Annotated in this window: 78 protein-coding genes, 1 tRNA gene, 4 pseudogenes and 1 riboswitch; of the genes and pseudogenes, 42 read left to right on the top strand and 41 right to left on the bottom strand. The window is 57.6% G+C overall.

The window, feature by feature from the left end; translation table 11 throughout:
- Positions 1 to 203 precede the first annotated feature (203 nt).
- Positions 204 to 410 (top strand): alpha/beta-type small acid-soluble spore protein, encoded by a 207-nt coding sequence (locus WHJ28_RS12820; RefSeq protein ID WP_087188670.1) that lies wholly within the window; start codon positions 204 to 206, stop codon positions 408 to 410.
- Between the two features lie 48 nt (positions 411 to 458).
- Here WHJ28_RS12820 and WHJ28_RS12815 read toward each other — a convergent pair whose 3' ends face one another.
- Positions 459 to 914 carry a hypothetical protein gene (locus WHJ28_RS12815; protein ID WP_340042466.1) on the bottom strand — a complete coding sequence of 152 codons (456 nt, stop codon included), beginning with the start codon at positions 912 to 914 and terminating at the stop codon, positions 459 to 461.
- A gap of 324 nt (positions 915 to 1,238) precedes the next feature.
- On the opposite strand from WHJ28_RS12815, the gene WHJ28_RS12810 reads away from it, so the two are divergent.
- The 13 genes from WHJ28_RS12810 (at position 1,239) to WHJ28_RS12750 (ending at position 13,105) form a co-directional block, all read left to right on the top strand.
- Positions 1,239 to 2,324 carry an iron-containing alcohol dehydrogenase gene (locus WHJ28_RS12810; protein ID WP_340042465.1) on the top strand — a complete coding sequence of 362 codons (1,086 nt, stop codon included), beginning with the start codon at positions 1,239 to 1,241 and terminating at the stop codon, positions 2,322 to 2,324.
- A gap of 198 nt (positions 2,325 to 2,522) precedes the next feature.
- A complete protein-coding gene (gene eutA, locus WHJ28_RS12805) occupies positions 2,523 to 3,941 on the top strand; it encodes an ethanolamine ammonia-lyase reactivating factor EutA (protein ID WP_340042464.1) in 1,419 nt (472 codons plus the stop codon).
- A 325-nt stretch (positions 3,942 to 4,266) separates the two neighbouring features.
- Positions 4,267 to 5,631 (top strand): ethanolamine ammonia-lyase subunit EutB, encoded by a 1,365-nt coding sequence (locus WHJ28_RS12800; RefSeq protein WP_340042463.1) that lies wholly within the window; start codon positions 4,267 to 4,269, stop codon positions 5,629 to 5,631.
- 87 nt (positions 5,632 to 5,718) lie between these two features.
- On the top strand, positions 5,719 to 6,591 hold the full coding sequence (eutC, locus tag WHJ28_RS12795) for an ethanolamine ammonia-lyase subunit EutC (protein ID WP_340042462.1): 873 nt from the start codon (positions 5,719 to 5,721) through the stop codon (positions 6,589 to 6,591).
- Positions 6,592 to 6,764: 173 nt separating this feature from the next.
- On the top strand, positions 6,765 to 7,418 hold the full coding sequence (gene eutL, locus WHJ28_RS12790) for an ethanolamine utilization microcompartment protein EutL (RefSeq protein WP_340042461.1): 654 nt from the start codon (positions 6,765 to 6,767) through the stop codon (positions 7,416 to 7,418).
- Positions 7,419 to 7,497: 79 nt separating this feature from the next.
- On the top strand, positions 7,498 to 8,955 hold the full coding sequence (locus WHJ28_RS12785) for an acetaldehyde dehydrogenase (acetylating) (RefSeq protein WP_340042460.1): 1,458 nt from the start codon (positions 7,498 to 7,500) through the stop codon (positions 8,953 to 8,955).
- A 313-nt stretch (positions 8,956 to 9,268) separates the two neighbouring features.
- Positions 9,269 to 9,565, top strand: coding sequence for a BMC domain-containing protein (locus tag WHJ28_RS12780; protein WP_087188677.1), 297 nt, complete (start codon positions 9,269 to 9,271; stop codon positions 9,563 to 9,565).
- A complete protein-coding gene (locus tag WHJ28_RS12775) occupies positions 9,566 to 10,288 on the top strand; it encodes an ATP-binding protein (RefSeq protein ID WP_340042459.1) in 723 nt (240 codons plus the stop codon).
- Positions 10,275 to 10,922 (top strand): phosphate propanoyltransferase, encoded by a 648-nt coding sequence (gene pduL / locus WHJ28_RS12770; protein WP_340042458.1) that lies wholly within the window; start codon positions 10,275 to 10,277, stop codon positions 10,920 to 10,922. The genes WHJ28_RS12775 and pduL overlap by 14 nt, the downstream gene beginning before the upstream one ends.
- A gap of 135 nt (positions 10,923 to 11,057) precedes the next feature.
- The gene (locus tag WHJ28_RS12765; protein ID WP_340042457.1) at positions 11,058 to 11,357 is read left to right on the top strand and encodes a hypothetical protein; all 300 of its coding nucleotides are present in this window, start codon (positions 11,058 to 11,060) and stop codon (positions 11,355 to 11,357) included.
- The gene (locus WHJ28_RS12760) at positions 11,332 to 11,562 is read left to right on the top strand and encodes a EutN/CcmL family microcompartment protein (RefSeq protein ID WP_087330688.1); all 231 of its coding nucleotides are present in this window, start codon (positions 11,332 to 11,334) and stop codon (positions 11,560 to 11,562) included. Before WHJ28_RS12765 ends, WHJ28_RS12760 begins: the two co-directional genes overlap by 26 nt.
- A gap of 48 nt (positions 11,563 to 11,610) precedes the next feature.
- On the top strand, positions 11,611 to 12,699 hold the full coding sequence (gene eutH / locus WHJ28_RS12755; protein ID WP_340042456.1) for an ethanolamine utilization protein EutH: 1,089 nt from the start codon (positions 11,611 to 11,613) through the stop codon (positions 12,697 to 12,699).
- Entirely contained in the window at positions 12,689 to 13,105 is a 417-nt protein-coding gene (locus WHJ28_RS12750) for a cupin domain-containing protein (protein ID WP_340042455.1), read from the top strand. The genes eutH and WHJ28_RS12750 overlap by 11 nt, the downstream gene beginning before the upstream one ends.
- A 42-nt stretch (positions 13,106 to 13,147) precedes the next feature.
- Here the strand turns inward: WHJ28_RS12750 and WHJ28_RS12745 are convergent, their stop codons facing one another.
- Entirely contained in the window at positions 13,148 to 13,420 is a 273-nt protein-coding gene (locus WHJ28_RS12745) for a hypothetical protein (protein ID WP_340042454.1), read from the bottom strand.
- Between the two features lie 134 nt (positions 13,421 to 13,554).
- Between WHJ28_RS12745 and WHJ28_RS12740 the strand changes: the two genes are divergently transcribed.
- Both WHJ28_RS12740 and WHJ28_RS12735 read left to right on the top strand, forming a co-directional pair.
- Positions 13,555 to 14,172: a single-stranded DNA-binding protein gene (locus WHJ28_RS12740; protein ID WP_340042453.1), complete on the top strand. Its 618-nt coding sequence runs from the start codon at positions 13,555 to 13,557 to the stop codon at positions 14,170 to 14,172.
- 77 nt (positions 14,173 to 14,249) lie between these two features.
- Positions 14,250 to 14,930: a TIGR00266 family protein gene (locus WHJ28_RS12735; RefSeq protein WP_340042452.1), complete on the top strand. Its 681-nt coding sequence runs from the start codon at positions 14,250 to 14,252 to the stop codon at positions 14,928 to 14,930.
- Between the two features lie 325 nt (positions 14,931 to 15,255).
- Here WHJ28_RS12735 and WHJ28_RS12730 read toward each other — a convergent pair whose 3' ends face one another.
- The 7 genes from WHJ28_RS12730 to WHJ28_RS12700 form a co-directional block, all read right to left on the bottom strand.
- The gene (locus tag WHJ28_RS12730) at positions 15,256 to 16,086 is read right to left on the bottom strand and encodes a class I SAM-dependent methyltransferase (RefSeq protein WP_340042451.1); all 831 of its coding nucleotides are present in this window, start codon (positions 16,084 to 16,086) and stop codon (positions 15,256 to 15,258) included.
- Complete coding sequence (locus WHJ28_RS12725) at positions 16,083 to 16,877, bottom strand: ATP-binding cassette domain-containing protein (RefSeq protein WP_340042450.1); 795 nt, start codon at positions 16,875 to 16,877, stop codon at positions 16,083 to 16,085. The genes WHJ28_RS12730 and WHJ28_RS12725 overlap by 4 nt, the downstream gene beginning before the upstream one ends.
- Complete coding sequence (locus WHJ28_RS12720; protein WP_340042449.1) at positions 16,870 to 17,811, bottom strand: ABC transporter ATP-binding protein; 942 nt, start codon at positions 17,809 to 17,811, stop codon at positions 16,870 to 16,872. The genes WHJ28_RS12725 and WHJ28_RS12720 overlap by 8 nt, the downstream gene beginning before the upstream one ends.
- Positions 17,812 to 17,813: 2 nt before the next feature.
- Complete coding sequence (locus tag WHJ28_RS12715) at positions 17,814 to 18,650, bottom strand: ABC transporter permease (protein ID WP_340042448.1); 837 nt, start codon at positions 18,648 to 18,650, stop codon at positions 17,814 to 17,816.
- Positions 18,647 to 19,600 (bottom strand): ABC transporter permease, encoded by a 954-nt coding sequence (locus WHJ28_RS12710; RefSeq protein WP_340042447.1) that lies wholly within the window; start codon positions 19,598 to 19,600, stop codon positions 18,647 to 18,649. The genes WHJ28_RS12715 and WHJ28_RS12710 overlap by 4 nt, the downstream gene beginning before the upstream one ends.
- Positions 19,601 to 19,682: 82 nt before the next feature.
- Positions 19,683 to 21,269, bottom strand: coding sequence for an ABC transporter substrate-binding protein (locus tag WHJ28_RS12705; protein WP_340042446.1), 1,587 nt, complete (start codon positions 21,267 to 21,269; stop codon positions 19,683 to 19,685).
- Between the two features lie 78 nt (positions 21,270 to 21,347).
- Entirely contained in the window at positions 21,348 to 22,325 is a 978-nt protein-coding gene (locus WHJ28_RS12700) for a homing endonuclease associated repeat-containing protein (RefSeq protein ID WP_340042445.1), read from the bottom strand.
- A 94-nt stretch (positions 22,326 to 22,419) separates the two neighbouring features.
- A riboswitch (cobalamin riboswitch) is annotated at positions 22,420 to 22,643 on the bottom strand.
- 1,345 nt (positions 22,644 to 23,988) lie between these two features.
- Between WHJ28_RS12700 and WHJ28_RS12695 the strand changes: the two genes are divergently transcribed.
- The 9 genes from WHJ28_RS12695 to WHJ28_RS12660 all read left to right on the top strand — a co-directional run bounded on the left by WHJ28_RS12695 (position 23,989) and on the right by WHJ28_RS12660 (position 34,836).
- Positions 23,989 to 25,980 (top strand): DUF4118 domain-containing protein, encoded by a 1,992-nt coding sequence (locus WHJ28_RS12695; protein WP_340042444.1) that lies wholly within the window; start codon positions 23,989 to 23,991, stop codon positions 25,978 to 25,980.
- 88 nt (positions 25,981 to 26,068) lie between these two features.
- Positions 26,069 to 26,200 (top strand): hypothetical protein, encoded by a 132-nt coding sequence (locus WHJ28_RS12690; RefSeq protein WP_340042443.1) that lies wholly within the window; start codon positions 26,069 to 26,071, stop codon positions 26,198 to 26,200.
- Entirely contained in the window at positions 26,187 to 26,297 is a 111-nt protein-coding gene (kdpF, locus tag WHJ28_RS16550; RefSeq protein ID WP_425461141.1) for a K(+)-transporting ATPase subunit F, read from the top strand. The genes WHJ28_RS12690 and kdpF overlap by 14 nt, the downstream gene beginning before the upstream one ends.
- 31 nt (positions 26,298 to 26,328) lie before the next feature.
- A complete protein-coding gene (locus WHJ28_RS12685; protein ID WP_340042442.1) occupies positions 26,329 to 28,089 on the top strand; it encodes a potassium-transporting ATPase subunit KdpA in 1,761 nt (586 codons plus the stop codon).
- 16 nt (positions 28,090 to 28,105) lie between these two features.
- Entirely contained in the window at positions 28,106 to 30,157 is a 2,052-nt protein-coding gene (gene kdpB, locus WHJ28_RS12680) for a potassium-transporting ATPase subunit KdpB (RefSeq protein WP_340042441.1), read from the top strand.
- 15 nt (positions 30,158 to 30,172) lie between these two features.
- Positions 30,173 to 30,847: a potassium-transporting ATPase subunit KdpC gene (gene kdpC / locus WHJ28_RS12675; RefSeq protein WP_340042440.1), complete on the top strand. Its 675-nt coding sequence runs from the start codon at positions 30,173 to 30,175 to the stop codon at positions 30,845 to 30,847.
- Positions 30,848 to 31,039: 192 nt separating this feature from the next.
- Positions 31,040 to 31,234, top strand: coding sequence for a hypothetical protein (locus WHJ28_RS12670; RefSeq protein WP_340042439.1), 195 nt, complete (start codon positions 31,040 to 31,042; stop codon positions 31,232 to 31,234).
- Between the two features lie 265 nt (positions 31,235 to 31,499).
- Positions 31,500 to 34,139, top strand: coding sequence for an ATP-binding protein (locus WHJ28_RS12665; RefSeq protein ID WP_340042438.1), 2,640 nt, complete (start codon positions 31,500 to 31,502; stop codon positions 34,137 to 34,139).
- Positions 34,132 to 34,836: a response regulator gene (locus tag WHJ28_RS12660; protein WP_340042437.1), complete on the top strand. Its 705-nt coding sequence runs from the start codon at positions 34,132 to 34,134 to the stop codon at positions 34,834 to 34,836. Before WHJ28_RS12665 ends, WHJ28_RS12660 begins: the two co-directional genes overlap by 8 nt.
- A gap of 275 nt (positions 34,837 to 35,111) precedes the next feature.
- On the opposite strand, the pseudogene WHJ28_RS12655 reads toward WHJ28_RS12660, so the two are convergent.
- From WHJ28_RS12655 to WHJ28_RS12615, 8 genes and pseudogenes are all read right to left on the bottom strand, one after another.
- A pseudogene (locus WHJ28_RS12655) lies at positions 35,112 to 36,496 on the bottom strand (site-specific integrase).
- A gap of 84 nt (positions 36,497 to 36,580) precedes the next feature.
- A complete protein-coding gene (locus WHJ28_RS12645) occupies positions 36,581 to 36,811 on the bottom strand; it encodes a hypothetical protein (protein WP_002576320.1) in 231 nt (76 codons plus the stop codon).
- A gap of 476 nt (positions 36,812 to 37,287) precedes the next feature.
- The gene (locus WHJ28_RS12640) at positions 37,288 to 37,758 is read right to left on the bottom strand and encodes an RNA polymerase subunit sigma-73 (RefSeq protein ID WP_002576321.1); all 471 of its coding nucleotides are present in this window, start codon (positions 37,756 to 37,758) and stop codon (positions 37,288 to 37,290) included.
- 167 nt (positions 37,759 to 37,925) lie between these two features.
- Positions 37,926 to 38,753: a bacitracin resistance undecaprenyl-diphosphatase BcrD gene (bcrD, locus tag WHJ28_RS12635; RefSeq protein ID WP_002576322.1), complete on the bottom strand. Its 828-nt coding sequence runs from the start codon at positions 38,751 to 38,753 to the stop codon at positions 37,926 to 37,928.
- A complete protein-coding gene (locus WHJ28_RS12630; protein WP_002576323.1) occupies positions 38,753 to 39,502 on the bottom strand; it encodes an ABC transporter permease in 750 nt (249 codons plus the stop codon). Before WHJ28_RS12630 ends, bcrD begins: the two co-directional genes overlap by 1 nt.
- A complete protein-coding gene (bcrA, locus tag WHJ28_RS12625; RefSeq protein ID WP_195638858.1) occupies positions 39,495 to 40,412 on the bottom strand; it encodes a bacitracin ABC transporter ATP-binding protein BcrA in 918 nt (305 codons plus the stop codon). The genes WHJ28_RS12630 and bcrA overlap by 8 nt, the downstream gene beginning before the upstream one ends.
- Positions 40,413 to 40,592: 180 nt before the next feature.
- Complete coding sequence (gene bcrR, locus WHJ28_RS12620) at positions 40,593 to 41,207, bottom strand: bacitracin resistance transcriptional activator BcrR (RefSeq protein ID WP_002576325.1); 615 nt, start codon at positions 41,205 to 41,207, stop codon at positions 40,593 to 40,595.
- Positions 41,197 to 41,394 (bottom strand): helix-turn-helix domain-containing protein, encoded by a 198-nt coding sequence (locus WHJ28_RS12615; protein ID WP_009246557.1) that lies wholly within the window; start codon positions 41,392 to 41,394, stop codon positions 41,197 to 41,199. Before WHJ28_RS12615 ends, bcrR begins: the two co-directional genes overlap by 11 nt.
- Before the next feature lie 159 nt (positions 41,395 to 41,553).
- Between WHJ28_RS12615 and WHJ28_RS12610 the strand changes: the two genes are divergently transcribed.
- Entirely contained in the window at positions 41,554 to 41,913 is a 360-nt protein-coding gene (locus WHJ28_RS12610; RefSeq protein ID WP_425330774.1) for a helix-turn-helix domain-containing protein, read from the top strand.
- Between the two features lie 80 nt (positions 41,914 to 41,993).
- Here the strand turns inward: WHJ28_RS12610 and WHJ28_RS12605 are convergent, their stop codons facing one another.
- Positions 41,994 to 42,290 (bottom strand): hypothetical protein, encoded by a 297-nt coding sequence (locus tag WHJ28_RS12605; protein WP_002576327.1) that lies wholly within the window; start codon positions 42,288 to 42,290, stop codon positions 41,994 to 41,996.
- Positions 42,291 to 42,574: 284 nt separating this feature from the next.
- A pseudogene (locus WHJ28_RS12600) lies at positions 42,575 to 42,910 on the bottom strand (relaxase/mobilization nuclease domain-containing protein); the annotation flags it as partial.
- Here WHJ28_RS12600 and WHJ28_RS12595 point away from each other — a divergent pair.
- Positions 42,908 to 43,744, top strand: a pseudogene (locus WHJ28_RS12595) (transposase); the annotation flags it as partial. The pseudogenes WHJ28_RS12600 and WHJ28_RS12595 overlap by 3 nt on opposite strands.
- Positions 43,745 to 43,928: 184 nt before the next feature.
- Here the strand turns inward: WHJ28_RS12595 and WHJ28_RS12590 are convergent.
- From WHJ28_RS12590 to rplM, 6 genes are all read right to left on the bottom strand, one after another.
- Positions 43,929 to 44,120 (bottom strand): hypothetical protein, encoded by a 192-nt coding sequence (locus WHJ28_RS12590; RefSeq protein ID WP_002576356.1) that lies wholly within the window; start codon positions 44,118 to 44,120, stop codon positions 43,929 to 43,931.
- Positions 44,121 to 44,147: 27 nt separating this feature from the next.
- Entirely contained in the window at positions 44,148 to 44,423 is a 276-nt protein-coding gene (locus WHJ28_RS12585; protein ID WP_002576357.1) for a DUF5720 family protein, read from the bottom strand.
- Between the two features lie 12 nt (positions 44,424 to 44,435).
- The gene (locus tag WHJ28_RS12580; RefSeq protein WP_002576358.1) at positions 44,436 to 45,362 is read right to left on the bottom strand and encodes a ParB/RepB/Spo0J family partition protein; all 927 of its coding nucleotides are present in this window, start codon (positions 45,360 to 45,362) and stop codon (positions 44,436 to 44,438) included.
- On the bottom strand, positions 45,319 to 46,140 hold the full coding sequence (locus tag WHJ28_RS12575; protein WP_002576359.1) for a ParA family protein: 822 nt from the start codon (positions 46,138 to 46,140) through the stop codon (positions 45,319 to 45,321). The genes WHJ28_RS12580 and WHJ28_RS12575 overlap by 44 nt, the downstream gene beginning before the upstream one ends.
- A 443-nt stretch (positions 46,141 to 46,583) precedes the next feature.
- Positions 46,584 to 46,988, bottom strand: a complete 405-nt coding sequence (rpsI, locus tag WHJ28_RS12570) for a 30S ribosomal protein S9 (RefSeq protein WP_087188633.1) — start codon at positions 46,986 to 46,988, stop codon at positions 46,584 to 46,586.
- A 17-nt stretch (positions 46,989 to 47,005) separates the two neighbouring features.
- Entirely contained in the window at positions 47,006 to 47,437 is a 432-nt protein-coding gene (gene rplM / locus WHJ28_RS12565; RefSeq protein ID WP_087188632.1) for a 50S ribosomal protein L13, read from the bottom strand.
- A gap of 224 nt (positions 47,438 to 47,661) precedes the next feature.
- Here rplM and WHJ28_RS12560 point away from each other — a divergent pair, with 224 nt between their 5' ends.
- Positions 47,662 to 48,417 (top strand): tRNA lysidine(34) synthetase, encoded by a 756-nt coding sequence (locus WHJ28_RS12560; RefSeq protein ID WP_204705903.1) that lies wholly within the window; start codon positions 47,662 to 47,664, stop codon positions 48,415 to 48,417.
- Between the two features lie 317 nt (positions 48,418 to 48,734).
- On the top strand, positions 48,735 to 49,067 hold the full coding sequence (locus WHJ28_RS12555; protein WP_340042436.1) for a hypothetical protein: 333 nt from the start codon (positions 48,735 to 48,737) through the stop codon (positions 49,065 to 49,067).
- Between the two features lie 196 nt (positions 49,068 to 49,263).
- On the opposite strand, the gene miaA is transcribed toward WHJ28_RS12555, so the two are convergent.
- From miaA to WHJ28_RS12530, 5 genes and pseudogenes are all read right to left on the bottom strand, one after another.
- Complete coding sequence (gene miaA / locus WHJ28_RS12550) at positions 49,264 to 50,184, bottom strand: tRNA (adenosine(37)-N6)-dimethylallyltransferase MiaA (RefSeq protein ID WP_490374920.1); 921 nt, start codon at positions 50,182 to 50,184, stop codon at positions 49,264 to 49,266.
- Positions 50,173 to 50,616, bottom strand: a pseudogene (locus WHJ28_RS12545) (low molecular weight protein-tyrosine-phosphatase); the annotation flags it as partial. The gene miaA and the pseudogene WHJ28_RS12545, both read right to left, overlap by 12 nt.
- Before the next feature lie 135 nt (positions 50,617 to 50,751).
- Entirely contained in the window at positions 50,752 to 52,716 is a 1,965-nt protein-coding gene (locus WHJ28_RS12540) for a M56 family metallopeptidase (RefSeq protein ID WP_340042435.1), read from the bottom strand.
- Between the two features lie 10 nt (positions 52,717 to 52,726).
- The gene (locus tag WHJ28_RS12535) at positions 52,727 to 53,086 is read right to left on the bottom strand and encodes a BlaI/MecI/CopY family transcriptional regulator (RefSeq protein WP_340042434.1); all 360 of its coding nucleotides are present in this window, start codon (positions 53,084 to 53,086) and stop codon (positions 52,727 to 52,729) included.
- Between the two features lie 216 nt (positions 53,087 to 53,302).
- A complete protein-coding gene (locus WHJ28_RS12530) occupies positions 53,303 to 53,572 on the bottom strand; it encodes a translation initiation factor 2 (RefSeq protein ID WP_340042433.1) in 270 nt (89 codons plus the stop codon).
- A gap of 133 nt (positions 53,573 to 53,705) precedes the next feature.
- Between WHJ28_RS12530 and sleB the strand changes: the two genes are divergently transcribed.
- Positions 53,706 to 54,365, top strand: a complete 660-nt coding sequence (gene sleB / locus WHJ28_RS12525) for a spore cortex-lytic enzyme (RefSeq protein WP_340042432.1) — start codon at positions 53,706 to 53,708, stop codon at positions 54,363 to 54,365.
- Positions 54,366 to 54,392: 27 nt separating this feature from the next.
- Here the strand turns inward: sleB and thpR are convergent, their stop codons facing one another.
- The 3 genes from thpR to WHJ28_RS12510 form a co-directional block, all read right to left on the bottom strand.
- Positions 54,393 to 54,920, bottom strand: coding sequence for an RNA 2',3'-cyclic phosphodiesterase (gene thpR / locus WHJ28_RS12520; protein WP_340042431.1), 528 nt, complete (start codon positions 54,918 to 54,920; stop codon positions 54,393 to 54,395).
- Between the two features lie 54 nt (positions 54,921 to 54,974).
- Positions 54,975 to 55,517, bottom strand: a complete 543-nt coding sequence (locus tag WHJ28_RS12515; RefSeq protein WP_340042430.1) for a stage V sporulation T C-terminal domain-containing protein — start codon at positions 55,515 to 55,517, stop codon at positions 54,975 to 54,977.
- A 150-nt stretch (positions 55,518 to 55,667) separates the two neighbouring features.
- Entirely contained in the window at positions 55,668 to 57,104 is a 1,437-nt protein-coding gene (locus WHJ28_RS12510; RefSeq protein ID WP_340042429.1) for a 4Fe-4S dicluster domain-containing protein, read from the bottom strand.
- A gap of 204 nt (positions 57,105 to 57,308) precedes the next feature.
- On the opposite strand from WHJ28_RS12510, the gene selA reads away from it, so the two are divergent.
- The 4 genes from selA (at position 57,309) to WHJ28_RS12490 (ending at position 60,601) form a co-directional block, all read left to right on the top strand.
- The gene (selA, locus tag WHJ28_RS12505; RefSeq protein WP_340042428.1) at positions 57,309 to 58,658 is read left to right on the top strand and encodes an L-seryl-tRNA(Sec) selenium transferase; all 1,350 of its coding nucleotides are present in this window, start codon (positions 57,309 to 57,311) and stop codon (positions 58,656 to 58,658) included.
- A complete protein-coding gene (gene selB / locus WHJ28_RS12500) occupies positions 58,655 to 60,190 on the top strand; it encodes a selenocysteine-specific translation elongation factor (protein ID WP_340042427.1) in 1,536 nt (511 codons plus the stop codon). Before selA ends, selB begins: the two co-directional genes overlap by 4 nt.
- Before the next feature lie 13 nt (positions 60,191 to 60,203).
- Positions 60,204 to 60,299 (top strand) — tRNA-Sec (locus WHJ28_RS12495).
- 26 nt (positions 60,300 to 60,325) lie between these two features.
- Positions 60,326 to 60,601, top strand: coding sequence for a GNAT family N-acetyltransferase (locus WHJ28_RS12490; RefSeq protein ID WP_087268876.1), 276 nt, complete (start codon positions 60,326 to 60,328; stop codon positions 60,599 to 60,601).
- Positions 60,602 to 60,685: 84 nt separating this feature from the next.
- On the opposite strand, the gene WHJ28_RS12485 is transcribed toward WHJ28_RS12490, so the two are convergent.
- From WHJ28_RS12485 to WHJ28_RS12450, 8 genes are all read right to left on the bottom strand, one after another.
- Positions 60,686 to 60,985, bottom strand: coding sequence for an AtuA-related protein (locus tag WHJ28_RS12485; protein ID WP_340042426.1), 300 nt, complete (start codon positions 60,983 to 60,985; stop codon positions 60,686 to 60,688).
- 26 nt (positions 60,986 to 61,011) lie between these two features.
- A complete protein-coding gene (locus WHJ28_RS12480; protein ID WP_340042425.1) occupies positions 61,012 to 62,358 on the bottom strand; it encodes an acyclic terpene utilization AtuA family protein in 1,347 nt (448 codons plus the stop codon).
- Positions 62,359 to 62,415: 57 nt separating this feature from the next.
- Positions 62,416 to 63,858, bottom strand: a complete 1,443-nt coding sequence (locus WHJ28_RS12475; RefSeq protein WP_340042424.1) for a M20/M25/M40 family metallo-hydrolase — start codon at positions 63,856 to 63,858, stop codon at positions 62,416 to 62,418.
- Between the two features lie 53 nt (positions 63,859 to 63,911).
- Positions 63,912 to 65,297, bottom strand: a complete 1,386-nt coding sequence (locus WHJ28_RS12470; protein ID WP_340042423.1) for a sodium:solute symporter family protein — start codon at positions 65,295 to 65,297, stop codon at positions 63,912 to 63,914.
- 356 nt (positions 65,298 to 65,653) lie between these two features.
- Positions 65,654 to 67,009 (bottom strand): sigma-54 interaction domain-containing protein, encoded by a 1,356-nt coding sequence (locus WHJ28_RS12465; protein WP_340042422.1) that lies wholly within the window; start codon positions 67,007 to 67,009, stop codon positions 65,654 to 65,656.
- Positions 67,010 to 67,120: 111 nt separating this feature from the next.
- Positions 67,121 to 71,032, bottom strand: a complete 3,912-nt coding sequence (locus WHJ28_RS12460) for an S-layer homology domain-containing protein (RefSeq protein WP_340042421.1) — start codon at positions 71,030 to 71,032, stop codon at positions 67,121 to 67,123.
- A 296-nt stretch (positions 71,033 to 71,328) separates the two neighbouring features.
- The gene (locus WHJ28_RS12455) at positions 71,329 to 72,612 is read right to left on the bottom strand and encodes an S-layer homology domain-containing protein (protein WP_340042420.1); all 1,284 of its coding nucleotides are present in this window, start codon (positions 72,610 to 72,612) and stop codon (positions 71,329 to 71,331) included.
- 17 nt (positions 72,613 to 72,629) lie between these two features.
- Positions 72,630 to 77,441 carry a M60 family metallopeptidase gene (locus WHJ28_RS12450; protein WP_340042419.1) on the bottom strand — a complete coding sequence of 1,604 codons (4,812 nt, stop codon included), beginning with the start codon at positions 77,439 to 77,441 and terminating at the stop codon, positions 72,630 to 72,632.
- 488 nt (positions 77,442 to 77,929) lie between these two features.
- Here WHJ28_RS12450 and WHJ28_RS12445 point away from each other — a divergent pair, with 488 nt between their 5' ends.
- The 8 genes from WHJ28_RS12445 to WHJ28_RS12410 all read left to right on the top strand — a co-directional run.
- Positions 77,930 to 78,715, top strand: coding sequence for an ABC transporter permease (locus WHJ28_RS12445; RefSeq protein ID WP_340042418.1), 786 nt, complete (start codon positions 77,930 to 77,932; stop codon positions 78,713 to 78,715).
- Positions 78,691 to 79,482, top strand: a complete 792-nt coding sequence (locus WHJ28_RS12440; RefSeq protein WP_340042417.1) for an ABC transporter ATP-binding protein — start codon at positions 78,691 to 78,693, stop codon at positions 79,480 to 79,482. Before WHJ28_RS12445 ends, WHJ28_RS12440 begins: the two co-directional genes overlap by 25 nt.
- 73 nt (positions 79,483 to 79,555) lie before the next feature.
- A complete protein-coding gene (locus WHJ28_RS12435; RefSeq protein ID WP_340042416.1) occupies positions 79,556 to 80,605 on the top strand; it encodes an ABC transporter substrate-binding protein in 1,050 nt (349 codons plus the stop codon).
- A 126-nt stretch (positions 80,606 to 80,731) separates the two neighbouring features.
- Complete coding sequence (locus WHJ28_RS12430) at positions 80,732 to 82,267, top strand: sensor histidine kinase (protein ID WP_340042415.1); 1,536 nt, start codon at positions 80,732 to 80,734, stop codon at positions 82,265 to 82,267.
- Positions 82,245 to 82,916: a response regulator gene (locus WHJ28_RS12425; protein WP_340042414.1), complete on the top strand. Its 672-nt coding sequence runs from the start codon at positions 82,245 to 82,247 to the stop codon at positions 82,914 to 82,916. Before WHJ28_RS12430 ends, WHJ28_RS12425 begins: the two co-directional genes overlap by 23 nt.
- Positions 82,917 to 82,943: 27 nt before the next feature.
- Complete coding sequence (locus WHJ28_RS12420; RefSeq protein WP_340042413.1) at positions 82,944 to 83,759, top strand: sugar phosphate isomerase family; 816 nt, start codon at positions 82,944 to 82,946, stop codon at positions 83,757 to 83,759.
- A gap of 8 nt (positions 83,760 to 83,767) precedes the next feature.
- Positions 83,768 to 84,910 carry an N-acetylglucosamine-6-phosphate deacetylase gene (gene nagA, locus WHJ28_RS12415; RefSeq protein WP_340042412.1) on the top strand — a complete coding sequence of 381 codons (1,143 nt, stop codon included), beginning with the start codon at positions 83,768 to 83,770 and terminating at the stop codon, positions 84,908 to 84,910.
- Positions 84,873 to 85,088 (top strand): class II fructose-bisphosphate aldolase (locus WHJ28_RS12410; protein WP_340042411.1); only part of this gene is annotated, 216 nt, incomplete at its 3' end. The genes nagA and WHJ28_RS12410, both read left to right, overlap by 38 nt.

Genomic DNA, 85,088 nt, shown 5'->3' with positions numbered 1-85,088 from the left:
AAGAAGTAACGATCCATGCCGACAGGGGCGCGCTGCATCAGCAGCGCGCCCCTGTTTTGTCAGGAGGAGAAAAAAGTGCAAAAATGGATCATTTTTGGCCTCCATGGATTGGAAAGAAAAAATCCGCATAGAAAATCGGACTGAGGCAAAGCTATGCTCGGATCACCGATCCAACAAAACGATTGCAAAGGAGATGCAACATCATGTCCAACAGCAACAGCAATCAGCCCGTGGTTTCCAGCGCTCGTGAGGCCCTGAACAAGTTCAAGATGGAGGCCGCCGCCGAGGTGGGCGTCAACCTGAAGCAGGGCTACAACGGCGATCTGACCAGCCGTGAGGCCGGTTCCGTGGGCGGCCAGATGGTCAAGAAGATGATCCAGGCCTACGAGAACGGTATGTCCGGTAAGTAAAACACCAGCAACAGAGATCCGCTCTGAACCATGTGGAAGAGCCGCCGGTCAACCGACCGGCGGCTCTTCTGCGTTTTCATCGGCCAGAGCCCGCCACTGGTCCGGGGCTTCCTCCGGACTCAACAGGCAGGCATTTGCCAGACAGCGGTACCGGCCCCCCCGGAAGGACACCACGTCCCCGACGGCGTAGCCGTCCCGGTCGCCTGCCGGACGGCTCCACAGGGGGATACCCGCCCCATCCAGCCCAATGGGGTCGTAGAACTCCGGGATGTGCTCCGGAAGAAGTTGGGCGCTGGCGCGGTGGTCCAGGGTCACCTGGTAGAGTTGGGGGTCCCCCACGGCATTGAAGCCCCGGCGGACATAGTCCCCTGTCTGATACACCGTACCGGGTGTAAATTCCGGATAGACCCAGGCCACCTCCATGGCCCGGACGGGTTCCAGCTGGGCGGCAAAGAGCTGGAGCAGATGGTAAAATTGCTGTGTCTGTCCATCCATATCCCACATACGGATTCCCTCCCTTTTGCCTATGGTGAAACAGGGGCTTTTGTTGCACGTTTGCGTACACCCAACACAAAAAAACAAGGAGACCCGCCGTTTGGCGGGTCTCCTTGTTTTGAACAGAGAGGTAAGAGAGAGAGGAGAATGGTTTGTCATTTGTACCTGACGCTGTTATCATATCCGTTTTTCGCCAAGGGATGGTGAACAGGCTGTGAACAGATTCTAAAGGAATGATGAAGCTTTTCTTTCCAATTCTTTGGGCGGCTTTTGGTATATTCCTGTCCGCCTCCGCCATACTAAAGCCATCAAGGAAGAAACAGGGGAGCGCTCATGGAAACATTCAAGCTGAAAACCGCCGTCTCCTTTGGAACGGATGCCCTGGCCGCCCTGGAGGAGCTGGCCGGCGGGCGGGTGATGGTGGTCACCGACGACTTTTTGGCCAAGTCCGGCCTGCTGGACAAAGTGAAAGCCCGTCTGCCCGGCTGCACCGTGGAGACCTTTACCGGCGTGATACCCGACCCGCCGCTGGAGGTAGTGGCCAGGGGAGCCAGAGCCCTGGCCGACTTCAGGCCCCAGGCGGTGGTGGCCTTTGGGGGCGGCTCCGCTCTGGACTGCGCCAAGGCCATGGTGGAGTACGGCAAAAAGCTTGGGGCCGCCGGGGAGATTGCCTTCTGGGCGGTGCCCACCACCGCCGGGACCGGCTCGGAGGTCACCTCCTTCGCCGTGCTCACCGACCGCCAGAAGGGAGTAAAGTACCCCCTGGTGGACGACGCTCTGCTGCCCCACCGGGCGGTGCTGGACCCGGTCTTTCTGGCGGGGGTGCCCGCCAAGGTGACGGCCGACACCGGCATGGACGTGCTCACCCACGCCGCCGAGGCCTATGTGGCCGCCGGGGCCAACGTGTACACCGACGCCCTGGCGGAGAAGGCCTTTGCCCTGGCCTGGAAAAACCTGCCCGCCGCCTTTCATGGGGATCAGGAGGCCAAAGGGCATATGCTGCTCTCTTCCAACCTGGCGGGCATGGCCTTCAACACCGCCGGGCTGGGTCTGAGTCACAGCCTGGCCCACGCTCTGGGGGGGCGGTTCCACATCCCCCACGGGCGGCTCAACGCCATGCTGCTGCCCCATGTGATCCGCTTCAACGCCGCCGACCGTCCTACGGCGGAGCGGTACGCCGCCCTGGCCAGGGCCTGCGGCCTCACCCCCACCGCCAGAGGGCTGGCCTTTGCCATGGAGCGGCTGCGGGGACGGCTGGAGCAGCCGGGCCGCCTGTCGGAGTGCGGGGTGGACCCCAAAGAGGTGAAGGCCAAGGGGGACGAGATCGCCGCCGCCGCCCTGGCCGACCTGTGCGCCCCCTCCAATCCCCGGAGCGTCACCCCCCAGGACATTAAGGCCATTCTGCGGGAGCTGGCGTAATGGGGGAGCAGCTGCTGTCGGTGGGTATCGACATCGGAACCTCGTTTCCCCAGACAGGCCAGCCTGTCCGGGGACCCCATATGGATTTTGCATCCTCGGCGGAAGTGAATTCCGCCTGCGGAAAATCTGCGCTGCGCTTCGATTTTACGGGCTTACGCCCGCCCCGCTTTGCGGGGCCCCGGTGGTGGAGGTGCCGATATGAGTGAAACACTGCTGTCAGTAGGGATTGATATCGGCACCTCCACCACCCAGCTGATCCTGTCCCGGCTGACCCTGGAGAACCGGGCCACCCCCTTTACGGTGCCCCGGGTGTCCATTGCCGGGCGGGAGGTGCTCTACCGCTCCGCCATCCACTTCACCCCTCTGCTGTCCGATACCGTCATCGATGCCGCCGGGGTGCGGACCATTGTGGAGGAGGAGTACCGCAAGTCGGGCTTTGACAAATCCCAGGTGGACACCGGGGCGGTCATCATCACCGGGGAGACCGCCCGGAAGGAGAACGCCCAGGAGGTGCTCTCCGCCCTGTCGGAGTTCGCCGGGGATTTCGTGGTGGCCACCGCCGGGCCGGATCTGGAATCCATCCTGGCCGCCCGGGGAGCGGGTGCGGACGAATACGCAAAGAAACATCACACAACCGTATTACACTTTGATATCGGCGGCGGCACCGCTAACCTGGCTCTCTATCAAAATGGGGAGCTGGTGCGTACCGGCTGCCTGGACGTAGGCGGGCGGCTCATCAAGCTGGACAGAGACGGACGGGTCACCTATGTGTCGCCGGTACTGGAACGCGGGGCGATGTGGGCATCGCCCCCTACGGCAGGAGAAAGGGTCACACCCCAGCGACTAGAGCCTGTAATCCAAATTATGGTGGAGGCCCTGGAGCAGGCGGCGGGCCTGCGGCCCGGCCGGGACAAGCTGGACGCCTTTCTCACGGAAGGCACCCGCTGGACGGTGGAGGAGGTACCGGTGGTGTCCTTCTCCGGCGGGGTGGCCGACTGCGTCTATGAGCCGCCAGCGGACTGGCTGGCCTTTGGAGATATAGGCGTGCTGCTGGGCAGGGCCATCGCAGCCTCCCCCGCCTTTCAGAAGGCGGGCCGCTTCCGGGGAGCGGAGACCATCCGGGCCACGGTGGTGGGGGCGGGAAGCCACGCCACCGATTTGTCCGGCTCCACCATCTTCTACCGGGATATTTCTTTCCCCCTGAAAAACATCCCCATCCTCAAATTGGCTGCTGGGGAGGAAGGGGGACCGCCGGAGGAACTGGCAAGGCGTATTCAGGAGAAGCTGAGCTGGTATCAGGACCAGGGAGGGCTGGTGCAGCTGGCCCTGGCTCTGCGGGGAGAGAAAAACCCCTCCTACAGCCACATTCAGGAACTGGCCCGGGGAGTGGCGGAGGGCCTGGCCCCCCTGGTGCAGGCGGGCTTTGTCCCCATTGTGGCGGTGGAGGCCGACCAGGCCAAGGTGCTGGGGCAGGCCATGGCCGCTCTGCTGTCCAGCCCCCTGCTCTGCCTGGACGGAGTGGAGATGGACAACGGGGACTATATCGACATCGGCGCCCCGGTGGCCGGGGGCGCGGTATTACCCATCGTTATCAAGACGCTTGTATTTCACAAATAGATATCGGGCGCACCATGTGCATCCCTGTGCAGAATGGAAAACGCTTCTTGTACGGGGATAAGCCCTCGGCGGAGTTTACCCGCAAGGGGTACGCCGCATCCGTAAGGCAGCAAAGCTGCCAACGGCTGCGCGGTCGCCGCCCGCAGGCGGCGAAATAAAGTCAAAATCCGTTTTTTCTGAGGACATGAGCCTCAGAAAAAACACTTCTCAGACCGCAAGTGTGGGATCTGGCCGCCTGAGGCGGACAGATCATGCGCGCGGCGGGCTGCATCTCCTCTCAAAAATGCTTGCATTTTTGAGAAGTGCGACGTAAAGGAGCGATCACATGATACTCAAGACCAAGCTGCTGGGGCATGTCTATGAATTCAAGTCAGTCAAGGACGCCCTGGCCAAAGCCAATGAAGAGAAGTCGGGAGACCGGCTGGCGGGCATTGCCGCCGAGAACGCCGAGGAGCGGGTGGCGGCCAAGGTGGTTGTGGCCAACCTGACTCTGGCCGATCTGCGCAACCACCCCGCCGTCCCCTATGAGGAGGACGAGGTCACCCGCATCATTCAGGACGACGTGAACGAGAAGATCTATGACCAGATCAAGAACTGGACGGTGGCCGAGCTGCGGGAATGGCTGCTGGCGGAGAACCACGACGGCGACGCCATCCGGTGGGTGAGCCGGGGCCTGACGGCGGAGATGATCGCCGCCGTGGCCAAGCTGATGAGCAATATGGACCTCATTTACGCCGCCAAGAAGATCAAGGTCACCGCCCACTGCAATACCACCATCGGCCTGCCGGGCACCCTGTCCTGCCGGCTCCAGCCCAACCACCCCACCGATGATCCCGACGGCATCCTGGCCTCCCTGTTGGAGGGCCTGACCTTCGGGGCGGGTGACGCGGTGCTGGGCCTGAACCCGGTGGACGATTCGGTGGAAAGTGTGCGCCGGGTGCTGGACCGATTCCATGAGGTGCGCAACCGCTGGAACATCCCCACCCAGATCTGCGTGCTGGCCCACGTCACCACCCAGATGGAGGCGGTGCGCAAGGGCGCTCCCTGTGACCTGATCTTCCAGTCCATCGCCGGGTCCCAGAAGGGCAACGAGGCTTTCGGCCTGGACGGCAAACTCATCGAGGAGGCCCGGCAGCTGGCTCTGAAGGAGGGTACCGCCGTGGGGCCCAACGTGATGTACTTTGAGACGGGCCAGGGCTCCGAGCTGTCCTCCGAGGCTCACCACGGGGCGGACCAGGTGGTGATGGAGGCCCGGTGCTACGGCTTTGCCAAGCGGTTCCAGCCCTACCTGGTGAACACGGTGGTGGGCTTTATTGGGCCGGAATATCTGTATAATTCCAAGCAGGTCATACGGGCTGGATTGGAAGATCACTTCATGGGCAAGCTGACCGGCGTGCCCATGGGGTGCGACGCCTGCTACACCAACCACATGAAGGCCGACCAGAACGACATCGAGGATCTGGCGGTGCTGCTCACCGCCGCCGGGTGCAACTACTTTATGGGCATCCCCCACGGGGACGACGTGATGCTCAACTACCAGACCACCGGCTTCCACGAGACCGCCGCCCTGCGGGAGCTGTTCGGCCTCACCGCCATTCCCCCCTTCCAGCGGTGGCTGGAGGACATGGGCTTTGTGGCCAACGGCAAGCTGACCCCGCTGGCGGGTGACGCGTCGGTGCTGCTGGGGTAAGGGGATGGGCGCACACTGTGCGCCCCTACACCCACACTTTGTAGGGGCGCGCATTGCGCGCCCGCCCGATATGATTGAGGTGACGATATGAACGAGCAAGAACTGCGCTCCATGGTGGAGCGGATGGTGCTGGAGCTGGCGGGGAAGCCTGCCGCTGTGACCGCGACCCGGCCCGCTGCCCGGCAGGAGGATGTGAGCCAGGGCTGCCTGGAGGATATCACCCAGATCGACCTGCGGCGGCAGTACCTGGTGGACAACCCCCGCAGCGGCCAGGCCTTTCAGGATCTGAAATTAAAGACCCCCGCCCGGCTGGGTCTGGGGCGAGCGGGGGCCCGGTATCGAACCATCTCCATGCTGCGGATGCGGGCCGACCACGCCGCCGCCCAGGACTCGGTGTTCTCCCATGTGCCCGACGAGTTCGCGGTGAACAATGGCTTTGTGCCTGTCCAGACCCTGTGCCAGACCAAGGACGAGTACCTGACCCGGCCCGACCGGGGCCGCCGGTTCGACGAGGAGAACCAGGCCATCATCAAAAAGACCTTCGGGCAGAACCCGAAGATCGCCCTGGTGGTGGGGGACGGCCTCAGCTCCGCCGCCATCGAGGCCAACGCCGTGGACTGCCTCCAGGCGGTGCGGGCGGGCCTGAAGGCCTACGGCATGGAGGGCGGCCCGGTGCTCTACGTGAAGTATTGCCGGGTGGGCGCTTCCGACCACATTGGCGACCTCACCGGGGCGGAGGTGGTGTGTATGCTGGTGGGAGAGCGGCCCGGACTGGTGACTGCTGAGTCCATGTCGGCCTACCTGACCTACAAGCCCCACATCGGCATCCCCGAGTCCAAGCGGACGGTGATCTCCAACATCCACAAGGGGGGCACCACCGCCGTGGAGGCGGGGGCCCACATTGCGGAACTCATCAAGACCATGCTGGAAAGGAAGGCGAGTGGGATTGACCTGCGTTAAGGATTCCGGCCTCTACGGGACCCCGCACGGCGGGGCGCGCGTCAGCGCGTACAAGCGTTTTGCCGACAGGCAAAACCTTGATGCCGGGCGAATTCACTCCGCCCGAGCAGATAAAAATGCCCTTGGGGCCCCTCAGACAGGCCCCAAGAGGCCTGTCTGAGGGGAGTGAGGATATGACAGGCGATCTGATCCCGGCCAAGGTGCTCTCCACCCGCACCATTGCCAACGTCAGCGAGACCCTGGCCAAGAAGCTGGGCCTGCCCAGACAGTACCGTTCCATCGGCCTCATCACCGCTGACAGCGACGATATGACCTACTGCGCCCTGGACGAGGCAACCAAGGCGGCGGCGGTGGAGGTGGTGTACGGCAAGTCCCTGTACGCCGGGGCGGCTAATGCCTCCACCGCTCTGGCCGGCGAGGTCATCGGCATTCTGGCCGGGCCCAACCCGGCGGAGGTCCAGTCCGGCCTGCGGGCCTGCGTGGACTTCATGAACAGCGGGGCGGGGTTCCGCTCCGCCAATCAGGATGACTCGGTCATCTACTTTGCCCACACCGTCTCCCGCACCGGGACCTACCTGTCCAAGGTGGCGGGGGTACGGGAGGGGGAGGCCCTGGCCTACCTCATCGCCCCGCCTCTGGAGGCCATGGTGGGACTGGATGAGGCCATGAAGGCCTCCGACGTGGAGCTGGTGGCCCTCTTTGAGCCCCCCAGCGAGACCAACTTCGGCGGCGGCCTGCTTACCGGCACCCAGAGTGCCTGCGACGCGGCGGCGGCCGCCTTTGCCGAGGCGGTGAAGGCGGTGGCCGCCCGGCCTATGGAAATTTGACTGGGAGGGGCGGGCGCACACTGTGCGCCCCTACGTCCCCATCTGTAGGGGCGCGCAGTGCGCGCCCGTAAGCAAAGGAGTGACTTATTTGGACAAGGATCTGCGCTCCATCCAGGAGGTCCGGGACCTTCTGGCCCAGGCCCGAAAGGCCCAGAGGGCCCTGGCCGTCATGACTCAGGAGCAGCTGGACGCCATCACGGCGGCCATCTCCCGGGCCGGCGCCCAGCACGCCCGGCGGCTGGCCGACATGGCGGTGGAGGAGACCGGCTTTGGCCGAAAAGAGGACAAGGAGATCAAAAACCGCTTTGCGGCGGAGACCTTGTACGAGGCCATCCGGGACCAAAAGACCCACGGCATCCTGGCCGAGGACCGGGAGCATCGGACGGTGGATATCGGCGTGCCGGTGGGTGTGGTGGCCGGACTGGTGCCCTCCACCAATCCCACCTCCACGGTGATTTACAAAGCTATGATCTGCATGAAGGCGGGCAACCCCATCGTGTTCTCCCCCCATCCCGGTGCGGCCAACTGCATCCAGGAGACGGTGAATGTGATCCGCCGGGCGGCGGAGGAGGCGGGGGCACCGGCGGGCGCCATCTCCTGCATCACCACCCCCACCATCGAGGCCACCAACGCCCTCATGGGCCACGACACCACTCGGCTCATCCTTGCCACCGGCGGCGCGGCCATGGTGAAGGCGGCCTACTCCTCCGGCACCCCCGCCATCGGCGTGGGCGCGGGCAACGGCCCGGCCTATATCCACCACACCGCCAACGTGGAACAGGCGGTAAAACGGATTTTGGACTCCAAGACCTTTGACAACGGCACCATCTGTGCCAGTGAGCAGAGCGTCATCATGACCCGGCGGATGGAACCGGCGGTGAAAGCTGCTCTCCGTGCCCAGGGGGCCTACCTGCTGGACGAGGAGGAGACCAAGCTGCTCTCCCGCTTCATCCTCCGGCCCAACGGCACCATGAACCCGGCCATCGTGGGCAAGAGCGTGTCCACCGTGGCCCAGCTGGCGGGTTTAAGCCGGGTGCCCCCCTCCGCACGGGTGCTGGTGGCCAAAGAAACCGGGGTGGGTAAGGGCCACCCCTACTCCAGCGAGAAGCTGGGCCTCATCCTGGGCTGCTTTGTGGAGGAGGACGAAGAGGCGGTACTGAACCGCTGCATCGAGATCCTGGAGTGGGAGGGAGCAGGTCACACCTTCTCCATCCACACCGAGGACGAGAATGTGGCCAAGCGCTTTGCCGCCGCCGTCCCCGCCAGCCGGGTGCTGGTGAACACCCCCTCCGCTCTGGGTGGCATCGGGGCCACCACCTGCCTGTTCCCCGCCCTCACCCTGGGCTGCGGCGCGGTGGGCGGGTCGTCCAGCTCCAACAACATCGGCCCTCTGGATCTCATCAACATCAAGCGGGTGGCCTGGGGCGTGAAGGAGCTGGAGGAGCTGCGGGGCGGCAGCCCGGCCCTTTCCTCCTGCTCCGTGGACGAGACCCTGCTCAACCGCCTGGTGGAACAGATCATGGGGAGGCTGAGATAAGATGAGCGAAGTCAACGCCGACGGCGTGCTGCTGGACCCCCATGAGGCCATTTTGCAGGAGGCCCAGAATCTGACCAACGCCCTGCTGGCCGAGAAGCCCGAGGGGCTGGAGGAGGACATGGAACATGATGTCCGCTCCGCCAACGGGGAGGAGGCCGGCGAGGCGGGGGGAGTCCCCCATCTGCCGGTGGCCGAGATGCCCCGGCAGGCCCCCAAAAAGAAGGCCCAGTCAGGCCGGGGCAGAAAAAGCAAACCGGCGTCCGCCCAACCGGCGGAGCCTATGAAACAGACAACTGACAGGAGGAAACAGAACATGGCAAATACAAACGCGCTGGGTATGGTGGAGACCAAGGGACTGGTGGGAGCCATTGAGGCCGCCGACGCCATGGTGAAGGCCGCCAACGTGCAGCTGGTGGGCAAGGAGCAGGTGGGCGGCGGTCTGGTGACCGTCATGGTCCGTGGCGACGTGGGAGCCGTCAACGCCGCTACCGACGCCGGGGCCGCCGCCGCCGAGAAGGTGGGCGAGCTGATCTCTGTCCACGTCATTCCCCGCCCCCACGCCGAGGTGGACCACATCCTGCCTCACGGCGGCGAGGGCATGAGCGAATAAATGGAGCTGCTCACCCGTGAGGACGTGCGGCGTATGTCGGACAACGGTACCCGGGGGCCGGTGGTGGTCAACAAGGACCAGAAGCTGACCCCCGGGGCCCGGGACTGGCTGGCCGCCCACAAGATCCAGGCGGTCTTTCCCCAGGGGCGGGACGACACGGCTGCGCCCCATTCTGCCAAGTACCGTACCCTCTTCGGGGCCACCTTGAACGAAAAGCCGGAGCACATGACCCATCTCAAGGGCAATATCCTGGTGCGTAAGGACCACCCCCGCATCGCCTTCCGGGGCATGATCGACGCCCTGGAGGGGGAGATCATGCTGGCCCAGCAGGCATCCCAGGCCCATCCGGCCCTGGTGAAGGAGCTGGAGGAGGCCCTGGCCCTGGTGCGGCGGCTCATCCGGTGCGACGTGCTGGACGAGCCGGTGGGGGAGCTGCGCCTGTGCGGCTACGACGCCGGGCAGCTGCGGGAGTACTCCCACTACCCGGACAAGTATCTGGGTCAGCCCCACTTCCTGCCCGCCTACACTGACGGGCCGGCCCTGCTGGCGGTGAACAAGGTGCGTACTCTGGTGCGGCAGACCGAGCTTTCGGCCTACGCCGCCTTCAAGGACGTGGAGGGCAATGTGACCCGGGGGGACATCATTCTGGCTCTGAACCGGCTGTCCTCCCTCATGTGGATCATGATGATCAAGCTAAAGGCGGGACAATATGAACACGCTTAATACCATCAATATCGAGGCTCTGGCGGAGCAGATCGTCCGCCGTCTGACGGTGGAGCTGGAGGCCAGCGGCCGCCATGTCCACCTGTCCCGGGCCGACCTGGACACCCTTTTCGGCCCCGGCTTTCAACTCACCCGGGTGAAGGACCTGTCCCAGCCGGGGCAGTTCGTGTGCGCCCAGCGGGTCACCCTGGAGGGACCGAAGGGGTCCATCCCCAACGTGGTGGTGCTGGGCCCCGAGCGGAAGGAGAGCCAGGTGGAGATCTCCCTCACCGATGGCGTCGTGCTGGGCATTACGCCGCCGGTGCGGCTGTCGGGGGACATTGAGGGTACACCCGGCATCACCCTGCGCAACGGGGACCGGGTGCTGCGGCTGGACCGGGGGCTCATTGCCGCCAAGCGGCACATCCACATGACTCCGGAGGACGCCGCCCGCTTCGGGGTGGAGAATGGCCGGGAGGTGCGGCTCAAGTGCCTCACCGGACGGCCTCTGACCCTGGAGGGGGTGGAGGTGCGGGTGTCCCCCCAGTTTGCCACCTTCGCCCATATTGACTACGACGAGGCCAACGCCTGCGGCTTTAAAAAAGGGGACCGGGCGCTGATTCTTCCAGAAAAAGGAGGATGCGGCCGTGCTTGATGTTGACACGACAGTTACCGCGCCTTTTGGCGCGTCACGAGCGTTTTGCCAATGGCAAAACCTCGGCGCAGGGCGAATTCACTTCGCCCGAGCAAGTAAAATCCCTGGGGGTCCCCACAAAAGGCTGTGCCTTTTGTGGGGGGACCGGGCCCTGATTTTGCCGTGAGGCTGGAGTGGCGGGGGCGCACCCTGGTCATCACCTGGCTGCCGGTGGGGGCCATGGGGCGGCTGGCCGCCCTGGCCCCGGCCAGTCCGGGGGAGACCGAGGTGCTGGCCGCCCTGCTGGCGGGGGCACGGGTGTGCCTGGAGCGGAAGGCGCTGGAGTACCGGCTCTACCGCCGCACCGCCCCGCCGTCAATCTATCGCCGCTGCCTGGCGCTGGAGCGGCAGCTGAGGGAGATGGGGATCTGTGTTGCTGGGACAGGTGGCCGGTAAGGTATGGGCCACAAAAAAAGCCCCCAACCTGACCGGACAGACCTTTCTGACGGTGGAGGTGGGGGAGACCATACTGGTGTGCGCCGACTGTGTGGGAGCCGGTGAGGGCGAGCGGGTTCTCATCGCCACCGGCGGGGCGGCCCGCATCGCTGCCGGGGCAAATGTGCCGGTGGACGCCGCCATCATCGGGATCATTGATCCATAAGGGGGCGGCCCACCTGCCGCCCCGTTTCACAAAAGGGAGGGACAGTTTATGTCCATCAACGAGATCATCGTCTATCTGATGGTGCTCTTTATGGCCCTGGGGGCCATCGACCGCATATTGGGCAACCGCTTCGGGCTGGGCGAAAAGTTTGAGGAGGGCATTATGGCCATGGGCTCTCTGGCCCTGGCCATGATCGGTATCATCTGCCTGGCCCCTGTGCTGGCAAACCTGCTGCGGCCGGTGGTGGTGCCCTTCTATCAGTTCCTGGGGGCCGACCCGGCCATGTTCGCCGGTACCATCCTGGCCAACGACATGGGGGGCGCGCCTCTGGCCCAGGAGCTGGCCCTCACCGAGGAGGCGGGCCAGTTCGGCGGCCTCATCGTAGGGGCCATGCTGGGCCCCACCATCGTCTTTACCATTCCGGTGGGCCTGGGCATCATCAAAGCGGAAGACCGGCCCGCCCTGGCCACCGGCGTGCTGGCCGGCGTCATCACCATCCCCATCGGCAGCTTTGTGGGCGGCCTGGTGGCGGGTTTCCCCCTGATGATGGTGCTGCGCAACCTGCTGCCCATCGTGCTCTTCGCGGTGCTCATCGCCCTGGGACTGGCCTTTGTGCCGAACGGCATGGTGAAGGGCTTCCAGGTCTTTGGCCGCATCATTGTGATCATCATCACCATCGGTCTGGCCGCCGCCATCATCGAGGCTCTCACGCCTTTGACCATTATCCCCGGCCTCAACTCCATTGACGAGGGCATCGGCATCGTGGGTGACATCGCAATCGTGCTGGCGGGCGCCTTCCCCCTGGTGTACGTCATCACCAAGGTGTTTAAAAAGCCCCTGATGAAGCTGGGCGGTCTGCTGGGCATGAACGACGTGGCGGCGGCGGGCCTGGTGGCCACCCTGGCCAACAACATCCCCATGTTCCAGATGATGGGCGACATGGACCGCCGGGGCAAGATCATCAACGTGGCCTTCGCCGTGTCGGCGGCCTTCGTGTTCGGCGACCATCTGGGCTTTACCGCCGGCTTTGACTCCACCATGATCTTCCCCATGATCGTGGGCAAGCTGGTGGGCGGCGTTACCGCCGTGGCGGTGGCCATGTTCCTTACCCGAAAGGAGATGCAGCATGGAGCGTAATCAGCTGGAGACCATCATCCGCCAGGTGCTGCTGGAGCACCTGGGGGGCGGGGTGCAGGCAGTGAAGGTGCCCGCCCTTACTGTCACCGAGGCTCACCGTATGAACACCGGCAACCCCGGTGACAGGGTGTATACCCGGGACCTGTTTACCCTGGAGCAGTCCCCCAGGCTGGGGGTGGGCATCATGGAGATGACCGATACCACCTTCCCCTGGACCCTGAACTACGATGAAATGGACTATGTGGTGGAGGGGCGGCTGGACATCCTTTGCAACGGGCAGAAGGTGTCCGCCGGGCCGGGGGAGCTGATCCACATTCCCAAAGGCAGCGAAATTCAGTTTTCCGTCACCGGCCACGCCCGGTTTCTCTATTTCGTCTACCCCGCCGACTGGCAGAATCAGCAGTAGAAACAAGAGGTCCAGCCTCCAAGGCTGGACCTCTTGTTTTGATCAGAATTGGATTTTCGTGATGAAGGAAATGACGATGATGACCACCGCCATGATGCGGGTGACATGGACGGCACGCTCTTTGCCGTAGCGGCGTTGGAAGGAGTTGGGCGGAATGGGGCAAATCAGCAGGAACACACCCAGAACCGCGCCGGTGATGCTGACCAGCAGGCCGTTTTTCAGCGTCTGCATATTGATCATAAGCAGTAAAAAGAAGAGAGCAAACCAGATAAAAAATACTTGAGAAAAGGTTACATCTTTTAAGTGCTTGTTCATGTTTGTTACACCCCTTTTTCCTATCATACTCCATGGAGCGCACAATCGTCAACCGCTGTCCACGTTCTGTCGGCATAGTGGGGGACAAACCCGCATATAGATGCCACAGCTACCAAAAACAGGCGGGAGTGTGGATGGATATGCAGACAGGATGGAATGAAAACAGGGCGCTGCTCCGGGGGACCGTTGCGGCGGACCCGGTGTGGTCCCATGAGACCCACGGCGTGGTATATGAAACCTTTCCGCTCACGGTACTCCGGCTGTCCGGATCGGAGGACACCATCAACGTCATTGCGCCCAAAGAGCTGCTGGAGGAGCATCCGGTGAGGACGGGGACGCCGGTGGAGGTGGAGGGGGAGGTACGCTCCTTCAACAACAAAAGCGGCACCGGCAGCAAGCTGGTCATCACCCTGCACGCCAAGAGCATCAAGCCGGGGGAGGGGCCCAATGAGAACCGGCTCACTCTGGCCGGGGTGCTGTGCAAGCCGCCGGTATTCCGGCGCACCCCTCTGGGCCGGGAGATCTGCGATCTCATGCTGGCAGTAAACCGGAAGTATGGCCGGGCGGACTATCTGCCCTGCATCTCCTGGGGGGCGCTGGCCCGCTGCTGCGGCGAGCTGGAGGTAGGGGACGGGGTGCGGCTGGAGGGCCGCCTCCAGAGCCGGGCCTATACCAAGCTGGAGAACGGCCAGAGCCGTCAGCGCACCGCCTTCGAGGTATCGGTGATGCGGCTGGAGGGGGTGGAGACATAAGAAGAAAAGCGGCTTGCATACCGCTGCAGCCTATCGTATACTTGCCTTGGAGACCCATTAAATAAGGAGGCGATGGTATGCAGTATGAGATCAAGGGAGAGCCCATGCCGGTGGTGATCTGTCAGGTGGCTGCCGGTGAGTCCATGATCACCGAGCGGGGTTCCATGGTGTGGATGTCCCCCAATATGGAGATGTCTACCGGCGCAGGCGGCCTGGGCAAGGCCTTTGGACGGATGTTTTCCGGCGACTCCATCTTCCAGAATACATACACGGCGGTGGGCGGTCCGGGCATGATTGCCTTTGGTGCCAGCCTGCCCGGCACCATTCGGGCCATTCCCATTGACCCGGACCACCCGGTCATCGTACAAAAGCGGGGCTTTCTGGCCTCTGAGCAGGGGGTGGAGCTGTCCATTCACTTCCAGAAGAAGATGAAAACCGGCCTTTTTGGCGGTGAGGGCTTTATCATGCAGAAGCTGTCCGGTCATGGTATGGCTTTTGTGGAGCTGGATGGCTCGGTGGTGGAATACGAGCTGAGACCGGGACAGAGCATCGTTGTGGATACCGGCAACCTGGCCATGATGGACGCCACCTGCTCTATCGACGTACAGATGATCAAGGGTGTGAAAAATATGCTCTTCGGCGGTGAGGGCCTGTTCAATACGGTGGTCACCGGCCCCGGTAAGGTGACCCTCCAAACCATGCCGGTCACCGGCCTGGCCGCCGCTCTGATCCCCTTCCTGCCCAGCGGCAGCAACTGAGTCCGGCACAGATCAGACAAAGGGCTGCATGGGGGTGGGAGTCAATTCCTGGCGAAATCGTCCTCCCATTCCCTATGAGAAGTGCTGTTTCCAAGGCTCATGTCCTCGGGACTGACGGGCTTTAAACTTATTCCATCGTCTGTGGACGACGGAACGCTGAGAGGCTCTTGCGGCATAAATTACAAAATGCAATTTATTGACAGACTAAAATGCCGCCCGAATGGGCGGCATTTTTAACAAAAGGCTGCATGGCGGCAGATACAAAGGCAGATTTGGACCGTGACACACCCGGATGCACACAGGAAAAGGAGCGGCCGCACATAGTTTAATGATTTGGCGTCCACCACACCACACCGCTGTGATATTTTGCCGTGGCCTGCCAACTGCCATTGGGCATCTGCGTGAAGTGACGGCACAGGATGGCTCTGGCGGTATCAGGATCCACTGTTCCGGGAGTACAGCGGACACACTCTCCCTGCACCAAAGCATCCGTATCAGGATAGGAGAGCAGCTTTTCAAAGGGAAGCACCGCGACGTTGGGGTCGATGCCCATCTGGTAGAGCACGCCCACAAAGTAGATATAATCTTTCCACTCCCAGTGGATCTGTCCGCCTGCGGCATTCAATTCATGGATCCAGGCAGGGGCAAGACCGGTATTCATGCCCACCACGCACAGCCTGTTTGCAGCCTGGTCCATTCTGCGGAAGCAGTCCACCAGGTCAGCCTGGCGGTAGAAGCAGTTGTATCCAAAGACCAGGTCAAATCGCTTTTCAGGCGTAAAGGTTTCCCATTTGGCGTGGAAGGCGGAGATATTGTTTTGACCATGCGCAGCACCTGCCTGGAGGACAAAATCCAGTACGTCCCGGGAGATATCCACACAGGCCACCTCCCGGCAGAGTTTTGCCAGGGTCAGGGTATAGCTGGCCCAGCCGGGCCCCAGTTCCAGCGCAGTCTCCACCCTGTGGGTGCGCAGCAGAGGACGCAGGTAATCCAGGACCTGAAGGGCGGAGGGCTCAGGAGCATAGATTTTTTTTTGGATAAACTCCCGCCAAAAGGTTTGCTCTGCCTCGTCATCTGTCATTCGCGGCGATGTGCTTGCCGCCACCTGTTCCGCCCACTGCCGGGCAAAGTCAGGCAGTGGTACGCGTTCTCTCATGACTGTGCGCCTCCCTCCCAATGGGTATAGGAATAGAGCAGTTCTTTGGTATAGGGGTGAACAGGGGCTTCCAACACCTGCTCCCGGCTTCCCACTTCCACCAGCCGCCCCTTCTGCATGACGCCGATGGTATGGCTGATCCATCCCAGCAATTCAATATCATGGGTAATATAGAGGTAGGTCAGTCCCAGCTCCTGCTGGAGGTCCCGCAGCAGGTTCATGATGCTGGCCTGCACCGATACATCCAGCATGGAGGTAGGCTCATCCAGCAAAAGTACCTCCGGCTCCAGCAGCAGGGCCCGGCAGATCACCAGCCGCTGACCTTCGCCACCGCTGATTTGGTGGGGATAGCGGGAGAGAAGATAGTCGGGCAGGCCCACCTGCCTGAGCGTTTTCTGGATTTTAGCCATGCGTTCCTCTTTGCTGCTGCCCAGGTGGTGGATGGCCATGGCCTCCAGCAGACTGTTACGGATATGGATGGAGGGGTCCAGAGAGGCCTCTGGATTCTGAAAGATGATCTGTACCCGCCGGTGGTAGCTTTTGCATTGCTTTCGGTCAAAGCCGGCAATATCCTTGCCTTCAAACCGGATGGACCCGCTGGTGGGGCGCAGGACACGGGTGATCATACGGGACAAAGTGGTCTTGCCGCATCCACTGTTGCCCACCAGCCCAAAGGTTTTCCCCCGCTCCAGGACAAAACTGACCTCATCCACCGCCCGGGTGGTGTGGGTTTGGAAGATGCCGCTGGTAAAAATACGACTGACCCCATCCAGTTCCAGTATGTTATTCATAGAGGAAGCACCTCACTTTCCCGCCTGCCGGAAGCGGATAATCGTCCGGCTTTTCCCTGCCGCACCGGGCTGTGGCTCTGGAGCAGCGGGGATAAAAGGGACAGCCGCTGTGGGTCAGCCGTTCAGGGGCCGGTGGAGGGATGGGAACCATCCCCTGGCTGGGCAGTGAGCGGATCAGACCGGCGGTGTAGGGGTGGCGGGGCCGCTCCATAACCTCCTCCGCCGTACCCTGCTCGATAATCTGCCCCATATAAAGTACCCGGATATCATCGCACAGCTGCTGCGCCAGGGCCAGATCATGGGTAATGACGATCATGCTGCAGTGGCGCTCCGTGTAAATCTGGCGGAGTACCGAATATACCTGGTTTCGAATTACTGCGTCCAGCCCTTTGGTGGGTTCATCCGCAATGACCCAGCCCGGGCGGCAGGCCAGCCCCAGAGCGGATACCAGACGCTGGTTCATGCCGCCGCTCATTTGAAAGGCGTACTGGTTCAGGGTACGCTCCGGCTCCTCAAACCCAAACTGGCGGAGCAGTTGGGCGGCCTGGATCTCCGCCTGCTTCCGACTCCATTTGCCGTGGGTGGTGATGGCTTCCGTCAGCTGGCGGCGGAGCTTCATCACAGGATCCAGAGAAGCGCCGGGATTCTGCGGGATGAGGCCGATGGCACCGCCCCGCAGCTTGCGCAGCTGCCGCAGCGGCATGGAATAGAGTTCATGCTCACCAAAAAAGCACTTTCCTGTTACCCGGGCGGTGTTGGGAAGCAGGCGCAGCAGGGACATGCCCATTATGCTCTTGCCGCTGCCGCTCTCCCCAATGACCCCCGAGATTCGCCCGGCCCGAAAGGTGGTGGACAGGTCGTTGACGGCGCACACCGGGCCTTGCGCGGTGTCAAAGCACACCGAAAGGTGCTGAATTTCAATGTCTGGTACCATGCTCACAGCTCCTTCACCGAATCCTGCTTCACGTCCAGCCGGTCCCGCAAAATATCCCCCAGCAGGTTGATGGACAGGGTGAGCAGGATAATGCACAGCCCCGGGGCCCACAGCAAATGGGGGGCGCTGCGGAAGTACCGGCGGGCGGTACCGCTGACCATCTCGCCCCAGTCCGGGGTGGGGGGCTGGATGCCAAGCCCCAGATAGCTCAGGCCGGCCACAGACAGCACCACCCGACCCAGCCGGGTGGTAAACTGGAGAATGACATTGGTGCGGATGTTGGGCAGTACATGCCGCAGGACGATACGGAGGTGACCCGCGCCCAGACAGCGCATACCCTCGATATACATCTCGCCTTTGACCTTCATGACCTCTCCCCGCACCAGACGGGAAAACCCCACCCAGGAGGTAATGACCAGGGCGAGAATTATGCTTTTGCTGTTCCGCTCCAGAATGCCGACCAGGGCGATCATCAGCACCATGCCGGGCAAGCCCTGGAAGATATTGGAGATTGCGGTGATCACGCTGTCTATAATCCCTCCGCAGTAGCCGGAAATGACGCCAATGACCAGGCCCACAAGCATAGAGCAGGCGGTGGCAGCCACAGCCAGCAGCAAAGAGGCCCGGCCGCCGTAAATGACACGGCTGAGTACGTCCCGGCCCAGGGCATCGGTTCCAAGAGGGTGGGCCCGGCAGGGAGACAGCAGACGGAGGTCCATGTTGACCTCCAGGGGATCATAGGGGGACAGCCAGGGGGCAAATATCGTCATCAGAACGATAGCCAGGAGAATGGAGCAGACAATGGTCAGCTGGAAATTCTGTTTTTTGCGTCTGGTCATACTTCTCCCCCCTGCAGACGGATTTTGGGGTTCACCGCAAGATAGAGCAAATCAATGGCAAGTGTGATGAGTACAAAGGTGGTGCCGGTTATGAGTACATATCCCTGAATGACGGGATAGTCCCGGTTCTGAATGGCGGAGAGCACATAGCTGCCCAGACCGGGAATGGCAAATATATTCTCAATGATCGTACTTCCGCCTAAAATCCCGCCGAAATAGTTGCCGATTAGGGTGATAATGGGAACCAGGGAGTTCCGGAAGGCGTGGGCCACCATTACCGTCCGCTGCGAGAGGCCTTTGGCATTGGCCACCACGATATATTGCTCCCCCAGCTGAGCCAGGATATTGCCTCGGGTGAAGCGGGACGTAGAGCCTACGTTCCCCGCAGCCAGGGCTGCGGCAGGGAGTACCAAAGAGGCCAGGCCCCGGTCCAGTCCGCTGGTGGGCAGCAGATGGAGCCACTCGGCAAATACAGTGATGAGAAACAGAGCCAGCCAGAAGCCCGGTATGGACAGCAGGAGGGTGGAAAAAACCTTCAGTATGGTATCAAGCCATGTGCCGTGGCAGGCAGCCATGAGCACACCTCCTCCCACACCAAAAACCACAGCCACCAGCAGGGCGGCAAGGGAGACTTTCAGGGTGACGGGCAGCCGGGTCATTAGTTCATGGGCAATGTCTTTGCTGCCGATGTAGGAGCGGCCCAGATCACCATGAAGCGCCTTTCCCAGCCAGGTCATATACTGTACCGGCAGAGGCTTGTCCAGTCCCAGCTCGGTACGCATGGCGGCGCGGTCCTCCTCCGTCGGGAACTCGATACCGATGCGGAACAGGGCGTCATCCACCGGATCGCCGGGCGCGATACGGCCCAGCAGAAAGGCTGCCAAGGAAATGCCCAGCAGCACCGGGATGAGCACCAGCAGCCTGCGGCCAATGTAAGTCAGAATTGCCATGTTCCACCGCCTTTTGAAAATGAGGTTGGTACGGGAAACAAGCCCCCGCCGCAGGACGGGGGCTTGCTTTTGGATATGGGGATCATTTTGCCCAACATACCTGAGTAAAGCCGGTCAGGCCATATACGGTGGCCTGATAGCCGGTGATATCGCTGGAGGAGGCCACCACCTCCTGGGAATAGAGCACAGGGATATTGGGGAAGTCCGCGGCGGAGATCTCCTGGAGTTCCTTGTAGATTTCCGCCAGACGATCGGCGTCCAGACAGGCGGCAGCCTCTTCAATCAGCCCATCCGCATGATCATTGTGGTAACCAAGACCGTAATTGATGTTGGTGCTGCCTTCCGTATGCAAGAAGCCCTTAAACAGGGAGAAGGGGTTGGCGGAGGGGAGACCCTGGATCTTCAGACACATATTATAGTTGCCCGCCTTCATCTCATCCTTGCAGGGACCCCAATCCATCTGCTGGATGCTGACCTTGATGTTGGTGCCCTCGATGTTCTCCAGAAGAGCCTGAATATACTCGGCCTCTTCCTGGTAGGGGTAGCGGTTGGCGTCCACGCCGGGCAGCAGGAAGCGCAGCTCCACCGCCTGGTCCCCAACCACCTCGCGGATCAGCTGGGCGCCCTTCTCAGGGTCGTGGCGGACGGGCTGTTCCGCAAAAAAGGCAGAGGTGTAGCTCAGAAAACCGCCGGCGGCGAGGCCGTAACCGTTATAAAAGCTGTCAATGATGGTCTGGCGGTCCAGCAGCAGAGACAGCCCCTCCCGCATCCGCACATCATTGAAGGGGAAGGCGCCGCCGTTGACATTGAGGAAGTGGGTGATGCCGGAGTCGCCCACAGACACATTGTAGGCCGGGTCGTCGGCAATTTCCGCAGCCTGGGCGGGGGAGATGGCGCCCAGGTCGCACAGGCCCTGGACCTCGCCGGCCCGCAGAGCGGTATAGCGGGTCTCCGCATCAGGGATGACTTTAAAGCGGAAGGTCTGAGCAATGCCGGGGGTGCCCCAGTAATTGTCGCTGCGCTCAATGATACAATACTGGCCCAGCACGTTTTCCGTCACCACATAGGGACCGGTGCCGATGGGAAAGCCGTTAAAGGTGCCGTCCTGGGCAAAGCAGGCAGGTTCAAAGATGGCCGAGCCGTAGTTGACCATGGTATAGTCCAGCAGGGGCTGACCTTCGGAAAGGGTGAGTACCACGGTATAGTCGTCGGTCTTCTCATAAGACAGCAGGCCAGGGTAGATGGTGTCGATGTTCATGCCGTAGAAGGAGGATTCAAAGGGGCCCTTCTTCATGCGGTCGAAATTGGCCAGCACGATGTCGGCGTTGAAGGGGGTACCATTGGAGAAGGTCACGCCCTGCCGCAGGTGGAAGGTCCATACGGTGGAGTCCTCATTGTGCTCCCATTCGGTGGCCAGAGCAGGTGCGGGCTTGCCGTGCTCGTCCTTGGTGATCAGGGGTTCCCACACCCCCAGGGACATGGAGGCGTAGTAGGCGTCCTGCTCGCCGGGACACTGATCCCTGGAGGCGGCAAAAACGATTTCTCGAGTCTGATCCACCCCGGTGGCAGGCGCCTCTGAGCCAACAGGCGCAGGAGTTCCGCCGCAGGCGGCCAGGGACAGCGCCAGCACAGCGCCCAACAGTGCGGATAAGAGTCGCTTGTTCTTCATCATGGTTCTCCCTTTCTTCTGCTGTCAGATTGATGGAAACGCACAGCATACCTGCGCGATATTCCCAATGTAAAGGCTTCACGCCTGAAGTCCCAACTGGAATAGGGCGTTGGACCAGGAACCGCAGGACTCCTGTAATCGCCTGCGGACCTCCGGTGGTACTTCCCGGCGACGGGGAGGACGCCCCAGCTTTTCTGCCATGGCCCGGATAAAAGCCAGGTCCGCAGCCGTCTTTTGATCCAGATGCAGGATCCGGTAGTGGCAATCATAGAGATCCCCGCGGTGGGTGGCCCTGGAGCGGCTCTCTCCCCTGTGGAGCGGGGTGTTGACAAAGGGGGTGATCCGCCGTACTGGTTCCAGGTCGATCTGGTAGAGGGTATTTCGCCAGGAACCAAAGCGCTGTATAAGCGCTGTTCGCAGTTCGTCTTGTACTTCGCTGCGCAGAGGCGCCCGGTTGAGTTGTTGAGCCAGGACCAGAAGCTGGGCCAGCCGCTGTTTGTCCGCTTCTTCCAGACTGTCAAATTTCCGCAGACCGGCGGCGGCAGCTTCTTCCGCTCCGGCGGCGGTCAGCACCTGACCCCAGGTCTGATATTGCTTTTTTAACTGCTGACCGATCTCGGGCAAGTCTGATGGATGGGGGATTCGTCCCAGCGCCTTTGCGGCTTCTCGTACTTGAGCCAGCAGTGCCTGGATTTCGGACTCCTTTTGCTCCACCCGGGCAAAAGATAGACCGCCCCGTCCAGCTGCGCGGTTCAGGCCCGCTGCCCGCAGCGCGCCCGGCCAGTTATGAAAACGGCTGCGCAGATATTCCCGCAAGAGCCAGTGGACCTCACCTTGGGCGGGTGAGTGCCCCAGATCCTTTGCAGTTTCCCGCAGCAGCTCCAACAGCGCATCATCAGAGAAGGCGGCGCAGAGCGCTTTTCCCTGGGGGGTATTTATAGAATAACAGGCGTACTGCGCTTCAGATTCTTCCTGAGAGGAGCATCCGGCCCGAATCAGGTCGATTACCATGGATTTCTGGTCTGCCAGCTGGTCGCGGGAACGGTTCATCTCCATATATCTTCCCTCTTTTCCGCAAAAGCGGCTGTGGATCGTTAGAATCCACAGCCGCTTTTCTGTGTGTGCAGCCACCGGGTGCGGCGTCCCGCACGCGGCGTATCCTCTTTTTGTAGGTCTTCTGACTTGCGCTTGGGACAGGATCTTCCTGCCTTCGCCGGTCTGCTCTGCCTTCTCAGGGTACGTCCCCAATGGCGAACTTTCGTTGACGAGCAGCGGACATCACGCATACAGCGGCGGTTACCGTCCGGGATTCTCACCCGATTCCCTTGTTCAGCCTCCATCTTCTGAAAGGCCACAAAAAGCTTGATTGAAAATAAAAAGTGCGGTCTTTCCATTTTGGAAAGACCGCACTTTTACAAAACAGCCTACGATTCCCCAAAAGGTGCCACTTGATGTACGATCACTGCCGGCTGACGTCTCATGACGAATACGGCCTCCGCGCCGGATTCCCACCGGCTTATGACAAAGAGCACCTGTTTCCAACAAGTTTCTCATCGTATCTGCAATATTTTAATTGTTAGAATTTATTATACTGCATTGCACGGTACATTGCAAGCATGATTCTATGTGAACTGCCAAAAGCTTGCAGAAAACTCCGTGCACCCTCTGCCGTTGGAAGTCCGGCAGGCTGCCTGTCCCGCTGATGTTGGTTTATAACACCTTTCGTATCTTAAAGTTCCTGGAGCTGAAGAAAGAATGTGTGCGTCTGGACAGACTGCATTTTGGTGTGGTTGTCAGCAAAACGGGGAACGGCCTGAGGAAAGGTCTCATTTCCGGCAAGGCGCTGCCGTTCTACAAAGCGTGATGGGAAGGCGTTCCGTGTGGATATCTGCTCCACACGCCACACAGCACAAAAAAGCAGGAGATACGCTCCTTGCGGAACGATCTCCTGCTTCATTAGGCTTTTGTCTTCGCTTACGATTTTGTTCCTTGTGTGCTCCTTACAGAAGAAAACGGAACACATTTCTGGAACACTCATAGCGCCAAAACCATCCAATTTTCTGTAAAACAGCGTCCAAAGACGTACTGAAAAGCAGGAAAAGGGAAGTGAAATCAGTCGCTTGCTGAACTTCTGCGTCCTGGTGCTGAGCCAGCCCAATATCCGGCCATTTCTTTGCTTTTTTGGCTGATTTTTCGCTTAATACTGCGGTTTTCTGCACATCAGATTCTAATTTTCATCCTCGTGTATGACGCACGAAAACAGGTTTTGCTCCTGATCTGTGCCTTGCGTATCGCTGCCCAGGGCGACGCAGGGCACAGATAAAGAGGCTGCATAAGTTGTGTTGGAAAAATGGACCATTGCTTAATGCCACCCTAAAACTAGAGAAATAAGGCTCATGCACTTTTTATTTCGCGGGCATTGTGATTACCCCATCAAGCCTGTTGATCAGGCTGTTTTGGGAGTATGCCTTTCAATGAAAAGGAGGATGAATGAGAATTCCAGTCCAAAGACAGTGTCGTTGACTTTGCTCCGCCTGTAGGCGTGTGGATGGCCCGTTGAACCGGACGCCAGGTAATGCTGGTGTCCGGCTTTTTATGCCTGAAATATGATCTTTATTCCATCTTAATCTGGCAGACACTTTGTTTATAGTTTCATAGTACCACGCATGATACGATAAAAACAAGATTATCCCAAGAAAATGGTAAAAGGAGAATGTATATGGATCAGACAGAAAGGGACCTGGAATATGCTCCATATAACACAGAGCGCAGAGATTCTCCAGGGCGATTAAAGATATTTTTTGGATATGCAGCAGGTGTGGGAAAGACATACGCCATGCTGGAGGCGGCTCACCAGGCGAAAAAAGAGGGTATCGATGTTGTAGTGGGCTATGTGGAGCGACACGCAAGGCCCGAAACATTAGCGCTGTTGGAGGGGCTGGAGGTTTTGCCCTGTCAGGAGATTGATTATCGAGGGATCAAACTGAAGGAGTTTGACCTGGATCAGGCCTTGCAGCGGAAACCACAGCTCATCCTTGTGGATGAATTGGCACATAACAATGCCCAGGGATGCCGGCACACAAAACGCTATCAAGATGTGGAGGAATTGCTCCAGGCCGGGATCAATGTCTATACCACGGTCAATGTACAGCATCTGGAATCATTGAACGACTTGATATCTTCTATTACGGGGATTGCGGTAAATGAGCGGATTCCAGATCATGTGTTTGACCGGGCCAATCAGGTTGAGCTGGTGGATATTGCGCCCGATGAGCTGGTAAAGCGGCTTCAGACGGGAAAAGTATACCGGGAACGTCAGGCCAGGCAGGCTCTCCAGAACTTTTTTACCACTGAGAATTTAGCTGCACTGCGTGAGATTGCCATGCGGCGGACGGCGGATCAACTAAACCGCACAGCACTACAAGAAGGCAAGGGGAAAAGCGCAAAAGCAGGGGAGCATATTCTGATTTGCTTGTCTTCTGCGCCATCCAACGCCAAGGTGATCCGCACGGCCGCCAGAATGGCAGAAGCCTTTCACAGCGGCTTTACCGCATTGTTTGTGCAGACGCCGGAGACGAAAGAATTATCGGGCGAGAATATCAAGCGGCTGCGCGGCAACCTGCGTCTGGCAGAGCAGCTGGGGGCACAGATTTCTACCGTATATGGTACGGACCCTGCCGTGCAGATCGCGGAATATGCCCGGGTCAGTGGTGTGACAAAGATTATTATGGGGCGTGTCAACCACAAACAAAACGTGATTACAGGGAAAAAAAGCCTGGCAGACCGCTTGATTGAGCTGACGAATCTGGATATCTATATTATCCCGGACCATCAGCCCCTGTACAAAAGGCCGCTGGGGAAACTGCATCTGCCGAAAGCGCGATTTTCCTGGAGAGACACCGGGATCATGCTGGCGGCATGGCTTCTTTCCACAGCGGTTGGATTTGCATTTTATTATGCCGGATTCAGTGAGTCCAATATCATAACCGTTTATATTTTAGGGGTGCTTCTGACTGCGGTTTGGACAGGCAGCCACATTTACGGCGCCATCAATTCGCTTTTCAGCGTTGGTGCGTTTAATTTCTTTTTCACCGTACCGAGATATTCTTTTCAGGCCTATGATCCCAGTTATCCTGTTACTTTTTTGATTATGTTGTTCTCCAGCATGATTGCCAGCTCCTTGGCCAGTCGGGTCAAAGCACAGGCGCGATTGACTTCGGAAAAAAGCTACTACACGGAGCTTCTTCTGGAAAGCAGCCAAAAGCTGCAAAAAGGCAGGACGGAATGGGACTGCCTGCGTCTAACGGCGGAACAGCTCAGCCGTCTGTTTGACCGCCCGGTCGTGTATGCGGTGAATGGCACGGAACAGGAATTGGCGTTTCGGATCGAACCGAGCGATGAAGCAACGGTTTTGGCAGGCCTGAGTTCGGAAGAGATCGGAGTAGCCAAGTGGGTACAGAAGAACAATAAGCACGCCGGAGCGACTACCAATACACTGCCGGATTCAAAGTGGCTGTTTTTGTCTGTTAGAGGCACACATGGTGTTATGGGTATCGTGGGAATCCCGATGGTTGGATACTCCATTCCGGATGCGTTTGAAAAGAACCTGATGATTGCCATACTGAGCGAATGCGGCCTGAGCCAGGAACGTATCCGGTTGGAGGACGAGCGAAACAGGGCGGCCATCCAGACCCAAAGGGATCAATATTAATCTTCTGTTAATGCCTTTCGACGTTCCTTAATTCCTGCTTATTACATCCTGCGGTATGCTAGGTAAGCAAAACAGGTGGCCTTCTGTTTTGCTGATCAAGAACAGGAAAGGAGCCTTCGATATGATAGATCTGCTTATGGTGGCGACCCTGCTGGCAACGTTTGGGCTGGTTTGGCTTTTGGTGAAGTGGTGCCAAAAGCAGATTGATGCACAAGAGTAACCATTTAGGAGGAACTGCTATGATTCTGCTTGGAATGATTGTCCTGCTGCTGGGCGGCTATCTGGTGTACGCACTGGCACATCCGGATCGATTCTGAAGACGAGGTCACAGTTTAGGAGGAATTTCATATGTTACAACTGGCTTTGACAATTCTCATCTTTTTGATAATTGTCATTCCGGTAGGGCGGTATATGTATCATATCGCCGCAGGAAAGCATACCTTTGCCGATCCGGTGTTTGACCGGGTGGATGGAGTGATTTATAAGATCGGCGGAGTAAATCCCTCAAAGGGAATGAACTGGAAGCAGTATGTTCTGGCTTTGATCGGAACCAATGCGGTGATGATTGGCATCGGGTACCTGATCTTACGGCTCCAGAGTCTGCCGTTCTTTAACCCCAACGGCGTGGAAGGAATGGAGCCTACCCTTTCCTTCAATACCATCATCAGCTTTATGACCAACACCAACCTGCAGCACTACTCCGGTGAGAGCGGCCTGAGCTATCTGTCCCAGATGCTGGTCATTATCTTTATGATGTTTGTCTCTGCAGCCACCGGCTACGCCGCCTGTGTGGCCTTTATCCGCGGGCTGACGGGCAGAACCAAGGACAACGTGGGCAACTTCTTTGTGGATCTGGTGCGCATCACCACCCGCATTCTCATCCCCTTCTCCGTCGTGGGCGGCCTGCTGCTGGTGTGGCAGGGGGTGCCCCAGAACTTTGACGGCAATATCGTGGTCAAGACACTGGAGGGTACTTATCAGGTCATCGCCATGGGCCCCATCGCCGCCCTTGAGATCATCAAGCACCTGGGCACCAACGGCGGCGGCTTCCTGGGCGCCAACTCCAGTACGCCTCTGGAAAACCCCACCATGCTCTCCAACTTGATTGAACTGTACGCCATGATGCTGCTGCCCGGCGCCTGCGTCATTACCTTCGGTAAGATGGTCGGCGACAGCCGCAAGGAGCATTTAAAGTGCCTTGCCCCCGACAATGCGCTTCCTGAGCGCCGGGAGGGTATCACCGCCAGAATCTTTGGCCGTGAGGGCCGGAGCATTTTCCTGGCCATGGGCATCCTGTTCCTGGTGGGCTTGAGCCTGTGCTACTGGTCTGAGAGCCAGGGCAATCCGCTGCTTGCTCAGATTGGACTGGATCAGTCCGCAGGCAGCATGGAGGGCAAGGAGGTCCGTTTCGGTGTTGCCCAGTCGGCCTTGTTCACCACCGTTACCACCTCCTTTACCACCGGTACCGTCAACAATATGCACGATACCCTGACACCTCTGGGCGGCATGGTACCCCTGCTGCACATGATGCTCAACGTGGTCTTTGGCGGCAAGGGCGTGGGCCTCATGAATATGATCCTGTACGCCATTCTGGCCGTGTTTATCTGCGGCCTGATGGTGGGCCGTACCCCTGAGTATCTGGGTAAGAAGATCGAGGGACGTGAGATGAAGCTCACCGCCCTGTGCATCATCATTCACCCCTTCCTGATCCTGACGTTCTCTGCTCTGGCGGTTGCCACCCAGGCTGGCCTGGCGGGTATCACGAACCCCGGCTTCCATGGCTTGAGTCAGGTGCTGTACGAGTACGCCTCCTCCGCAGCCAATAACGGTTCCGGTTTTGAAGGCCTGGCGGACAACACTTATTTCTGGAATATTACTACCGGCCTGGCCATGTTCTTTGGGCGCTATCTGTCTATTGTGATTCAGTTGGCCATTGCAGGTTCTCTTATGAAGAAGAACTATATCAACGAGTCTGCCGGCACCCTGCAGACCAACACCGTCTCCTTCGCGGTGATTCTGGTCTTTGTCGTGTATATCTTTGCCGCGCTGACCTTCTTCCCGGCGCTGGCTCTGGGCCCCATTGCCGAGCATCTGACCATTTGGGGATAAGGAGGATTTTTCAGATATGAGTAAGAAGCAAAACAAGAAGCTGCTGACCCCCGAGATTTTAAAGCAGGCGCTCATCGGTTCCGTCAAGAAGCTGGACCCCCGTTACATGATCAAAAATCCGGTCATGTTTGTCGTGGAAATTGGATTTTTGGTCACGCTGCTGCTGACGTTTGTTCCTACCCTGTTCGGCGGCACGGACACCAGCCTGCGTACTTATAATCTGATCGTATCCATCATCCTGCTGGTGACGGTACTCTTTGCAAACTTTGCAGAGTCTGTGGCGGAAGGACGGGGCAAGGCACAGGCCGCCAGCCTGAAGAAGACCCAGAAGGATACAGAGGCCCATCTGCTGGATGCGGAAGGCAACAAGACCATCGTTTCTTCCAGCCAGCTGAAAAAGGGCGACGTCGTTATGGTGATGGCCGGCGAGGTCATCCCAGGCGACGGCGAAGTCATTGAGGGCATCGCCTCCGTGGATGAGTCCGCCATCACCGGCGAGTCCGCCCCTGTGGTTCGTGAGAGCGGCGGTGACTTTTGCTCTGTCACCGGCGGCACCACCGTGGTGTCCGACTGGCTGAAGATCCGCATTACCTCTGAGCCGGGCAACAGCTTCCTGGACCGCATGATCGCCCTGGTTGAGGGCGCCTCCCGCAAGAAAACCCCCAACGAGATCGCACTGAATACTCTGCTGGTCTCTTTGACCATCATCTTCCTCATTGTCATTGTGACGCTGTACCCCATCGGCGTTTACAGCGGCGTGGAACTGCCGGTCTCTACGCTGATTGCGTTGATGGTCTGTCTGATTCCCACCACCATCGGCGGTCTGCTTTCCGCCATCGGTATTGCCGGTATGGACCGTGTGACCCGCTTTAATGTGATCGCCATGTCCGGTAAGGCGGTTGAAGCCTGCGGCGATGTGGATACCATGATTCTGGATAAGACCGGCACCATCACCTTCGGCAACCGTCTGGCCGCCGACTTCTTCCCTGTGGAGGGAGCCAACCGCGGTGATCTGATCCGCTGCGCCGCGCTGACCAGCCTGCACGATGAAACCCCTGAGGGCAAGTCCACGCTGGAACTGGCCCGCCGCCTGGGCGACACCAGTGAGGAGCAGCCCGGCTCCTCCTTTCTGGAGTTTACCGCACAGACCCGTATGAGCGGTGTGGATCTGCCGGACGGTACCCATGTCCGCAAGGGCGCCTCCGACGCCATTGAGCAGTATGTGAAGGAGCAGGGGGGAAAGATCCCTGCCGATCTGCACACCCGTGTGGAGGAAGTCTCTTCTCTGGGCGGTACGCCCCTGGTGGTTTGCGAGAACAACAAGATCCTGGGCGTCATTTACCTGAAGGACACCGTAAAGCCCGGCATGGCGGAGCGGTTTGAGCGCCTGCGCGCCATTGGCATCAAGACCATCATGTGTACCGGCGATAACCCCCTGACCGCCGCCACCATCGCCAAGGAGGCCGGCGTGGACGGCTTCATCGCCGAGTGTAAGCCCGAGGATAAAATCGGCGTCATTAAAAAGGAGCAGGCTGAGGGCAAGATCGTGGCCATGACCGGCGACGGTACCAATGACGCGCCCGCCCTGGCCCAGGCCAATGTGGGTCTGGCCATGAACTCCGGCACTACCGCCGCCAAGGAAGCGGCCAACATGGTGGATCTGGATTCCGATCCCACCAAGATCCTGGAGGTGGTGGAGATCGGTAAGCAGCTGCTGATTACCCGCGGCTCTCTGACCACCTTCTCCATTGCCAACGACATCGCCAAGTACTTTGCCATTATCCCCGCTATGTTTATGGCCTCCATTCCTCAGCTGGGTGTGCTGAACATCATGAACCTGACCACGGAGTACAGCGCGATCCTGTCTGCGTTGATCTTTAACGCAATGATCATTCCCTGCCTGATCCCTCTGGCCATGAAGGGCGTCAAGTACCGCCCCATGTCCTCTGGCAGGATGCTGGCCCGGAATATGATGATTTATGGCCTGGGCGGCGTGATCACTCCCTTTGTTGGAATCAAGATCATTGATATGATCATTGCGCCTATCCTGCAGACTATGGGCTTCTAAGGAGGTTCCCTTATCATGAATGAAACAACAAGCAGTAAAAAGGCTCTGCACAATGTGCGTCAGGCTGTGGCGGTGACCCTGGTGCTCCTGCTGCTGTGCGGCTTTGTTTTCCCAATCGTGCTCAGCGGCCTGTCTGCCGTGTTTTTCCCCCATCAGGCCAAGGGCAGCCTGGTGACCGCCGACGGTACCGCTGTGGGCGCCGCCAATGTAGGCCAGGATTTTACCGAGCCCTACTTTATGAAGTGCCGTCCCTCTGCCTACCACTACAACACCTATTATGAGGATGAGGAAGGCAACCGATTCTATAATGACGGCAGCGAATTTGCCGGTCTGTCCTCCGGCAGCAATAACTATGCGCCTTCCAACCCCGCCCTTACGGAGCGAGTGGAGGCTGACATCGAGGAGTTCCTGGCTGCCAATCCTGAAATCAGCCGGGAGGAGCTGCCTGCCGACCTGATGACCGCTTCCGGTTCCGGCCTGGATCCCCATGTTTCCCCTGAGGGCGCTCAGGTACAGATCCCCGCTCTTGCGGAGGCCTCAGGCTTGAGTGAGGAGGAGCTGGAGCAGATTGTGGGGGATAACACCACGGGTAAACTGCTTGGCGTCTTTGGCGAAGAGACGGTCAATGTGCTGGGTGTGAACCTGGACATTGCCAAAGCCATGGGCCTGGTGGGCCAGGTGTCCAAGTAAACTCATAGCGCGGAAGACACGGCTGACGATTTGCTTGAAGGACAAAATCAGGCTGTTGTTTGATGTCCGGAGATCTCTCTGAAGGATCAGATGGGTCTCCGGACATTTATTGATTCTTAACCTCACACATATAATCTTTTTCCCAGGTTTAGCTGTTCCGCGCTATGATAACCATGTAAGGGGGAGACAGTTATGTTTGTATGGAAAAAACGTATGTCTCATATGGAAACGCACGTGGATGCCGTTCTGGAAAGGTTTCTCTTTCGACATAAAGTTCTGGGTGTATTGATGATGTTTATTGGGATGCCGCTATTTACATTGGCGGCCGTGTGTGTCTCCACCGCGGCGATCGTGCTGCCCATGGCAATGGCGCTTGGCTGGATATAAACTCAGCCCAGCGCTATTGTTATCTTAATGCCGTCTTAATATACAAGCCGATACATTAATACCTCTTTTAGACTGGATATGGATAATGAGGATATAAAGAACAGATAAAGGCGTATTAAGAGGCGGAGGCTTGTGTGGCAGTTTCTACTCCGGCAGCAGAAGCGGTTTGATGCAGCGCAGCACCGAGCGGAATTTATTCGGAAGTTCTGCGGACAGGAACGATAGGCGTGTGCTATAATACATCTGTTTGAAAGGGGGGGGATCAATGGGTACGAAAATGCTGCCTGACCAGGCTAGAAAACATGGAAAGCTGTCCATTTTTGTGAGCTATTTTTCGGGAACGGGGAAAAGCTATGCCATGCTGGAAGCTGCTGACAGAGCTAGGCAGGCAGGGGTGGACGTAGTCATTGGGTTATTCTCCGCCCATCAGTGGCCTGAAACCAGAGCGTTGGCCGAAACATTTGAGACATTGCCGCACAAATCTGTTGTGTGTGCCGGGCAGACCAGCGATGAGATCGATTTGGATGCCTGCTTAAAGCGCTTGCCGCAGTTGATTTTAATTGATGACTTGTCCCACCTGAACGTGGATGAGTCCCGCCACATGAAGCGCTATCAGGATATTGAGGAACTGCTGAAAGCCGGAGTGGATGTCTATACCACCCTGGATATTCAGCATATTGAAAGCATTCAGGATTCCATCTCCTCTATATTGGAGGCTCCCATACGGGAACGAATTCCGGATCGAATCTTTGACCAAGCGGAACAGGTGGAATTTATCGATATTGAGCCGGAAAAGCTGCAACATCGCCTGTTCCAGCAAAAGAGGGGAGAGCTGATTTCAAACTGCACACTGGAGCGGTTAAGCGCGCTTCGAGAGATCGGCTTGCGCCGCTGTGCCGACCGAGTCGCACTGCACACATCAGCGTCCCAGGGCAAGATGGAGTACCGCACGCGGGAGCATATTTTGGTCTGCCTTTCTTCTGCCCCATCCAATGAAAAGATAATACGTACTGCGGCACGGATGGCAAGCGCCTTTCGGTGCGGCTTTACGGCGTTGTTTGTGGAAACAAAAGAGTTCCAGTGGATATCCCCGCCCAATAAAAAGCGCCTTCAGACCAACATTCATCTGGCACAGCAGCTGGGAGCATCGATTGAGACCGTTTACGGTGATGATGTGGCCTATCAGATTGCTGAGTTTGCGCGGCTGTCAGGAGTTACAAAAATTGTATTGGGCCGCAGCGGTGTGCCCCATGGGCTGCTGTTCCGGAAGGCCTCTTTAACAGAACGTCTGATTGAACTTACTCCGGAACTGGACATCCATATTATTCCAGACAATGGGATGAATGGTCAGCTTGCGGCAAAGCATCGAGAAGCTATGCACATACCCACCATCTCGATGCTGGATTTGCTAAAGAGCGTCCTGATCCTCATTTTAACGACTTTAATAGGGTTTTTATTTGATAATTGGGGATTTACGGAAGCAAACATTATTACCTTGTATATTTTAGGGGTCATGTTGATATCCGTATTCATAAAGAGCTCGGTTTGTAGTTTTATTGCCTCTATCGTCAGTGTGCTGACCTTCAACTTCTTTTTTACCGACCCCCGGTTTTCTTTGCACGCCTATGACAGCGGATATCCGGTCACCTTCCTGGTCATGTTCCTCGCTTCTTTGCTGACCGGATCTCTGGCATCCAGATTAAAGTCTCACGCCAAACGATCTGCTCAAGTCGCATGGCGTACAAAGCTTCTTTTTGAAACAAGCCAGAGCCTTCAAAAGGCTGGAACGCAAGAGGAGATTATCTCTATAACAGCGAAGCAGCTGTTGAAAATATTTCAGCGGGATATGATTACCTATCTGCTTGGGCAGGATCAACTGATAGATCCGGAAGTTTTTCTTGTGAATGATATGGAGTCCTCGGAATGCTATACCTCTGCAAAAGAGCAGGAGGTAGCGCGATGGGTCGTAACCAATAATAAGCGGGCAGGTGCAGGCACGGATAATTTTCCTGATGCCTGCTGTACGTACTTATCCATTCGCACAGGAGAACAGGTATATGGAGTGGTAGGGATCGCCGCATCAGAGAAACCCCTTGATTCGTTTGAGACGAGCATCCTTCTTTCCATTTTAGGGGAGTGTGCCCTTGCCCTTGAAAACCAAAAAAATATTGAGGAAAAAGAAGCTGCTGCGGTTCTTGCCAAAAATGAGCAGCTGCGTGCAAACTTGCTTCGCTCCATTTCCCATGATTTGCGTACCCCGCTGACGTCTATTTCAGGAAATGCCAGCAATCTGCTCTCCAATGGCAATCTGTTCGATACACAGACGAAGGAACAGATGTATACTGACATTTATGATGATGCCATGTGGCTGATTAACCTGGTAGAAAATCTGCTGTCTGTCAGTCGCCTGGAAGAGGGCCGCATGAATCTGCATATGTCTACCGAATTGATTGACGAGGTAGTGGCAGAGGCGCTGCGCCACATCAACCGGAAGAGCGTAGAGTATCACCTAAATGTACAAAGCAGCGAGGAATACATTTTGGCGCAAATTGATGCAAAACTGATTGTTCAGGTTTTGATCAATATTGTTGATAACGCCATCAAGTATACGCCGCCTGGCTCTGAAATTCATATTAGCTGGAAGCAACGGGATGGTTATGTTTATGTTTCCGTTGCAGATAATGGTCCCGGGATTCCGGACAAGGCCAAGCCCCATGTATTTGATATGTTTTACAGCGCGTCCAATCGAATTGCGGACAGCCGTCGCAGTATGGGTTTAGGCCTTGCCTTGTGCAAGTCCATTATCAATGCCCATGGCGGAGAACTTACAGTGACGGACAATGTGCCCCATGGATCTATTTTTACATTTTCCGTACTGGCTGGGGAGGTAGAACTGCATGAATAAACCGTTGATTTTGGTGGTTGAGGATGATACGCCTGTCCGAAACCTGATCACGACAACATTAAAGGCCCACGATTACAGATTCCTGACGGCGGCAAACGGAGAGTCTGCCGTTTTGGAGGCGTCTTCCCATAATCCTGAAATTATCCTTTTGGATTTGGGGCTGCCCGATATGGATGGGGTGGAAGTGATCCATAAAGTTCGTTCTTGGTCTAATATGCCGATCATTGTGATCAGTGCCCGCAGCGAGGATACGGATAAAATCGAAGCGCTGGATGCTGGCGCGGATGACTATTTGACAAAGCCCTTTTCCGTGGAAGAACTGCTTGCCCGGCTGCGGGTCACACAGCGGCGGCTGGCCGCACTGCAGATTGGTACCATAAATACAGACGCCATTTTTACAAATGGTAAGTTAAAGGTGGACTATGCAGCAGGCTGTGCTTTTCTGGATGGACAAGAGCTTCACCTCACCCCCAGCGAGTATAAGCTGCTGTGCCTGCTTTGCAAGAATGTGGGAAAAGTGCTGACCCACACATTCATTACCCAACAGATTTGGGGAAGAAGTTGGGAAAACGATGTAGCTTCACTTCGTGTCTTTATGGCAACGCTTCGTAAGAAACTGGAGAAGGAACCGGGCTCACCGCAGTATATTCAGACTCACATTGGGGTTGGATATCGCATGATGAGAGTGGAACAGTAAACAGGAGGCACCCATTCTTAACTGAATGGGTGCCTCCTGTTTGTGTTTAAAGCATAAAAAAGCAGGAGATACGTTCCTTACGGAACGATCTCCTGCTTTTGCGTTCGGATATTCTGAGACGCAGAAAAATCAGCGCTTGCTGAACTGGGGAGCGCGACGAGCAGCCTTCAGACCGTACTTCAATCGTCTGAGCGATGATTTTCCTTGATATTCCGGGCTTTTTTGAGCCTCGGCCCCTCGGTTGTCCTATTCCTTAACCAAAAAACAGGCCACTTTTACGAGGGGACAGCTTGATGAAATGCAGAATTTACTACATCGAATAGCTGTTCTGGTTTATTATACTTTACTCTTGCATAGATGTCCATAGTTGTCTTGCTGTTCTCATGTCCGGCAAGGTACTGGACCGTCTTGGGGTCAACACCTGCATACAGAAGATTGGTGATGTAGGTATGCCGCAGCAGGTGCGGTGTCACATCGAAGTCCAGGCTATACACAATGTTGGGATTGTTTTTCTGATGTCCTCCCAGACTCGGCTGAACAGTGTACTTGATGCTCTGTCCGTTCACATACTTATAATAGGTACGCTCCTTGGTAGACCGAACAACGATGTACTGCCAGACACGTTTGAACTGCGAATATGACAAGGGCTGTCCCTCACTATCGGCAATCACATATTCCGATTTGGAGGCAGCCTTGGCTTCCCGCAGACAATTCACAAGGCATTTGGGAATGGGAATATCCCTTCTTGCTGCTTTCGTCTTAAGCGTTGTAGAGATAACCGGTCTGTTATGCTCTGATCGCCATGCGCGCCGCACAGAGATATATGGAGTGGGTGCATCGAGGAACACACAATCCCATTGCAAGGCGAGAGCTTCTTCTCGGCGCAGACCGGCATATAAGCCGATCATGGTAAACAGATACGGCGGAAGTCCTTTGACGGTTTCCAGCAGCACTTCCACCTGCTGGTCTGTCAGCGAATCTTTCTTTTGGGTCGGTTTCCCTCCTTTTGCCGAAATCCCCTCACACGGATTGTATTCCAGCAACTGGCTCCGCTCTGCCGAGTAAAAAATGCACTTGAGGAGCATATTCACCGTATTGTGCAGGCTCTCGGACTTATTGGACAATGGGATCAGCGCCAGACGAATATCATCCGCTGTTACTTCCTCCATATACATATCTCCCAAAGGCTTGATATGGTCGGGTCCTCGTCAATCACATGGCTCTCCTTGGCCGCCCGGAAAATGGACTTGCAGAGAATCACCACAGACTTATAAACCGAAGCCGACTTCTTGGAAACAGGTACGAGGGCAAGTTGGATGTCATCCAGGGATACATCAGCCATTCTCTTGTCTCCCAGCCCTCCAATAATGTGCCGCCGCACCTTAGAGGTATAATCTGTCAAGGTGGTGGCCCGAACATGGACGGACTGCATCAGCAGCCACTTCTCACAGTACTCAGCAACCGTAGGCGATCTTCGACGAAACGTAGTACTGTCAATCTGCTCTAACGCCTCCAGTTCCTTGTCATAAAGCTTTTCGGGCGTCTTTGCATAAAGCGCCACTCTGTTTCCATCCGAATCTTCGACTCTGGTTCTATAATATTCAATGCCGTTAAGAACGACCGTACCATATTGAGGAATTGCCCTTTTTCTTTTTGCCAATTCCGTCACCTCCTAAGAATAATGTCCAGCGCTGTACCTTTGTTTTATCAGACATATTAGGTTCCAGCAAGGATACGGAACAGCTCAAGCTCGGACACTTCGCAGCTTGCGGTATGTAGCGCTTTTTTCCACTGGCTTTGCACGATGGGTGCATTTTGCGATATACTCCTGAAGGCCAGCATCTGTAAAGTACACGCAACCATTTTGCACATACTGAACATAGGAAATTAGCCCACTGTTTCGAGCTGCATCCAAAGTGGCAATGCTAATCCCCAGTAATTTGGCAGCCTCTTTCCGCGAAATCAATTTTTCCATAGGTGGTCCCCCTTTCTGTCAAAGATGTGGTTGTTGCTTTCAAAATCACATGAATGCGCTGGCAACCGAAGCTGCCAGCGCATGGTATCTGACTTTGAAAAATTTACTCGCCACATTTGCCACGCACCCCTGGCGATGGGGACATTCCGGTCTCCGCTGGCGCGGCTGTCATAACTCCACAGCGTCGTTTTACTCGTGCGCCGCAGAGTTCCCCCCAAGTCTTTAGGAGGCCGTGAGGAAGTATCTTTAACCCCTATGCAGTCATCGCGCCCTGAAATGCCACTTTCGGGTATCAGGCTGACGTGGATCGCTCGGAACAGTCCTATTCATCACCTCCTGGGGCTGTCCATCTTCGCGGCGTGCCTGATTCGCTCGTACATAGGTTATGTACCGGAAATGCCGTCTATGAAATTGTCAAGCTCCACATTGGGAGAATGTTCTTCCCTCAATGGGTAGGCACTGATACGCTTCATTTGTTAAGTGTTATTCAAAAATTTTTTTATTTTTTTAAATCTTTGTGCAACAGCACTTCTGGAACAATGCCAAAGACGTGCTACATCAATTTGACGATAACCATCCACAAAAAGTAATGTCAATAGCTCCAAATCTTTCTTCGACAGCTTCTTCAATCTCAACAGTAGTTGTTCGTTTTCCACCGAAGCCAACCATCCATATCGCGTTTGATCAATCTTATCAACATCCCATTGATAAGATAACGATGCAAACTTTCGGAACAGCTGTGATTGACCACATACTTCATCATATTGTTCACAAGGTATTGGTTGCGTATGGTTTTGAAAAACCCTTTGACTGCAAAACCATGCCCAGTCATATTCTTTCATGGCAGCAATCTGTTCTTCGCTCATCCCTGCATCACAATACTCAACTTCTAAACGCTTCCATCTACTATCAAACTTCTTTTTCTCATATCCATAATTAAATCCCATTATTAACCTCCTGTAGATTCAATTTGCAAAATTCACCATGCAAACTAAAATCAGGAGGAGATCGACAACGAGAATCTCTGGGTTGTTTTCCATCCCCAGAAACAAAAATGCCAGCTGATCTTAAGGACCAACTGGCATTTTTATTCGCGCACAAAGAAAACGCATTATTAAGATTTTATAAGTACAACAAGTATACCAAGCACAATTCGATACCAACCAAACACCTTAAAATCATGTTTTTTGATAAAGTTCATTAGGAATTTAATTACTAAGACAGATACCGCAAATGCCACAGCCATACCGAGAACAAGAGCGAGCAGTTCTGCACTTGTAAATTCAAACCCGAATTTTAACAGCTTAAAAGCACTTGCTCCAAGCATAGTAGGTACTGCGAGGAAAAAAGTAAACTCTGCTGCTGCCACTCGTGAAACTCCTATGAGTAAAGCACCTATAATCGTTGCTCCCGACCGTGATGTGCCGGGTATAAGTGATAACACTTGAAATGCCCCTATCAAGATTGCTGTTTTATAGCTGATGTCAGAAAGTGCCATAGTAGTAGGAGTACGCTTTTTATTCCAATTTTCTATGAGAATGAATAACAAACCATAAAAGATTAACATGATTGAAATCACAATGGGGGTTTGGAGGTAAGCATCCAAATAATCATCAAATAGAATCCCCATAATAGCTGACGGTACACAAGCTACCGCAACCTTGAACCACAACGAGAAAGTATCCTTTTTAACAATTGACTGTGCTTTGTTCTTAAATTGAAAGGGAAACATCTTGTTCCAAAACATTACAACCACTGCGAGTATAGCTCCAAGTTGAATAACAACAAAAAACATTTCTTTAAATGCTTCGCTCATATTAAGTGTGATAAATTCGTCCACAAGAATCATATGTCCTGTGCTGCTGATAGGTAGCCACTCAGTAATACCCTCAACAATTCCAAGAAAAATAACTTTTAAAATTTCTATAAAATCAAGTACCATTATTTCAAATCCTCCTTTTTAAAATGATGAAAGGTCATAAGAAAACCAACTGCTGATACAAGAATAATAATAGATACAGACAGCAGTGTAGGATAGCCGGTACTCTGAAGTTTACCCTGCACCAAGAAATAGGTGGCTGTCCACGGATACAACGCTCCCCATTCTTGATTTGAAAGTGCGGCACTTCCCATGACAATCACGGCAGAGCCAATCATCGGGGCGACAAATCCTTTTGTTTTCATAGCAACAAACACAAAAGGAGAAACTGTTAAAAACATCAGGATACTGCCAAACAAAAACTTGGGGAGCCATACTATTGCCACTAGTAAGCTATATCCCTCCAATGTAAAGACAGCGTCATATAGTCCACAAACGATAAATATACCTGCCCATGTTACAAGGGTTAGCATAACAATCCAAAGAAGCAGGGTGCAAAATTTTCCAATTAATAGTTTTGTCCTTGAAATGGGTATGGGCAATATGGTTTTGAGGGTGCTTTCTGTGTACTCTCTGCTAAACAAGTAAGCTGCAATTGCCACATATATCATAATGTTTACCAGCAGCATGATATACAGTACACTGTCGCTGTATATGTCAGACAAGGTAAAGATAATCTCCGGCTTATCAAAATGTGTTTGCAAGGCTTCTATTAACATCAAAAGTGGGGTAGATAATACCCCTGCCACACTAATTAGCACCATTTTTGAACGCTTTAGTTTTAATAATTCACAAGAAATAAGATTAAGCAATACCGCCACCTCCAATCAGTTTAGAAAAGTAGTCCTCTAAGTTTTCCTCACTATCATTTATCCTTGTCACGAGCAGTCCATTTCGTGCAAATTCTCGATTGATTTCTCCAACACTTTGGCTAAAGTCATAAATTCTCACCGTACCGTCCTGCACTGTAAAATCCGTCATGTGGTAGTGGTTTTCTAAAATCTTTCCGGCTATCTCACTGTCAGATAAATCAAATTGAATGTATTTTCGATTCCTTTTGTGAAGCTCGGATATATTCACTTCCTCTACTAAATGCCCCTCGTGCATAACGCCGATAATATCTGCTATCTGTTCAATCTCGCTTAAAACATGGCTTGAGATAAAAATGGTAATGCCATGATTGTGACTAAGTTCAGATAAAAATGAGCGTATTTCAACTATTCCAATGGGGTCAAGTCCGTTAATCGGTTCGTCAAGTATTAAAAGCTCCGGCTCGTGCATAATGGCGGCGGCAATACCAAGCCGTTGCTTCATTCCGAGGGAATAATCGGAAAAGACTTTTCTTTTCTCCTTATGCAGCCCCACAACTTCAAGAGCTTTTTCTACTCCACTTTTAGATACTCCCCCTCGCAGTTTAGCGAGAATTTGCAAATTCTCATACCCTGTTAAATTACTGTAAAATCCCGGTGTTTCGATAATAGAGCCTACTTTGCTATAAAGGGTATGGATATTTTCCTTATAGTTTGTGCCAAACAAGCGTACCGTTCCCTCCGTTGGGAAAGCAAGCTGCAACATCATTTTCATTGCTGTGGTTTTGCCTGCTCCGTTTCTGCCGAGAAAACCATAAATTTTGCCCTTTGGCACATGAAGATTTACCTTATCGACAACGGTGGCTGTTCCGTATCGCTTCGTAAGATTTTCTGTTTCAATGATATAATCCATATTTGATTCTCCTTTCCGTGGGTTGCTGTTCTTGTTTTCGCTGACCACAATCTTATTATCCACGAGTATTGCATAGAAGCCAAGAAATCTACCGTCACAATGCCGACACAATAGATGTCAGCACGAAAAAAGCTCCGACACTTATCGTGTCAGAGCCTATTTTAAAGGGTTTATGGCATTTTACTTTGTTTGGGTTTGCTTTATCCAGACAAATATTTTAGCAACAAATAGCAGAAACATAAGGGCGGTTACATAGGGTTGTCTTGCCGCAGCGAAGAAGCAGATAAAAAGCGTACTCAGCACGAGAGAGCATTTTGTGATTATGTTGCTCCATGATTCCTTTTCAAAACAAACACACATCAGTTTCGCTATCCCAAGTGCAATCAAAACAATAAAAACAATCCAATAGATTGCAAGATATATTGGGGTAGTGTCTGTAAATGAAAGTAGATTGACAGAATAAATATATCCGTCAACAAGGTTACCATACAACGGCAAAAGTATAAAAGTAACCGCCATCATATCTAATATTCCATAAATGAAACTGTAAATTTTTTTCAAGTTGGAACGATTTTCAGTTTCGGCAAGTGTAATCAGTTCTTCGCCCGATAGCAGTTCATCTATGGTCACAGAAAAGAATTTAGAAATACACTTGAGCGACTCAATGTTAGGGTAACCCTTGCCGCTTTCCCATTTTGAAATGGCTGTTCTTGATACATATAATTGCTCCGCAAGTTGTTCCTGCGTTAAGTTCTTTCCAGTCCTAAGCTGTTGTAGCTTTTCATTAAATTCCATGATTCTCCTCCTGTTTGTTCCTTGTTTTCATACGTCCATCAACGGGTTTTTCTGCATCTTTTGGTATCATCCATGCACGACCAAATTTTTCAGTTCCGTCAATGCGATTTTCCTCACATAATTTTTGTATCCGTCTTTCCGATATGCCCCATTTTTCAGAAGCGGCTTTCACAGAAATGTAATTCATAATATCAACTTCCTTTCGCAAAGAGTATATAATTATTATATACGGAATGACGAATAATAGCAAGTTTCTCTCCACTAATACGAAATTATACACTACTAAACATAAAATCATACTTCGTTCAAATATCATCACCCGAAATGTACAATGATATAGGATGATATTAAAATGTACCAAGATGAAAGAAAACTTGATTTTAAGCCGTTAGGTATAGCGATAAAAAAAGCTCGGGAAGCAAAAGGGTGGACACAGGAATATCTTGCCCAACTGGTAGACCTTACGCCACGCTCTATTATGTATATAGAGAACAGGGGGCAGCACCCAAGGCTTAACAAATTTTATCTCATTACTACCTTGCTTGACATCTCTGTAGACCAGTTCTTTTTTCCATGCAATGAAGATGGCGACAACAATCGCCGCAAACAAGTTGATGTACTGTTGAATGATATGGAAGAAAAGGAGCTTATCGTGATGGAAGCTACGGCTCAAGGCTTGAAAAAGGCAAGAGAAACTGCGGAATAATTAACGCTGTTTTCGTAAGCCAAGCCAACTGAAAAAAGTGCGACACCTACACAGGCTATCGCACTTTTTAGGTTATTTTTTTATTCTCCACACAAATCATAAAGCTGTTCACATCGGTTTTGAATATCTAAGATTTCTGTTTCGGTTAAACTCCTGCGGTTATGAGTAAGTTGTTGCTCTAAAAAATCACGATAGCCATCAAGTAAGGCATCCCGTAAAAGCTCGGGGGCTTTGCAATGTTCCACACCAAACCATTGCTCATCTTTTTCATCCCAAATCATAACGGTGTATCCTCGCTTAGTGTTCACCACCTCCAAAACACTATCTTTATTTAGGTAATCGTTGAATACTTCTAAAACCTTTTCAAAGGTCATCATTTTATCAGCCCTTTCATATTTTAGGTGCTTATATGTAAGTAGTTTATATACTTATTACGACTATGATAATAAAAGTAAATCATCGTGTAAAGGATACGGATATTGTTTGCGAACAAAAGTGGCAAGCAATGCCGGTGTTAATACACTCGGCCCACAGAGGGAAAAATCCTGACGTGATTTCCCCCTCTGCTTTGCTTGTTGAGGGCAGCGCCCCCAAGCCCCTTTGAACGCAGAATTTCATTCTGCGGCTACGCGTCCGATGGACGCTTATGACCATGACCGGCTTACCGCTGGCCGTGGTCTTTTTCTTGTTCTTTTTTCTGTTCCTCATCCATTTTCAGCAGCCGATCCACATTGGCCTTTGCCGTCAAAAGTTCCCGCATTTCCTCACGGGAACGCCGGTACTCGGCGTAGGTTTTCTTCTTTTTCTCCAGCAGTTTGGCATACTCAGATTGCAGGTCTTTGACCTTGGGCAGCTTCTTCACTCCCATCTCATCAAAGGCATTTTTTGCCGCCTGATGGAGCAGAATTTCTTGCTCATGTTCCTCCCGAAATTTTCGGGAATAACCGGCCTTGCGATAGGCAACATAGGTCTCGCGGGTCTTGGCATAATTAACGATACCCGGCTCATGCTGAAGTCTTGCTACCGGCAGTACCAGCAGTATTCCAAAGTGCGGACCATGCTGAAGAACAACCTGATTTCCCTCCTGGATACCGCTTTCCCGGACGCAAACCGCCTGTTTACCAGTCCGCCCCGCGCCGATGGCAGCGAGAAATGGGTGGACTTTGTAGCTGCTTTTTGGCACTGCGAGTGCGTCTGCGGCCTGTCTGAGAAGGCCTTTACCGCCAAGTACCAGAAATGGTGCAAAAAGCACGGCTACAATTTCAGCGAAGATAAGGCGCTGGACATTTACGCTTCCGCCTGTGGACACTTCGGTGTCATGCCCAAAACGGATACCGCAAAACTTTTGGTAGAACAGGCCATTTCCCAACTCCGGGCAACTTCCGCCGCGTTAGCTGCTCTTAAGCAGGAGATGCAGTCTCTGGTGGCCTCTCTGCCGGAGTATCCTGTGGTGATGGAGATGTTTGGTGTTGGCCCCGCGCTCGGCCCCCAACTCATGGCTGAAATTGGCGATGTGCGCCGTTTTCATTCCAAGAAATCGCTGGTGGCCTTTGCAGGCATTGACGCCCCTCCTTACCAATCCGGCCAAATGGATATTCGTAGCCGCAGCATTTCCAAGCGGGGATCTGCCTCGCTGCGCAGAACGCTTTTTCTGGTGATGGGCGTTCTCCTGCAATGCGCTCCAATGGATGAGCCGATCTACCAGTTCATGAACAAGAAACGTTCTGAGGGCAAGCCCTACCGTGTCTACATGATGGCCTCCGCCAACAAGTTCCTGCGCATTTACTATGCTTCTGTGAAAGCCTACTTGGATTCTCTGGAACACAACTGATTTCCCAGCGTTATACCATCTGGCTGGCCGCCGTTTTAATTTTGAAACGCTCAGCGGCTTGATTTTGTGTTGCCTTTTTTGCTTCACTAAAAATCTGAAATTTCTACTTGACTTTTATTAGCAGGTCTTTCTAATTTTAGGGCATGAAAAAAGCCACAATCCTTCGTGAAAAAGACTGTGGCTTTCAGCTGTTTTTGTTGTTCTGCCAGGGCCGGTAAGGACGCTTGTACTTCGGCGGATGACTGAACATCGGCTCATGCTCCGAAAACGGGAGGGTCTGCAAAACCCGGTCAATGTCGGTGGATTCCATATCATACTGGGACTGGCAACTTTCCCGGATGGCATCTTTGATGCTCTGGACAGTACACATATTCATTCCTTTCCTTTCGTAGTGATAATGAGTTTACGGGTGGCGGCGGCGCTTGTCCGGTTTGAAGTCGAGCACATGGCCCTCGATCACACGGGCATACCGCTTGATTTTGATTTCCCGACGCTTCTGGCTTACGAGGGCGGCCTGATACCCGTCCTCCGTAAGAAACAGCCGCATATCATCGCCGGGGCAGCCGTAGGAACAAGGGCGCTGAACGGAAAACTCGATCATCCAGCGGGTGCTGTCCTGAAAACGCTCTACGGCCAAGATATTGTGTCCTTTCAGCTCACGGGCTGAAATATCCCTCATAGGCGGCTCCTTTCATCGTTCCTGGTCTCTCTGGCGCTTCTTCTGCCACGCCTCCAGCAGTTTGATAATGGTTTCCTGCATCCGCTGGGGCGTATAGCTTTTGGGGAAATACTTCCGCAGGGTGTCGGAGGTGAAAGTCACTTTGTCGAGATCACTTTTCTTTTCCTCACCCATGATGACGCGCATCATATCGAGGGTCAGATGTCCCTCCTGGCTGTATTTCTTGAGTCGCTGAGCCTGGGAGAGAGAGGGGGTAGCCTGTTCGCTGTCCATCGCGTCCAGCAAATCCCGCTGTTCTTCTTTTTTGAGAAAGGACAGCTCATAAGCCGGATTGAGGGCGATTTTCTTTTCATCGACCATATCCAGCAGTTCGGGAATCAGCTCCGTCAGGCGGATATAGCGCTGCACCTGGTTCCTACTCGAACCAGCCTGCTGCGCCAACAATTCATCTGCACGCAACTTCGTCCCAAGTTGGGACGAAGTTAAGTCCCCCCGTGCGCCTTGGTGTTTCATAGCCTCCAGCTTCATCTTGTAAGCAAAGGCCCTTTCGCTGGGGAGCAGGCTTTCACGTTGTAAGTTGCTGTCCACCATGATGATAGTGGCAGCATCATCGTCCAGGTCTCGGACAATGACAGGCATGGTTTCTTTCTCGGCCAGCTCACTGGCCCGGTGCCGCCTGTGACCGGCAACCAGCTCATAGCCGCCCTCCGGGTCCGGGCGGGCGATCGCCGGAACCAGAACACCATACTGCCGAACGCTGTCGGCGGTCTCCATCATGGCCTCGTCATCCTTGACTTTGAAGGGATGCCCCTTAAATGGGTGCAGCTCAGACAGCGGAATTTCCTGTATCTTCTCCAGCTTGGCATCCTGGCGGCTTTCCTCGGTGGAAAACAAATCATCGTATGGAGCCAGCTCTACTTTTTTCGCGCTGCTTTTCAAGTTTTATCACCTCCTTGGTCAGATTCTTATAGCCCTCGGCCACCTTGCCATTAGGGTCATGGGCAAAAATGCTTTTGCCCTCGGCGCTGATCTCCTTTGCCCGGACAGAATGGGGAATCTCGGTGCCGAACACCTTGATTTTGCTGCCATAGGTCTCCCGCAGCAGGGCGGCAATCTCCTTGGCGAAGTTGGTGCGGTTGTCCACCATCGTCAGCAATATGCCGTCGATCTGGAGCTTGGGGTTGATCTGCCGCTTCACCTTGTTTACGGTCTGGAGCAGCTGTTCCAGGCCCTTGGCGGGCAGGTACTCCGCCTGAACGGGGATTATGACCCTGTTGGCGGCGGCCAGGGCGTTGACCGTGAGCATACCCAGGGATGGCTGGCAGTCAATCAGGATATGGGAATACTGTCCCTTGAGCGTGTCCAGATACTGCCGCAGGATGGTCTCTCGGCTCATGGCGTTCACCAGGGAGACCTCCATGCCGGAGAGCTGGATGTCTGCGGGCATCAGGTCAACGCCCTCCGGGTGGTGCAGGATACCCTCGCCGGGGCGCAGCGGCTCGTCCATCAGGATACGGCCCATCGCGTCGGACAGGGTAAAGGGCAGCTTGTCCGGCTGGGGGTGGCCCAGGCTGATGGTCAGGCTGCCTTGCGGGTCCCCGTCGATCAGCAGCACTTTCTTTCCGGCCTGCGCCAGCCCAATCCCCAGGTTCGCGCAGGTGGTTGTCTTGCCAACGCCGCCTTTCTGGTTGGCGATGGCGATGATTTGCGTGTTCAATGACTTCACCTCATTTCTGAATTGTTCTATGGCTTCTGGAAATAGAAAAAGCCGCCACTTCAAAAATTGAAAGTGACGGCCTTTTCTTATCCCGGAATGAAATTCCCCGGAAACGCAAAAAGCGCCCAGTAGAAAATACTGAGCGCTTGGCGATTAGATTTATTCTCTTTTGTTCAAATTAGGTCAAATTCAGACAAACCGTTTTCACGAAAAAGGTCTCTTGGAGATGTATAAATAAACATCCCCTTGGCATCCCAAAATCGCGTCTCGGTTGTCCTATTTTTTAACCCATAAGCCCTCTTTTTGGGGTGGTTGTCCACCATTTAACCCATAGAAAACGGGTTAAAAGAGGCTTCGTTCTGTCAAATTGCGTCAAACCATTTGAAAAGGAAAAACCCCGGAAACCGCGTAGTTCCGGGGTTTTTGACCACTTTTGATAAAGTTTAGCGCTTGCTGAACTGCGGAGCGCGACGGGCAGCCTTGAGGCCGTACTTCTTACGCTCCTTCATACGAGGATCGCGGGTCAGGAAGCCGGCAGCCTTCAGGGCAGCGCGGTACTCGGGGTTGACCTGCAGCAGGGCACGGGCGATGCCGTGGCGGATGGCGCCGGCCTGGCCGGTCACGCCGCCGCCGGTAACGGTGGTCTCGATGTCCACCTTGCCCAGGGTGTCGGTGGTGGCCAGAGGCTGACGCACGATCAGCTTCAGGGTCTCCAGGCCGAAGTAGTCGTCGATATCACGGCCGTTGATGGTGATAGCACCAGTGCCGTTGGGGAACAGATGCACGCGGGCCACGGAGGACTTCCGGCGGCCGGTGCCATACAGATAAGGCTTCTTGCTCTTATACATTCCTTTGTACCTCCTGCTCAGTTGGCCGCCCAGGCTTCGGGCTTCTGGGCGTTGTGGGGATGCTCAGCGCCGCGGTAGATGTGCAGGCGGGACAGAGAATCCTTGGTGATGATGTTGCGGGGCATCATGCCGCGGATGGCCACACGCATGGCCAGCTCGGGCTTCTGCTGCATCAGCAGGCGGTAGGGGGTCTCCTTCAGGCCGCCCACCCAACCGGAGTGGGTGCGGTAATACTTCTGCTCCAGCTTCTTGCCGGTCAGAACGGCCTTCTCGGCGTTGACGACCACGACGAAGTCACCGCAGTCAGCGTGAGGAGTATACTCGGGCTTGTGCTTGCCGCGCAGCAGGTTGGCCGCGGTGGCGGCAGTCTTGCCCAGGGGCTTACCAGCCGCATCGAGGATATACCACTTGCGGACGATGTTCCCCTTGTTGGCCATAAAAGTGGACATGGTGAAACCTCCAATTTTGATGATATCTTAAAAAATATGTCTAAACAGAATACAGGCCCCAATCTTTACGATTGGAGCGTTTTGTATTATAATACCTTGACTGCAGAGTGTCAACACGTTTTCCGATTTTTTTAAATAGAAAAAGTGTATGCTCTTGAAATCGCGTGATATCTCTTGCTTTCTCTTGAATGCTCCATTTCAATTTTCGATTTTTTGAGGTGCCTATGAACAAGATTTTGAGCTATGTCCGCCGCTGTGTGGAGGATTACGACATGATCCAGGCCGGAGACCGCATCGCCGTGGGGGTGTCCGGCGGCAAGGATTCTCTGGTGCTGCTCACCGCTTTGGCCCGGCTGCGGGAGTTCTATCCCAAACCCTTCACCGTGGAGGCCTATACCCTGGACATGGGCCATGTGGACGGGGGCGAGGGGATGGACTTCGCTCCGGTGGCTGCCTACTGTGAGCAGATTAACGTGCCCTTTACCCTCCTGCCCTCCGAGATCCACCACATCATCTTCGACCTGCGGAAGGAGAAGAATCCCTGCTCCATGTGCGCAAAAATGCGCCGGGGCGCCCTCCACAACGCCATCAAGGAGCGGGGCATCAGCAAGATCGCGCTGGGCCACCACTTTGACGACGCGGTGGAGACCTTCTTCCTGTCCCTGTTCTACGAGGGACGGCTGTCCTGCTTCCAGCCGGTGACCTGGCTGGACCGGATGGGCATCAGCCAGATCCGGCCCATGCTCTACTGCGGGGAGGGCCTTATCCGCAACGCCGCCGAGCGCAACCACCTGCCGGTGGTGTTCAATCCCTGCCCCGCCGACGGCTACACCAAGCGGCAGGAGGTCAAGGAGCTGATCCATACCCTGGACCAGCAGTACCCCGGTTTGAAGAGCCGGGTGTTCGGCGCTATGCAGGGCCTGCCCCTGCCCGCCTGGGGACCGGTGGAACACCGCCGGGTGCCCCTGCCCGAGGGATAAGATCCAAATGTAAACAGCCGCTGCGGAAGCTTCCGCAGCGGCTGTTGCTTTATGGAAGTCCGAAGTTTCGGAAGGAATTCTGCTGGGGCAGCCGTGGGGTTTACCTCAACACCAGAGAGCATTGATTGCAGCGGCAGGGGGAGAAAAGCAGCCTGAGAAAAATGGAGACATCAAGAGCGGAAGACAGTAAAACGGCTATCACTTTTTCATAATAAACATCTTCTACAGCTATGAGTAAAATATGGTATAATATTTGTACATAACAATATATCAGTGAGATAAGGTCCAGGTCCCAGTTTAATAAAGGAGAAATTGCAGTGAAAAGCCATAAAAAGATTCTTTTGGTAGCCGCACTATTGGTTGTAGTTGTGGCCGTGGTCGGTGGAAGCTATGCTGCATATCGGGTTTACTATGTGCAAAAAAGTTACTATCCAATGGCAGGAGAAGTCACAATTATAGATAAGTCTGAGTCCAGGGATGACCATTATATTGTGATTCAAGAAGCAACCGGCGAACAATTTACTTTATCGTGCAGTGAAAGTGACTATGAGCAGGTAAATATAGGAGACACGGTAAACTGTGAGCGCAATCAGAGTATTGTAACACATAAAGGGGAAGTGCATAAAATAGAGGCGATTGGAAAAACGTAGCGCGAACCTCAGCTGCCCCCAGAATCCGCATAAGAGCGTACAAAAGCACTTTCGCACTGACATTCCATGTGGTGTCAGTGCAAAAGTGCTTTTACATATTTTTCAAAGAAAAGAACGAAATGGGGGCGTTAGCGGCCCTATATGTCTATTTAGATAGAAATACTGTGCGCTGTATTTGCGTTATGACAGGTTCTTTTTACTGGCCCTTCAAAAACTGTTCCACAGCCTGGGTGGCCTGGGTGAGGAAATCCCCCTCCATGTCCAGCCACAGCACGTCCTTATCCCGGTTAAACCACTGGACCTGCCGTTTGGCAAAGCGCTTGATGGCCCGGCCCAGCTCGTCCTTCAGAGCGTCCAGAGAGGGGATCTCCCCCTTCAGGTAGCGAAGGATATAGCGGTACTCCAGCCCCAGACCCTCCAGGAACGCGTCGGTGGCCCCGGCTTTCCGCAGACCGGCCACTTCCTCGATCATACCCGCGTCAATGCGGGCCTGGAGCCGGTCGTCGATGCGCTGACATACTGTTTCCCGGGGGAAGTTGACCCCCAGCAGCAGGCAGCGGTAGCGGGGATGGGCCTGAGGGGCCTCCCAGCCGTCGGCCAGGGCCTTCTCCACCGAGCGTACCAGCCGCTGGTGGTTGTTCTCCTCCCCGTTGGCCAGGGTAACTCCCGTCTTTTCCTGCAGGATGGCGTACAGTTCCGCGGCGGTCTTGCTTTCCAGCTCGGCCCGCAGGGCGGGGTCGGGGGTGGCGTCGGTGAAGGCAAAGCCCTCGGTCACCGCCCGGACGTACAGCCCGGAGCCTCCCACCAGGAAGGGCACCTTCCCCCGGGCGATGATATCGTCGATGGCGGCATAGGCCCCCGCCTGGAAGTCGGCCACCGAGTAGGGCTGGTTGGGGGCCACCACGTCCAGCATATGGTGAGGCACGCCGTCCATCTCCTCCTCGGTCACCTTGCCGGTGCCCAGGTCCAGGCCGGTGTACACCTGCCGGGAGTCGGCGGACACGATCTCGCCGCCAAAGCGCTTGGCCAGCTCCACCCCCAGGCCGCTCTTGCCGCAGGCGGTGGTGCCCAGCACTACCACCAGACGGGGCAGCTGCTCCTGAGTCAGGGCGGCCAGCAGGGCGGAGCAGCCGGCGTACACATCCTGCCAGGTGGCCTCAAAGTCGCCGGAGTACCAGGGGTCGGAGATGTCCCGGTCCTCCCCCACATAGGACAGCAGGGCCTTGACCTTGCCATCCGGGTCGCCGCCAAAGAGCCGGCGCATATTCCGCAGGTTGGCGCTGTCCATGCCCAGGAACAGGTCCCACTGGCCGTAGTCCGCCGCATTTAGCTGGTGGGCGGCGTGGCCGGAGCAGCCGATGCCATGTTCGGCCAGCTTGCGCCGGGCGGGGGGATAGACCGGATTTCCGATCTCCTCGGCGCTGGTGGCGGCGGAGGCGATGGTGAACTGATCCTCCAGCCCTGCCTTCCTGACCAGATCCTTCATCACAAACTCAGCCATGGGGCTGCGGCAGATATTGCCGTGGCACACAAACAGTATTTTGGTCATCGCTCCTGTATCCCTTCCTAAAACTTCAGTCATGATGTAACAGGTTGATTGTACCATAGATAGGCGGCCTTTTACACCATAAATGTGGAAAGACAGTGTTTTGCTACTTCCTTCAAACGGGATACCGGATATCATTTATTTGATTTTGACGCCTGTTAAGGTCCCGTTTTTATCATATATCGTATAGACCACAATTTCTCCGCCGTCTTCGGAAGATAAGGTGAACACATCGCCCTGTTTGTTTTCATCTACAAATGTTTTCACCAGTTGATTGTTATAATAGATATTTCCTGTTCCATCGCCGCTCTCATACCGAATTCCAAATTCTGCGTATTTTTTCATCAGTTCTGCGAAACTTGTTCCATCATTGGGGTTGGAAAAGCCTGAAGCCGTGGTGGTGGATGGCCCGTCGAACAGATAGTCGTCCACATCCCGCCGATCAAACACCTCCTGGCTATCCTTTACAATTTTGATAAGTTTACCAAAAGGATCGACGCTGCCGTCACCATTATCGATTACAGAACGGACGGTGTGGACATCTACCGTGCCCTTTTCGTTGTAATATTGGCAGAGGACAGATGATGCACCGTCGCCAACGTCTACACCATCCCAAAACAATCTGACCAAATCGCCTTGAAACAACATATTTCCGCTTTTATCAAATGAGATGCCATAATTTCCATATAAATCCAACATTTTTTTCTGTGTTAACTCATCCGATTCCGTCGAATTAATATCCATTGAGACCTCAGCGGTTGTGTCAATTGGGCCTGGATTCATAGCGATCAGAACGTCCTCTTGGCCATCCACTGTTTTGGAATGCTTCACACCATCCTTGATTTCCTGTAATATTTTCTCATTCATGGCGATGGTTTCATCAATCTTTTCCTGCGTCCAGGTAAATTTCTCACCATTTACGCGTCCGGTTTCTCCGAGCATACTTTGGAGTTCTTTTTTCTCGTTTTCAAGCCACTCTTTGTATTCCTCATATGTCCACCATTCTACTTCCGGCACAGGATACTTTTTCAGATATTCGGATTCTTCCATCATGCTGCCATCTCCAAGAACATGGTAGGTCTTTCCGTCTTTGGTATATGTTTTTTCAATTCCGGCCATAAGCGTTGTGAAATTTGCTTTGCGATCCTCGGCCTTTGGGGAAGTGGCAAAGGCAGTTGTAGTTCCGGCAACAATCAGTACTGCCAGGGAAATGGACAAGACGGTACTTTTTTTGATTTTCATAATGGCTGTCATCCTTTCTTCCAGCGCATTTTTGCTGAAATGATTACAAAGAGGGACCATTCCGCCTTTTGTTTCTTCCATGGCGATGAGCGTACGCGCATAAGAGGACTTCGTATCTTCCCCAAAGAGGCGCACCACAGCTTCGTCACAGGATAGTTCCATGTCCCGGTTGGACAGGATATACATGACCCACACAAACGGGTTAAACCAATGGACACAAAGGGCTGCGGTCAGAATCAGTTTTGTTATGGCATCAAATCTTCGGATGTGTACAAATTCATGGGCCAACACATATTGCAGCGTCCTTTTGTCGCTCCAGTCTGTCCCCTTGGGCATCAGGATCACCGGTCGGAGGACACCAAAGGTGAGGGGCGCCAGCACCAACTGGGACTGACGAATTTGAATGGGACGCTTGCATGGATGACAGCTTAACCAATTTCGGGTAAAATCGTTGTCCACCGGCAGAGAGGTTTGAAACTCCCGGCAGCATTTCCGGTAAGTCATAAAGAAAATGACCGCGCAGATCAGCGCTCCGATTGCCCAGATGACGGCCCATACAGAAACGGTGATATCAGGGTTTGACATATGATGGGGAGCGGCGGCCACCTGGCCTTCCTGAAGGGCCGTGCCTAACGTAAGGACCGCTCCGTTCCCTGGGCTGCTTACAACCGGCTTTTTTTCAAAAAATGTATATACACTGAACGTGGAAGGGATGGAAAATGGAAGGAGCAGCCGTGCCAGTGTAATTCCCCAAAGTACCATGAAGGTCTTTTTCGGCACACGATAAAGGAGGAATGCGCGAATGACCGTGATGACTACGATCATGAGCGCACCGGCGAAACTCATGTGCAGCAGGCTCATACTCATCACCTCATTCCAAATCGCCTACGATCTGTTTCAATTTGTCGATCTGCTCGGCAGATAGCTTTTTCCGGCTCAACAGAGCGGCAAACAGCTTATCAGCCGAACCATCATAGATCTTGTTGATCAGCTCGTTTGTTTCTGCCTCCTGTACATCTTTCTTTGGGATCAATGCGCGGCACATAAAATTGGGCTCTGTTCGTTCAATGGCGCCTTTTTTGATGCAGCGCTTGATCAATGTGTAAGTGGTATTGACATTCCAGCCCAGTTCATCTGTCAATGTTTTCGCAACATACTTGGCGGGCTGATCTCCTTCCCGCCAGAGAACGTCCATGACTTTTAGCTCGGAATCAAACAGCTTGACTTCCATAAAATCATCCTCCTTCTGCATAAGTGATAAGACTGGAGTATTATTGACGAACCTATAATACTCCAGTCTTATAGAAAAAGCAAGAGGATTTCGTGCTTGCTTTGTGAACTTTTTGTAAAGCGGGCGGCAGCATCCCAAAGGGGCGCTGCCGCAGTAAGCCAAACCGTTTTTCTGTTTTAAAGCAAACAGGCAGGCGCGTTTTTGCGCCTGCCGTGTTTACAGCAGAAGGGCCAGCAGCCAGCATACCGTGGCTCCCAGGGCGCCGCCGGCGGCATACACCGGGGCGGGGATCTTCCGGCACGCCCGCCGCCAGCCGGAGGAACGTTTGAGGTAGCCGTCGGCCGCAAGGCGGGCCTCGTGGAGCACCGCCTCGGCGGAGGCCCCCTTGCCGAAGGCGTCCTCCTTCACAATAAAAATGGCCTGTTCAAAAAATCGGGGGTCGGGGGATTTTACCACAATGACCTGCCGGGATACGCCTTGTACCACCTGCCCACATCCTTTCCTGTTTTGTACCAGTATTGCCAAAAACAACTGGCGCTATGCAGGCAGGAAGGGATTGGCACACATAACCGGCCCGCCGCCGCCGTACACTACCTCCAGTGAGATTGGAGGGGTAGGTATGAACAGACGCAGGCGCATCGCGGCGCTGGCTCTGGTGTTCGCGGTCAACATTTCCCTCATTGCCTTTGCCCAGCAGGCCCAGGCGGCCACCTACCGGCAGGGCTCCAGCGGGGAGCAGGTGCGGGTGATCCAGACCAAACTGAAGAACTGGGGTTACTATGACGGTGCGGTGGACGGGGTCTTCGGCAGCCAGACCACCCAGGCGGTGAAGTATTTTCAGCGGAAAAATGGCCTGACCGCCGACGGCATCGTGGGCCCCGCCACCCTGAAGGCCCTGGGAATGTCGGGCGGGGGCGCACCCACCCAGGACGCCAGTGTGGATCTGCTGGCCCGGGTGATCTCGGCGGAGGCCCGGGGCGAGCCCTACAGCGGTCAAGTGGCGGTGGGAGCGGTGATCCTCAACCGGGTGGAGCACCCCTCTTTCCCCAACACCATCGCCGGGGTGGTGTACCAGCCGGGGGCCTTCACCTGCATGGTGGACGGCCAGTTTAACGAGCCGGTGGCCCAGTCGGCGGTACGGGCGGCCCAGGACGCCCTCAACGGTGTGGACCCCAGCGGCGGGGCCATCTATTATTTCAACCCCGCCACCGCCACCAGCAGCTGGATCTGGAGCCGGCCTCTCATCCTCCAGATCGGCAACCACCGGTTTTGTGCCTGAGCGCGGGCGGTTTCCGCCCGCTACATATCAAAGTGCCGTCCGGTACAGAGGCAGATAGCGCAGCACGCCGTCCACCCGCTCCGAGGAGAAGAGGGTGAGCCGGTTTACCTTCGTTTCCAGAGGGGGGAACCGTCCCGGGACGGTGAGAGGCTCCAGCCCGGCGGGGGAGCGCACCTTCCGGGCCAGGGTGATGTGAGGGCGGTAGGGGCGTGCCTCCGGGTTAAACCCGGCCTGGCGCAGGGCGTTCTCCAGCTGCCGCTGGGCGGCCATCAGGCCGGGGAGAGGCTCCACCCCCAGCCACCAGATGTCCCCGCCCTTTTTGGAAAAACAGCCCGGAGAGGCGGAGCGGAGGGAAAAGGGGAGAGCGTCCACCTGGTCCAGGGCGGCGGCAGCCGCCTCCGCCCGGTCGGTATTCCCCAGAAAGACCAGCGTGAGATGATAGTTGTCCCGCCGGGTAAAATTGGCCTGCACTCCGGCCTGCTTCAGCGCGGCGGCTCCCCGGTCCAGCGCCTCGTGCCAGACGGTTGGCAGTTCCACGCCCCAAAACAGACGCATAAAGACCGCCTCCTTTGCCCACAGTATAGCAAAGGAGGCGGTCTGTTACAAGGATCAGGGCTCCATGTGGCGGCCCAGGAAGCCGGCAATGGTCTGGACCAGCTTGTACTGAGTCTCGCTGTTCTGCAAGGTCCCATCCGTACCGGCGAAGAGCACGCAGCCCAGCACATCCCCTTCCGAGAGGATGGGGGCGGCGCAGGACACCAGATAGGTGTCGCTGCCCTCGCACACGGGGACGGGAGAGCCGCCATCCTTGTGCTGGTAGATCTGGCGGCCCTCCATGATCTGCTCCAGGGCGGGGGAGATCTGCTTGTCCGCCAGATCCCGCCGTCCGCTGCCGGCCACGGCGATGCAGCTGTCCCGGTCGGTAATGACGGCGATCTCGCCGGTGGTCTTGTTCAGAGTCTCGCACAGATGGCCGGCAAAATCCCCCAATCCGTTCATAAGAGAATATTTTTTGAAGATGACGCCGCCGTCCTTGTCGGTGTAGATCTCCAGGGGGTCGCCCTCCCGGATCCGCATGGTGCGGCGGATCTCCTTGGGGATCACGATGCGCCCCAGATCGTCGATCCGGCGCACGATACCAGTCGCTTTCATGTCGCTTCTCCTCCTGCGGTTTTGGTTACGCCTTTTAGTATCCGCAGGTTTCTTTTGCCTATGCAGTCGAGGCCATGGTTTCATTTGGAAACAGCAAAAAACTCCGGCGGACCGACCCGCAGGTCCGGTCCGCCGGAGCGTGTTTGAATATTACTCGTCAGCAGAGTCGTTCTTCTCCGCGTCGGAGATGGCACCCTCAATGGTGCGGCCCTCGGCCTGCTTGGCGTGGCGGTCCACGTCGCCCTGGTTTCTGGGGGAGCGGATGAGCTGAGCAGGGCCCTGGACACAGCCGCCTTCGCAGGCCATGCCCTCAATGAAGTTAAAGTCGCCGATGCCCTTGGCGACCTTCAGGAAGGCCAGCTTGCAGGCCTCAAAGCCGCTGCAGGGCATGGCTTTGGCTTGGAAGGAGCTGCCCCGCTCCTTCAGAGCCTGGACCACGGCGGCGGACACGCCGCCGCTGTGGGCGAAGGAACGGCCAAAACCACTGGCCTGGTCCAGCTCGGTGTCGTCCAGCTTGGATACGTCGATGTTCCGGGACTCAAACATGGCGTACAGTTCCTCGAAGGTGAGGGCGCTGTCCACCGCCCGCATGGTCTTGCCCAGCTTGACCTCCATCTTCTTGGCCACACAGGGCCCGATGAAGATGACCTTGGCGGAGGGGTCCTTCCGCTTGATGTGCCGGGCGGCCATAATCATGGGAGAGGGAGTCTCGGAGATCAGGTGAGCCTGGTCGGGGAAGTTCTTTTCCACATAGTCCACAAAGGCGGGGCAGCAGGAGGAGGCCAGCATTCCCTTCTCCTCCAGCTCACCGGCCTCGGTCTTGGCGGTCATGTCGGCGCCCAGGGCAACCTCGATCACGTCGTGGAAACCCAGCATCTTCAGACCGGTGACCACCTGGCCCAGATCGGCGGGGGCAAACTGACCGGCGATAGAGGGAGCCACGGCGGCATAGACGTTGAAGCCCCACTTTTCTGCACCCTGGAGCATCTGGATGGCGTCCACGATGAAAGACTTGTCCATAATGGCGCCGAAGGGGCACTGGTAGATGCAGGCGCCGCAGGAGGTACACTTGGCGGGATCGATAAAGGCCTTCTTGTCCTCGCCCATGGAGATGGCGCCAGCCTTACAGCCCCGCTCACAGGGACGGGTCTTCTTTTCAATGGCGCCGTAGGGGCAGGCGGTAATACACTTGCCGCAGGTGATGCACTTCTTGTGGTCGATCTGGGCCTTGTGATCCACAATGGTGATGGCGTCCTTGGGACAGGTGTGGATACAGCGGGTGGCGATACAGCCCCGGCAGGAGGGACCCACGGAGATCTCGGTGACGGGGCACTCGTCGCAGGCGATGTCCAGTACCTCCACCAGGTTGGGGTTGGTCTTGTCGCCGCCCATGGCCACCTTCACACGCTGGGAAATGATGGCCCGTTCCTTATAAATACAACAGCGCATCTTGGCCTCAGGGCCGGGAATCAGTTCCTCGGGGATGTCCAGAATGCCGGTCTGAAGATCGTCATTCCAGGCCAGCCGGGCCACGGAACGCAGCACCTCGTGCTTAAGCTCCTGTACGCTGGTTTCAAATACGCGCATTGGATAACACTCCTTCCAATCATCTTTCCTCTTCCAATTTCACTAACAGCATGATAACCGCAGGGTAAGTAACCTGTCAATTAGAATGTTCCCTTGTCTTATACATATTTTTGCCCCTGTTTCTGAAAACCAAAAAGTTTATGTGCCTGAACGAGGAAAACTGTGGTATACTGCAAGCAACTGTCGTGATAAGGAGGTGACGTTGTGGGCCAATCAGACCTGTCAGTACTGCCCCGGATGGACGCATTGCTGGCCAGCCCGGCCCTGGCGGGCAGCGGCCTGCCCCGCTCCGCCCAGAAGGCGGGGGCAAACCGGGTGCTGGACCAGCTGCGCCATACCCTACGGGCGGGAGGGACTCAGGTGCCCGAGCTGCACATCCTGGCCCAGCAGGCCCGTCAGGCGGCCGAGGAACTGGCCCGGCCCGGCCTGCGCCGGGTGGTCAACGCCACCGGCGTTGCCCTCCACACCAATCTGGGCCGTGCGCCCCTCAGCCGCCGGGCGGCGGAGGCGGTGGCCCAGGCGGCGGAGGGTTACTCCAACCTGGAGTACGACCTGGACGCAGGCAAGCGGGGCAGCCGCACCGGCCGGGTGGAGGAGCTGCTAAAGGAGCTCACCGGGGCGGAGGGGGCCTTTGCGGTGAACAATAACGCGGCGGCGGTGCTGCTCATGCTGTCCGCCCTCACCCCCGGCATGGGAGTGGCCATCTCCCGGGGAGAGCTGGTGGAGATCGGCGGTTCCTTCCGGGTACCCGACGTGATGGCCCGCAGCGGCGCCCGGCTGGTGGAGGTGGGGGCTACCAACAAGACCCGGCTGTCCGACTATGAAGCCGTTTTGAAGAGCGGGGAGGCCCAGGCCCTGCTGAAGGTCCACCCAAGCAACTTCAGAGTGGTGGGCTTCACCCAGAGCGTGGAGGTGGAGGAACTGGCCGCCCTGGCCACCCGATATCAGGTCCCCCTGCTGTGCGACCTGGGCAGCGGGGCGTTGGGCCCCGGCCCCTGGCCTCAGGACTACCCCACTGTGGCGAAGTGGACAGCGGTTGTCGACGTGGTATGCTTCTCCGGGGACAAGCTGCTGGGCGGGCCCCAGGCCGGTATCCTGGTGGGCAGGGGAGAGACCATCCGGCGGCTGAAAACCGATCCCCTGGCCCGTGCCCTGCGGCTGGACAAGCTGTCCCTGGCGGCCCTGGAGGCAACCCTGCTGGACTGGCGGGACGGGGTGCCTGTCCCTGCCCGGGCCATGCTGGAGGCCAAGCCCCAGGACCTGCGGCGAAGGGCGGAGGGACTGGCCGCCCTGATCTTCCCCTTCTGCCCCTGTGAGGCGGTGGAGACCGCCGGAGAGGCGGGGGGCGGCACCATGCCCGGGGAGGAGCTGCCCTCCTGGGCGGTGGCGCTGGAGCCGGCGGAGGAGCTGGAGGCTTTCCTCCGGGGGTGGTCTACCCCCATTTTGGGCCGTATCCATAAAGGGAAACTGCTGCTGGACGTGCGTACCCTGCTGTCGGAGGAGGAAAACATCATCCGGGATGCCTTGGGGGCGTGGAAAGGAGAACGGCCATGATCCTGGGTACCGCGGGCCATGTGGACCACGGCAAGACCGCCCTGGTGAAGGCCCTCACTGGAGTGGACACCGACCGGCTGGCGGAGGAGCGCCGCCGGGGCCTCACCATCGAGCTGGGCTTCGCCCCCCTGACCCTGCCGGGGGGGCAGATGGTGAGCATCGTGGATGTGCCCGGCCATGAAAAGTTTGTGCCCACCATGCTCTCCGGCTGCGCCGGTATGGATCTGGTGGTGCTGGCCATCGCCGCCGACCAGGGACCCATGCCCCAGACCCGGGAGCATCTGGCCATCCTGTCCCTGCTGGGCCTACAGGGGGGAGTCATCGCCCTCACCCGGGCTGATCTGGGCATCAAACCGGGGGTGGAGGAGCAGGTACGCGCCCTGGTGAAAGGCACCTTCCTGGAGAGCGCATCCATCATCCCTACCTCGGCGGTGACGGGGGAGGGGCTTGAGAAATTGAAGAAAGCTTTGGCAAAGTTGGTGGAAGAGACGCCCCCTCTGGAGTGCGGAGGAGACTATCGCCTCCATGTAGACCGGGTCTTTTCGGTGGCGGGCAGCGGCACCGTGGTCACCGGCACTCTCACCGGCGGCTTCCTCCGTCGGGGGGACAGGGTGCGCCTCTGGCCGGGGGATAAAATTGCCCGGGTGCGGGGTCTCCAGAGCCACGGTACCGACCAGGAGGAGCTGACCCCCGGCAGCCGGGCGGCGGTCAATCTGGCGGGAGTGGACCGGGGGGAGGTATCCCGTGGGGACACCCTGGCACCGGCGGACAGGCTTACCCTCACCCAGCGGCTGGATGTGGCCCTGAAGGTACTGCCTCAGGCCCCCTACTCCATTAAAAATAATTCCACCCTTCATCTCCACCACGGCGGACGAGCCATCCTGTGCCGGTGCATCCTGCTGGGCCGGGACAGACTGGAGCCGGGGGAGGAGGGCTTTGCCCAGCTGCGGCTGGACCAGCCTCTGGCCGCTCTGCGGGGGGACCGGTTCGTGGTGCGCTTCTTCTCCCCGGTGGTCACCGTGGGGGGCGGGGTGGTTCTGGACCTGGAGCCGCCCGCCAAGGGGCGGCTGGACCATGCCCGGCTGACCCGGCTGGCCGCCCTGGCGGCGGGGAAGGAATTGCCCCGCCCGGCGGAACCGGTCAGAGAAGCGCCGCCGCCCCCAGCACCAGAAAGCGACCCGGCGCTGGAGAAAAAACTATGCCAGATTTACCGGGCGGCTGGACTGGAGCCCCCCGCCAACGAGGAGGTGGAGCGGTCCTTCCCCGGCCGGGAGGCGGCCTGCCGCCGGGTGGGCCGGACCCTGGCCGACCGGGGTGTGCTCACCCCGCTGTCCCCCAAGGTGCGGGCCTGGGGGGAGAAATGCCTGGAGGCGCAAAACAGGATGAAAGCCCGGTTCGGCACAGGAATGTTCACCCTGGCTCAGGCCAGGGATGAACTGGGGATCTCCCGGAAGTATGCTTTGCTGCTGCTGGAATACTGGGACCGGGTGAGAATCACCCGAAAAATCGGGGAGGGTCGGAGATTTGTGTAACTCCCCGCCATATGGGGGCGGAAGGGTATCTGGTGAGCCCCGCGGTCTTCAAAACCGTTGAGGACGGCGTTCCCGTCCTGGTGTGTTCGATTCGCACCCGCCCTCGCCACTATCAAAATAAAAGGAGGAAGCCCCATGGAATTTCAGAGCAAGCCCGGCCGGCTGTGGGCCGAAAATGAGGAGGGCAAGCTGATCGCCGAGATCACCTTCCCGGAGGACCGGCCCGGCGTGGCCAACATTGACCACACCTTTGTGGATGGCTCCCTTCGGGGCCAGGGGGTGGCGGGCCAGCTGGTGCAGGGGGCCGTGGACCAGATCCGCGGCCGGGACATGAAGGCGGTGGCCACCTGCTCCTATGCGGTCAAGTGGTTTGAGAGCCACCCGGACCAGCGGGATCTGCTGGCGGAGTAACCGAAACAAACATGAGCTGGGCGCGGCAATTTTGCCGCGCCCAGCTCATGTTTTGTGATGGGGAGGGGGGAAAACGGGGAGGGGTCAGATCTCCATATCCAGCAGATAGGAGGACAGGCCCTTGCCGTGCATATCAATGGACAGAGAGCGGGTGACGCCGCCGCCCAGGGCGGCGTACAGCACGAAGTTGAGGGCGTGGATGTTGGGCAGCTCATAGCGGACCACCTCGCCCTGGACCATGCCCTTGAAGTGCTCCTTCACCTTCTCGGCGGTGACTTTCTCCTTGAGCAGGTCGTAGTCCTTGGGGTCGTAGGCGATGAGGGAGATATTGGAGATGTTGCCCTTGTCGCCGGTACGGGAATGTGCGATATCCCAGAGTTTCATGGCGCAGTGCTTCCTTTCTGTTGGACTCAGACCTCGAACAGCTGGGCCTGGGGCTTGACGTCGTGGCGGCTCACCAGAATGGAAGCCACAGACACGATGTCCCGGGTGTGCTTCACGGCGCCGCAGCCGCCGGCGGGACCGTTGGTGTACAAAGCCTCCACCTCGTTGCCGATGAGGTCGGCTTCCGCCTTTGTCTTGGCACGGCCGGCCACCCGGACCCGCACCTCGCTGGGCTCCTGGTTGTACTGGTGATCGGGATTCCAGTACAGGCTGTTGCAGCCGATGAGGTCGAATTTCAGCTCCTCAAACACGTTGGGAGCCACCAGCTCCAGCCGCTCCTTCAGGATCTCCAGAGCCAGCTTGCCCCGGGCCGCGCAGCCGGGGCCGCCGTAGCTGATCTCACCGTCGCCGATGAAGCAGTCCTTGTAGCCGATGGAGCACTTGAAGGTGTCGGTGCGGGGCTTGCCGGTGACGCCCTCCACCCGCACCATGTCCTTGCCGATCTCGGTGAACGTGATGAGCTTGCAGTCTGCCACCACGTCGGGGGTCAGGTAGTTCTCCGGGTCGTGGATCTCGTAGCAGATCTGCTCGGAGCAGGTCTCCACGGTGACCATGCCGCCGGCCTCAGGCACCTTGGTAACGAAGAAGGAGCCGTCCTCACAGGCCTCGATGATGGGGAAGCCCAGGTGGCCCAGGCCGGGCACGTCCTTCTTGCCGGGCTCGGCAAAGTAGCCGCCGGTGACCTGGCCGCCGCACTCCAGCAGGTGGCCCATGATGGTGCCCTTGCCCAGCCTGTCCCAGTCGTCCAGGGACCAGCCGAACTCGTGGATCATGGGGGCCATGAAGATGGCGGGGTCGGCCACACGGCCGGTGATCACCACATCGGCCCCCATGTCCAGGGCCTTCAGGATGCCCTCCACCCCCATGTAGGCGTTGGCGGAGACGATCTCGCCGGGCAGCTCCTTCAGGGGCTTGTGATTCTCCCACACCTCGGCGTCCATGTACTTGTCGATCACGGGCAGCAGGTCGTCGCCGGTGACGCAGGCGATCTTCATGCCGGTGAGACCGTGCTTGCGGGCGATCTCCACGCACTTCTGAGCGGCGGCCTGGGGGTTGGCCGCGCCCATGTTGGTGATGAGCTTGACCTTGTGCTTCCAGCACAGGGGAAGGGCCTTCTCCATGCGGTGCTCCAACAGGCTGTTGTAGCCCTTGGAGGGGTCCTTCAGCTTGGCCTGCTGGCCGATGGCGATGGTGCGCTCGGCCAGGCATTCATAGCTGATGTAGTCCAGATTGCCCTTCTCGATCAGCTCCAGAGAGGGCTCCAGCCGGTCGCCGGCATAGCCGGCGCCGCTGCCAATGCGGATGCTTTTCATAGTAATTGCTCCTTACCTGCTGCAAAATCGCGTCAAAATGGGGGACAGACGGTGGGATCAGACCCGCCGCAGAATCTCCACCAGGCAGCGATAGCAGCGGTCAAACGAGGCCAGATCCAGCTTCTCGTCGGGGGTATGGGCCTGATAATGGGTGGCCACCAGCAGGATCATATCCAGCCAGGGCATATTGCGCAGGAAGAAGCCGATCTCGTTGCCGTAGTGGGCGCCGATGGGGCGGATGTGTTCGCCGTTCTGCTCAAACCACACCTCATCGAACACGTTGTAGAAGGGGGTGTTGGCCTCCACATTGTGGCCGTAGAAGTAGTTTTCCACCTCATATTCCACATCGAAGAGCTGGGCCAGCAGCCGGCTCTGCTCGTCCATATCCAGCATCTTGGAGGTGATGGCGCTGGTGGGCCGGTAGAACCAGGTGATGGAGTCGTCGCTGGTTTCGATGGTCTCCAGGCTGAAGGAGGAGATGGGCAGGCCGGGGAACACCAGGCTGGTGTCCACCAGACCGGCGGGGAGCAGATGGAGCAGGGTGATTACCTTGTCCGTGACCTCCTCCGGCATGGCGGGGGCGCTGTGGGCCTGCTGGCTCAGGGTGAGGGTCATGTTGGGGTCGCTTTCCTTGTGCTCGAACCTGACCTCATCCAGCACCCGGCGGGCGATCTCTTCCGCCTTGGCCATATGCTCGGGAGCCAGGGCAATGCGGGCGGTGCAGTCCACCGGAATGGTGGTCACGCTGCCGCCGTCCAGGCTCACCAGGCGGCAGGGCACCTCTTTGCGGATGTAGTAGACAATGCGGACCGCCGTCTTGATGGCGTTGGCCAGCTGCCGCTCCTGGAACTGAACGTGAGCGCCGGTCAGGCCGTGGACCCGGATGGACAGCTCCGTGGCTCCCTCCAGCGCCTCCCGCTGGAAGCGCTTGGTGAAGCGGGCGTTGGCGGCGCCGGCGGCGATGAGCAGGCTGGTGCCCTCCAGGTTGCCGTCCATGCTGACATACTTACGGGCCTTCAGCTGGGAGCAGTCGAACTTCTGCACACCGTACAGGCCGGGCTCCTCCGCGGTGGTAAAGACGCATTCCAGCTCCGGGTGCTCCAGGGTCTTGTCCTGGAGAATGGCCAGCATATAGGCCACGGCCACGCCGTCGTCGGAGCCGCAGGTGGTCTCCTCCGCCATCAGGAAGCCGTCGTCGGTGACCTTCAGCTTGAGACCTTCGTTTTCAAAGTCAAAGGTGCTGCCCGGGCGCTTGTTCCAGATCATGTCCATGTGGCCCTGGAGCATGACCACCTCGTGGTCCTCGTATCCGGGGGTGGCGGGCTTGCGCACCACCACATTGTTGGCGCTGTCCCGGGTATACTCCAGGCCCAGGTCCTTGGCGAAGTTACACACAAAGTCGGCGATCTTCTCTTCCTTGAAGCTGCCCCGGGGAATGGCGGAAATATCTTCAAACAGCTTGGCGTAGGGCTTGCCGGTATGATCGAGTACATATTTCATAGGTGACAATCCTTTCTTTACAACTCAGCGGTTTCGTGATAGAGCGGGACGGATCAGTTCTTCTCGATGGAAGGGCCGGCGGTCAGCTTGCATACCACAAAGCCCACCAGAGAGGAGACGGGCAGAATGATATAGACCGGGTGCCAGGAGGCGCTCATACCGGTGATGACCCAGATGATGCCCACCAGGATACCGGAGACGATGCTCCAGCCGGCGGCCTTGGCGTTCATGCGCTTCCAGAACATACCGGCGACCAGAGCGAAGAACATGGGGCCGGTGACGCAGGCGATGAGCACGGTGACCAGCTCGTTGAGGAAGGACTGCTGAATCATAAAGGTGGGGATGATGGTGATAAAGCCGTAGACAAAGGCGATGAGGCGGGTGTAGGTCAGCTGAGTGCGCTCGGAGACCTGCTTCTTCTCATACACAGGCAGCAGCAGCTGACGGATGATGGTGCAGATGGCCAGCAGCTGACCGGCCAGGGTGCAGATGACGATGAGGGCGATGGACGCGAAGATGAGGGCGGTGAGCCAGCCGGGGCAGTAGGTGTTAATGACGGTGGCAAAGGCCAGGGAGCTGCTGCCGCCCACGTCCAGGTTCATGGCGATGCACACCATGCCCAGCAGAGCGCAGATGAAGCCGCAGGGCAGGTTGAGGATGGCACCGAAGAAAATGCCCTTCTTGGCGGCGGCGTCGTCCTTGGCGATGAGGGAGGGCTGGATAGCGGCCTGCATGGTGAGGAAGGCCACAAAGCAGGTCAAAAACCAGCTGAACCAGGTCTTGGCGGGCATGGTGAACAGATCAAAATAGCTGGCGTCCAGGGTGTTGGTCAGGGTGGCGAAGCCGCCGGTCTGATTCATCACCAGCACCAGGCCGATGGCCATGGCGGCGTACATCAGGATGCAGCCCACCTTGCTGACGTAGTTGGCGCCGCTGACGCCGGATACCACGGTGTAGGAAATGGCCAGCGCCAGGCCGATGACGCAGGCCCAGGTCAGGTCCAGAGAGGGGATGATGGTACGGAACACGGTGGTCACGGTAAAGAGCTGAATGGGGATGTAGATGAAGCCCATGATCAGATAGGCATAGGAGTACAGGTTGCTGATGCCGGAGGAATAGCGGTTTTTCATGAAGTTGGAGATGGTGTCCTCTGTGATATACTTGCGCAGGTGCGTGATGAAGAACATGGACAGGATCATGGCCACGGTACCGGCGATGCTGTACCAGGCGCCGCCAACGCCCAGGGTATAGCCGTTCTGGGCCGCGCCGATGGTGGAGGTGCCGCCGATCTGGAATGTGACCAGCAGGATGCCGACGGTGACCCAGTTCAGGTTCTTGCCGCCGTTTGCCCACTGGGCGGCGCTCTTTACCTTTCTGCCTGCCAGAATGCCGATGAGACAGATGACGCCGATCAGGATAAACATTAACGCTGCTCTCATAGTCTACCTCCCGAAAATCGTATGTTGTGGGTTTGGTCCGCTGCCTGACCACGGGCGTGTATCCCTCATGTCACACAACCAACTTGAAAACGCCGGTGGGCAGCAGATGTCTGTGTACACACCCAGAATAAGAGCAAGCGAGATGCCAAAATGACGCCGGAGGGGATTAAAGCCGGAAAAGCCGCTGGCCGTAAGATTTTTCTCCCCCCGGCACGGGGCTGCGCTTTTGTAAGGATTCTAAAAAAGTAGAATTTACGAAAGGAATTGGGGCAAGAGGGGAGAAAAAACCAGATGGCGCAAGGCATTCTAAAATACTGGAATAAAATTCTTGAATTTTAGAATCATGGCCGGCGGAGTCAGTCGTCCGGGGAGGAGAGTTTGTTGTACAGGGTGGCCAGGGAGATGCCCAGTTCCCGGGCGGTCTTTTTCTTGCCCTCCAGGGAGGGACCGTTGTGCTCCAGCAGGTCCAGGATGACCTGCTTTTCAAAGGCTCTGGTGCGCTGTGCCAGGGTGAGGGTGGACTGGGTGGCGGCTCCCCGGCGCAGGTCCATGGGGAAGGATTCGCTGGTGATCACCCCGGAGGGGGTGAGGTAGGCGGAGAACTCCAGCACGTTGCGCAGCTCCCGCACGTTGCCCGGCCAGCTGTGGGCCTGGAGGCAGGCCACCGCGTCCTCGGTGAGCCGGAAGGGGCGGCGCAGCTTGTGGGAGAAATCCTCCAGAATGGCCTGGGCCAGGGTGGGGATGTCACCCGGACGCTCCCGCAGAGGCGGGATGTGGAGAGGAAAGGTGCTCAGCCGGTAGTACAGATCCTTGCGGAACTTGCCGGTGGCCACATAGGCGGGCAGATCGGCGTTGCAGGCGGCTACCACCCGCACATCCACCTGTACCTCTTTGATGCCGCCCACCGGGCGGATGGTGTGCTCCTGAAGGGCCCGCAGCAGCTTGGCCTGGAGGCCTATGTCCATCTCAGAGATCTCGTCCAGAAAGAGGGTGCCGCCGGAGGCCGCCTCGAAGAGGCCCATCTTGCCGCCCCGCTTGGCGCCGGTAAAGGCCCCCTCGGCGTAGCCGAAGAGCTCGGATTCCAGCATATTGGCGTTAAAGTTGGAGCAGTTGATGGCCACAAAGACCCCGTCCCGGCGGGGGCTGGCGTTGTGGATGGCCTGGGCGTACAGCTCCTTGCCGGTGCCGCTCTCGCTCTCCAGAAGTACGGTGGCATCGGTGACGGCGATGCGCTGGGCCAGGTCCTTGACCTGGGCCACCGCCGGAGTGACCGCCACGATATCGTCAAAGGTGTACCGGGCGCCGTTGGCTTTGCTGATGCTGTGCAGTACCTGCCGGCTCCGGGCCTCCACCGCCTCCAGTTCGTCTCTGGTCTGGTACGCGTCCTCCAGGAAGGTAACTATACTGAGTCCGCCCACCAGAGTGTCCCCCTCGTAGATGGGGTAGAGGTTGACGAAGTAGAAGTCCTTGATCTCCTGACGGGTGATATGGAGGATGGGCTTGCCCGCCTGGAGTACGTCGGGCAGCCGGGCGCCGGGGCGCAGATCCCGCAGGTATCTGCCCTCCACCGACTCCAGAGGTTCCCCCGATTCCTTGCGAAGAAACTCCAGATAGGCCTGATTGCAGAAAACCAGCCGCCCTTCGGTGTCGATGATGGTGATGCCCTCCCGCATGGCGTCAAAGGTGGCTCGGGCGGCTGCATTGAGTTCCATGATGGTCCCTCCCAGGTTTTGTTACTGTAGATTATACCCGGTTTGTCAATCGGGGGGAAGAAAAAGAGGGGGCGCTCCAGGATGGAGCGCCCCCTCAGGGAAAGAAAAGAATCAGGTGAGATCGGCGGCGGAGAAATTCATCAGGATCTGCGCCACCTCGGCCCGGGTGGCGGAACCCTGCGGATTGAGGGTATTGCCGCCCACGCCGTTGATGATGCCCTTCATGGTGCACCAGCACATGGCCTCATAGGCCCAGGCGGACACCTGATCGGCATCGGCATAGTCCAGGGGGAAGGCCCAGGCGCCCTGGAACCCGCCGCCGGTGTACTGTACATAGCGGTACAGGACCGTGGCCAGCTGCTCACGGGTCATGGTGTCGTCGGGAGCAAAGACGCTGTCGCTGTAGCCGGTGACAATGCCCTTCTCACTGGCCCAGGCCACGGCGTCGGTATACCAGCTGCCGGCGGCCACATCGGAGAAGGCCGGAGCGGCCTCAGGCTCCGGGGAGCCGGCCAGCCGCCACAGGATGGTGACCACCATGGCCCGGTTGGTGGTCATGAGGGGAGCGAAGGTGGTGGTGGTGGTGCCGTCCATCAGCTTGTTATCGTAGACGTACTTGGCAGCCTCAAAGAACCAGTCGCCGGTCTTTACGTCGGTGAAGGGCAGGCCGGTGTCCACGGGAGCGTCGTCCTTGACGAAGGAGGCCTTTACGGTGACAGCGGAGGCGGGCATGGTGAAGGTATACTTGCCGTTGCCCTTGTCGGTCAGCTTTACCTCTTTGCCGTTTTTGTCGATGACGGTAAGGGTATCCAGCTTATAGCCCTCATCGGCCTTCGCGGTCAGGGTGATGGTGAGGCCCTTGGAGGCGCGGGTGCGGCTGGCGGTCACAGAGCCGTTGTCGGCGCTCTTTACCGTGATGGCGTAGGTGGTGGTGGGCACGCTGCCGCTGTCTGCCGCTTCCAGCGCCAGCTTGGCAGCATACAGGTCCCTGGCGGCCTGATCAATGACCGCCTGGGCGGTCTGAGCGGCCAGCTCGGTATCAAAGCTCTGGCTGCCGGTGCTGGCTACCTTCCGGGCGGCGGTCAGGGCGTTCTGGAGGGCAGTCCAGCTGGTGCTGGTATAGTCTGCTTCCTTCAGCCCGGACAGGTCGGCAATGAGGGTCTCCAGACCGGTGACGGAAGTGGTGTAGGTGTACCCCTCCTCAGTGATGACCTGGCGGTAGAACTGGAAGGGAACGGCGGAAGTGCTCACATAGTGCTGGGAGCTGCCATTCTCGTGAGCCAGATAGAGAGTCTGGTCATCCACCACACGGCTAACGGTATAGGAGCCGGCGGAGCCGTCCACCGGGGCAACGGTCAGCGCCTGGGTCGTATCAGTGACAGGTACCTTGCTGCCCACGTTGGTGGCAGCGTTCAGGTTGAGGTAGCGGCCATCGGTCTCACAGCTCTGGATGGCATAGCCATTTTCAGCGTCGCCGGTAACGGTCCAGGTTTGACGGGTGACGGCATAACCGCTGTCCAGCTTCAGCAGGCCGCCGGAGGCGGAACCGGTCACATGATCGCTGGTGGTGCTGCCGCTGGCGTGGTACAGGATTCGGCTGCTGCCGGTGTGGAAGATGGCGTAAATGCTGCCGGAGTCGATGCCGTCGGTATCCAGTTCATAAGTGGTGGAGGCCTCATGATAGGTCTTCTCCACCGCGTCGGTGTACCGGTCGGGCAGGATGATGCCGTCCTCGCCCTGGACCGCCACGTCGGCGGAGGCGGTGCGGGTGATGCCGCTGGAGGAGACCGAGGCGGTGATGGTGGCGGAGCCGGGGGCTTTGGCGGTGACTACGCCGCCGTCCACGGTGACCGCGTCGGGGTTGCTGGAGGTCCAGCGCACCTCCCCATCAGCGGGGGTGTAGGTGGGGGTGAGGGTGGCGGTCTCGCCCACCTTCAGATCCACCACGGTCTGATCCAGAGAGATGGAGGGCAGATCGGATACGCCGCTGAGCAGGAACCAGCTCTCGCCCAACAGGTCGTTTACGTCCAGCGCCACATAGCCGATGGTGTTGGTATCAGGGGCATACTCATAAAGCAGGCCGAAGGTATCCAGCTGGGACAGCTGGGTCAGGCAGGAGTAGGAATAGCCGCCGCTGAAGCGGGTGGTGTCGTCGTTGAGCCACTGCACGGTGTTGTTTTCGTCCACATAGCCGATGCGGACCACGCCGTCGGTGCGGTTACCAGAGGAACCCTTGGGATAGGAAGCCAAGATCAGGTTTTTATAGACTGTGTTATCCGGACCTACCAGGATGCCGTCCAGATTAATAAAGGATACCATACAGTTGGAGGTGTAGGCCAGAGCGGTGTCCTTTTGGCAGGTGCCCCAGGTAACGCCGCCATCGGTGGAGTCGGCGTAGCTGATGGAGCCGATGGTGTTGCGGGAGTACATCCGCAGGGTGCCGTCAGGCAGCAGGACCACCTGGGACTCGCTGGTCTTGCCCACGCCGTTCAGGCTGCCGTTGTGCTGGCCCCGGATCCAGGTCTTGCCGCCGTCGTCGGAGTAGATGACGCTGGCCAGCTCCTTGCCGGTAGCGTTGTCATACAGGGGGAACACCAGCCGCTCCTTGCCCTCATACCGGAAGGACAGGCCCCGGCCGGGGCACACGCCGGTAAAGGCCTCGTTCTCAGCCAGTTTGATGTCCAGGAACTGGGGGTCGCTCCATACCAGGCCGCTCTCGGTGACAGTGGCGGAGCGGTGCATGATATAGAACACAGGGTAGGCCTTCCACTCGGAGTTGCGGTAGAACAGGTTGCTTTGTACCGCGTCGGAGCTGCTCAGCTGGAGGCACAGATCGGGGGTGATGACGCCGTCCTCTTCCGTATATATGTTCAGCCAGGCATCTACCCAGACGCCGGTCCGGCTGTCGTCCTCAGCCTTGCAGATGGGATAGAGGGTGATGGTCTCGCCGTCGACCGACTGCTCCACACCGGCCCCGGCGTTGTTGACGTCCGCATAGTAAGTGTAGTCGGACACGGTGCGGGAGGTATCGCGTCCGGCAGTACCGTGAGTCACCAGCAGGCGGCCCTGCTCGTCAAAGCCGGAACTCTCCCAGCCCATTTTGTTGCCGTACATAAGACCCACATAGGACGGGCAGGCGTCCACCACCATGTGGACGGTGCCATCCTCGGCCTGGAGGATGGAGGGGTCAATGAAGGAGGCGCTGGTCTGGCCGGTAGCATTGTCGGCCATATCGTCATAGTAGTTTACCACTTCCCAGTCCCAGGTCTGGCCGCCGTCCTTGGAGAGGCTGACGATGGTGTCCAGGTTCTGGGGAGAGTCGCCGACGGTGCGCCAGCGGATGTCGGAGCCCGCCACGATCCAGCCGTTGTCCAGGGTAATGAGGGCGGGGATGCGGAAGTACTGGCTGTCGGTGTCCTCCTTCACAAAGGGCTGGCCGTTGCTGGTACCGGAGTCGGCGCCGGGAGCCATGTCGGGCGCCACCTCGGCCTGCTTGTAGAGGCGGAAGCCATAGGCGGTCTCGCTGGAGAAGAAGTTGCCGCTTCCGTTGTAGGAAAGAGACTGTCCGCTGCTTTGGGTGAAGGAGTACAGCCCGGTCTCCTCAGTAAAGTTGATGGTCAGGACCACCGGATCGGCAGAGGTATTGACGTTGGTGGCGCTGGCGTTGGTCAGATCCAGGTACCGGCCGCTGTCCACGCTGCGGACGGTGTAGCCGTTGTCCAGAGCAGTGATGGTCCACAGCTGGCGGGAGGCATCAAACTTGCCGTTCAGGGTCAACTGATCGTTGCTGACCGAAGCCTGGACCTTGTCAGTCATGCCGTTGCCGGTGTGGTAAAGAATGCGGTCATTGCTGTAAGAACCTTCATTGGTGTAAATGGCGTATACCGCGCCCGAGTCCACCCCATTGGTGTCCTGAAGATACTGATAGGCGGTGGGCAGGGCGGCCAGAGCCGCCGGCATGAGCCCGGCCAACAGGGAGAGGCTCATGAACAGCGACAACAGGCGTTTCCAGGTGTGTTTCACATTGATCCTTCCTTTCGTTTCATCAGATGGTGCGGAGCGGTACTTGACGCCGGGTGGGGCGGACGTCAAAGAGATGGAAATATTATACCATCGAGGAAAATATTTTTCATTGCACGGAAGTGCAAAAAATTATTTCTTAATATTGGGTAAAACGTACAGGGAACTTTTGGGTATGATGGGAAAATGCAGACATTTCGATGAAAAAGGGCATTATAACAGAAAGGAGCCGTGGGTCAAAAAACGCGTCCCCGGCTCTGTATTTACAGAGCCGGGGACGCGTTTTGAAACAGGACGGATCACTGGGCCAGGGTCTGGCAGAAGCGGGCCAGAATCACAGCGGCCTGGGCCCGGGTGGCAGAACCGGCGGGAGAGAGGGTGGTCCCGCTGGTGCCGGTGATAAGGCCGGAGCCCACCGCCCACTCCATGGCGTCGGCGGCATAGGCGGACACCTGAGCGGCGTCGGAGTAGCCGTCCAGATCAGCCTGGGCGGACAGGTCGCAGCCTTTGTAGCGGGCGTACCGGTAGAGGATGGCGGCCATCTGCTCCCGGGTGATGGTATCATCGGGGCCGAAGCTGCCGTTGGAGTAGCCGGTGACAATGCCGTTGGCACTGGCCCAGGCCACACCGTCGGAGTACCACTGGCCAGAGGCCACATCTGCAAAGGACGCGCCGCCGGTGACGGCGGGGCTGCCCTCCAGGCGGTAGAGGATAGTGACGATCATGGCGCGGCTGGTGGTCAGGTCGGGAGAGAACCGGCCCTGGCTGGTGCCGCCCATCAGGCCCTGCTCATAGACATAGGCCACGCTGTCATAGTACCAGCTGCCGGAGACCACGTCGGTGAAGGGCAGGCCGGGGTCCACAGGGGCGTCGACCTTCACAAAGGAGGCGGACACCGTGACGGCGGAGGCGGGCATGGTAAAGGTGTGCTTACCGCTGCCCTTGTCGGTGAGCTTCACCGCATTGCCGTTCTTGTCGGTCACGGTAAGGGTGTCCAGCTTGTAGCCCTCGCCCGCCTTGGCGGTGAGGGTGATGGTCAGGCCCTTGTTGGCCCGGGTACGGCTGGCGGTGATGGAGCCGCCGGAGCTCTCCTTGACGGTAATGGCATAGGAAACGGCGCCTGGGGCGGCGCCCTCTTCGTCGGCGGAGGGATAGGTGGTCTCCGTGTTGTCGGAGGTGATCAGCTTCAGGTCAATGGCCTTTTCCACGGTAAAGGTGGCGGCGCCGTCGGCGGAGGAGATGGTGCCCAGGGTGAGGGAGCCGTCGTCGGACAGCGTGCCGGACTTGGCGGTGGCATACACCGTCACGCTGGCGCCGTTCTGCTTGGCGGTGACGTAGACGCCGGTACGGCCGGCCAGGGTCTGGTCAGGAGCAAAACCGTAGGAGGCGTCCTGGTCGGAGAGGGTAAAGGTGGCCTGAAGGCTCTGGCAGTCAGAGGGCAGGCCGGAAAAGCCCACGGTCTGGGTGGCGGCGGGCTCCTGAGAGGAGACCACCAGCCGGAGCCCGCCGGCGGCAGCCGCCCCGGGAATGAGGGTGGCTGCCATCAGGCAGAGCGTCAGGAAAAACAGGGAGAGTTTACGCAACGGTTTCATCCTTTCATTCAGCTCAAGTCGCTTTTCAGCTCGATGACGGGCAGGGACACCTGGTCCTCGTCATCGCCGCCGTCGGGGAAGCTGAGCCACAGAGTCTGGCTGGTCAGGCGCTTGCTGTCAGCGCTATTGGGATCGTCGGTGCGGTAGAAGTTGGCCCGGATCTCCAGGGGATAGGGGTCGGTGACGTGGCTCTGGGCGTTGAGTGCGGCCTCCGCCTCCATGTCGGGCACGAAGAGGAAGAAGCCGTCGCTGGTGTCGCTCACCGCACCGTCGGCGGGGATCTCAGCCAGCAGGTAGAGTTCCCCGTTCATGGCCCGCTCAATGGTGGTCACCTCACCGGCCTCGGGGGTAGTGCTGTACCGGGCCTCGATCTCCACATAGTTGTACACGGGATCGCCCCGGTAGGTGCCCAGGATCACCAGGGTACCGGCGGGAATGTCCTCGTAGGCATCCTTGAGGATGCCCACAGCGGCGCCCTCGTAGAAGTCCACCCGGTCGCCGGGGTAGTCCAGCAGGGCCAGGTCGGCGTCGGCGGGGATGCCGGTGATCTCCACCACGGCGGCGTCATAGGTCCAGATGCGGGTATCCTCGGGGCCCACGCCGGGCTTATTGAAGTAGGCCACCACAGTGTCCTCGGACAGCGTGCCGGTCTTGGCGGTGGTCCATGCCTCCCCGTTGGCGTCAGCCTTCACCTTCACGGTGTAGCTGCCGGACAGGTCGGTGCCGGTCACCTTGATGCCGGTGACGGGGACGGACGTGCCGCCCTTCATGGTGATGGTAATGGCGCCGTCCTCGCTCCGGGCCAGGTCGTACAGATCGGTGCTGATGGTCTTGTCGTAGGCTACCCGGACCTCGCTGCTCTGGGCGGAGGTTCCCAGGTTGCCCAGCTTGTCCACGGGCACCACGGTGTAGGTGTAGGTCAGGTTGTTGGCAGCCCCCAGGTCATCCACATAGGTGGTCTCGGTGGTAAAGGCGATGGGGGTGCCGTTGCGGCGGATCTCATAGCCCAGGATCTTGCCGCTGTCAGTGTGGCTGATGGTCAGGGTCACCTCAGACTCGTTGACGGAGGCGGTGACAGAGGCGGTGCCCTCGGCGGCGCTGCCGCTCTGGAGCCGGTAGGTGCGGGAGGCGTCGTTCAGGTACCAGATGGCCCGCTCCTCGGCGGGGTAGTCGTTCAGGATGTCCTTCACGCCGTCGCTGAGGGTCATGCCCCAGCGGGTGAAGAACTGGGTCAGATCCCGGTCGGCCACCTGGGAGGCGATGAGAGCCACCCGCTCGTCGTAGGAATAGCCGCTGTAGGCGCCGGACTTCCAGGCCTTGAAGAAGGCATTGTAGAAGGCCAGGGGCTGATCGGCCTCATCGTAGGCCAGGTGGAGCTGCCAGTACATACCAAGCTGCACGAACACGTTGTTGGCGGAGCCGGGGCGGCCCTGGGCCGCCTTGTCAAAGATCTGCTCCCAGCGCCCGTCCTCAGTGAGGCGGGTGCTCACGGTCATGGCGGAGCCGTCCCAGGCCTGGAGGGCCAGGGAGTAGATGTTGTTGGTGCACTCGGCCCGGCCCAGCTTGTCCATGTTGTGGCCGATCTCGTGGGCGATGCCCCAGCCAAACAGGCCGTTGGCCTGACCGGCCCCGGTAGCGGAGGTGGGCTTGCCCTGGACCAGGGCGGAGGTGGAGCCGTACTCCACGCCGATATGGTTGCCGGCGGCATACATGAAGGCTCCGGCGAACATACGCATATAGCGGATGTTCTGGCGGGTGGTCATGGGATAGGTGTAGCCAGACAGGGCAGCGTCAGAGGGGATGATGCCCTGGACCTTATTGGCGATAAAGAGCTCTTCCTCCCAGGCCAGGATGTTCTGATACATAGTCTCCACCATGGCGTCCTCATTGTTGCCCACGCCCTTCAGGCCGGAGAGGACCTGGTCGGCGGGGAGGGAGAGGAGCACGCTGGGGGTGGAGATCTCGGTGGCGTTGCGGACGTCGGTGGTCAGTCTGGTACCGGACAGACCGGATACATAGGACTCCAGCGTCTGGATATAGGCCCGGATGGCGTCCTTGCGGGCGGAGTCGCCCATGGTGTACCAGCCGGACAGCTCCAGCACGGGCATGGAGTACACATTGCTGTCCCCGCGGATCTGGAGCTTGATCTGCTCGGGATGGCTGCCGCTGTAGGTCAGATAGAGCATGCCGCCCCGGGTGTCGGTAAGGGAGCCGATCTTCTCCACGGTGATGTAGTTGCGGCCGTTCTTCAGGGCCACGGGAGTGCCCTTCCACACGCCGGACTCACCGTAGAACTGGGTGGGCACCACATAGACGGTGGCGTCGTCGGGCAGCTCGGCGTAGATGGCCACGACGGAGCCCGCCCGGGCGGTGACGCCCAGAGGCTGCAGGTCGCTGGCAGTCTGGCCCGCGGCCTGATCGGGGGCAGCGGACGTGCTGCGGCTCTGGAAGTCATTCTTCACCAGGCCCAGCGCGTCGCTGCTCTGCTCCAGCAGAGCCTGAGCCAGGTCCAGCTCATCCTGAAGCCGGGCGCGGTCCAGATAGAAGCTGCCCAGCGCGTTGAGGCGGTCCTGCAGATGGGTGATGGTCTGCTGCTGTACCGTGCCCTTCAGCGCGGTGAAGGTACCGTCGGTAAAGAGGTCGGCGATGCCGCTGACCAGGTTTTCGCTCTCATAGAAGGCGATCTCCGAAACGCTGACACGGGGGCCGCCGGTCTTTTCGCCCAGAGCCAGGGTAACGCTCTTGACGTTTTTGGTCTCGGGGAAGGAGAGAATGTAGTAGTTGCTGCCGGTGATATTGACGCCGTCCCGGTAATAGGTGGCCAGCACCTGGCCGTCCTCCCCCTTCAGGGTGATGGTGTAATTGGCAATGCGGTTTTTGTAGGTGGCATCCAGATAGGGGACCACCAGCAGATAGTTCATATCGTGGGTGGTTTCAAAGGTGTAGGTGATGTCGCTGTTCTGGGTGTAGGTAGCGGCGATCCAGTAGGTATTGGGATCGTTGTCGGTGAGGTCGGTGGTCACATCAAAGTTGGGGCACAGCTGCCGGTTCACGTTGGAGGGGTCCTGCATGACGATGGAGGTGATCTCCCCGTTGCCGATGCGCCCGTCGGTAGGCAGCTGGGGCAGGTCGAAGCCCTCCTTCTTGGGGGCGCCGGCGGCAGTGGCGGAGAAGGGACCGGCGCCGTGGAGGTTGCCCGCCTTGACGGCCACCTCGTAGACGGCGCCGTTGGTCAGCCCGGTGATGACCGCGCTGGTGGCGGTGGTGCTGCCGCCCCAGGCCACGAACTCCGACGCGCCCTGCTCCCGGTAGAACACCTGGTAATAGGTGGCGTCCTTGGTGCTGCCCCAGTTCAGACGCAGCGCGCTGTCAGCCGGCGTCACCATCAGGTTGGAGGGGGCGCCGGGGACGCTGGCGGGCAGGGGGGTGGCGGCCAGGATGGCGGAAGGGGTGCCGCTCCAGCTGCCGCTGACGGCGGTGACCTGGAAATAATAGGTGGTGTTGTTCTTCAGGTCGGAGATGGTGATGCGGTTGGCACCGGCTCCGGCGCTGCTGCTCAGGGCATTCTTGCTGGTGCCGTAGTTGACGGTGTAGCCGGAAACGTTGGGCAGGCTGTCCCACACCAGAGTGACCTCCCCGTCGCCCACCGTGGCGGCCAGACCTTTCACCTGGGCATCCGACTTGGATTCCTCGGATACGATATCCTTGAGGAACTCGATCTGGGTAACAGTAGCAAACTCCGGCTTGTCACCGGTCTGGCCCTCCACCTTCGTGACGGTGATGGTGACCTTTTTGACCGGGACCTTCTTGCCCAGATCAATGGTCACCAGGTTCTGACCGGCCACCCGGCTCGTAGCGTGAATCCCTTCGGGCGCCGAGGCGTCAAAGGGGACCTCCAGAGTCTGACCGTCCTCGGTTTCCACGATGGCGGTGCCCGCCTGAATGGCGCCGTCCACACTGGGAGAGGAGATGGAGATCTCGCTCATGGTGACGGCGCTGTCAAAGGCGATGGGAATGGAAAGCGCGCCGGCGTCGTCAGCGGGCTTGAGGGTAACGGAGGTATCTCCGGCAAACAGATCCGCCGCAGAGCCCTCGGTAAAAGTCACGGTATCCTCATCCACTGTGGGAGCCACAATGGCGGCGGTGGACAGGATGCGGGGATCGGCCTCCAGATCCATCATCTTATTGATATAAGAAAGATCGGAGACATCCACCACACCGTCGCCGTTGAGGTCGTAGGTGGCCAGATCGCCGGTCAGGCCCAGCTGGGCGTCCAGCGCGGTCCGGTCGTCAACGGTTACCGCGCCGTCTCCGGTCACATCGCCCAGGGAGAAGGTGCCGTCGGCGGTGCTCATCAACACGTGCTGGGAGTAGTCCTGAAGGGTCACCTGAGTGGCGCAGGTGGCATAGCCCGTGCCGGTGACGGTCATGGTGTAGTCTCCCAGGGGCAGACCGGAGATGACGGCCTGATAGGCACCCAGCTGCTGCTCGGTGGAGAGAGGGGCGCCCTGGGTGTTTTGTGCCTCCCAGGAGACAGAAAGACCGTCAGCGCCTGTGGCGGAGCCGTCCTCCATGGAAATAATGATATTCTTGCCGTTGCCTGTCAGATGGAGCCGGATGTCCCGGCGCTTCACTTCGTCCACCCGCTGGGGCAGATCAAAGCGCAGGGTAAGGGCGATGGAACCTGTGACTGTTTGCCGGGCCTGAAAAGCGGGGGGCTCCTGCGGGCCAGCGGCGGCGGCCGGAAGCCAGGCAGTGCAGGAACCTGCCGCAATGGCCACGCTCAGTAAACCGGAGATGATGCGACGTGAATGTATCAAAATGAGAACCTTCCTTTCCGTGGGGCCTGTGGTCTGTGGGCTGCGAAAGAAGTGCGCTCTGGCACTGATATGCCGTAAAAGTTAGTGCATGAAGGCAAAAAGAAACAAAATGGCCGGAGGGGGTCCGGGCCATTTTGTCAAAAGGCGCCGCCCTATTAACATAACGCGGAAATTATAACCGAATCAGGCTCCGGCTTCAAGGGGAAAAGAGGAATTTCCAGATCTTTGTCACAGCCGGTAAAAAAGTCATATAAACCTACTTGTTTTATATGATATTGCACAAAAGGAAACGAGGCGGCGGGAGGCGAACGTCAAAGGCGCGGTTTAAAGAGTGGGGGGCGAATCATGTATAAAAGGAGAGGCAGGGATGATGAAAATTCATACTTTTCTTTTTTTGAGAAAGCTTCTATACTACACTTATCCAAAATGCGGGGCTGCTTATCCCAACCTTGCGTATATCGGATCAATCGTAAGAAGGAGCGAAGAGAATGGAACAGAAAAAACAGTCCCTTGCCAGCCGGATTCCATCAAAGGTCTGGCTGCTCATCTCTTTTGCGGTGGCCATGCTGGTTTGGTACATCATGTCCATCATTCCCCAGACGTCCCGGGCTTTCCCCAATGTCGTGGTGACCATTCAGGGTCTCATGACCATGGTGGAGCGCGGCGTGTTCTGGCAGGACCTGAGCAGCAGCTTGATCTCCGTGGCAATGGGTTACGCCATCGGTTTTGTCATCGCCCTGCCTGTGGCCATCCTGATGGCCTGGTATGTGCCGGTGCGCAACATCCTGGAGCCCTGGATTCAGTTCATCCGTAACATCCCCCCTCTGGCCTATGTGCCTCTGATCGTGATCTGCGCCGGCGTGGGCCGGCTGCCCCAGGTGATCGTGATCACCATCGCTTGTTTCCTCATCATGTGCGTGACCATCTATCAGGGCGTGATCAACGTGGATGAGACCCTCATCAAGGCCGCCCGGGTTCTGGGCGCCACCGACCGGGACATCTTCGTCCGGGTCATTACCCCCGCCACCCTGCCCTTCATCCTCACCGCTGTGCGGCTGGGCGCTTCCGTTGCTCTGACCACTCTGATCGCAGCTGAGTCCACCGGCGCCATGGCCGGCCTGGGTATGCGTATCCGGTCTCTGAACAACAGCTTTGACGCGGCCCCCATGCTGGCCTACGTCATCATCATCGGCATCATCGGTATCACTCTTGAAAAAATCATCAAATTCTTGGAAAGGAAGCTGACGGGATGGCAGGAGAAGAGAGAAATCTGATCGTCAAGATCGATAACGTCCGTAAGGTATATAACACCCGCAACGGCGAGATGGTTGCCCTCAACGGGGTGGACCTGGACATCTATGAAAATGAATTTATCTGCGTGGTAGGCCCCTCCGGCTGCGGTAAGTCTACCCTGCTCAACATCATCGCCGGCCTCCACGATGCCACTTCCGGCGCTGTCTACTGCAAGGGCAAGAAGGTCACCGGCACCGGCACCGAGCGCGGCGTGGTCTTCCAGCAGTACGCCCTGTTCCCCTGGCTCACCGTGAAGAAGAACGTGATGTTTGCCCTGGAAATGAAGGGTATCAAGGGGAAAGAGGCCGAGGATCTGGCCATGAAGTACCTGGAGAAGGTGGACCTGACCAAGTTTGCCGACCACTATCCCAAGGAGCTGTCCGGCGGCATGAAGCAGCGCGTGGCCATTGCCCGCGCCTATGCCGCCGACCCCGAGGTGCTGCTGATGGACGAGCCCTTCGGCGCCCTGGACGCTCAGACCCGTACCCAGCTGCAGACCGAGCTGCTGGAGACTTGGGAGAAGGACCGCAAGACCTGCTTCTTCATTACCCACGATGTGGAGGAGGCCATCATCCTGGCTCAGAAGGTCATCATCATGTCCGCCCGGCCCGGCCGCATCAAGTCCATTGTCAACATCGACATCCCCTATCCCCGTACCCAGGAGACCAAGATGAGCCCCCGTTTCCTGGAACTGAAGAACGAGATCTGGAGCCAGGTCTACCAGGAGTACCTGGAGGTCCGTAAGTAATTTGATTGGAACGGCATTGCCGTTGCAATAGAGGAAAAGAATCCCCAAAAAAACAAAATAGGAGGAAATGAACGTGAAGAAGTTTCTTGCCATGCTCCTGACCGTGGCCATGCTGGGCGGCGCCCTGGCTGCCTGCGGCGGTGGCGACACCACCAGCACCCCCTCCGGCAACACCGGTACCCCCTCCGGCAACTCCGAGACCCCCTCTGTTGAGACTGTCAACATCAACGTGGGCTATATGCCCAACTACGGCGGCCTGTGGAGCGTGATGACCGCCAAGGAGAAGGGCTTCTTTGAGGAAGAGGGCCTGAATGTCACCCTGACTCAGTTCGAGGACGGCCCCACTATCATTGCCGCCATGGAGAACGGCTCCGTGAACTTCGGCTACATTGGCCAGGGCGCTCATAAGCTGTGCGTCCAGGGCAACGCCACCATCATCGCTCTGTCCCACATCTCCAACGGCGACGCCCTCATCGGCGGCCCTGGCATCTCCACCGTTGAGGACCTGAAGGGCAAGACTGTTGCCTATTCTTCCGGCACCTCCAGCGAGGACATCCTGCGCAACGCTCTGGCTGCCCACAACATGACCATGGACGACATCCAGGCCATGGATATGGACGCTCCCTCCATCGTGACCGCCATGATGTCCGGCGGCGTGGACGCTTGCGCCACCTGGTCCCCCAACAGCCTGACCATCCTGGAGGGCATGGAGGGCACCACCAAGCTGGCTGACAACATGACCTTCTCCGATACCACCGTGTCTCTGGCCAGCTGGATCGCCACCCCCAAGTACCTGGAAGAGAACCGCGACGTGGCCGTTCGCTTCGTCCGCGCTCTGATGAAGGCTATGGATTACGCCGCTGATGAGCATCATGACGAGGTCGCTCAGTGGTGCGCCGCCCAGGCTGCTCTGGACTACGATACCATGTACAATCAGCGCGGCGACGCCGACTGGCTCACCGGCAAGGAAGTGGTGGACGGCGTGGCTGACGGCACCGTCAAGGGCTACTATGAGCTGCAGCAGAAGAACCTGCTGGCCGGCGGCTCCATCACCGAAGAGGATGTGTGCCCCGTAGAGGATTATGTGGACTTCGATCTGATGACCGAGGCCGGCAATTACTAATCTGACCCCAGGAGGGGCGGCGGCGGAATACCGCCGCCGCCCCTTTCCCGTGCAAGCAACTTCTTTACAAAGCCGGAATGAGCGGATACAATAGCACCGGAGACCGCAACTGAGGGAGGATACGATATGCTTCTGTTGTTGGCAGTGGGACTGCTGATCGGCTCTGTTCTGGTGCTGTGTGTCAAAAAGAACTGGGAATCCCTGCTGCTGGTGGGGCTTTGCCTGAGCCTGACGGTCTATTTTGTCGGGCTGATGGTTTTTATCGCCAAGAAGGGCGGCTTGTCCCAGGAGGTCATGAATTTCCTGTTTTTCAGCCATAAGATCCGGATCTGGGTACAGTACCGCTTTATTACCCTGGGACAGTTGGGCTATATCGTGGCCGTGGGCCGCTATTTGTTCCCGCTCTTCCTGCTGGAACTGGCGTTTCAGTACTCTATGCTGGCTATGGGGAAAATACCCCTGGCCCGCAAGCTGGTGCTGGTGCTGCCTGTGGCCTCGCTGGTGCTCTACTACCCCAATGTGTACCGGAGCCTGGTGGTGAAGTTCCCGGCAATAAAGGATGTACTGGTCCAGTTCTCCTACATCTGGGTCATGTGCTATGTGGTGCTGGCGGTGGGGCTGCTGATTGTGGAATATTGCTCCACCACCATGCATTTTTCCCGGCGAAAGTTTCTTCCTATCGTTATTTCACTGGTAGCGCTGGCCATTCTGTATGTGCTGTACTGCGGCCAGGACCCCGGCCAAATCTATCGGTTTTACAGCTACGACTATACCTGGATCAAGGGCGTGGGCTACCTCCAGTTTGCCCTGAGTGTGGGGGGCTATGTGGTTCTGGTGGTGGTCAACCTGGTATGCGGGATCCTGGGTCTGGGCAGCCTGCTGCGCTATACCCAGACCAGCTTTGTCAGCGACCGGGACGAGGTGGTGCTGGAGCGCAAGTTCGACGTGGCCCGAACCGGCGCGTCAGTCTTTGTTCACAGCATCAAAAATCAGCTGCTGGCCAACCGGGTGCTCTATAAACGTATCCGGGTGGAGCTGCAAAAAGAGGAGCCCGACCTGGAGAGGGTAGGAAACTACTTCCATAGTCTGTGTGAAAACAACGAGCTGCTTATCAGCCGCTCCGAGGAGCTCTATCGGACGGTCAAGGCCAAGTCGGTGCGTCTGGTTCCGGTCACCTTGGGTCGCCTGGAGGAGATCACTATGGACCGGTTCCATAAGAAGTACCCCGACGGACGGGTCAGATTGCAGATGGATCGGGAGATCCAGGTGCTGGCCGACGAGAACTATCTCAGCGAGGCTTTGTACAACCTGCTGACCAACGCCTGGGAGGCCACCATCGGCTACGAGGAGGCCAGGCCGGTGGAGTTGGTGAGTCATCAGGAGCGGTTATATACCGTCCTGGAGGTCAAGGACCACGGGCCGGGCATCAAGGCGGAGGAGTTCAAACATATTTTTGAACCCTTCTATTCCAGCAAGAACAGCAATTTCAACTGGGGCATGGGATTGTACCATGTCCGTACCATCGTGCGCAGCCATCTGGGTTCCCTTCGGGTGGAAAACCGGCCGGAGGGAGGAGCCTCCTTCTTCATTTTGCTGCCCCGTTATGGTACCGCCTGCAGAGGGCAGAAGGGGAGAGAGCATGATTCGCATCTTGGTTGCTGAGGACTTCGATTTGATCCGGGAGGATCTGTGCGATGTTCTCAACCAGCAGGAGGATATGACCGTGGTGGGCAGCGCCGCCAGCGGAAAGGAGATCGAGGCTCTGGCCCTGGAGACCGACTTCGATCTCATTCTTATGGACATTGAGATGGAGACCACCACCGCCGGCATCCAGGCTACCGAATATATCCTGGAAAAAAAGCCGGAGGCCAAGATCATCTTTCTCACCGCCCATGAGACCGATAATATGATCCTCACCTCCATGGGCGCAGGCGCGGTGGATTATATCGTGAAAGGCTGCGAGGATGCCGAGCTGCTCCAGCACATCCGCAGCGCCTATGCGGGGCAGCCTATGCTGGACGGCAAGATCCAGAACCTGCTGCTCAAGGAGTATTCCCGCCTGCGCACCTCAGAACGGTCCCTGCTCTTCTTTATCAGTACGGTCTCCCAGCTCACCGCCGCGGAGCGGGACCTGGTGCGTCTGCTGCTGGAGGATAAAAAGATCAAGGAGATCGCTGCGGAGCGGTGCGTGGAGGTAGTCACCGTCAAGACCCAGATCAAGAGCCTGCTGCGGAAGTTCGGCTGCAGCCGGACCAAGGAGATCGTGGACACCATCCGGGATTTGAACGTGATCCACTTGTTTAAGCATTGATATACCGTTATAGAAAGGAAGATCCACATGGACTATTATCACATTTCCGCCCAGGACCTGGGCAAAGACGCCAAGATTCCCGTTGTGAAGCTGGGGGACTCCGGCGAGGTGTTCTATGAGATCGCCATGGAGATGATCAACACCATCAAGGCCCATAATGAGAAGAACGAGAAGACCGTCTTTATCTGCCCCGTGGGCCCTGTTGGCCAGTACCCCATCTTTGTCCGCCTGGTGAACCGGGACCGGATCAGCCTGAAGAACTGCTGGTTCATCAACATGGACGAGTATCTCAATGACGACGATACCTACATCGAGAAGGAGAGCCCCCTGTCCTTCCGGGGGTTCATGGAGCGCACCGTGTACAGCCAGATCGACGAGGAGCTGCTCATGCCCGCCGAGCAGCGGGTGTTCCCCAACCCCGCCGACCCCGGCTATGTGGATCGCCTGATCGAGGAGCTGGGCGGCGTGGACATCGCCTTCGGCGGCATCGGCATCAACGGTCATCTGGCCTTCAATGAGTCCCGTGAGGACATGACCGCCGAGGAGTTTGCCGCTCAGGGCACCCGGGCCCTGTCCCTGAATCCCGAGACCCGCACCGCCAACGCCATCGGCGACCGCTGCGGCGCCATCGACGCCATGCCCCACCGTGCCGTCACCATCGGCATCAAGCAGATCCTGGGCGCCCGCAAGGTCCGTCTGGGCGTGTTCCGTGAGTGGCACCGCTCCGTGGTCCGTCAGGCCGCTTACGGCGAGGTGACCGCTCACTTCCCCGCCAGCCTGCTGCAGAACCATCCCGATGCCATCATCTTCACCAACTCCCTGGCCGCCGGCCAGCCCTTCTGAGGTACCCTATGAAACGAACCCTCTTTACCAACGGCCGCGTCTATGTGGACGGCCAGTTCCAGGACACCGACCTGCTGGTGCAGGACGGCCGGGTGGCCGGATTCTCCGGCAAGGCCGATGAGGTGGTGGATCTGGGCGGCAAGCTGCTGGTTCCCGGTTTCCTGGACCTGCACACCCACGGCGGCGACGGTGTGGACGTGAATGCGGCCACCGCCGAAGACCTGGCCAAGATCGGTAAGTTCTTTGCCAAAAACGGTACTACCGGCTGGCTGTGCTCCATCCTCACCGACACCGAGGAGCAGACCCTGTGGTGCATCGACCAGGCCAAGGCCGCCATGGCCGCCCCCATCACCGGGGCCCAGCTCATGGGTATCCATTTGGAAGGTCCCTTCCTGTCGGTGGAGTACAAGGGCGCTATGCCCGAGCATCTGCTGCAGAAGGGCAATGCGGACCTTTTCCGCAAGTACCAGCAGGCCGCTGACGGCGCGGTGCGCTACATCACCGTCTCCCCTGAGGTGGAGGGCGTGGTGGACATGATCGCTGAGATCGCCGGTCACACCACCGTGGCCATCGGCCACTCGGGTGCCGACTACGAGACCAGCTGCGCCGCCATTGACGCCGGTGCACAGGCCTGCACCCACACCTTCAACGCTATGGGTCTGTTCCACCAGCACCGTCCCGGCATTATGGGCGCGGTTCTGGAGCGCCCCGTGTGCTGCGAGGCCATCTGCGACGGCCGTCATCTGCATCCCGGCTCTGTCCGGATGCTCCTGGCCTGCAAGGGCTGGGACAAGGTGGTGGCGGTAACCGACTCCATCCAGGCCGCCGGTCTGCCCGACGGACATTATAAGCTGGGCGTCAACGACGTGGTGGTGGAGGACGGCGACGCCAAGCTGGCCTCCAATGGTGTCCGGGCCGGTTCTACTCTGACCACTGGTCAGGCCATGAAGAACCTGGTGAAGTTCACCGGGGAGAGCGTGGAAAAGGTGCTCCCCCTGCTGACTGTCAATCCCGCCCGCCTCATCGGTATGGACCACCGGAAGGGCTCCATCGCCCCCGGCAAGGACGCCGATCTGGTGGTTCTGGACCAAGATCTGAATGTAACTGCAACCTATGTGGCCGGCGTCAACGTATACGCCGGAGAGAATTAAGGAGGAACTTATTATGCCTTTGGTACCCCTGAGACCTTTGATGGAAGCCGCTGAGAAGTACAACTACGCTCAGGGCGCTTTTAACGTGAACGCCGTGGCCCAGGCCAAGGCCGTGATCGAGATGCACGAGACCTTCCGCTCCCCCGCCATCCTGCAGGGCGCCGACCTGGCCAACGCC

Source organism: Flavonifractor porci, assembly GCF_037572415.1.
Taxonomy (GTDB): domain Bacteria; phylum Bacillota; class Clostridia; order Oscillospirales; family Oscillospiraceae; genus Flavonifractor; species Flavonifractor porci.
Note: the sequence above shows the minus strand (reverse complement) of the source record. Positions and strands in the feature narration are given on the sequence as shown.

Excerpts from the sequence above, each read along its gene's own strand:
- WHJ28_RS12820 (WP_087188670.1), top strand. The coding sequence starts at position 204 with ATGTCCAACAGCAACAGCAATCAGCCCGTGGTTTCCAGCGCTCGTGAG.
- WHJ28_RS12815 (WP_340042466.1), bottom strand. The coding sequence starts at position 914 with ATGTGGGATATGGATGGACAGACACAGCAATTTTACCATCTGCTCCAG.
- WHJ28_RS12810 (WP_340042465.1), top strand. The coding sequence starts at position 1,239 with ATGGAAACATTCAAGCTGAAAACCGCCGTCTCCTTTGGAACGGATGCC.
- eutA (WP_340042464.1), top strand. The coding sequence starts at position 2,523 with ATGAGTGAAACACTGCTGTCAGTAGGGATTGATATCGGCACCTCCACC.
- WHJ28_RS12800 (WP_340042463.1), top strand. The coding sequence starts at position 4,267 with ATGATACTCAAGACCAAGCTGCTGGGGCATGTCTATGAATTCAAGTCA.
- eutC (WP_340042462.1), top strand. The coding sequence starts at position 5,719 with ATGAACGAGCAAGAACTGCGCTCCATGGTGGAGCGGATGGTGCTGGAG.
- eutL (WP_340042461.1), top strand. The coding sequence starts at position 6,765 with ATGACAGGCGATCTGATCCCGGCCAAGGTGCTCTCCACCCGCACCATT.
- WHJ28_RS12780 (WP_087188677.1), top strand. The coding sequence starts at position 9,269 with ATGGCAAATACAAACGCGCTGGGTATGGTGGAGACCAAGGGACTGGTG.
- WHJ28_RS12775 (WP_340042459.1), top strand. The coding sequence starts at position 9,566 with ATGGAGCTGCTCACCCGTGAGGACGTGCGGCGTATGTCGGACAACGGT.
- pduL (WP_340042458.1), top strand. The coding sequence starts at position 10,275 with ATGAACACGCTTAATACCATCAATATCGAGGCTCTGGCGGAGCAGATC.
- eutH (WP_340042456.1), top strand. The coding sequence starts at position 11,611 with ATGTCCATCAACGAGATCATCGTCTATCTGATGGTGCTCTTTATGGCC.
- WHJ28_RS12750 (WP_340042455.1), top strand. The coding sequence starts at position 12,689 with ATGGAGCGTAATCAGCTGGAGACCATCATCCGCCAGGTGCTGCTGGAG.
- WHJ28_RS12745 (WP_340042454.1), bottom strand. The coding sequence starts at position 13,420 with ATGAACAAGCACTTAAAAGATGTAACCTTTTCTCAAGTATTTTTTATC.
- WHJ28_RS12740 (WP_340042453.1), top strand. The coding sequence starts at position 13,555 with ATGGATATGCAGACAGGATGGAATGAAAACAGGGCGCTGCTCCGGGGG.
- WHJ28_RS12735 (WP_340042452.1), top strand. The coding sequence starts at position 14,250 with ATGCAGTATGAGATCAAGGGAGAGCCCATGCCGGTGGTGATCTGTCAG.
- WHJ28_RS12730 (WP_340042451.1), bottom strand. The coding sequence starts at position 16,086 with ATGAGAGAACGCGTACCACTGCCTGACTTTGCCCGGCAGTGGGCGGAA.
- WHJ28_RS12725 (WP_340042450.1), bottom strand. The coding sequence starts at position 16,877 with ATGAATAACATACTGGAACTGGATGGGGTCAGTCGTATTTTTACCAGC.
- WHJ28_RS12720 (WP_340042449.1), bottom strand. The coding sequence starts at position 17,811 with ATGGTACCAGACATTGAAATTCAGCACCTTTCGGTGTGCTTTGACACC.
- WHJ28_RS12715 (WP_340042448.1), bottom strand. The coding sequence starts at position 18,650 with ATGACCAGACGCAAAAAACAGAATTTCCAGCTGACCATTGTCTGCTCC.
- WHJ28_RS12710 (WP_340042447.1), bottom strand. The coding sequence starts at position 19,600 with ATGGCAATTCTGACTTACATTGGCCGCAGGCTGCTGGTGCTCATCCCG.
- WHJ28_RS12705 (WP_340042446.1), bottom strand. The coding sequence starts at position 21,269 with ATGAAGAACAAGCGACTCTTATCCGCACTGTTGGGCGCTGTGCTGGCG.
- WHJ28_RS12700 (WP_340042445.1), bottom strand. The coding sequence starts at position 22,325 with ATGGAGATGAACCGTTCCCGCGACCAGCTGGCAGACCAGAAATCCATG.
- WHJ28_RS12695 (WP_340042444.1), top strand. The coding sequence starts at position 23,989 with ATGGATCAGACAGAAAGGGACCTGGAATATGCTCCATATAACACAGAG.
- kdpF (WP_425461141.1), top strand. The coding sequence starts at position 26,187 with ATGCACAAGAGTAACCATTTAGGAGGAACTGCTATGATTCTGCTTGGA.
- WHJ28_RS12685 (WP_340042442.1), top strand. The coding sequence starts at position 26,329 with ATGTTACAACTGGCTTTGACAATTCTCATCTTTTTGATAATTGTCATT.
- kdpB (WP_340042441.1), top strand. The coding sequence starts at position 28,106 with ATGAGTAAGAAGCAAAACAAGAAGCTGCTGACCCCCGAGATTTTAAAG.
- kdpC (WP_340042440.1), top strand. The coding sequence starts at position 30,173 with ATGAATGAAACAACAAGCAGTAAAAAGGCTCTGCACAATGTGCGTCAG.
- WHJ28_RS12670 (WP_340042439.1), top strand. The coding sequence starts at position 31,040 with ATGTTTGTATGGAAAAAACGTATGTCTCATATGGAAACGCACGTGGAT.
- WHJ28_RS12665 (WP_340042438.1), top strand. The coding sequence starts at position 31,500 with ATGGGTACGAAAATGCTGCCTGACCAGGCTAGAAAACATGGAAAGCTG.
- WHJ28_RS12660 (WP_340042437.1), top strand. The coding sequence starts at position 34,132 with ATGAATAAACCGTTGATTTTGGTGGTTGAGGATGATACGCCTGTCCGA.
- WHJ28_RS12645 (WP_002576320.1), bottom strand. The coding sequence starts at position 36,811 with ATGGAAAAATTGATTTCGCGGAAAGAGGCTGCCAAATTACTGGGGATT.
- WHJ28_RS12640 (WP_002576321.1), bottom strand. The coding sequence starts at position 37,758 with ATGGGATTTAATTATGGATATGAGAAAAAGAAGTTTGATAGTAGATGG.
- bcrD (WP_002576322.1), bottom strand. The coding sequence starts at position 38,753 with ATGGTACTTGATTTTATAGAAATTTTAAAAGTTATTTTTCTTGGAATT.
- bcrA (WP_195638858.1), bottom strand. The coding sequence starts at position 40,412 with ATGGATTATATCATTGAAACAGAAAATCTTACGAAGCGATACGGAACA.
- bcrR (WP_002576325.1), bottom strand. The coding sequence starts at position 41,207 with ATGGAATTTAATGAAAAGCTACAACAGCTTAGGACTGGAAAGAACTTA.
- WHJ28_RS12615 (WP_009246557.1), bottom strand. The coding sequence starts at position 41,394 with ATGAATTACATTTCTGTGAAAGCCGCTTCTGAAAAATGGGGCATATCG.
- WHJ28_RS12605 (WP_002576327.1), bottom strand. The coding sequence starts at position 42,290 with ATGATGACCTTTGAAAAGGTTTTAGAAGTATTCAACGATTACCTAAAT.
- WHJ28_RS12590 (WP_002576356.1), bottom strand. The coding sequence starts at position 44,120 with ATGAATATGTGTACTGTCCAGAGCATCAAAGATGCCATCCGGGAAAGT.
- WHJ28_RS12585 (WP_002576357.1), bottom strand. The coding sequence starts at position 44,423 with ATGAGGGATATTTCAGCCCGTGAGCTGAAAGGACACAATATCTTGGCC.
- rpsI (WP_087188633.1), bottom strand. The coding sequence starts at position 46,988 with ATGTATAAGAGCAAGAAGCCTTATCTGTATGGCACCGGCCGCCGGAAG.
- rplM (WP_087188632.1), bottom strand. The coding sequence starts at position 47,437 with ATGTCCACTTTTATGGCCAACAAGGGGAACATCGTCCGCAAGTGGTAT.
- WHJ28_RS12560 (WP_204705903.1), top strand. The coding sequence starts at position 47,662 with ATGAACAAGATTTTGAGCTATGTCCGCCGCTGTGTGGAGGATTACGAC.
- WHJ28_RS12540 (WP_340042435.1), bottom strand. The coding sequence starts at position 52,716 with ATGAGCCTGCTGCACATGAGTTTCGCCGGTGCGCTCATGATCGTAGTC.
- WHJ28_RS12535 (WP_340042434.1), bottom strand. The coding sequence starts at position 53,086 with ATGGAAGTCAAGCTGTTTGATTCCGAGCTAAAAGTCATGGACGTTCTC.
- sleB (WP_340042432.1), top strand. The coding sequence starts at position 53,706 with ATGAACAGACGCAGGCGCATCGCGGCGCTGGCTCTGGTGTTCGCGGTC.
- thpR (WP_340042431.1), bottom strand. The coding sequence starts at position 54,920 with ATGCGTCTGTTTTGGGGCGTGGAACTGCCAACCGTCTGGCACGAGGCG.
- WHJ28_RS12515 (WP_340042430.1), bottom strand. The coding sequence starts at position 55,517 with ATGAAAGCGACTGGTATCGTGCGCCGGATCGACGATCTGGGGCGCATC.
- WHJ28_RS12510 (WP_340042429.1), bottom strand. The coding sequence starts at position 57,104 with ATGCGCGTATTTGAAACCAGCGTACAGGAGCTTAAGCACGAGGTGCTG.
- selB (WP_340042427.1), top strand. The coding sequence starts at position 58,655 with ATGATCCTGGGTACCGCGGGCCATGTGGACCACGGCAAGACCGCCCTG.
- WHJ28_RS12490 (WP_087268876.1), top strand. The coding sequence starts at position 60,326 with ATGGAATTTCAGAGCAAGCCCGGCCGGCTGTGGGCCGAAAATGAGGAG.
- WHJ28_RS12485 (WP_340042426.1), bottom strand. The coding sequence starts at position 60,985 with ATGAAACTCTGGGATATCGCACATTCCCGTACCGGCGACAAGGGCAAC.
- WHJ28_RS12480 (WP_340042425.1), bottom strand. The coding sequence starts at position 62,358 with ATGAAAAGCATCCGCATTGGCAGCGGCGCCGGCTATGCCGGCGACCGG.
- WHJ28_RS12475 (WP_340042424.1), bottom strand. The coding sequence starts at position 63,858 with ATGAAATATGTACTCGATCATACCGGCAAGCCCTACGCCAAGCTGTTT.
- WHJ28_RS12470 (WP_340042423.1), bottom strand. The coding sequence starts at position 65,297 with ATGAGAGCAGCGTTAATGTTTATCCTGATCGGCGTCATCTGTCTCATC.
- WHJ28_RS12465 (WP_340042422.1), bottom strand. The coding sequence starts at position 67,009 with ATGGAACTCAATGCAGCCGCCCGAGCCACCTTTGACGCCATGCGGGAG.
- WHJ28_RS12445 (WP_340042418.1), top strand. The coding sequence starts at position 77,930 with ATGGAACAGAAAAAACAGTCCCTTGCCAGCCGGATTCCATCAAAGGTC.
- WHJ28_RS12440 (WP_340042417.1), top strand. The coding sequence starts at position 78,691 with ATGGCAGGAGAAGAGAGAAATCTGATCGTCAAGATCGATAACGTCCGT.
- WHJ28_RS12430 (WP_340042415.1), top strand. The coding sequence starts at position 80,732 with ATGCTTCTGTTGTTGGCAGTGGGACTGCTGATCGGCTCTGTTCTGGTG.
- WHJ28_RS12425 (WP_340042414.1), top strand. The coding sequence starts at position 82,245 with ATGATTCGCATCTTGGTTGCTGAGGACTTCGATTTGATCCGGGAGGAT.
- WHJ28_RS12420 (WP_340042413.1), top strand. The coding sequence starts at position 82,944 with ATGGACTATTATCACATTTCCGCCCAGGACCTGGGCAAAGACGCCAAG.
- nagA (WP_340042412.1), top strand. The coding sequence starts at position 83,768 with ATGAAACGAACCCTCTTTACCAACGGCCGCGTCTATGTGGACGGCCAG.